This is a genomic window from Enterobacter sp. DSM 30060 (genome assembly GCF_013375955.1).
GTDB lineage: Bacteria > Pseudomonadota > Gammaproteobacteria > Enterobacterales > Enterobacteriaceae > Enterobacter > Enterobacter intestinihominis.
Map to the genome: position 1 here is coordinate 3,946,489 of NZ_CP056118.1, position 115,343 is coordinate 4,061,831.

At 57.0% G+C, this 115,343-nt stretch carries 95 protein-coding genes and 1 pseudogene (2 of these 96 only partly in view); 60 read left to right on the forward strand and 36 right to left on the reverse strand.

Annotated elements, in window-relative coordinates:
- The 9 genes from paaF to HWQ15_RS18995 all read left to right on the forward strand — a co-directional run.
- Positions 1-431, forward strand: partial view of a 2,3-dehydroadipyl-CoA hydratase PaaF gene (gene paaF, locus HWQ15_RS18955; protein ID WP_022648023.1) — the 3' portion only. It extends 337 nt beyond the left edge of the window; the window shows 431 of its 768 coding nt (coding positions 338-768); its start codon lies off the left edge, out of view; it ends in the stop codon at positions 429-431.
- Positions 431-1,219: a 2-(1,2-epoxy-1,2-dihydrophenyl)acetyl-CoA isomerase PaaG gene (paaG, locus tag HWQ15_RS18960; RefSeq protein WP_139153380.1), complete on the forward strand. Its 789-nt coding sequence runs from the start codon at positions 431-433 to the stop codon at positions 1,217-1,219. Before paaF ends, paaG begins: the two co-directional genes overlap by 1 nt.
- 1 nt (position 1,220) lies before the next feature.
- Positions 1,221-2,645: a 3-hydroxyacyl-CoA dehydrogenase PaaH gene (gene paaH, locus HWQ15_RS18965; protein WP_063148844.1), complete on the forward strand. Its 1,425-nt coding sequence runs from the start codon at positions 1,221-1,223 to the stop codon at positions 2,643-2,645.
- The gene (paaI, locus tag HWQ15_RS18970; RefSeq protein WP_023300032.1) at positions 2,635-3,057 is read left to right on the forward strand and encodes a hydroxyphenylacetyl-CoA thioesterase PaaI; all 423 of its coding nucleotides are present in this window, start codon (positions 2,635-2,637) and stop codon (positions 3,055-3,057) included. The genes paaH and paaI overlap by 11 nt, the downstream gene beginning before the upstream one ends.
- On the forward strand, positions 3,057-4,262 hold the full coding sequence (gene pcaF, locus HWQ15_RS18975; RefSeq protein WP_063215916.1) for a 3-oxoadipyl-CoA thiolase: 1,206 nt from the start codon (positions 3,057-3,059) through the stop codon (positions 4,260-4,262). The genes paaI and pcaF overlap by 1 nt, the downstream gene beginning before the upstream one ends.
- Before the next feature lie 26 nt (positions 4,263-4,288).
- Complete coding sequence (gene paaK / locus HWQ15_RS18980) at positions 4,289-5,605, forward strand: phenylacetate--CoA ligase PaaK (RefSeq protein WP_023300034.1); 1,317 nt, start codon at positions 4,289-4,291, stop codon at positions 5,603-5,605.
- 132 nt (positions 5,606-5,737) lie between these two features.
- Positions 5,738-6,673, forward strand: coding sequence for a phenylacetic acid degradation operon negative regulatory protein PaaX (gene paaX, locus HWQ15_RS18985; RefSeq protein WP_032622213.1), 936 nt, complete (start codon positions 5,738-5,740; stop codon positions 6,671-6,673).
- Positions 6,674-6,682: 9 nt separating this feature from the next.
- On the forward strand, positions 6,683-7,288 hold the full coding sequence (paaY, locus tag HWQ15_RS18990) for a phenylacetic acid degradation protein PaaY (protein ID WP_023300036.1): 606 nt from the start codon (positions 6,683-6,685) through the stop codon (positions 7,286-7,288).
- A 179-nt stretch (positions 7,289-7,467) separates the two neighbouring features.
- Positions 7,468-9,465, forward strand: a complete 1,998-nt coding sequence (locus HWQ15_RS18995; RefSeq protein WP_063148846.1) for a choline BCCT transporter BetT — start codon at positions 7,468-7,470, stop codon at positions 9,463-9,465.
- 38 nt (positions 9,466-9,503) lie between these two features.
- Here the strand turns inward: HWQ15_RS18995 and HWQ15_RS19000 are convergent, their stop codons facing one another.
- Complete coding sequence (locus HWQ15_RS19000; RefSeq protein WP_032624309.1) at positions 9,504-10,139, reverse strand: helix-turn-helix domain-containing protein; 636 nt, start codon at positions 10,137-10,139, stop codon at positions 9,504-9,506.
- 203 nt (positions 10,140-10,342) lie between these two features.
- Here HWQ15_RS19000 and HWQ15_RS19005 point away from each other — a divergent pair, with 203 nt between their 5' ends.
- Positions 10,343-12,319, forward strand: coding sequence for an alkyl/aryl-sulfatase (locus tag HWQ15_RS19005; RefSeq protein WP_022648033.1), 1,977 nt, complete (start codon positions 10,343-10,345; stop codon positions 12,317-12,319).
- 53 nt (positions 12,320-12,372) lie between these two features.
- Here HWQ15_RS19005 and HWQ15_RS19010 read toward each other — a convergent pair whose 3' ends face one another.
- Positions 12,373-13,125, reverse strand: coding sequence for a hypothetical protein (locus HWQ15_RS19010; protein WP_022648034.1), 753 nt, complete (start codon positions 13,123-13,125; stop codon positions 12,373-12,375).
- Between the two features lies 1 nt (position 13,126).
- Entirely contained in the window at positions 13,127-13,324 is a 198-nt protein-coding gene (locus tag HWQ15_RS19015; RefSeq protein WP_022648035.1) for a hypothetical protein, read from the reverse strand.
- 258 nt (positions 13,325-13,582) lie between these two features.
- On the opposite strand from HWQ15_RS19015, the gene HWQ15_RS19020 reads away from it, so the two are divergent.
- The 8 genes from HWQ15_RS19020 to HWQ15_RS19055 are packed head-to-tail and all read left to right on the forward strand — an operon-like array spanning position 13,583 to position 19,463.
- Positions 13,583-14,017, forward strand: a complete 435-nt coding sequence (locus HWQ15_RS19020; RefSeq protein ID WP_022648036.1) for a nuclear transport factor 2 family protein — start codon at positions 13,583-13,585, stop codon at positions 14,015-14,017.
- A complete protein-coding gene (locus tag HWQ15_RS19025; protein WP_063137709.1) occupies positions 14,014-14,733 on the forward strand; it encodes an SDR family NAD(P)-dependent oxidoreductase in 720 nt (239 codons plus the stop codon). The genes HWQ15_RS19020 and HWQ15_RS19025 overlap by 4 nt, the downstream gene beginning before the upstream one ends.
- A complete protein-coding gene (locus HWQ15_RS19030) occupies positions 14,730-15,989 on the forward strand; it encodes an NAD(P)/FAD-dependent oxidoreductase (RefSeq protein ID WP_063148847.1) in 1,260 nt (419 codons plus the stop codon). The genes HWQ15_RS19025 and HWQ15_RS19030 overlap by 4 nt, the downstream gene beginning before the upstream one ends.
- Position 15,990: 1 nt before the next feature.
- Complete coding sequence (locus HWQ15_RS19035) at positions 15,991-16,713, forward strand: DUF1365 domain-containing protein (protein ID WP_063148848.1); 723 nt, start codon at positions 15,991-15,993, stop codon at positions 16,711-16,713.
- The gene (locus HWQ15_RS19040; protein WP_063145948.1) at positions 16,710-17,930 is read left to right on the forward strand and encodes a cyclopropane-fatty-acyl-phospholipid synthase family protein; all 1,221 of its coding nucleotides are present in this window, start codon (positions 16,710-16,712) and stop codon (positions 17,928-17,930) included. Before HWQ15_RS19035 ends, HWQ15_RS19040 begins: the two co-directional genes overlap by 4 nt.
- Positions 17,927-18,412 carry a DUF2878 domain-containing protein gene (locus HWQ15_RS19045; protein ID WP_046621641.1) on the forward strand — a complete coding sequence of 162 codons (486 nt, stop codon included), beginning with the start codon at positions 17,927-17,929 and terminating at the stop codon, positions 18,410-18,412. The genes HWQ15_RS19040 and HWQ15_RS19045 overlap by 4 nt, the downstream gene beginning before the upstream one ends.
- Entirely contained in the window at positions 18,409-18,933 is a 525-nt protein-coding gene (locus HWQ15_RS19050) for a hypothetical protein (protein WP_063148849.1), read from the forward strand. The genes HWQ15_RS19045 and HWQ15_RS19050 overlap by 4 nt, the downstream gene beginning before the upstream one ends.
- The gene (locus HWQ15_RS19055) at positions 18,930-19,463 is read left to right on the forward strand and encodes a DUF3833 domain-containing protein (RefSeq protein WP_046621638.1); all 534 of its coding nucleotides are present in this window, start codon (positions 18,930-18,932) and stop codon (positions 19,461-19,463) included. The genes HWQ15_RS19050 and HWQ15_RS19055 overlap by 4 nt, the downstream gene beginning before the upstream one ends.
- Here the strand turns inward: HWQ15_RS19055 and HWQ15_RS19060 are convergent.
- Complete coding sequence (locus tag HWQ15_RS19060; RefSeq protein ID WP_063850090.1) at positions 19,460-19,918, reverse strand: DMT family transporter; 459 nt, start codon at positions 19,916-19,918, stop codon at positions 19,460-19,462. The genes HWQ15_RS19055 and HWQ15_RS19060 overlap by 4 nt on opposite strands.
- A gap of 4 nt (positions 19,919-19,922) precedes the next feature.
- Complete coding sequence (locus HWQ15_RS19065; RefSeq protein ID WP_176587408.1) at positions 19,923-20,357, reverse strand: DMT family transporter; 435 nt, start codon at positions 20,355-20,357, stop codon at positions 19,923-19,925.
- Positions 20,358-20,455: 98 nt separating this feature from the next.
- Here HWQ15_RS19065 and HWQ15_RS19070 point away from each other — a divergent pair, with 98 nt between their 5' ends.
- On the forward strand, positions 20,456-21,388 hold the full coding sequence (locus tag HWQ15_RS19070) for a LysR family transcriptional regulator (protein ID WP_063148851.1): 933 nt from the start codon (positions 20,456-20,458) through the stop codon (positions 21,386-21,388).
- A gap of 3 nt (positions 21,389-21,391) precedes the next feature.
- On the opposite strand, the gene HWQ15_RS19075 is transcribed toward HWQ15_RS19070, so the two are convergent.
- Together HWQ15_RS19075 and HWQ15_RS19080 are read right to left on the reverse strand one after the other, a co-directional pair.
- Entirely contained in the window at positions 21,392-22,420 is a 1,029-nt protein-coding gene (locus HWQ15_RS19075; protein WP_003857302.1) for a methionine synthase, read from the reverse strand.
- Positions 22,421-22,446: 26 nt separating this feature from the next.
- A complete protein-coding gene (locus HWQ15_RS19080) occupies positions 22,447-23,421 on the reverse strand; it encodes a DUF1852 domain-containing protein (RefSeq protein ID WP_063148951.1) in 975 nt (324 codons plus the stop codon).
- 168 nt (positions 23,422-23,589) lie between these two features.
- Between HWQ15_RS19080 and HWQ15_RS19085 the strand changes: the two genes are divergently transcribed.
- A complete protein-coding gene (locus HWQ15_RS19085) occupies positions 23,590-24,129 on the forward strand; it encodes a DUF2058 domain-containing protein (RefSeq protein ID WP_022648048.1) in 540 nt (179 codons plus the stop codon).
- Between the two features lie 7 nt (positions 24,130-24,136).
- Here HWQ15_RS19085 and HWQ15_RS19090 read toward each other — a convergent pair whose 3' ends face one another.
- Positions 24,137-24,823 carry an RluA family pseudouridine synthase gene (locus HWQ15_RS19090; RefSeq protein WP_038416018.1) on the reverse strand — a complete coding sequence of 229 codons (687 nt, stop codon included), beginning with the start codon at positions 24,821-24,823 and terminating at the stop codon, positions 24,137-24,139.
- Between the two features lie 89 nt (positions 24,824-24,912).
- Entirely contained in the window at positions 24,913-25,518 is a 606-nt protein-coding gene (gene azoR / locus HWQ15_RS19095; RefSeq protein WP_022648050.1) for an FMN-dependent NADH-azoreductase, read from the reverse strand.
- A 203-nt stretch (positions 25,519-25,721) separates the two neighbouring features.
- On the opposite strand from azoR, the gene hrpA reads away from it, so the two are divergent.
- On the forward strand, positions 25,722-29,624 hold the full coding sequence (gene hrpA / locus HWQ15_RS19100; RefSeq protein ID WP_063148852.1) for an ATP-dependent RNA helicase HrpA: 3,903 nt from the start codon (positions 25,722-25,724) through the stop codon (positions 29,622-29,624).
- Positions 29,625-29,707: 83 nt separating this feature from the next.
- On the opposite strand, the gene HWQ15_RS19105 is transcribed toward hrpA, so the two are convergent.
- The 5 genes from HWQ15_RS19105 to HWQ15_RS19125 all read right to left on the reverse strand — a co-directional run bounded on the left by HWQ15_RS19105 (position 29,708) and on the right by HWQ15_RS19125 (position 36,053).
- Positions 29,708-30,367 (reverse strand): O-methyltransferase, encoded by a 660-nt coding sequence (locus tag HWQ15_RS19105; RefSeq protein WP_063148853.1) that lies wholly within the window; start codon positions 30,365-30,367, stop codon positions 29,708-29,710.
- Between the two features lie 74 nt (positions 30,368-30,441).
- On the reverse strand, positions 30,442-31,821 hold the full coding sequence (locus HWQ15_RS19110) for an efflux transporter outer membrane subunit (RefSeq protein ID WP_063148854.1): 1,380 nt from the start codon (positions 31,819-31,821) through the stop codon (positions 30,442-30,444).
- Positions 31,818-32,900 carry an HlyD family secretion protein gene (locus tag HWQ15_RS19115; protein ID WP_032624299.1) on the reverse strand — a complete coding sequence of 361 codons (1,083 nt, stop codon included), beginning with the start codon at positions 32,898-32,900 and terminating at the stop codon, positions 31,818-31,820. Before HWQ15_RS19115 ends, HWQ15_RS19110 begins: the two co-directional genes overlap by 4 nt.
- A gap of 22 nt (positions 32,901-32,922) precedes the next feature.
- Complete coding sequence (locus HWQ15_RS19120) at positions 32,923-34,575, reverse strand: MFS transporter (RefSeq protein WP_023300055.1); 1,653 nt, start codon at positions 34,573-34,575, stop codon at positions 32,923-32,925.
- A 158-nt stretch (positions 34,576-34,733) separates the two neighbouring features.
- Positions 34,734-36,053 carry an MFS transporter gene (locus tag HWQ15_RS19125; RefSeq protein ID WP_063148855.1) on the reverse strand — a complete coding sequence of 440 codons (1,320 nt, stop codon included), beginning with the start codon at positions 36,051-36,053 and terminating at the stop codon, positions 34,734-34,736.
- Between the two features lie 391 nt (positions 36,054-36,444).
- On the opposite strand from HWQ15_RS19125, the gene HWQ15_RS19130 reads away from it, so the two are divergent.
- From HWQ15_RS19130 to cybB, 3 genes are all read left to right on the forward strand, one after another.
- Positions 36,445-37,239: a YdcF family protein gene (locus HWQ15_RS19130; protein ID WP_022648057.1), complete on the forward strand. Its 795-nt coding sequence runs from the start codon at positions 36,445-36,447 to the stop codon at positions 37,237-37,239.
- A gap of 199 nt (positions 37,240-37,438) precedes the next feature.
- Positions 37,439-38,878 carry an aldehyde dehydrogenase gene (gene aldA, locus HWQ15_RS19135; RefSeq protein WP_063148856.1) on the forward strand — a complete coding sequence of 480 codons (1,440 nt, stop codon included), beginning with the start codon at positions 37,439-37,441 and terminating at the stop codon, positions 38,876-38,878.
- Positions 38,879-39,407: 529 nt separating this feature from the next.
- Positions 39,408-39,938 (forward strand): cytochrome b561, encoded by a 531-nt coding sequence (cybB, locus tag HWQ15_RS19140; protein WP_023300059.1) that lies wholly within the window; start codon positions 39,408-39,410, stop codon positions 39,936-39,938.
- A 42-nt stretch (positions 39,939-39,980) separates the two neighbouring features.
- Here cybB and HWQ15_RS19145 read toward each other — a convergent pair whose 3' ends face one another.
- Together HWQ15_RS19145 and HWQ15_RS19150 are read right to left on the reverse strand one after the other, a co-directional pair.
- Entirely contained in the window at positions 39,981-41,048 is a 1,068-nt protein-coding gene (locus HWQ15_RS19145) for an oxidoreductase (RefSeq protein WP_063215919.1), read from the reverse strand.
- A 13-nt stretch (positions 41,049-41,061) separates the two neighbouring features.
- The gene (locus HWQ15_RS19150; protein WP_022648061.1) at positions 41,062-41,805 is read right to left on the reverse strand and encodes a DeoR/GlpR family DNA-binding transcription regulator; all 744 of its coding nucleotides are present in this window, start codon (positions 41,803-41,805) and stop codon (positions 41,062-41,064) included.
- A 756-nt stretch (positions 41,806-42,561) separates the two neighbouring features.
- On the opposite strand from HWQ15_RS19150, the gene HWQ15_RS19155 reads away from it, so the two are divergent.
- From HWQ15_RS19155 to HWQ15_RS19170, 4 genes and pseudogenes are all read left to right on the forward strand, one after another.
- Complete coding sequence (locus tag HWQ15_RS19155; protein ID WP_223862012.1) at positions 42,562-43,875, forward strand: TolC family outer membrane protein; 1,314 nt, start codon at positions 42,562-42,564, stop codon at positions 43,873-43,875.
- A gap of 120 nt (positions 43,876-43,995) precedes the next feature.
- Positions 43,996-62,001 (forward strand): annotated as a pseudogene (locus HWQ15_RS19160) (Ig-like domain-containing protein).
- Between the two features lie 176 nt (positions 62,002-62,177).
- The gene (locus tag HWQ15_RS19165; RefSeq protein ID WP_022648065.1) at positions 62,178-64,343 is read left to right on the forward strand and encodes a type I secretion system permease/ATPase; all 2,166 of its coding nucleotides are present in this window, start codon (positions 62,178-62,180) and stop codon (positions 64,341-64,343) included.
- A complete protein-coding gene (locus HWQ15_RS19170) occupies positions 64,340-65,515 on the forward strand; it encodes an HlyD family type I secretion periplasmic adaptor subunit (RefSeq protein ID WP_063148859.1) in 1,176 nt (391 codons plus the stop codon). The genes HWQ15_RS19165 and HWQ15_RS19170 overlap by 4 nt, the downstream gene beginning before the upstream one ends.
- 33 nt (positions 65,516-65,548) lie before the next feature.
- On the opposite strand, the gene HWQ15_RS19175 is transcribed toward HWQ15_RS19170, so the two are convergent.
- On the reverse strand, positions 65,549-66,433 hold the full coding sequence (locus tag HWQ15_RS19175) for a hypothetical protein (protein WP_046621606.1): 885 nt from the start codon (positions 66,431-66,433) through the stop codon (positions 65,549-65,551).
- Between the two features lie 286 nt (positions 66,434-66,719).
- Here HWQ15_RS19175 and HWQ15_RS19180 point away from each other — a divergent pair, with 286 nt between their 5' ends.
- On the forward strand, positions 66,720-68,177 hold the full coding sequence (locus tag HWQ15_RS19180) for an EAL domain-containing protein (protein ID WP_063148860.1): 1,458 nt from the start codon (positions 66,720-66,722) through the stop codon (positions 68,175-68,177).
- A gap of 85 nt (positions 68,178-68,262) precedes the next feature.
- On the opposite strand, the gene HWQ15_RS19185 is transcribed toward HWQ15_RS19180, so the two are convergent.
- The 5 genes from HWQ15_RS19185 to HWQ15_RS19205 form a co-directional block, all read right to left on the reverse strand.
- The gene (locus tag HWQ15_RS19185; protein WP_075208094.1) at positions 68,263-68,541 is read right to left on the reverse strand and encodes a biofilm development regulator YmgB/AriR family protein; all 279 of its coding nucleotides are present in this window, start codon (positions 68,539-68,541) and stop codon (positions 68,263-68,265) included.
- A 23-nt stretch (positions 68,542-68,564) separates the two neighbouring features.
- Positions 68,565-68,864, reverse strand: coding sequence for a hypothetical protein (locus tag HWQ15_RS19190; RefSeq protein ID WP_045622789.1), 300 nt, complete (start codon positions 68,862-68,864; stop codon positions 68,565-68,567).
- Between the two features lie 112 nt (positions 68,865-68,976).
- A complete protein-coding gene (gene ycgZ / locus HWQ15_RS19195; RefSeq protein WP_003857265.1) occupies positions 68,977-69,216 on the reverse strand; it encodes a regulatory protein YcgZ in 240 nt (79 codons plus the stop codon).
- Positions 69,217-69,406: 190 nt separating this feature from the next.
- Positions 69,407-69,679, reverse strand: coding sequence for a YqjD family protein (locus tag HWQ15_RS19200; protein WP_032624291.1), 273 nt, complete (start codon positions 69,677-69,679; stop codon positions 69,407-69,409).
- 186 nt (positions 69,680-69,865) lie between these two features.
- On the reverse strand, positions 69,866-70,471 hold the full coding sequence (locus HWQ15_RS19205) for a hypothetical protein (protein ID WP_023300068.1): 606 nt from the start codon (positions 70,469-70,471) through the stop codon (positions 69,866-69,868).
- 243 nt (positions 70,472-70,714) lie between these two features.
- Between HWQ15_RS19205 and HWQ15_RS19210 the strand changes: the two genes are divergently transcribed.
- From HWQ15_RS19210 to HWQ15_RS19220, 3 genes are all read left to right on the forward strand, one after another.
- Complete coding sequence (locus tag HWQ15_RS19210) at positions 70,715-70,990, forward strand: metal/formaldehyde-sensitive transcriptional repressor (protein ID WP_003857256.1); 276 nt, start codon at positions 70,715-70,717, stop codon at positions 70,988-70,990.
- Positions 70,991-71,022: 32 nt separating this feature from the next.
- The gene (locus HWQ15_RS19215) at positions 71,023-72,141 is read left to right on the forward strand and encodes an S-(hydroxymethyl)glutathione dehydrogenase/class III alcohol dehydrogenase (protein WP_017693450.1); all 1,119 of its coding nucleotides are present in this window, start codon (positions 71,023-71,025) and stop codon (positions 72,139-72,141) included.
- 159 nt (positions 72,142-72,300) lie between these two features.
- The gene (locus tag HWQ15_RS19220; protein ID WP_063148861.1) at positions 72,301-73,989 is read left to right on the forward strand and encodes a methyl-accepting chemotaxis protein; all 1,689 of its coding nucleotides are present in this window, start codon (positions 72,301-72,303) and stop codon (positions 73,987-73,989) included.
- A gap of 41 nt (positions 73,990-74,030) precedes the next feature.
- Here HWQ15_RS19220 and HWQ15_RS19225 read toward each other — a convergent pair whose 3' ends face one another.
- Positions 74,031-74,954 (reverse strand): LysR substrate-binding domain-containing protein, encoded by a 924-nt coding sequence (locus tag HWQ15_RS19225; protein WP_022648073.1) that lies wholly within the window; start codon positions 74,952-74,954, stop codon positions 74,031-74,033.
- 227 nt (positions 74,955-75,181) lie between these two features.
- On the opposite strand from HWQ15_RS19225, the gene HWQ15_RS19230 reads away from it, so the two are divergent.
- A complete protein-coding gene (locus HWQ15_RS19230; protein ID WP_022648074.1) occupies positions 75,182-76,525 on the forward strand; it encodes a VOC family protein in 1,344 nt (447 codons plus the stop codon).
- A 42-nt stretch (positions 76,526-76,567) separates the two neighbouring features.
- Positions 76,568-78,073, forward strand: coding sequence for a carboxylesterase/lipase family protein (locus HWQ15_RS19235; protein WP_063148863.1), 1,506 nt, complete (start codon positions 76,568-76,570; stop codon positions 78,071-78,073).
- Here HWQ15_RS19235 and HWQ15_RS19240 read toward each other — a convergent pair.
- Positions 78,060-78,902 carry a LysR family transcriptional regulator gene (locus HWQ15_RS19240; protein WP_063148864.1) on the reverse strand — a complete coding sequence of 281 codons (843 nt, stop codon included), beginning with the start codon at positions 78,900-78,902 and terminating at the stop codon, positions 78,060-78,062. The genes HWQ15_RS19235 and HWQ15_RS19240 overlap by 14 nt on opposite strands.
- Positions 78,903-79,015: 113 nt before the next feature.
- Between HWQ15_RS19240 and HWQ15_RS19245 the strand changes: the two genes are divergently transcribed.
- From HWQ15_RS19245 to rimL, 4 genes are all read left to right on the forward strand, one after another.
- Positions 79,016-80,185, forward strand: coding sequence for a pyridoxal phosphate-dependent aminotransferase (locus HWQ15_RS19245; RefSeq protein WP_155019806.1), 1,170 nt, complete (start codon positions 79,016-79,018; stop codon positions 80,183-80,185).
- Between the two features lie 10 nt (positions 80,186-80,195).
- Positions 80,196-80,969 (forward strand): ABC transporter substrate-binding protein, encoded by a 774-nt coding sequence (locus tag HWQ15_RS19250; protein ID WP_063148865.1) that lies wholly within the window; start codon positions 80,196-80,198, stop codon positions 80,967-80,969.
- A 230-nt stretch (positions 80,970-81,199) separates the two neighbouring features.
- Positions 81,200-82,855 carry a glucan biosynthesis protein D gene (locus HWQ15_RS19255; RefSeq protein WP_032622222.1) on the forward strand — a complete coding sequence of 552 codons (1,656 nt, stop codon included), beginning with the start codon at positions 81,200-81,202 and terminating at the stop codon, positions 82,853-82,855.
- A 105-nt stretch (positions 82,856-82,960) separates the two neighbouring features.
- Complete coding sequence (gene rimL / locus HWQ15_RS19260) at positions 82,961-83,500, forward strand: 50S ribosomal protein L7/L12-serine acetyltransferase (RefSeq protein ID WP_063215920.1); 540 nt, start codon at positions 82,961-82,963, stop codon at positions 83,498-83,500.
- On the opposite strand, the gene ydcK is transcribed toward rimL, so the two are convergent.
- Positions 83,495-84,475, reverse strand: coding sequence for a YdcK family protein (gene ydcK / locus HWQ15_RS19265; RefSeq protein WP_063148866.1), 981 nt, complete (start codon positions 84,473-84,475; stop codon positions 83,495-83,497). The genes rimL and ydcK overlap by 6 nt on opposite strands.
- 121 nt (positions 84,476-84,596) lie before the next feature.
- Between ydcK and tehA the strand changes: the two genes are divergently transcribed.
- Together tehA and tehB are read left to right on the forward strand one after the other, a co-directional pair.
- A complete protein-coding gene (gene tehA / locus HWQ15_RS19270; protein ID WP_063148867.1) occupies positions 84,597-85,592 on the forward strand; it encodes a dicarboxylate transporter/tellurite-resistance protein TehA in 996 nt (331 codons plus the stop codon).
- Entirely contained in the window at positions 85,592-86,185 is a 594-nt protein-coding gene (gene tehB / locus HWQ15_RS19275; protein ID WP_063148868.1) for a tellurite resistance methyltransferase TehB, read from the forward strand. The genes tehA and tehB overlap by 1 nt, the downstream gene beginning before the upstream one ends.
- On the opposite strand, the gene pepT is transcribed toward tehB, so the two are convergent.
- On the reverse strand, positions 86,182-87,411 hold the full coding sequence (gene pepT / locus HWQ15_RS19280) for a peptidase T (protein ID WP_063148869.1): 1,230 nt from the start codon (positions 87,409-87,411) through the stop codon (positions 86,182-86,184). The two genes, tehB and pepT, sit on opposite strands and share 4 nt — an antisense overlap.
- A 111-nt stretch (positions 87,412-87,522) precedes the next feature.
- Between pepT and HWQ15_RS19285 the strand changes: the two genes are divergently transcribed.
- Both HWQ15_RS19285 and HWQ15_RS19290 read left to right on the forward strand, forming a co-directional pair.
- Complete coding sequence (locus tag HWQ15_RS19285; protein WP_046621579.1) at positions 87,523-89,118, forward strand: ABC transporter substrate-binding protein; 1,596 nt, start codon at positions 87,523-87,525, stop codon at positions 89,116-89,118.
- A gap of 135 nt (positions 89,119-89,253) precedes the next feature.
- Positions 89,254-89,928: a DUF3313 domain-containing protein gene (locus tag HWQ15_RS19290; protein WP_022648086.1), complete on the forward strand. Its 675-nt coding sequence runs from the start codon at positions 89,254-89,256 to the stop codon at positions 89,926-89,928.
- A gap of 33 nt (positions 89,929-89,961) precedes the next feature.
- Here the strand turns inward: HWQ15_RS19290 and HWQ15_RS19295 are convergent, their stop codons facing one another.
- Positions 89,962-90,858 carry a DMT family transporter gene (locus HWQ15_RS19295; RefSeq protein WP_063148870.1) on the reverse strand — a complete coding sequence of 299 codons (897 nt, stop codon included), beginning with the start codon at positions 90,856-90,858 and terminating at the stop codon, positions 89,962-89,964.
- 174 nt (positions 90,859-91,032) lie between these two features.
- On the opposite strand from HWQ15_RS19295, the gene HWQ15_RS19300 reads away from it, so the two are divergent.
- A complete protein-coding gene (locus HWQ15_RS19300; protein WP_022648088.1) occupies positions 91,033-91,905 on the forward strand; it encodes a helix-turn-helix domain-containing protein in 873 nt (290 codons plus the stop codon).
- Here the strand turns inward: HWQ15_RS19300 and HWQ15_RS19305 are convergent.
- Positions 91,885-93,051, reverse strand: coding sequence for a benzoate/H(+) symporter BenE family transporter (locus tag HWQ15_RS19305; RefSeq protein WP_063148871.1), 1,167 nt, complete (start codon positions 93,049-93,051; stop codon positions 91,885-91,887). The genes HWQ15_RS19300 and HWQ15_RS19305 overlap by 21 nt on opposite strands.
- A 92-nt stretch (positions 93,052-93,143) precedes the next feature.
- Here HWQ15_RS19305 and HWQ15_RS19310 point away from each other — a divergent pair, with 92 nt between their 5' ends.
- Positions 93,144-93,671 carry a helix-turn-helix domain-containing protein gene (locus HWQ15_RS19310; RefSeq protein ID WP_023300084.1) on the forward strand — a complete coding sequence of 176 codons (528 nt, stop codon included), beginning with the start codon at positions 93,144-93,146 and terminating at the stop codon, positions 93,669-93,671.
- 80 nt (positions 93,672-93,751) lie between these two features.
- Positions 93,752-95,716: a U32 family peptidase gene (locus HWQ15_RS19315; protein ID WP_022648091.1), complete on the forward strand. Its 1,965-nt coding sequence runs from the start codon at positions 93,752-93,754 to the stop codon at positions 95,714-95,716.
- Here the strand turns inward: HWQ15_RS19315 and HWQ15_RS19320 are convergent.
- A complete protein-coding gene (locus HWQ15_RS19320) occupies positions 95,713-95,946 on the reverse strand; it encodes a DUF2554 family protein (RefSeq protein WP_022648092.1) in 234 nt (77 codons plus the stop codon). The two genes, HWQ15_RS19315 and HWQ15_RS19320, sit on opposite strands and share 4 nt — an antisense overlap.
- A gap of 242 nt (positions 95,947-96,188) precedes the next feature.
- On the opposite strand from HWQ15_RS19320, the gene HWQ15_RS19325 reads away from it, so the two are divergent.
- Entirely contained in the window at positions 96,189-96,551 is a 363-nt protein-coding gene (locus HWQ15_RS19325; RefSeq protein ID WP_015570547.1) for a hypothetical protein, read from the forward strand.
- A gap of 148 nt (positions 96,552-96,699) precedes the next feature.
- Here HWQ15_RS19325 and ftrA read toward each other — a convergent pair whose 3' ends face one another.
- Positions 96,700-97,698, reverse strand: coding sequence for a transcriptional regulator FtrA (gene ftrA, locus HWQ15_RS19330; protein WP_022648093.1), 999 nt, complete (start codon positions 97,696-97,698; stop codon positions 96,700-96,702).
- A gap of 73 nt (positions 97,699-97,771) precedes the next feature.
- On the opposite strand from ftrA, the gene HWQ15_RS19335 reads away from it, so the two are divergent.
- The 8 genes from HWQ15_RS19335 (at position 97,772) to zinT (ending at position 105,779) form a co-directional block, all read left to right on the forward strand.
- Positions 97,772-98,182: a rhodanese-like domain-containing protein gene (locus HWQ15_RS19335; protein WP_023300088.1), complete on the forward strand. Its 411-nt coding sequence runs from the start codon at positions 97,772-97,774 to the stop codon at positions 98,180-98,182.
- Positions 98,183-98,338: 156 nt separating this feature from the next.
- A complete protein-coding gene (locus HWQ15_RS19340; protein WP_045622756.1) occupies positions 98,339-99,442 on the forward strand; it encodes a cobalamin-independent methionine synthase II family protein in 1,104 nt (367 codons plus the stop codon).
- Between the two features lie 199 nt (positions 99,443-99,641).
- On the forward strand, positions 99,642-100,913 hold the full coding sequence (gene urtA, locus HWQ15_RS19345; RefSeq protein ID WP_063148872.1) for an urea ABC transporter substrate-binding protein: 1,272 nt from the start codon (positions 99,642-99,644) through the stop codon (positions 100,911-100,913).
- A 22-nt stretch (positions 100,914-100,935) separates the two neighbouring features.
- Positions 100,936-102,510 carry an urea ABC transporter permease subunit UrtB gene (gene urtB, locus HWQ15_RS19350; protein WP_063148873.1) on the forward strand — a complete coding sequence of 525 codons (1,575 nt, stop codon included), beginning with the start codon at positions 100,936-100,938 and terminating at the stop codon, positions 102,508-102,510.
- Complete coding sequence (urtC, locus tag HWQ15_RS19355) at positions 102,510-103,583, forward strand: urea ABC transporter permease subunit UrtC (protein WP_063148874.1); 1,074 nt, start codon at positions 102,510-102,512, stop codon at positions 103,581-103,583. The genes urtB and urtC overlap by 1 nt, the downstream gene beginning before the upstream one ends.
- Positions 103,583-104,380: an urea ABC transporter ATP-binding protein UrtD gene (urtD, locus tag HWQ15_RS19360; RefSeq protein WP_063148875.1), complete on the forward strand. Its 798-nt coding sequence runs from the start codon at positions 103,583-103,585 to the stop codon at positions 104,378-104,380. The genes urtC and urtD overlap by 1 nt, the downstream gene beginning before the upstream one ends.
- A gap of 9 nt (positions 104,381-104,389) precedes the next feature.
- Positions 104,390-105,088: an urea ABC transporter ATP-binding subunit UrtE gene (gene urtE / locus HWQ15_RS19365; RefSeq protein ID WP_023300094.1), complete on the forward strand. Its 699-nt coding sequence runs from the start codon at positions 104,390-104,392 to the stop codon at positions 105,086-105,088.
- A gap of 52 nt (positions 105,089-105,140) precedes the next feature.
- Positions 105,141-105,779, forward strand: a complete 639-nt coding sequence (zinT, locus tag HWQ15_RS19370; protein ID WP_063215936.1) for a metal-binding protein ZinT — start codon at positions 105,141-105,143, stop codon at positions 105,777-105,779.
- 46 nt (positions 105,780-105,825) lie between these two features.
- Here the strand turns inward: zinT and ydeE are convergent, their stop codons facing one another.
- Complete coding sequence (ydeE, locus tag HWQ15_RS19375; RefSeq protein ID WP_022648102.1) at positions 105,826-107,043, reverse strand: efflux MFS transporter YdeE; 1,218 nt, start codon at positions 107,041-107,043, stop codon at positions 105,826-105,828.
- 193 nt (positions 107,044-107,236) lie between these two features.
- Between ydeE and eamA the strand changes: the two genes are divergently transcribed.
- Complete coding sequence (gene eamA / locus HWQ15_RS19380; RefSeq protein ID WP_023330139.1) at positions 107,237-108,136, forward strand: O-acetylserine/cysteine exporter; 900 nt, start codon at positions 107,237-107,239, stop codon at positions 108,134-108,136.
- Positions 108,137-108,174: 38 nt separating this feature from the next.
- Here the strand turns inward: eamA and marB are convergent, their stop codons facing one another.
- Genes marB through marR form a run of 3 tightly spaced genes read right to left on the reverse strand, consistent with a single transcriptional unit; the run spans position 108,175 to position 109,258 of the window.
- Complete coding sequence (gene marB / locus HWQ15_RS19385; RefSeq protein ID WP_023300098.1) at positions 108,175-108,390, reverse strand: multiple antibiotic resistance protein MarB; 216 nt, start codon at positions 108,388-108,390, stop codon at positions 108,175-108,177.
- A gap of 32 nt (positions 108,391-108,422) precedes the next feature.
- Positions 108,423-108,803 carry an MDR efflux pump AcrAB transcriptional activator MarA gene (gene marA / locus HWQ15_RS19390; protein ID WP_074143534.1) on the reverse strand — a complete coding sequence of 127 codons (381 nt, stop codon included), beginning with the start codon at positions 108,801-108,803 and terminating at the stop codon, positions 108,423-108,425.
- A 20-nt stretch (positions 108,804-108,823) separates the two neighbouring features.
- Positions 108,824-109,258 (reverse strand): multiple antibiotic resistance transcriptional regulator MarR, encoded by a 435-nt coding sequence (gene marR, locus HWQ15_RS19395; protein WP_063148877.1) that lies wholly within the window; start codon positions 109,256-109,258, stop codon positions 108,824-108,826.
- A 256-nt stretch (positions 109,259-109,514) separates the two neighbouring features.
- Here marR and HWQ15_RS19400 point away from each other — a divergent pair, with 256 nt between their 5' ends.
- Entirely contained in the window at positions 109,515-110,180 is a 666-nt protein-coding gene (locus tag HWQ15_RS19400) for a MarC family NAAT transporter (protein ID WP_022648105.1), read from the forward strand.
- A 93-nt stretch (positions 110,181-110,273) separates the two neighbouring features.
- Here HWQ15_RS19400 and HWQ15_RS19405 read toward each other — a convergent pair whose 3' ends face one another.
- A complete protein-coding gene (locus tag HWQ15_RS19405; protein ID WP_022648106.1) occupies positions 110,274-111,470 on the reverse strand; it encodes a sugar transporter in 1,197 nt (398 codons plus the stop codon).
- A gap of 176 nt (positions 111,471-111,646) precedes the next feature.
- On the opposite strand from HWQ15_RS19405, the gene HWQ15_RS19410 reads away from it, so the two are divergent.
- The 3 genes from HWQ15_RS19410 (at position 111,647) to HWQ15_RS19420 (ending at position 113,815) form a co-directional block, all read left to right on the forward strand.
- Positions 111,647-112,435: a PhzF family phenazine biosynthesis protein gene (locus tag HWQ15_RS19410; RefSeq protein WP_022648107.1), complete on the forward strand. Its 789-nt coding sequence runs from the start codon at positions 111,647-111,649 to the stop codon at positions 112,433-112,435.
- A 22-nt stretch (positions 112,436-112,457) separates the two neighbouring features.
- A complete protein-coding gene (locus tag HWQ15_RS19415) occupies positions 112,458-113,270 on the forward strand; it encodes a PhzF family phenazine biosynthesis protein (protein WP_063148878.1) in 813 nt (270 codons plus the stop codon).
- Between the two features lie 62 nt (positions 113,271-113,332).
- Entirely contained in the window at positions 113,333-113,815 is a 483-nt protein-coding gene (locus tag HWQ15_RS19420) for a GNAT family N-acetyltransferase (protein WP_032622224.1), read from the forward strand.
- On the opposite strand, the gene HWQ15_RS19425 is transcribed toward HWQ15_RS19420, so the two are convergent.
- Positions 113,769-114,647 (reverse strand): LysR family transcriptional regulator, encoded by an 879-nt coding sequence (locus HWQ15_RS19425; RefSeq protein ID WP_045622741.1) that lies wholly within the window; start codon positions 114,645-114,647, stop codon positions 113,769-113,771. The two genes, HWQ15_RS19420 and HWQ15_RS19425, sit on opposite strands and share 47 nt — an antisense overlap.
- A gap of 99 nt (positions 114,648-114,746) precedes the next feature.
- Here HWQ15_RS19425 and sad point away from each other — a divergent pair, with 99 nt between their 5' ends.
- On the forward strand, positions 114,747-115,343 hold the start of the coding sequence (gene sad, locus HWQ15_RS19430; protein WP_063148879.1) for a succinate-semialdehyde dehydrogenase. The gene runs 786 nt beyond the window's last position; only the first 597 of its 1,383 coding nucleotides appear in the window; the start codon lies at positions 114,747-114,749; its stop codon lies off the right edge, out of view.

Consider the following 115,343-nt stretch of genomic DNA (forward strand, 5'->3'; position numbering starts at 1 on the left):
TCTGCGACGTGGTGATTGCCGGTGATAACGCCCGCTTTGGCCTGCCGGAAATCACCCTCGGGATCATGCCGGGCGCAGGCGGCACACAGCGGCTAATCCGTAGCGTGGGCAAATCGCTGGCCAGCAAAATGGTGCTGACGGGCGAAAGCATCACGGCGGTTCAGGCGCACAGCGCCGGGCTGGTCAGCGACGTCTACCCGGCCTCGCTGACGCTGGAGTACGCCCTGAAGCAGGCGGGGCTGATGGCGCGCCACTCGCCGCTGGCGTTACAGGCGGCGAAGCAGGCGCTTCGCCAGTCGCAGGAAGTGCCGCTTCAGGCCGGGCTGGCGCAGGAGCGTCAGCTGTTTGCGCTGCTCGCGGCCACAGACGATCGCCGGGAAGGTATCAACGCCTTTTTACAAAAACGCACCCCAGACTTTAAAGGACGCTAATTGTGGAATTTATTCTGAGCCATGTTGAGCAGGGCGTAATGACCATTACGCTGAACCGCCCGGAGCGCCTGAACAGCTTTAACGATGTCATGCACCAGCAGCTTTCCGAATGCCTGAAGCAGGCCGAGCGCGATGACGCTATCCGCTGCCTGCTGATCACCGGGGCAGGACGCGGTTTCTGCGCCGGGCAGGATCTCAACGACCGTAACGTGGACCCGAACGGCCCTGCGCCGGATCTGGGCATGTCCGTTGAGACTTTTTACAACCCGCTGGTGCGCCGCCTGGCAAAACTGCCGAAGCCGGTGATTTGCGCGGTTAACGGCGTGGCGGCGGGGGCAGGAGCCACGCTGGCCCTCGGCTGCGACATGGTGATTGCGGGCCGTTCAGCCAGCTTTGTGATGGCCTTCAGCAAGCTCGGGCTGGTACCGGACTGCGGCGGAACCTGGCTGCTGCCGCGCGTGACCGGACGCGCCCGCGCCATGGGGCTGGCATTGCTGGGCGACAAGCTCAGCGCCGAGCAGGCACAGGCCTGGGGAATGATCTGGCATGTGGTGGACGACGAGCAGCTCTCCGCCACCGCACAGCGGATGGCGCTGCATTTTGCCTCGCAGCCGACCTATGGCCTGGGCTTGATCAAGCAGGCAATCAATGCCGCCGAAACCAACACCCTCGACGCCCAGCTTGATCTGGAGCGCGACTATCAACGTCTGGCCGGACGCAGCGACGACTACCGGGAAGGCGTCAGCGCGTTCCTGGCAAAACGCGCGCCGAACTTTACGGGGAAATAAGATGGTGCATATCCATACGGTCGCCGTCATTGGCAGCGGCACCATGGGCGCCGGGATTGCCGAAGTGGCAGCCAGCCACGGTCATCCGGTTCTGGTGTACGACATTGACGCTGCGGCGATTTCCCGCGCCGTCGACGGCATTCGCCAGCGGCTGTCCTCTCGCGTTTCGCGCGGAAAACTCTCTGCCGACGCCGGGGAACAGATCCTCGCCCGCCTGACGCCGGTGACGAATATCATTGCTCTGGCGAAAGCCGATCTGGTGATCGAGGCGGCCTCCGAGCGGCTTGAAGTGAAAAAGGCGCTGTTTACCCAGCTGGCAGAGGTTTGCCCGCCGCAGACGCTACTCGCCAGCAATACCTCGTCTATTTCCGTTACCGCGATTGCGGCGGAGATAAACCACCCTGAACGCGTCGCCGGGCTGCACTTCTTCAATCCTGCCCCGGTGATGAAGCTGGTGGAGGTGGTCAGCGGGCTGGCGACCTCACCCGAAGTGGCCGATGCGCTGTGCGAGCTGGCGCTGAGCTGGGGAAAGCAGCCGGTACGCTGCCAGTCCACACCGGGGTTTATCGTCAACCGCGTAGCGCGTCCTTTCTACTCGGAAGCCTGGCGCGCGCTGGAAGAGCAGGTGGCAGCGCCCGAGGTGATCGACGCCGCCCTGCGAGACGGCGGGGGTTTCCCGATGGGGCCGCTTGAGCTGACGGACATGATTGGTCAGGACGTCAACTTTGCCGTGACCTGCTCCGTATTTAACGCCTTCTGGCAGGAGCGTCGTTTTTTGCCGTCGCTGGTGCAGCAGGAGCTGGTGCTGGCGGGGCGTCTGGGTAAGAAAAGCGGGCAGGGCGTTTACCGCTGGCAGGAGGACAAACCCGCCGTCAGCTGGCTCGCCCCGGTCAGCCACAGCTTCAGCCCGATGCGCGCACAGCGAAGAAGTGACGGTGTCACGGAAATTGACGATCTGTTGTTGATCGAAACGCAGGGTGAAACCGCGCAGTCGCTGGCGCTGCGCCACGGCTGTCCGGTGGTGGTGGTCGACCGCATCGAGCGGGATGTGGCCGTTATAGCCGCCGCGCCCGGCAACCCGCACGCCGCCACGCAGAAAGCCATTTACTGGTTGCAGCACCAGGAGAAACGGGTGGTCCAGATTGCGGATTACCCCGGCCTGCTGATCTGGCGCACGGTGGCGATGATTGCCAACGAAGCGCTGGATGCCCTGCAAAAAGGGGTCGCCAGTGAGCAAGACATCGATACCGCCATGCGCTTAGGGGTCAACTATCCCTGCGGCCCCATCGCCTGGGGCGAGCGCCTTGGCTGGCAGCGTCTGTTAACGCTGCTGGAGAACCTGCAACGTCACTACGGCGAGGAACGTTATCGCCCCTGTTCACTGCTGCGCCAGCGTGCGCTTCTGGAGAGTAGTTATGAGTCATAACGCCTGGCATAACGCCCGCGCGATGTACGAACGGGACGCCTGCGCGCAGGCGATGGGGATGGACATTATCGAGATGGGCGAGGGCTACGCGGTGGTGACCATGACCATCACCCCGCAGATGCTTAACGGGCATAAAACCTGCCACGGCGGACAGCTATTCTCGCTGGCCGATACCGCCTTTGCCTACGCCTGCAACAGTCAGGGGCTGGCGGCGGTGGCCTCAGGCTGCGCCATCGATTTTCTGCGTCCGGGCTTTGCTGGCGATAAGCTGACCGCTACCGCGCGGGTGAAGCATCAGGGCAAACTGACCGGCGTCTACGACATCGAAATTCAGAATCAACAACAGAAAACCGTCGCTCTTTTTCGCGGGAAATCCCACCGCACCGGCGGCAGTGTGACAGGAGAAGCCTGATGCGTAACGCATTTATTTGTGAGGGTGTGCGTACCCCGGTCGGTCGCTACGGTGGAGGATTATCCAGCCTGCGTGCCGATGACTTAGGGGCCGTTCCGCTGCGTGCGCTGCTGGCGCGTTACCCGCAGCTCGATCTGGAGCGCATAGATGACGTGATCTTCGGCTGCGCAAATCAGGCCGGAGAGGATAATCGCAACGTGGCGCGCATGTCTTCGCTGCTGGCCGGGCTGCCGCAGACCGTTTCCGGTACCACCATTAACCGCCTGTGCGGCTCCGGTCTGGATGCCCTTGGCTTTGCGGCGCGCGCCATTAAGGCCGGGGATGGCGATCTGCTGATCGCCGGTGGCGTCGAATCCATGTCCCGTGCGCCCTTCGTGATGGGCAAAGCCACCGCGGCGTTTCAGCGTCAGGCGGAGATCTTCGACACCACCATCGGCTGGCGATTTGTGAATCCGCTCATGCATCAGCAATACGGAACTGACAGCATGCCGGAAACGGCAGAGAATGTAGCGGAATTGTTAAATATAAGCCGTGCCGATCAGGACGCATTTGCCTTGCGCAGCCAGCAGCGCACCGCGCGGGCGCAGCAGAATGGCGTTCTGGCGCAGGAGATAATCCCGGTACAGGTAACGGGGAAAAAAGGCGCGGTAACGGAAGTGAGCGTAGACGAGCATCCGCGCGCCGAAACCACCCTTGAACAGCTTGCCGCGCTGAAAGCCCCGTTTCGCAAGAACGGTGTGGTGACGGCGGGGAACGCCTCTGGCGTCAACGACGGGGCGGCGGCGCTGATTATCGCCAGCGAGCCGATGGCGCTTGCCCAGGGGTTAACCCCGCGCACCCGCATTGTGGCCATGTCGACCGCGGGCGTCGAGCCGCGTCTGATGGGATTAGGCCCGGTTCCCGCCACCCGTAAGGTGCTGGAACGTGCCGGACTCAGTATCACCGATATGGACGTCATTGAGCTTAACGAAGCCTTCGCCGCACAGGCGCTGGGGGTGCTGCGTCAGCTGGGCTTGCCGGATGACGCGGAGCATGTCAACCCGAACGGCGGAGCGATCGCGCTAGGTCATCCGCTGGGAATGAGCGGTGCCAGACTGGCGCTGGCCGCGAGCAATGAATTGCACCGACGCGGCGGGCGCTACGCGCTGTGTACGATGTGCATCGGTGTGGGTCAGGGCATTGCCATGATCCTTGAGCGTGTTTGAGCGAACAATAATGTGAGTACCCTGCGATGATAAATACAACAAAGCTTGATCCGATCGAAACCGCGTCCATTGATGAATTGCAGGCGTTGCAGACCGCGCGCCTGAAGTGGACGCTGAACCACGCCTACAACAACGTTCCGATGTACAAACGCAAGTTTGATGCCGCGGGCGTTCACCCTGACGATTTCAACGAGCTGGCGGACCTGCAAAAATTCCCGTGCACCACCAAGCAGGATCTGCGCGACAACTACCCGTTCGATACCTTTGCGGTGCCGATGGAGCAGGTGGTGCGTATTCACGCCTCGTCGGGCACCACCGGAAAGCCGACCGTGGTGGGGTATACCCAGAATGATATCGACAACTGGGCCAATATCGTCGCCCGTTCCCTGCGCGCCGCCGGAGGCAGCGCGAAGGATAAAATTCACGTCGCCTACGGTTACGGGCTCTTCACCGGCGGGCTGGGGGCGCACTACGGTGCAGAGCGTCTGGGGGCGACGGTGATCCCGATGTCCGGCGGCCAGACGGAGAAGCAGGCGCAGCTGATCCGCGATTTCCAGCCGGATATGATCATGGTGACGCCCTCTTACTGCCTGAACCTGATCGAAGAACTGGAGCGTCAGATGGGCGGTGATGCCAGCGCCTGTTCCCTGCGCGTCGGCGTGTTTGGCGCCGAGCCGTGGACGCAGGCGATGCGCCGCGAAATCGAGAAACGGCTGGGCATTACCGCGCTGGATATCTATGGTCTCTCCGAGGTGATGGGGCCGGGCGTGGCGATGGAGTGTCTTGAAACCGCTGACGGCCCGACCATCTGGGAAGATCACTTCTACCCGGAGATCGTCAACCCGAATGACGGCTCGCCGCTGGCCGACGGCGAGCAGGGTGAACTGCTGTTCACCACGCTGACCAAAGAGGCGCTGCCGGTGATCCGCTACCGCACCCGCGACCTGACGCGCCTGCTGCCGGGCACCGCACGCACCATGCGCCGGATGGATCGCATCAGCGGGCGCAGCGACGACATGCTCATCATTCGCGGCGTTAACGTCTTCCCGTCACAGCTGGAAGAGGAGATCGTCAAGTTCGAACATCTTTCGCCGCACTATCAGCTGGAGGTGAACCGCCGCGGGCATCTTGATTCACTTTCGGTGAAGGTCGAGCTGAAACAGAGTAGCTTAACGCTGACGCATGAACAGCGTTGTCAGGTCTGCCATCAGCTGCGTCATCGGATTAAATCGATGGTGGGGATTTCAACCGATGTGATGATCGTTAACTGCGGAAGCATACCGCGATCCGAGGGTAAAGCCTGCCGGGTGTTTGATTTGCGTAAGGTTGCAGCCAACGGTTGAATTCCCTCACCCCAGCCCTCTCCCAAAGGGAGAGGGTGTATTAAGTTCCCTCTCCCTTTGGGAGAGGGTTAGGGTGAGGGTACACCCCAGATTCGTATGCTATGATTCATCCAGGAAAAAAATAACAACAGAATGAATCACATGAATAAACTTGATGCCTTTATCCAGCACGCAGTCAGCTCTGTTCCCGTCAGCGGAACGTCGCTTATCTCCTCGCTGTATGGCGACGCGCTTTCCCATCGCGGCGGAGAGATCTGGCTCGGCAGTCTGGCGGCCCTGCTGGAAGGGATGGGATTCGGGGAGCGCTTTGTGCGCACCGCGCTGTTTCGCCTCAACAAAGAGGGCTGGCTGGACGTGTCCCGCATTGGCCGCCGCAGCTTTTACCGTCTCAGCGACAAGGGGCTGCGTTTGACCCGACGCGCGGAAAATAAAATCTACCGTGCAGAACTGCCGGCATGGGATGGTAAATGGCTGCTACTGCTTTCCGAGGGGCTGGATAAAACCACGCTCGCGGACGTGAAAAAACAGCTCATCTGGCAAGGGTTCGGCACGCTGGCGCCGAGCCTGATGGCCTCGCCGTCGCAGAACCTCGCGGACGTGCAGTCGCTGTTGCATGACGCGGGCGTGGCGGAAAACGTCATTTTCTTTGAAGCTCATTCGCCGCTGGCTTTGTCACGCGCGGCGTTACGATCCCGCGTGGAAGAGTGCTGGCAGCTGACCGAACAAAACGCGATGTACGAAACGTTTATCAACTCGTTCCGTCCGCTGCTGCCGCTGCTGAAAGAGGCGTCGCCCGAGGATTTAACCCCGGAACGCTGCTTTCAGATCCAGCTGTTACTCATTCATTTTTATCGTCGCGTGGTGCTGAAAGATCCGCTGTTGCCGGAGGAGTTACTCCCGGCGCACTGGGCGGGACAGAGCGCGCGACAGCTGTGCATTAACATCTACCAGCGCGTGGCAGCGGGAGCCCTGGCGTTTGTCAGTGAGAAGGGGGAAACCTCCGTCGGCGAGCTGCCCGCGCCCGGCACGCTTTATCACCAGCGTTTTGGTGGTCTGAATATCACATAAGGAGAGGGTATGCCTGTTTATCAAATTGATGGTCTGACGCCGGTCGTGCCTGAAGAGAGCTATGTTCACCCGACCGCGGTGCTGATTGGCGACGTGATCCTCGGCAAAGGTGTTTACGTAGGCCCCAACGCCAGCCTGCGCGGTGATTTTGGCCGGATCGTGGTGAAAGACGGCGCGAACATTCAGGATAACTGCGTGATGCACGGTTTTCCGGAGCAGGACACGGTGGTGGAAGAGGACGGGCATATCGGCCACAGTGCGATCCTGCACGGCTGCATTATCCGTCGTAATGCGCTGGTGGGGATGAATGCGGTGGTGATGGACGGGGCGACGATCGGCGAAAACAGCATCGTCGGGGCGGCGGCGTTTGTGAAGGCCAAAGCGGAAATGCCTGCGAATCACTTAATCCTTGGCAGTCCGGCGAAAGCGATTCGTGAGCTAAGCGCGCAGGAAATAGAGTGGAAAAAGCAGGGCACGCGGGAGTATCAGGTGCTGGTGGATCGCTGTAAGCAGACGCTGCATCAGGTAGAGCCGCTGCGGGAAGAAGAGCCCGGACGAAAACGGCTGGTATTCGATGAGAACTTACGGCCCAAGTCGGCTGGCCGGGATAATTAACCATTTCTTGCCTGCGAAATAATGCAATGGCATAGGGATGCGTTAACGCGCAACAAATACCCTTTGGGGATAGTGTATAATTGAACGTTTCAGACCTGCATTCATAAAGGGATTTTGTTACCCTGACGCAGATCACGCCTCTCATTCAGAGCGGTCAATGCGTTTATGGAAGACACTATATGAGTGGAAACGACACTATCCCAAAGCAGTCCAAAAGCCAGATTAACAAAGCGGTATTTTACACATCTGCTTTGTTAATTTTCCTTCTTGTCGCCTTTGCCGCGATTTTCCCTGACGTTGCCGATAAAAACTTTAAGCTACTGCAACAGCAAATATTCACCAACGCCAGCTGGTTTTACATTCTTGCCGTCGCGCTGATTTTAATGAGCGTGACGTTCCTCGGCTTGTCCCGCTACGGCGATATTAAACTCGGGCCCGACCACTCCCAGCCTGACTTCAGCTATCACTCGTGGTTCGCGATGCTGTTCTCGGCGGGGATGGGGATCGGCCTGATGTTCTTCGGCGTGGCGGAGCCGGTCATGCACTACCTTTCCCCGCCGGTGGGGACACCTGAAACGGTCGCTGCGGCCAAAGAGGCCATGCGGCTGACATTCTTCCACTGGGGGCTGCACGCCTGGGCTATCTACGCCATCGTTGCGTTGATTCTGGCGTTCTTCAGCTACCGCCACGGCCTGCCTTTGACGCTTCGTTCGGCGCTTTATCCGATTATCGGGGACCGTATTTACGGCCCGATAGGTCATGCGGTGGATATCTTCGCGGTAATCGGCACCGTATTTGGCGTGGCGACCTCGTTAGGCTACGGCGTTTTACAGGTCAATGCCGGGCTGAACCACCTTTTTGGCGTACCCATCAACGATACCGTGCAGGTGATCCTTATCGTCCTGATTACCGGGCTGGCGACCATTTCTGTGGTGTCCGGTCTGGATAAAGGCATTCGCATTTTATCAGAGCTCAATCTGGGGCTGGCGGTACTGCTGCTGGTGCTGGTGTTGTGCCTGGGGCCAACCGTACTCCTGCTGAAATCCTTTGTGGAAAATACCGGCGGATACCTGTCCGAGCTGGTGAGCAAGACGTTTAACCTGTACGCTTATGAACCGAAATCCAGCAACTGGCTGGGAGGCTGGACGCTGCTGTACTGGGGCTGGTGGCTGTCCTGGTCGCCGTTTGTCGGGATGTTCATTGCCCGTGTGTCCCGCGGCAGAACCATCCGCGAGTTCGTGACCGGCGTGCTGTTTGTCCCGGCGGGCTTTACCCTGATGTGGATGACGGTGTTCGGCAATAGCGCCATTTACCTCATCATGAACAAGGGAGCGTCCGATCTGGCGAATACCGTCCAGCAGGACGTGGCGCTGGCGCTGTTTAATTTCCTTGAGCATTTCCCGTTCTCTTCCGTGCTGTCATTTATTGCCATGGCGATGGTCATCGTCTTCTTTGTGACCTCAGCCGACTCCGGGGCGATGGTGGTGGATACCCTCGCGTCCGGCGGCGAGGCCAATACCCCCGTCTGGCAGCGCATCTTCTGGGCCGCGCTGATGGGCGTAGTCGCTATCGCGCTGCTGCTCGCGGGCGGACTGAGTGCGCTGCAAACCGTGACTATCGCCAGCGCGCTACCGTTCTCGATGATCCTGCTGGTGTCGATCTATGGCCTGCTGAAGGCGCTCCGACGCGATTTGACCAAACGCGAGAGCCTGAGTATGGCCACGATCGCGCCGACAGCGGCCCGTAACCCCATTCCGTGGCAGCGCAGACTGCGTAACATCGCCTACTTACCTAAACGCTCCCTGGTGAAACGCTTTATGGAGGAGGTGATCAAACCGGCCATGGTGCTGGTGCAGGATGAACTGAATAAGCAGGGAACGCAGAGCCATATCAGCGACGCGTCGGACGATCGTATTCGCCTTGAGGTGGATTTAGGCAATGAGCTGAATTTCATTTATGAAGTCAGGCTGCGTGGCTATAACTCGCCGACCTTCGCGCTAGCGGCCATGGAGAATGATGAGATTCAGGCAGAACAGCACCGGTACTATCGGGCAGAAATCTACCTCAAGGAAGGTGGGCAAAATTACGATGTGATGGGCTGGAACCAGGAGCAGTTAATTAACGATATCCTGGACCAGTATGAAAAACATCTGCACTTCCTGCACCTGGTGCGTTAATCAGCCAGCCCCTGAAGCATTCGCTTCAGGGGCGTAATTTAATACGCCTCCGGCAGCGGACGGTCTATCGACACCAGCTTTCCGCGCTTCATGGTGATATAGCCCCCGGCTTTAAGATCCGCCAGCACGCGAAAGACATGCGTTCGCGACAGGTTAGTGCGCTTGATGATAAACAGCGCCAGACCCTCATTCTCTCCCGTGTGGGTTTCCTGCCGATAAAGATAGCGATAGAGCATGGGTTTAATGGTCTGGTAGCTGGTGACCTGCCTGCGTTCGTTATGCAGGTCGATGGTGAATATCGACATATAGGTCAGTATGGTGGCCAGCGCCTGCATGCGCTCAGGCCCACCCTGGAAAAATATCTGGTCGAAGTCGGCCCAGGATATTCTCACCAGTTTCACCCTGGCACTGCTGCGATATTCATACTTCGCCAGTGGACAATACCTTTCCATTAAACCGATCGGCATATACTCAATAGTATTGCCAATATTCAGCCCATCATCAGGCATTAATATCGTCAGCGACCCTTCAGTACAGAAATAAATATAGCCAGGTTCAACGGTGAGTTTTTTATTTGCGGCAACGGTTAAGACCTCGCCTTCACAAAGCATTTGCGGAAAAAATTGCCCAATATTGAGTTGCTGATAATAGGTATGGATATCCTGAAAATTCACGCTAAGCCTCTCCCCGCAACGTCTGCTATGGTAGCGAGTATAGCAGCAATAGCCCACGGATTACGAATCGATAAATAACCAGTCCCATATGGGACTATGAAGGGAAGGTATTCTGGTTAGAATGGTCCTCAATGAGTTCGCATTAAAATTATCCGCCACAATTAAATATCGCTGGCGGCGCAATTAATCTATGAGGCCATTTAATGAAATTAACGATAATCGCTAAACATCTGGCGCTGGCCGGTGTGTTGACGTCGCTGTCGCTTTCCGCGTTTGCGGAAGTACAGCCGCAGGATGCCACTCCTACAACCCAGCAGGCTAATAACGCCCTGTATAACAAATTACCGTTTGCCGATAAAACCGACTTTGAAAATGCCCATAAAGGCTTTATCGCCCCGCTGCCGCAAAACATGATCAAAGGCGAGCAGGGGAACGTTATCTGGAACCCGGCGAAATATGATTTCGTCAAAGAGGGTGAAAAAGCCCCGGATACGGTTAACCCGAGCCTGTGGCGTCAGTCACAGCTGATCAACATTGGCGGGCTGTTTAAGGTCACCGACGGCGTGTATCAGATCCGTAATCTCGATCTCTCCAACATGACCATCATTGAGGGCGAGAAGGGCATTACCGTTATCGACCCGCTGTTAAGCGCTGAACCGGCGAAAGAAGCGCTGGATCTCTACTATGCAAACCGCGGCAAGAAACCGGTCGTGGCTGTGGTGATCACCCACAGCCACGTTGACCACTATGGCGGTCTGCGCGGCGTGGTTGACGAAGCTGACGTCAAGTCTGGCAAAGTGAAAATCTACGCGCCGGATGGCTTTATGAAAGAGGCGGTTTCCGAAAACATTATGGCCGGAAACGCGATGAGCCGCCGTGCGAGCTATATGTACGGCAACCTGCTGAAGCCGGATGCAAAAGGCCAGGTGGGTGCAGGCCTTGGCACCACCACCTCTGCGGGTACTGTCACCCTCATCCCGCCGACCGACTACATTACCCATACCGGTCAGGAAGAAGTGATCGACGGCTTGACCTACGACTTTATGATGGCGCCGGGTTCAGAAGCTCCGTCGGAGATGCTGTGGTACGTCAAAGAGAAGAAAATGATCGAGGCCGCAGAGGACGTGACCCATACTCTGCACAATACCTACTCCCTGCGCGGCGCGAAAATCCGCGACCCGCTGGCCTGGTCTAAGTACATTAACGCCGCCATTGAGCGCTGGGGCGCGGACGCGGAAGTGATTATTGCGCAGCACCACTGGCCGACCTGGGGTAACGAGAATATCGTCAAGCTGATGAAAGGCCAGCGCGATATGTACCGCTACATCAACGACCAGACCCTGCGTATGGCCAACAAAGGCCTGACTCGCGATGAGATCGCCGCAGAATTTAAGCTGCCGGAATCGCTCGAGAAACAGTGGGCAAGCCGCGGTTACTACGGCTCCGTTAGCCACGACGTCAAAGCCACTTACGTGTTTTATCTCGGCTGGTTCGACGGCAACCCGGCAACCCTCGACGAGCTGCCGCCTGAACAGGCTGCGAAGAAGTTCGTGCAGTACATGGGCGGCGCTGATGCCATCATGCAGAAAGCCAAAGCGGATTATCAGCAGGGTAATTACCGTTGGGTTGCTCAGGTGGTCAGCAAAGTGGTCTTTGCCGATCCTAACAACCAGGCTGCCCGTAATCTGGAAGCCGACGCGCTTGAGCAGTTAGGTTACCAGGCGGAGGCGGGCACCTGGCGTAACTTCTACCTGACCGGCGCGCAAGAACTGCGTAATGGCGTGAAGAAGCTGCCGACGCCGAACACCGCCAGCCCGGATACCGTGCGGGCGATGACCCCGGAAATGTTCTTCGACTACCTGGGTGTGCACATCAACGGGGTGCGTGCCGGTAACGCGAAGGCGGTCTTCAATGTCGATCTCGGTAAGGATGGCGGCAAATACAAGCTGGAACTGGAAAACGGCGTGCTGAACCATACCGCCAACGCGCAGGCGAAGGATGCCGACGCAACTATCGCGCTTGATCGCACCACGCTGAACAACATCATCCTTAAGAAAGAGACGCTGAAGCAGGCGATGGATAAAGGTGACGTGAAGGTGAGTGGAAACGGGGCGAAGCTGGAAGAGATGCTGAGCTACATGGACAAATTTGACTTCTGGTTCAATATCGTAACGCCATAAGTTCAGGTTTCATCCACATAATCCTGGCGCCTTAGAAATAAGGCGCCATTTTTTTATTCACGCATCGCCAGCGCGCTGGCACTTGCCGGATCGAACAGCGAAATACTCTCGATCTGATCAAGCATGATCACCTTACGGAAATCCATAGCGCTTTTTGGCTCTGAGTCGAGCGTAACCTCATGCTCGGCGTACCATTTGCTGTAGTTGTGCTCAATACACAGCTGCATGTTCTCCCCGTCGCGGTAGCCGCTCAGCATCGGGATAAGCACGATATTGGCGGTTTTTTCATACTCCAGCGTGGCGGTATGGATCATGCCAATATAAATTCGCCGCGACTTCAGCGTGACGTGCGCAAGTTCACCTTCCTCCATGCACTGATAGAGCAGTTGTTCAATCCCGCTCGATTGTGCCAGCCGCTTGTAGAGCTTTTTCCGGCCTTCGCCGTCCAGCCGCGCGCTGCCGGCCCAGTTAGAACGATAGAGACAAAACAGGATCGCAAAGGCCAGCATCACCACGACCGGAGCCTGAATCCCTAAAAAGCTCCAGTTCATAAAATCAATTTGCCAGTCGGCGTATTTTGCGGACGTGAAATGGAACGTGTTGTCGGCGGCGGAGAGGGCGAACAACAGCAGCCAGAGCAGGCCGGTGGCGATCACGCCCTGTAAAACGAAAATGCAGCCATACAGCGCCACAAGGAAATAGACATCCCAGCCGAATGAACGCTTAATTTTGAACCGGGTTGAGAGATCGCGGCTGGTGTACCAGTAGCCGCATACCATCAATACCATGAATATTGCCGTTCCCATTTCAGGCCCTCTTCAGCGCGTTGACATGGCGCAGAAAGTCCTGCCGAACCTCGTTACTTTTGTAGTTAACCGAGGCGTTTCCATCCTGATCGATGATGATGCGGTCGCCATCCTCTACGGCTTCGATAATTTCCTGGTGACTCATAACCTGCAACAAGGATTCCGGGCTGGAAAAGAGCGCCATCAGTAAATTTTTCATCGCGTGACATCCTTATGAATTAAAAGGATAAGTCTGGAAGATAAATGGCACCTTTGCCTTAAGGTTATCCCTAAAAAATAACGGCACGGCGGTGAGAATCTGCTTTTGATTCAAATTGGCACCTCAGGGAAAGTTTTTAAAATACTGAATTAAAAGAGGTATAAAAAATACATCTGCACAAACTTGGACAAATAACGCTAATTGTGTAAGTTTTAATTATGCGATTTCGCTACGTTGTTTACAGCCAGGATGTGACCCATGAGCACGTTGCCGTCCGTCATCAGTCGATTCGTTGATTATTACGCCACGCTGGATACCCAGCCACCTTCGGCGCTGGCAAAGATTTATCGCGCCGATGCCACGCTTATCGATCCCTTTGGCGAACACAGCGGGTTGTTCGCGATTCAGCGCTATTTCACTCACCTGCTGGCTAACGTCCAGCGGTGCCGCTTTACCGTCGATGCACCCTTGCAGCAGGGCGATCGCTTTGTTGTTACCTGGATGATGCACTGGTCGCACCCGCGTATTGCCCGGGGGGCAATGCGCCAGCTGCCGGGCTGCTCTGTGGTAGACATGCGCGACGATCGCATAGTTCGCCAGCGGGATTACTACGATGCCGGAGAGATGATTTACGAACATCTTCCGGTGCTCGGCTGGGCCGTACGCGGCGTGAAGCGGAGAGTGAAATCATGAAAACGGTTCTGATCACCGGCGCAAGCTCGGGCATAGGGGCCGGGCTGGCGAAATCTTTTGCCGACGATGGTTACCGGGTGATTGCCTGCGGGCGCGATGCGAAACGTCTGGCAGCTGTGCATCAGCACAGCCCCAACATTACGGTGCGCCTGTTCGATATGACAGACAGGGACGCCTGTCGCCAGGCGCTGGCGGACTGTGCTGCCGACACGGTGATTCTTTGCGCCGGAACCTGCGAGTATCTCGATCGCGGCGAGGTGGATGCCGCGTTGGTGGCGCGGGTCATGACCACCAATTTCATGGGGCCGGTAAACTGCCTTGCGGCGTTGCAGCCGCAGCTGATATCCGGCAACCGCGTGGTGCTGATCAGTTCGATGGCGCACTGGCTTCACTTCCCGCGAGCAGAAGCCTATGGCGCCTCTAAAGCGGCGTTAACCTGGTTTGCCGACACGCTGCGCCTCGACTGGGAGCCGAAAGGGATCGCCGTCACGGTCGTTTCACCTGGTTTTGTCGACACGCCGCTGACCCGAAAAAATGATTTCCCGATGCCGGGCCGGGTCAGCGTGGAGGACGCCGTCCATGCCATTCGTCGCGGTCTGGCAAAAGGGAAGGATCATATCGCGTTTCCCGCCGGGTTTAGCCTGGCGCTGCGCCTGCTCTCCGGTCTGCCCGATATACTTCAGCGCGCACTGCTGCGCAGGATGGTGCGACCATGAAGATCGCGATTATCGGCAGCGGTATCGCCGGGTTAACCTGTGCCTGGCGGCTCGCCGGACATCATCAGGTCACGCTGTTTGAAGCGCAGGCCACGCCGGGCGGTCATACCGCAACGGTGGATGTCGACACGCCGCAGGGCAACTTTGCCATCGACACCGGTTTTATTGTCTACAACGACCGCACCTATCCGCGCTTCATGGGGCTGCTGAGCGAACTGGGCATCAGCGGGCAAAAAACGCAGATGAGTTTTTCGGTGCATAACCCGCAGAGCGGGCTGGAGTACAACGGCCACACGCTGACGTCGCTGTTCGCCCAGCGTCGTAATCTGTTAAACCCTGCCTTCTGGACGCTGCTGAAGGAGATCGTGCGCTTTAACCGGCTGGCGAAACAGACGCTCCGGGGTGACGTCAGCGAGTCCGCCACGCTGGAGACGTTCCTGCACCAGCACCGCTTCACGCCTTTTTTTGCCCGTCACTACATTCTGCCAATGGGGGCGGCTATCTGGTCATCCTCGCTACAGGAGATGAAACGCTTCCCGCTGCCGCTCTTTTTACGCTTTTTCGAGAACCACGGTCTGCTGGACATTACCCATCGTCCGCAGTGGTACGTGGTGCCGGGCGGCTCCCGGGAGTACATCCGCGCGATGCTGGACAAGCTTGGCGATCGCCTGACGCTGCACCTCAATGCGCCGGTGCAGCAGGTTATTCGCCACGATCGCGGGGTTGATATAACGCGTGAGGGCGTAACAGACAACTTTGATCAGGTGATCTTCGCCTGCCACTCCGCTCAGGCGCTGGCGATGCTCGCCAGCCCAACGCAGGCTGAACGTGAGGTGCTGGGTGATATCGGCTGGCAGCGTAACGAGGTGGTGCTTCACAGCGATCCGCGCTGGCTGCCGGTGTGCAAGCGCGCGTGGGCGAGCTGGAACTACCGCCTCAGCGAGCAGGATCGGGCCAGCGCCTGCGTCACCTATAACATGAATATTTTGCAGGGACTGCCGCCGGGTAGCCCGCTGTTTTGCGTCACCCTCAACCCGGAAACGCCGGTGGAAGAACGCTATGTGCTGCGCCGCTTTGTCTATGAGCATCCGCTTTTTAACCCGCAAAGCTGGCAAGCCCAGGCCCGACGCGGAGAAATAAATGGTCGCCAGCGGAGCTGGTTCTGCGGCGCGTATTGGTACAACGGCTTCCACGAAGATGGGGTACGCAGTGCGCTGGATGTGGTAAACGCTATCGCGGCCGGGGAGGGCAACTGAGATGAACAGCTGCCTTTACCACGGCACATTGCGCCATCGCCGTCTTTCGCCAAAAGCGCACCACTTTACCTACAGCGTCTTTATGGCCTGGCTCGATCTCGATGAGCTGGACGCGCTGCCCTCCGTCGGTGTGCGCCGTAACCGCGTTGCGCCCGCGGCATTTTATGATGCGGACTACCCGCTGGGCACGCCGCTCAAAGAGCGCGTCCTTGAGCGTCTGGAAAATCTGACCGGCGAACGCCCGGCGGGGCGGGTCATGCTTCTAACCCAACTGCGTTATTTCGGCTTTCATTTTAACCCAGTCAATTTTTACTACTGCTATGACGGGGAAGACACCCTGCGCTGGGTTCTCGCCGAAGTCCGCAACACGCCGTGGAATGAACGACACTACTACGCGGTAGCGGGGCGGGACGCCCCGCCGACGCAGAAAGCGTTTCACGTCTCGCCCTTTAATCCGATGGATATGATCTATCACTGGCGCTTCAACAGCCCGGACAGCACGCTGCGCATGCATATCGAAAACCATCAGGAAACGAAGGTGTTTGATGCCACCCTGACGCTGCGCCGGGCGCCGCTGACGCGCGCAGCGCTGCGGTCGCTGCTGGCGCGGATCCCGTTGATGACCCTCAAAACCGTTCTCGCTATTTACTGGCAGGCGCTCAGGCTGTGGCTGAAGCGCGTGCCGCTGCATAACCATCCCCTAAGCAGGAGTGAACGCTCATGACCGATCCCGTCTTTGCGCTTGAACCCGATATCCCGCGCAACGTCCGCGTCGCGCGATGGCTGCTTTTTCGCCTGCTGAACGGGCTGCGCGGCGGCTCGCTGACGCTGCGTGAAGGCGCGCAGACATTCCAGTTCGGCGACGCCTCCACCGCGCTTCACGCTGAGGTGCAGGTACTCGCGCCGGGCGTCTACTGGCGCATTCTAACCGGGGGCAGCCTCGCCGCGGCACAAGCGTGGATAGATGGCGACTGGGAGACGGCCCACCTGACGCCGCTGCTGGAGCTGATAGCGCGCAATAGCCAGATCCTCGGGCAACTGGAAAAAGGGTTTCGCCTGCTCGGGAAACCGGTAGAGCGGCTACGGCACTGGATGCGGCGCAACTCCCGCGCGCAGGCACGGGAAAATATTGCCGCCCATTACGATTTGGGCAACGCCTTTTACGCCCATTTCCTTGATGAACAACTCCTTTACTCCAGCGCGCTGTTTACCGGGGAAGAGCAGGATCTGGCGGCGGCTCAGCAGGCAAAAATGGCCAGGCTGTGCGACCAACTGGCGCTCACCGCAAACGATCATCTGCTGGAGATTGGTACCGGCTGGGGGGCGATGGCGGAATATGCCGCCCGTCATTATGGCTGCCGGGTAACAACTACCACGCTATCGCAGGAGCAGTACCAGTGGGCCACCGCGCGGATCGCGCGGGCAGGTTTACAGGATCGCGTTGAGGTGCTGCTCTGTGACTACCGCGATCTGACCGGAGTGTACGATAAGCTGGTGTCGGTTGAGATGATTGAAGCCGTCGGCCAACGCTACCTGCCAACGTTTTTCCGCACCTGCCAGGCGCGTCTGCGTCCGGGCGGGCGGATGGCGATTCAGGCTATCACCATTCAGGATCAGCGCTATCGCGACTACAGCAAAAGCGTCGATTTTATTCAGCGCTACATCTTCCCCGGCGGCTTTTTGCCCAGCATCACCGCCATGAATGAACTGATGACCCGCCATACCGATTTTGTCGTGCGTAACCTCTTCGATATGGGGCCGGACTACGCCCGCACGCTGGCGCACTGGCGTCAGCGCTTCGTTCACGCCTGGCAGGAGATTGAAAAGCTCGGATTTGATGACCGTTTCCGCCGGATGTGGCTGTACTACCTCGGCTACTGTGAAGCCGGGTTTAACGCCCGCACCATCAGCGTGGTGCAACTGACTGCGGAACGCGTATGAAGCGCTACGGGCAGGTCTTTCTGCTGGCCATCGGGTTTGATCTCTACTGGACGCTGGTGGTGCTGTTTCGCGAGCAGGGGCTGGTCATCTGGATCGCGCTGGCGCTGATTGCCTGGCTGTTGTTACCGCCATCACACCGGGTATACGCTCTTGTGCTGGCTGCGTCGGGCGCGATGCTGGACGCCCTTTGGGCGCTGACGGGGTTGATTTCATTCACTGGCACGTCTCTGATGCCGCTATGGATGGTGGCGCTGTGGCTGATGTTTGCCACCGTCTGGACGCAACTGACCCGCACGACCACCTTGCCGGGCTGGCTGCTGACGGCGCTGGCGACCCTGGGCGGGCCGCTGGCCTACCTGTTTGGCGAGCGTCTGGGGGCCATCACGTTCCTGGATCCGACTTTTATCGTCGTCAGCTGGATGATCCCGGGCTGGCTGGTGCTGATGCTGTTTTTCCACCTGCTGATGGGGAGACAACAATGAGACATCTGTTACTCGCGCTCGCGCTAACCGTTATGGCCTGTAACGCGCAGGCGACTGACTGGCTGAGCTGGCGCAAGGTAGGCGATGCCACCCTCACCTGGGGGCCGTTTACCGTTTATACCTCTCAACTGCTGACGCCCGACGGCAGCTATACAGGAACAGACAGCGATAACGCGCTGATTATCACCTATGCCCGCGACATCGATGGCGACGACCTGCTCGAGGCGACCCGTGACCAGTGGCAGGCGCAGGGCATTTTGCAGCAGGAGCCGCAGAGTGAAGCCTGGCTGCGGATGCTAAAAGCGCTCTGGCCCGACGTCACGCCCGGCACGCAGCTCGCGTTTGTGGTTAATAACGGTCAGGGGCAATTTTGGTATCGCCCCACGGCTTTGCAGAAAAAATTTACGCCCCTCGGGCCGCGCCAGTCGGCAGCGTTTAGCTCGCGCTTTCTGGCGATCTGGCTCGATCCCCGCACCGCGTATCCTGAACTGCGTCAGCAGTTAATCGGAGGACCACAATGAAACGATTCCTGTTAATGGCGCTTACACTGACAATGCTGGTGGCCGGGTGCAGCACAGAAGTGACCGAGTATCGTCAGCAACAGCCACGGCTTGATATTTTCCACTACTTCCAGGGCAAAACCGAGGCGTGGGGGATGGTGCAGGACCGCAGCGGTAAGCAGATCCGCCGTTTTCACGTCGAGATCGCCGGAGATGTTATCGGCGATACGCTGACGCTGAACGAGCATTTTGTCTATGACGATGGCGAAAAGCAGCAGCGCGTTTGGCATATCCGCCGCATTGGCCACGATCGTTACGAAGGCACGGCGGGTGACATAGAAGGTGTCGCGACAGGTCAGGTTTCGGGCAACGCCCTTAACTGGCGCTACAGCATGAACGTGAAGGCGGACGGCAAAACCTGGCTGCTGCACTTTGATGACTGGATGTATTTGCAGGACAGCACCCGCCTATTCAATAAAACCGAGATGAAGAAATTTGGCGTCACCGTCGCCACGGTGACGCTGTTCTTTACCCGCAAAGAGGGCGGTTAATCCTCTTCGGGCTGAGGTTTACTGCTTGAGTAGATGAAAAAGAGCGCGATACTCAGGCAGACGACGGCCCCGAAACGGCTCGCTGAAAACGGAATGGCTTCATTGTTCAGCCAGCCAAAGTTATCAATCAGCATGCTCATGGCCAGCTGACCCAGGATCACCGCTACCGTGGCAACGGCGGTGCCGATACGCTGCACCGCGAGCACCATAATCACTATATAGGGCACGCCGCACAGGGCGCCCAGAAGCTGCCACTTGGGCACATCCATCAGGCTGACCGCCTGTTTCGGCTCAAAAAAGAAAATGAGCAGGGCGGTTACCAGCGCGCCGACGGAAAAGGTCAGAAACGCGCTTTTGAATACCCCCACGCTGCTGCCTAATTGCCCGTTAATGGTAGCCTGAATGCTCAGCGTCGCGCCGCCAATCACCGCCAGAATAATCATAATCACTGTCATAACGTTACCCCTGCGCCACGAGAATGAGCGCGGTGATGATAAATCCCAGCGCAATAATGCGTTTTGTATCGATCCTGCGGTGCGGCGTACCCAGCAGGCCATAGTGGTCAATAATCAGGCTTTTAAAGACCTGGCCTGCCAGAATGCCGATCATCATCATAGCAATACCGATCGCTGGCGTGGCAATGGTGAGAATGATGACGTAGACCGGGCCGAGCACGCCGCCCAGCAGGTGCCATGACGGCTGCGCAAAAAATGAGGGACTGTTGCGGGGGCTGAAAAACAGCATCAGCAGAAACGTCAGCCCGGTTCCCACGCTAAATATGCTGAACGCCGCCCACAGGTCGCCCACCTCCGCGCCCAGCGGCCCCAGCAGCCCGGCTTCCACGGACAGCCCCATGCCGCCGGCAATCACCAGTAAAATTAAAATAATGTGCATAACGCTTTTTCTCCTTTTTCCAGGCGGAGAAGATTACGTCTGAACATCATTGAGAAAAATGCCATAATGCAGGAAACACCTGTGCAGGAAATGCATTAATGATGGATGCCGGACATATCAGCGTTCGCGCGCTGCTGATCTTCATCGACGTTTATGAAACGCAGAATTTTTCCGTGGTGGCGAGGCGGGAAGGGATTTCTGCGTCGCAGGTTTCCCGCAGGATCCACCAGCTTGAGGACGCCCTCGGGCAACAGCTTTTCTACCGCAACACGCGGGCGATTATGCCCACAGAGAGCGGGCATCTTTTTGTGCGCTATGCCCGGGCGATGGCCGGAAATCTGGAGGATGCGCGACGCGAGCTGGATGAACGCGCCCGCGAGCCGTCGGGCACGCTGCGTATCAATGGCCCGGTCTTTTTCGGACAACGGCACATCGCGCCGGGCCTGCCGGGGCTTCTGGCGCGTTATCCTCGTCTCTCCATTGAACTGACCCTCACCGACGATTTTATCGATCCGCACCGCGACGCCGCGGACGTTATCTTCCGCATCGGCGCGCTGACGGACTCCTCGTTTCACGCCCGGGTGTTCGGTCAGCAGTTCTACCATCTGGCGGCCTCGCCGGACTATCTGCAAAAACATGGCGCACCCGAGGGGCCGGACGATCTCAGCCGTCACCACTGTCTGATTTACCGCGGTTCGTCCGGGCCTAACCGCTGGCTGATCCGGCAGTCGGGCGAGGCGTGGGTTCACTATCCCATCGTACCGCTGATGACTTCCAATAACGCGGAAACGCTCCTGATTGCGGCGCTGGGCGGCATGGGCGTTGTGCTATTCCCGGACTGGATGGTGAGCGAACGGCTCAAAAGCGGTGAGCTGGTGGCACTGCTGCCGGAAATGGAGTGTTCTATTAATACGGAGCCACTGACGATTGCGGCGATTTACCCGAACGCGCGTCATCCGCCCCTGAACGTCAGGGCGGTGATTGACTACTATATTGAGCGGTTCGGTACGCCGCTGTACTGGCAAACCTGAAGGTTAGCGGGCAAGCTCGCGACGGATAATGTCAGCCCCGGCGCTTAATGCCTTCAGCTTACCGTTGGCGACCTGGCGGGAAAGGGGAGCCATGCCGCAGTTGGTGGACGGATAGAGCTTGTCTGCATCAACAAACTGCAACGCCTTGCGTAGCGTATCGGCAACCTCTTCCGGCGTTTCGATGGTCTGGGTGGCAACATCAATTGCCCCGACCATCACTTTTTTACCGCGGATCAGCTCCAGCAGATCCATCGGCACGCGCGAGTTGTGGCACTCCAGCGAGATGATATCGATCTTTGAGGTCTGCAACTTAGGAAACGCCTCTTCATACTGGCGCCACTCGGAGCCGAGCGTTTTTTTCCAGTCCGTATTGGCTTTGATGCCGTACCCGTAGCAGATATGTACTGCGGTTTCGCATTTCAGCCCTTCAATGGCGCGCTCCAGCGCGGCGATGCCCCAGTCATTCACTTCGTCGAAAAAGACGTTAAAAGCAGGTTCGTCGAACTGAATAATGTCAACGCCGGCCGCTTCCAGCTCGCGGGCTTCCTGATTGAGAATTTTAGCGAACTCCCAGGCCAGCTTTTCGCGGCTTTTATAGTGAGCATCGTATAGCGTGTCGATCATGGTCATCGGGCCAGGCAGCGCCCACTTGATCGGCTTATCCGTCAGCTGGCGAAGGTATTTCGCGTCGTCTACAAACACCGGTTTCTGGCGCGCCACCGCGTCTACCACGGTCGGCACGCTCGCATCGTAACGGTTACGGATCCGCACCGTCTGACGATTTTCAAAATCCACGCCGCTGAGATGTTCAATAAAGGTGGTGACGAAATGCTGGCGGGTTTGTTCCCCGTCGCTGACGATATCAATCCCGGCGCGAATCTGTTCATCCAGAGACAAACGCAGCGCATCCTGTTTCCCTGCCAGTAATTCCTCGTCCTGGAGTTTCCACGGCGACCAGAGCGTTTCCGGCTGCGCAAGCCAGGTGGGTTTCGGCAGGCTACCAGCCGTCGATGTCGGGAGCAATGTTTTCATAAGAAGAACCTTTTATTCGTATTAAATTAAAGCGTGAAGTGATGAGACCAATGCTCAAGAAGGGTTTTATAGGGTTTGATGAACCGCTCTTCGGTATATTTACCCTGTTCAATGGCCAGCCGGCTGCGCTCTTCACGGTCATAGACGATTTTTGTTAATGAGTGATCCTGCTGATTCAGGTCGGGCTGATAGCACTGTCCCGCAGCGGAATTGGCATTGTAAATTTCTGGTCGATAGATCTTCTGGAACGTCTCCATGGTGCTGATGGTGCCGATCAGTTCCAGATTGGTGTAATCACGCAGTAAATCGCCGGTGAAGAAGAAGGCAAATGGCGCGACGCTGTTTTCCGGCATGAAATAGCGAACCTTGAGGCCCATCTTCGCGAAGTACTGTTCCGTTAGCGACTCGCCGTCCGGCTGATACTCATACCCCAGCACCGGGTGGTGGTTACCGGTACGACGATAGGTGTCTTTGCTCGAGACGCTCAGGCAGATCACCGGCGCTTTTTTAAAGTTCGCCTGATATTCCGCAGAATGAATGAAGCTTTTAAAGATATTGCCGTGCAGCTCGCCAAAATTCTCGGGGAGGGTAAAACGGGGCTGATCTTTATTATGCTCCAGCAGCAGGACGCTGAAATCATAGTCACGAACATAGGATGAGAAGTTATTCCCGACGATGCCTTCGATGCGCTCGTGGGTCTTTTTATCCACGATCGTCGTTTGCAGAATTTCGATGGCCGGGAAAGTAAAATCGCCGCCGATATTCATATCGACTGAAATAATCTCCAGCTCGACGGCATAGCGGTCGGATTTTGGGTTATCCCAGCTCGCCAGCGCGTTAAAGCGGTTGTTGATCATCATCAGCGTATTGCGCAGGTTCTCCTGACGCTTCTCGCCACGCGCCAGGTTGGCGAAGTTGGTGGTGGTACGCGTGTTTTCTGACGGGTTATAATTTTCATCAAAGCAACTGCGCTTAAGGGTAAATGTGAAAGCCTGACTCATTTGGTTATGCATCCTAAGTTCATGTTGCCTAAACGTTATCAATGCATAATTTATGCCTGAGCCACTGGCGCAGGGGAAGTGACTTAATTTCACTGCGTCATGAGGGTTCTTCATGAACTGCGCGATTCAGGTATAATCCCCCGACATTTCCAACCGGTTTAAACGATCATGACAAAACTCACCCTACAAGAGCAGATGCTGAAAGCGGGCTTAGTCAGCAGTAAAAAGATGGCGAAGGTTCAGCGCACGGCGAAAAAATCCCGCGTCCAGGCTCGCGAGGCGAGAGAGGCTGTTGAAGAGAACAAGAAAGCCCAGCTGGAGCGTGATAAGCAGCTGAGCGAACAGCAAAAACAGGCGGTGCTGGCAAAAGAGTTCAGGGCGCAGGTGAAGCAGCTGATTGAGATGAACCGCATCACCGTGGCGAAGGGCAACATTACCTTTAACTTTACCGATGGCAGCCTGATCAAAAAAATCGACGTCGATAAGCAGACGCAAACCCAGCTGATCAACGGTCGTCTGGCGATTGCCCGACTGGTGATTAACGCGAATGGCGACTGTGATTACGCGATTATCCCGGCGGTGGTGGCGGATAAAATTGCCCAGCGCGATGCGGACAGCATTGTGCTAAACAGCGCGCTGAGTCAGGAAGAGCAGGACGAAGACGATCCGTACGCAGACTTCAAAATCCCTGACGATTTAATGTGGTAAACCTCGTTCAGAATGGCGCGGCGTGACGGGCATTCATGGTCTCGCCGCTCAGCGGATGCATAAAACTCAGAACGCTTGCATGCAGCATCAGCCGGGGCGTTTCTTCCGCCCCCGGCCATTCCAGACCCCCATACAGATCGCACCCCAAAATAGGGTGGCCTAACTGCTGGCAGTGAATGCGCAGCTGGTGGGTGCGCCCGGTCTCCGGGGTAAGCTCAACCCGCGTCAACGGCATTGTCGTATCCTGGTAAATACGTTCCATCACCCGATAGCGGGAGCGAGCGGGCTTACCGGTGCGGGCACAGATCGTCATCAGCGGAAACAGCGCCGGATCTTTGGCAATCGGGGCATCCACGGTCCCTTCGTCCTGTTCCACATGTCCGCACAACAGGGCGGTGTAAACCTTGGTCACGGCGCGCTGGCTGAACTGGTGGCAAAGCGCGGCGTTAATCGCTTTGTTACGTGCAATCACCATCAGGCCCGAAGTGCCAAAATCAAGACGATGCACCAGCGTGCAGCCGGGAAAGGTTTGCACCAGACGGTGGTGGACGGAATCGCGGTTTTGCGGATTTTTCCCGGACAGGCTGAGCAGACCTGAGGGTTTGTTGATCAGCAGCAGATGCTCGTCCTGCCAGAGGATCTCAATGTCGTCGTGACAGGGTGGTGCAATAAACGTATCGATTATGACAGACATCAGGCCGCCGGGCTGGAGAGTGGGTGCGGATGATAACGAAATACGGGGGAAAGAAAAACCCTCCCACCGGGCGGTGAGAGGGGGAAAATTTAGGCTGCGACCAGGCTGTCGATAGCGGCTTTCGCGTCGGTCTGCGCTTTGGTGGCTACTTCCGGGCCGTAAGCGATACCTTCAGCGAACACGAAGTTCACGTCGGTAATGCCGATGAAGCCCAGGAACAGCGTCATGTACGGTGCGACCAGATCGGTAGGGGTATCTTTGTGAATACCGCCGCGGCTGGTCAGGACGATAGCGCGTTTACCTTTCACCAGACCTTCCGGGCCGTTCTCGGTGTAACGGAAGGTTACGCCAGCGCGCGCCACCAGGTCGAAGTAGTTCTTCAGCTGCGTAGGAATGTTGAAGTTATACATTGGGGCGTTGATCACGATAACGTCGTGGGCCTGCAACTCAGCAATCAGCTCGTCGGAGAGCGCCAGGGCTTCCTGCTGACGTGGGGTGAGAGGCGCATCGCTCGGACGCAGCGCGCCAACCAGCTCGCCGTCCAGCACAGGAATCGGGTTTGCTGCCAGGTCACGCACGGTGATTTCATCCGCGCTGTGCTGTTCACGCCACTGTTCAACGAAATAGTCTGCCAGCTGACCAGACTGTGAATACCCTGCAAGAATACTGGATTTCAACACTAATACTTTGCTCATGGGAATTTCCTGTTTTGTATTTGATTGAGGGGGGTGCCCCGTTGCTTGTTGACACTTTATTCACAATCCCGCCACAGGGATAGCGCAATATATCGAAGCCTATGTTCGAATTTTTTGAATAAGGCGCGAAAAGCACTGATGTGGTACTCTATAGCAATCATTAAAAAGAGATTTTATCCGGCAGTGCACTGCCCGTTAACGCTATGACAGAACAACAGAAATTATCCTTCCCGGTGCTGATGCAACAGCTTGATTCGCTGATGCTGCGCGATAAACAGCGGTTTGCGCGCCGTCTGCACGGTGTTAAGAAGGTTAAAAATCCTGATGCACAACAGGCCATTTACCAGGAGATGGCCAAAGAGATTGAACAGGCGGCAGGGAAAGTTGTGCTGCGTGAAGCCGCACGCCCGGAGATTACCTATCCGGAAAACCTGCCCGTCAGCCAGAAAAAACAGGACATTCTTGAGGCCGTGCGCGACCACCAGGTGGTGATCGTCGCGGGGGAAACCGGTTCAGGTAAAACCACTCAGCTGCCGAAGATCTGCATGGAATTAGGCCGCGGGGTGAAAGGGTTGATCGGTCACACCCAGCCGCGTCGTCTGGCGGCGCGCACCGTGGCGAACCGTATTGCCGACGAGCTGCAAACGGAGCCGGGCGGCTGCATCGGCTACAAGGTGCGATTCAGCGACCACGTCAGCGATAACACCATGGTTAAGCTGATGACCGACGGTATCCTGCTGGCGGAAATCCAGCAGGATCGTCTGCTGATGCAGTACGACACTATCATCATCGATGAAGCGCACGAGCGCAGCCTGAACATCGACTTCCTGCTCGGCTACCTGAAAGAGCTGCTGCCCCGGCGTCCGGATCTGAAAATCATCATCACCTCCGCGACCATCGACCCGGAGCGCTTCTCAAAACATTTCAACAATGCGCCGATCATTGAAGTCTCAGGCCGAACCTACCCGGTTGAAGTGCGCTATCGCCCGATTGTAGAAGAGGCGGACGATACCGAGCGCGACCAGCTTCAGGCCATCTTCGATGCCGTCGACGAGCTGGGCACCGAGAGTTCTGGCGACATTCTGATCTTCATGAGCGGCGAGCGTGAGATCCGCGATACCGCCGATGCGCTCAGCAAGCGCGATCTGCGCCATACCGAGATCCTGCCGCTGTACGCGCGCCTGTCCAACAGCGAGCAGAACCGCGTGTTCCAGCCGCACAGCGGGCGCCGCATCGTGCTGGCGACCAACGTGGCCGAAACCTCGCTGACCGTACCGGGCATTAAATACGTGATCGACCCGGGTACGGCGCGCATCAGCCGCTACAGCTACAGAACCAAAGTTCAGCGTCTGCCGATCGAGCCGGTTTCGCAGGCGTCAGCTAATCAGCGTAAGGGCCGCTGCGGCCGCGTGTCGGAAGGGATCTGTATTCGTCTCTATTCGGAAGACGATTTCCTGTCGCGCCCGGAGTTTACCGATCCGGAGATCCTGCGAACCAACCTGGCATCCGTTATCCTGCAAATGACCGCGCTGGGGCTGGGCGATATCGCCGCCTTCCCGTTTGTGGAAGCGCCGGATAAGCGCAATATTCAGGACGGGGTGCGGCTGCTGGAAGAGCTGGGTGCCATTACCACCGACGAGCAGGCGACGGCCTACAAGCTAACGCCGTTGGGCCGCCAGCTTAGTCAACTGCCGGTCGACCCGCGTCTGGCGCGCATGGTGCTGGAGGCGCAAAAACACGGCTGCGTGCGCGAGGCGATGATCATCACCTCGGCGCTCTCCATTCAGGATCCGCGCGAGCGTCCGATGGACAAACAGCAGGCGTCGGATGAAAAACACCGTCGCTTCCACGATAAAGAGTCCGATTTCCTCGCATTCGTAAACCTGTGGAACTACCTCGGCGAGCAGCAAAAAGCGCTCTCTTCGAATCAGTTCCGCCGTCAGTGCCGGGTGGATTTCCTCAACTACCTGCGCGTGCGCGAGTGGCAGGATATCTACACCCAACTGCGCCAGGTGGTGAAAGAGCTGGGCATCCCGGTGAACAGTGAACCGGCGGAGTACCGCGAAATTCATATTGCCCTGTTGACCGGCCTGCTGTCCCATATCGGGATGAAGGATGCGGATAAACAGGAATTTACCGGCGCACGCAACGCGCGTTTCTCCATCTTCCCGGGCTCCGGTTTGTTCAAGAAGCCGCCGAAGTGGACCATGGTCGCCGAGCTGGTGGAAACCAGCCGTCTGTGGGGGCGTATCGCCGCGCGTATCGATCCAGAGTGGGTTGAGCCGGTGGCGCAGCACCTGCTGAAACGCTCGTACAGTGAGCCGCACTGGGAGCGCGGGCAGGGCGCGGTGATGGCGACGGAAAAAGTCACCGTTTACGGCCTGCCGGTGGTTGCAGCGCGTAAGGTTAACTACAGCCAGATTGACCCGGCGCTGAGTCGCGAGCTGTTTATCCGCCATGCGCTGGTGGAAGGCGACTGGCAGACGCGCCATGCGTTCTTCCGCGAAAACCTCAAGCTGCGTGCCGAGGTGGAAGAGCTTGAACACAAGTCCCGCCGCCGCGACATTCTGGTGGACGACGAGACGCTGTTTGAGTTTTACGACCAGCGCATCAGCCACGATGTGATCTCGGCGCGCCATTTCGACAGCTGGTGGAAGAAAGCCAGCAAAGAGACCCCGGACCTGCTCAACTTTGAAAAGAGCATGCTGATCAAAGAGGGCGCGGAGTCGGTCAGCAAGCTCGACTACCCGAACTTCTGGCATCAGGGCAACCTCAAGCTGCGTCTGACCTATCAGTTTGAGCCGGGCGCGGATGCCGATGGCGTGACGGTGCACATTCCGCTGCCGCTGTTAAACCAGGTGGATGAGAGCGGGTTTGAGTGGCAAATTCCCGGCCTGCGCCGCGAGCTTGTCATTGCATTAATCAAATCCCTGCCTAAACCAGTGCGGCGCAACTTTGTACCGGCGCCGAACTACGCCGAAGCGTTTTTAGGCCGCGTCACGCCGCTGGAACTGCCGCTGCTGGACGCACTGGAGCGTGAGTTCCGACGCATGACCGGGACCACCATTGACCGCGACGACTGGAACTGGGATCAGGTGCCCGATCACCTGAAAATCACATTCCGCGTAGTGGACGATAAAAACAAAAAGCTGCTCGAAGGCCGTTCTCTGACGGAGCTGAAAGAAGCGCTGAAAGGTAAAGTCCAGGAGACGCTCTCTGCGGTGGCCGATGACGGTATTGAGCAGAGCGGGCTGCACATCTGGAGCTTTGGTCAGCTTCCGGAAAGCTATGAGCAGAAGCGCGGGAACTACAAGGTGAAAGCCTGGCCCGCGCTGGTGGATGAGCGCGACAGCGTGGCGATTAAGCTCTTTGACAATCCGCAGGAGCAACAGCAGATGATGTGGCGCGGGCTGCGTCGCCTGCTGCTGCTTAACATCCCGTCGCCGATTAAGTATCTGCACGAGAAGCTGCCGAACAAAGCCAAGCTGGGGCTCTACTTTAACCCGTACGGTAAGGTGCTGGATCTGATCGACGACTGCATCTCCTGCGGTGTGGACAAACTGATCCACGAGGCGGGCGGTCCGGTCTGGACGGAAGAGGGCTTTGCTCAGCTTCATGAAAAGGTGCGCGCGGAGCTGAACGATACCGTGGTAGAGATTGCGAAACAGGTCGAGCAGATCCTCACCGCCGTGTTCAATATCAACAAGCGCCTGAAGGGGCGGGTGGATATGACCATGGCCCTGGGTCTGTCGGACGTGAAGGCGCAGATGGCGGGGCTGGTGTATCGCGGCTTTGTCACCGGCAACGGCTTTAAGCGTCTGGGTGATACGCTGCGTTATTTGCAGGCGATTGAGAAGCGTCTGGAGAAAATGGCGGTCGATCCGCATCGCGATCGAGCGCAGATGCTGAAAGTCGAAAACGTGCAGCAGGCGTGGCAGCAGTGGCTCAACAAACTGCCGCCAGCGCGTCGCGATGATGACGATGTGCGGGAGATCCGCTGGATGATCGAGGAGCTGCGCGTCAGCTTCTTCGCCCAGCAGCTCGGTACGCCGTATCCCATTTCGGATAAGCGTATCTTGCAGGCGATGGAGCAGATCTCCGGCTAAAACCATTGCCCGGTGGCGCTACGCTTACCGGGCCTACGGGAGAACATGTAGGCCGGGTAAGGCGTAGCCGCCACCCGGCTTTTTTATCGTTCCACCATCGCTAGCGTAAACCCATCCCACCCCTTAACGCCCACTGTTTGCAGCGCGGTGGCGGTTAAGCGTGGGTTATCTCCAGTCATCTCGATAAACTTCCGTACCCCCTGCACGCGTGCATCGTCGCTTTGCCCGTTAACCACCTCGCCGTCGCGCACCACGTTATCGCCGATTATGACCGTGCCGGGACGGGAGTAGTGCAGCGCCCACTCCAGGTAGCCGGGATTGTTTGGCTTATCGGCATCAATAAAGATCAGGTCAAAGGGCGGGACGTCACCGAAATTCTCGAGCGACTTTAGCGCCGGGCCTGTAATCAGTTCGATACGATCGCCGAGTCCCGCAAGGTGAATGTTCTGGCGTGCAACAGCGGCATGTTTCGGGTCCGCTTCTAGCGTAATCAGCTTTCCGTCCGGCGGTAGGGCGCGCGCCATCCAGATTGAGCTATATGCACCAAGCGTACCGATCTCCAGAATGCGGCGGGCCTGCGTCATGCGGACAAACAGCGCCAGCAGTTGCCCCTGATTTGCGGCAACGTCGTGCTCGGGTAATCCGGCGCGTTTGTTGTTTTCAAGGACGTTCTGGAGAACTTCATCTTCAGGAATAAGCGACGAAATCATGTAATTATCTACTGAACACCACTGCTGTTGCATAGATTGACTCCTTGGGGGTATCGCCAGAGGCGAAATGTAGACCGGGTAAGGCGTAGCCGCCACCCGGCATGTTTTCACGCACTGACCCAACCGCCGCCCAGCGCTTTATACAAATCAATTTGCGCCAGCAGCAGGTTGTTTTTCACCTGTACCACGCTGGTCTGCACCGAGAACAGCGTGCGCTGTGCATCGAGCACATCCAGATAAGAAGAGTACCCGTTGCGGTAGCGGTTTTGCGCTATCCGCAGCGTCTCCTGCGCGACCGCCTGCTGAGCCAGCAGCTCGTTAAGCTGTTCCTGATAACGGGTGATGGCATCAAGGCTGTCATTCACCTCGGCAAACGCATTACGTACGGTTTTTTCGTAGCTGTACAACGCCTGATTACGCTGAGACTGGGAGATATCCACCTGTGCATTCAGCGTCTGTCGGTTCAGCAGCGGCGCAAGAATACTGCCGCCCACGCTCCAGAGCTGGAGGGGGTTATCCAGCAATCCCGACAGCGTGCGATCCTGCACCGATCCTGTGGCCGTGAGGTTGATCGACGGCAGCAGGCTGGCGCGCGATGCCGCCAGCGTCGCGTCCGCCGCAATCAGCTGACGTTCAGCCTGGACGATATCCGGACGTCGGTTCAGTAACGTCGACGGCAACTGGGAGGGCAGTTTCAGCGGCGTCAGGGCATCAAAGCTTTCACCGCGCGCAACGTCACCCGGGTTGCTGCCCAGCAGCAGGCTAAGCGCATTCTCCTGCTGCGCAATCTGGTGCTGAAGCAGTGGAACCTGAGCGCGGGTGGCGCGCAGCTCAGAATCCGATTGCATCAGCTCAAGGCGAGAGCTGTATCCCGTCTCAAACTGTCGTTTAGCAAGATTGAACGCCTCTTCACGCGATTTCAGCGTGGACTGGGTAACGCGAAGCTGTTCATCCAGCGACAGGAGAGTGACGTACCCGGAGGCCACCGACGATGCGACCGTGAGATCTGCCGCCGCGGCCGCCGCCTTTTGTGCCTCCAGCGACGCTTCGGCGGCACGGGAGGTGCTGCGGTTTACCCCCCAGATATCCACGTCGTAGCTGGCGGTCAGGCTGCCTTTGTACAACGTACCGTATACCGGAAGGCCTGTGGCGGCGGACTGCGAGCGCGCGCGCGTCCCGGTCACGCCCGCGTCAAGCGACGGGAACAGGCTGCCGTCGGCAGCGTACACCCGGGCCTGATACTCGTTAATCCGCTCGCGGGCAATCAGCACGTCGCTGTTGTTCTTCAGCGCCTGATCCACATAGCGGTTCAGATTGCTGTCGTGGAAATTGCGCCACCAGAGCTGTTCTGTCGGGCTGGTTGGCCCCGACGTCGCGCGCCACTGGGCCGGGATGTGCAGGGACGATTTGGCGGGCTCAACGTCAACCGACTGGCAACCCGCAAGGATAGCCATCATCAGCAGGCCGGCTATCGGGCGAAGCGTCATTGTTTCGCCTCCCGCGTGTCGATGGTGACCTGCACCGACATGCCAGGGCGCAGCAGCCGGTACGCCTCCGGCTCACCGAGTACCTCAATGCGTACCGGGATGCGCTGGGCGATTTTAACAAAGTTGCCCGTGGCGTTATCCGGGGTGATAGCGCTGAACTCGACGCCTGTGGCCGGGGATATGCTCTCCACGCGGCCCTGATAGGCTTTATCGTTTAACGCATCGACGGTGAATTTCACTGGCTGTCCGACGCGTAAATTCGCCAGCTGCGTCTCTTTGATATTGGCGATCACCCAGTGCTGCGGCGGGACCAGCGTGGTAAGGTGCGTCCCGGCGGTGACGTACGCTCCCAGACGCACCGCAATCTGCCCGAGCTGACCGTCACGCGGCGCGACAATGCGGGTGTTTTGCAGATCGATCTGCGCAAGCTCCAGCGCGGCTTTCGCATTTTCAACGTCCGCTTCCAGCGAAGCGCGATTGACGATAACCGTTTGTAGATCCTGGCGCGACATCTCAAGCGTTGCTTTCGCCTGGTCGATATCGGCGCTCCCCTGGGCGGCACTGGCCAGCGCCGCATCGCGCTCGCGAATGGACAGGGAGCCGTCTGCGGTCAGATCCTTCACGCGTTTCAGATCCGCCTGGGTTTTCAGACTTTGGGCACGGGCGTTTTTCAGTGCCGCTTCGTTTTTGGCAATCACCGCTTCCGCGCTTTTACGCTGTTGCAGGTTGTTGTTCAGCGCAGCAATTTTCATTGCCAGCTGCGCCTCGGCCTGATGGACGCGCTGGCGATAGATCCGGTCATCAATCTGCAACAGCAGGTCGCCTTTTTTAACCTGCACAAAATCCTGAACATGGACCTCAGTAATGTAGCCGTTGACTTGCGGACTGATGAACGTGGTCTGGCCGCGCACGTAGGCGTTATCAGTAAACTGGGTATGACGCGTGAACGGGGGCAACTGCCAGGCATAAAGGATCACCAGCACCCCGACAATGCCGATAGCCGCGGCGGTGAAAATGGAAACGACGCGTACATTTTTGCGGGTGTTGGCCTGCTCTTTGGCGGCATCCTGCTGACTCATAACTTCTCCTGAAAAATAGTCATTACTTATTGCCAGTGGCGTTCTTAAGGGCCATACGGGCGGTGATGCGCAGGCGCAGCAAGCGCCATAAAATCCAGACCAGCGTGGCTGTGGCAATGCTCGCCGTCAGGAGATAAGTATCGTTGTAAGCCAGAATGTTTGCCTCAAGCGTCGTCACCGTCTGAAGCTGAATAATGGCCTGGGTTCCCAACAGGGAACTGTCGCCAACCAGGCTTTTATACATCTGGGTGTAAAGCTGAATGCGTTCGTTCACCAGCGGGTTGAGGGTGGTGAGCTGGTCAGCCAGCAGGCTGGAATGGTACTTCTCGCGCCAGGTCTGGAAGGTACCAAGGATTGCAGAACCCAGCAGGCCACCAAGGTTCTGACTCATGCCAAACATTACGGAAAAGCTGACCAGATTGCGTGGTTCGGCGATCACCCCGCCAATGGCGGCCAGCATCGCAGGGGCGAGGAAGAAAGCGCTGCCGAAACCAAGCAGGAACTGGCTGAACATCAGCTGATCCGGCCGGGTCAGGTTGTTGGACTGGCTGTCCAGCAGCGAAGCAACAATCATCAGCGCCAGCGAGGTGATAATCGGCCAGGCCAGCTTAGTGGGTTTGATCGTCAGACAGCTGGTGACGATACCGCAGACGATTCCGGCGAAAATAGACCACGCCAGATGGGTCATCTGTTCATTCTGTAGGCCCGCATATTGCAGCCAGCCGATGACGCCGGTGTTCTGTTCCGCCAGTACGATGCGGATCAGCAGCATAATCAACCCCAGGCGTACGATGCTGCCGCTGGACAGCCAGCGGGTATTGAGCAGCGGGTTGCTGCGGTTATGTTCAAAGACGATTGCACAGACAATTAGCACCAGCGAGAGAGCCAACGCCCAGCCGATCCACGGTGTTTCAAACCACCATTCCAGACGCCCTAGCGACAGAACCGCGCACAACAGCGCCATACCGGGCGCAAGCAAAAAGAAGGTGATGAAATCTTTCTTCTCGAAAACTTTGCGTCGATCGCCCGGGGGCAGTTTCAGCACCATCACGCAGGCCAGTGAGATCAGGGCCAAACCCAGCTCGAAGAAGTACAGCCCACGCCACTCATCAAGCTGCAACAGCTCGGTGGAGAACAGCCGCGCCAGCGGTATCGCCAGCGACGAACCGGTAATGCCGATGGTCAGCGCCTTCAGTCGGTGCTTCGCGGGCCAGGCCTGTATCTGGTAATAAATGCCGAGCGAGCTGAGCGCGGCGGCGACCATCCCGTGTGCCGCACGTACCATCAGCGCCGAGCTGAGATCGTTCACAAACAGGTGGAAAAAGGTGACCAGCACATACAGCACCAGGAAGCCTTCCGTAAACGCGCGCAAACCGTACTGCTGGCGAAACTTTACCAGCAGCAGGTTGATAGAGACGTTAGTCATGACATAGACGGCAGGCAGCCAGGCGATTTCAGTCGACCAGGCGCCGAAGGTGCCTTGCAGATTTTGCAGATTGGCGGTGACGACCGCGTTACCCAGCGCCCCGGTCAGACACACCAGCAGGCCGACCACGCCATAGGCGATCCGTTTCGACGTTGGATGTTCCGGGGTGGAAGGGGAACCCAGCAGAGCGGGTTTCTCGTGTGGCTGCCACTCGCGAGGAGCATAAGGATCGCGTTGGGGCAGGCGCATAACGGGGTTTACCTTTAAAAATGTTGAATTGTGAGCGGGCTAATGATTCTACGGCTGACGCAAATCATAATTCAAGTGAATACGAATATTGTATGTTAATCAAATGTAGAGGGAATGATGAAGAAAAAGTGCGGCTCGCGAACGGAGCCGCAATAATATTATCGCTGTTCCGGCTGCGCCTGAAGGTGGCGTTCACGGTTGATGCGGCTGGCACAAAAAATTGCAATGAGGGAGATAGCGACCGTCACGCCCAGATACCAGGCCACGGGTACCCAGTTGCCGTCGTATTTCGCCAGCAGTCCGGTAGCTATTAGCGGTGCCGTTCCGCCCGCCAGCGCGGCCCCAAGTTGATAACCCAGCGTGATACCGGTGTAGCGAACGTTGGCACTGAAAATTTCAGAGCAGAGCGTGCCGAGAACCGCCGTCACCGGTGCCCACAGTACGCCAAAAGCGATAACGGTCGCGAGCACAATTCCCCAGGTGGTACCGGTATTCAGCAGCATAAACCAGGGCACGATAAACAGGCCGAGCACGAAGACACTGACGGCGTATATACGCTGGCGGCCAACCCTGTCGGAGAGCAGACCCATCAGCGGGATCATGATAGTGGCGACCAGTGCGCCAAGAGTTACTGCCTCCAGCGCCTGGGATTTCTGATAGGTCAGGGTGGTAGTGGCGTAGCTCACCACAAACGTGGAGAAAATATAGAACGGTGCTGTCTCCACAACCTTAAGCCCGGCGGCAATTAGCACTTCACGCCAGTGGTGTTTTATGGTGTCGCGCAGCGGAGCTTTCGCAACCTGGCCGGATTTTTTCACTTTCTGGAAATCAGGCGTTTCGTCAATATCTTTCCGGATCCAAAGCCCCAATATTACCAGCACGGAACTGAGCAGGAACGGAATGCGCCAGCCCCAGGAGAGAAAATCCTCTTCGCTGAACAGCGTCATTAGCGAGACGATAAATGTCGCCATCAACATGCCGATGGTAACGCCCGCCTGCGGAATACTGCCGAAGAAGCCTTTGCGTTTTTCTGGAGCATACTCATAAGCCAGCAGCAGCGCGCCACCCCATTCACCGCCGATACCCATCCCCTGAATAATACGCATCAGGATCAGCAACGCGGGCGCCCACATCCCGATCATGTCGTAGGTGGGCAGCAGGCCAATCATCACGGTTGCACCTCCCATCAATGAAAGGGTGAGGACAAGCGTTTTTTTGCGACCGATACGATCCCCGATATGTGCAAAGAGAACGCCGCCAATGGGGCGAATAAAAAAGGTCAACGAGAAGGAGAGATAGGAGAGGATCAGCCCGATTACCGGGTCGACCATCGGAAAGAAAATCTTGTTAAACACCAGCGCGGCAGCGGTGCCATAGAGAAAATAATCAAACCATTCAATAGAACTTCCCGTAAGACTGGCAATTAATACCTTTTTGTTTTTCCGTAATACCGTTGCCGTGCTCTCATGTTGTGTCATGACTCAAAACTCCGCCACGTGGATGATAATAGAGGTGTTACCTGGCGCGCTTCAGGTGCAACCTGTCGGTGTGTAATGGTTGTGAAATTGTTAAGCAACTTAGGGTTGGATGTTACGTTTGGCAAGTCAGCCAGAACTAAAACGGGTCAGATCACGATGGATTAAGCAGCAACTGGTGCTTTTTCAGCACGCTGTTGTGGCAGGATGTGTTGAAGGGCAGATAATCAAAAGCACAAACCCAGGGTGCAACCCAATTGTTTTTGGATGTTTCTGGTTATTTCATCAAAATGACAAATATGCAGCGTAATGAGCACCTCGGCTTTCAGAGTGATCTCCTTTTCACCCCCGTTGTGTGAAGTACTCTAAAGATTAATGCTGTAAGGAGGTAACGATGACAATGGCACTTTTCCCCTGTCTGCCTGGCACAACACTCGACGCCGTGAATACCGTTGGGGCGTGGCTTGCTCAGGACGACTATCAGGACAACCAGCCCGTTGATCTGGTGATTCTGGCGGGTAACGCGGTGATCCCCGCGATTGATGCTGCCTGTAAAATCGCGGCTGAACAGGGGGTTCCTCTGATCATTAGCGGCGGGATCGGTCACTCGACGACCTTCCTCTACGCCGCGATTGCTAAGCACCCCCGCTATAACAGGATACCCACCACCGGGCGGGCTGAGGCGGCTATTCTGGCCGACATCGCCCGTGAATTCTGGAACATTCCGGCTGAGCATCTTCACGTTGAGGATCAGTCGACCAACTGTGGCGAAAACGCCCGCTTCAGCCGGGCGTTGATGAAACAGTCCGGACTGAACGCCGCCCGGGTGCTGGTAGTGCAGGACCCGACGATGCAGCGTCGCACAATGGCTACGTTTGCCCGCGTTTGCCGCGACGAGGCTGCATCGCCCGCATGGATGAGTCATCCCGGCCTGACGCCCGTGCTGCAAAACAGTGACGACGGTCTGGCGTTCAGCGGCCCGGTCGAGGGGTTATGGCCGGTAGAACGTTACCTGTCGCTGGTGCTGGGTGAATTTCCGCGACTCAGGGACGACATCAACGGCTACGGTCCGGCGGGACGTGATTTCATTGCCCATGTCGATATCCCTGCCGACGTGGACGCCGCGTGGCAGATCCTGCGAAACGACGTCATTCTCACCGACGCGCTGGTGAGCCGTTCTCTGCTGTAATGCTCTTGCCCGTTTGCGCCATCTTTTACGCAAACGGGCAGCCTTTGTTGCCGATTTGTGATTTTTGAAACGGGCTGACCCGTTTCTTTTATGAGATATCTCACAAAAACAGACTCATAGAGTAGGCAATTGCCCCGGTAATTATAGTTTTTAACATTAAGTTTACTTGTTAAAAACAGTGTGATTACAGGAGCAGGTTATGACAGTACCCGTACAACATCCTATGTATATTGATGGACAGTTTGTTGCCTGGCAGGGTGATGCCTGGATTGACGTGATCAATCCGTCCACGGAAGAGGTCATTTCCCGTATTCCCGACGGCACCGCCGAGGACGCCCGCAAGGCCATTGACGCGGCAGAGCGCGCGCAGGCTGGCTGGGAGGCGCTGCCTGCCATTGAACGCGCCAGCTGGCTACGCAAAATTTCCGCCGGGATCCGCGAGCGCGTCAGCGAAATCAGCGCGCTGATTGTGGCCGAAGGGGGCAAGATCCAGCAGCTGGCGGAAGTGGAAGTTAACTTTACAGCTGACTATATCGACTATATGGCCGAGTGGGCGCGCCGTTATGAAGGGGAAATCATTCAGAGCGACCGTCCGGGCGAGAATATTCTGGTGTTTAAGCGCGCCCTTGGCGTCACCACCGGCATTCTGCCGTGGAACTTTCCCTTCTTCCTGATTGCCCGTAAGCTCGCTCCTGCGCTAATCACCGGCAACACCATCGTTATCAAACCGAGCGAATTTACCCCAAACAACGCCATTGCGTTTGCCAAAATCGTCGACGAGATTGGCCTGCCGAAAGGCGTCTTCAACCTGGTGCTGGGCCGCGGTGAAACCGTCGGACAGGAGCTGGCCGGGAACCCGAAAGTGGCGATGGTCAGCATGACCGGCAGCGTCGGGGCGGGTGAAAAGATCATGGCTGCGGCTGCGAAAAACATCACCAAAGTGGGGCTGGAGCTGGGTGGTAAAGCCCCGGCCATCGTGATGGACGATGCCGACCTCGAGCTGGCCGTGAAGGCCATTGTGGATTCACGCGTCATCAATACCGGACAGGTGTGTAACTGCGCGGAACGTGTCTATGTTCAGAAGGGGATCTACGACCGCTTTGTGAATCGTCTGGGCGAGGCAATGAAAGCCGTCCAGTTTGGCAATCCGGCTGAACGAACGGATATCGGCATGGGGCCACTGATCAACGCCGCCGCGCTGGAGCGTGTGGAGCAGAAGGTGGCGCGCGCGGTGCAGGAAGGGGCTAAAGTGGTCCTTGGCGGTAAAGCGGCAGAGGGCAAAGGGTATTTTTATCCCCCAACGCTGCTGCTGGACGTACATCAGGACATGGCCATCATGCACGAAGAGACCTTTGGCCCGGTGTTGCCGGTGGTGGCTTTCGACACCCTGGAAGAGGCCCTGAAAATGGCCAACGACAGCGACTACGGTTTAACCTCGTCTGTATATACGCAGGATCTGAATGTCGCCATGAAAGCCATTAAAGGGCTTAAGTTCGGCGAGACCTACATTAACCGTGAAAACTTTGAAGCGATGCAGGGCTTCCATGCGGGCTGGCGGAAATCCGGGATCGGCGGGGCGGATGGCAAACACGGGCTGAATGAGTATTTGCAGACGCAGGTAGTCTATTTACAGTCGTAATCTGGAGCCCCCTCCATGCGAGATAATGTGTGCACGGAGCAGTTCCCTCGCCCCTTTGGGGAGAGGGTTAGGGTGAGGGGAACATACGCCTCTGGTGGTCATTCCGTTCACTTTAGGTTCCTTGCTACTCTGTAACAAAATGACCGGTGAACGTGCCAGGGTGGCTCAGTCGCCACCACCCTGGCGACCCGGGCTCCCGGCGGTAAATCGCCGCTTCGCGGTCCCTTCGGCTTATTCCTTCCGGCTTATCGGGGACGGGCGGAGGTAACATCCCTGTAAAGCCCGCCCTCTCGGCGCATCCCTGCGCCCTCTCGGCGCATCCCTGCGCCTCGCCCCGGCCGGAAGGCAAACGCCTCAGCGATTTACAGCCGGACCTGGGCATCGCTGTAATCCCTCCGTTATTCTGAAGGCACGTTAATGCTTCTGATTTCAAATAACTGGGAATACTCGGCCCTCCGTAAAAGGGGGTTCACATTTTCAGGAAAGGTGGTTATGTTGGCGCGATAACTGTTATTTATCGGGAAACAACATGCGCACAAAATATACGGGTCTGCAAATCAGCATTCACTGGCTGGTTTTTCTGTTAGTGATTATGGCCTATTGCGCCATGGAATTCAGAGGTTGGTTCCCGCGAACCGATCGTCCGCTTATTAATATGATCCACGTTTCCTGCGGGATTAGCATCCTGGTGCTGATGGTGGCGCGCCTGCTTATCCGCCTGAAATTCCCGGCTCCGCCCATTCAACCGAAACCAAAAGCGATGATCACCGGGCTGTCCCATCTGGGGCATCTGGTTATCTACCTGCTGTTTATTGCGCTGCCGCTGATCGGCATGGTGATGATGTATAACCGGGGAAATGACTGGTTTGCGTTTGGCCTGACGATGCCGCATGCGGCGGAGGGGAATTTTGACCTGGTGGATACGCTAAAAGCGTGGCACGTAACGCTGGCGAATCTGGGGTATTTTGTGATTGGTTTGCACGCCTTTGCCGCGCTGATGCATCACTATTTCTGGAAAGACAATACGCTGCTGCGCATGATGCCGAAAAAGCGTCAGTGACCGATAATGCCCTGCCAACCAGCAGGGCATTTTTTTTGCGGCTTATTGCAGTTGCGCGCGCTCCTGCGCCGTTAAGTCCAGTTCCTGAGTTGTACCCGTTTCTGAAGATTTTACCGCCGCTTCCAGCACCGCCATCACCGCCAGGGCTTCCACCGGATGGACCGGATTGTCAATCTTGCCGTTCAGGGCATCGCGCACGTTTATATAGTACTGCCGCTGGTCGCCTTTTGGCGCAGGGATAGCGCTGGCTTCACCCTGGGCATTAAACAGCACCATAGCGTCGCTGTCCTCCCCCCAGCTTTCGCTACCCGGAATGACGCCTGCCAGAAGCTGGGCTTCCTGCTGATCGATGCGCACTTTCACCACGCTGGCCTTATCGCCGTGGACGGTAAAGCGGGCAACGCCGCCTGCCACCAGCATGCTGCAATGGAGGACCACTTTGTGTTCAGGATAGTTCAGCACCACGTGCGCCCAGTCGTTAATTTCCGCACCGTCACGCAGGGTGGCGATGTTGCCCTGTACCGACAGCGGCAGACCAAAAAGCTGTAGCGTCTGGTCAATCATGTGCGGGCCTAAGTCGAACCACAGGCCACTGCCGGGAACATTTTGCTCTCTCCAGCGCACGCGAACCTCCGGGCGGAAACGATCGATATGCGATTCAAAGTGTTTTACCTTGCCGATACTGCCTTGCTCAATCACCTGCTTAATGCCGAGAAAATCGCTGTCCCAGCGGCGGTTATGGAAGACAGAGAGCAGGCGTTGTTTTTCTTGCGTAAGCGCAATCAAATCCCGCGCTTCCTGCATATTGAGCGTAAACGGCTTATCCACCACTACGTGCTTGCCGGCGTTGAGCGCCAGGGTGGCCAGCGGCGCATGGGTCGCGTTAGGGGAGGCGATAACCACCAGGTCGATATCCGGGTGCTGAATAGCCTCTTCAGGGGTGGCAACAACGAGGACATTCGGCAGATCGCGTTTGACCTTTTCTTCATCCCGGGATGAGACCACCGCCAGCTTCAGGCCGTCGACGGACTGGATCAGCGGGGCATGAAACGTCTTACCCACAAAACCATACCCGATCAGCGCAATATTCATTGTCTTCACTTTATTCATGACCTTCTCCACGTTAATGCGCGCAAACGGTAACCTGCACGGCGCTATGGTCCCCGAGCTCTGCCCAGGGACGATCTAAAAACAGTTGATGAATCTGGGATAACCCTGAAACCAGATAAGGTTCGCACTGGTTGAGTTTCAGATGATCGGCGACTACCCAGTGCGCCTGGCTTGCGGCCAGCATGGCACGCTTCACCTCGGCATCAGCCTCCTGACTGGCGCTCAATCCGAGCTCGGCATGAATGGCGCATGCGCCAAGGATGGCGATATCCGCCCGGTAGCGAGAGAGCAGCGAAAGGGTGGCGCTTCCGGCAAACAGGCGCTGTTTCTGATCCCACTTTCCACCAAGCAGGATCAGATCGATATCTTCCCGATCGCTAACCTGCTGGGCGATATCAAGAGAAGGGGTGATGATGGTCAGCGGTCCCTGCAGGAAAGAGGCAACGGCCAGAAGTGTGCTTCCGGCGTCCAGAAAAAGCGTCGAGCCCGCAGGTACGCACTGCGCAACCTGTTTACCCAGCCGCTGCTTGATTTCAGGCAGTAAGGTATTCCTGCTAACTCGGTTCATCGTCGAGAGATTCAGCGCGATGGCGCCGCCATGGTTTTTTTGCGCCAGTCCCTGTTTTTCCAGATCGGTCAGATCGCGACGGATGGTATCCGCCGAAACCTGCAACTTTTCTGCCAGCTCAGTGATGCTGGCCTGGCCTTGTTCAGTAATAATTTCAAGTACATATTTCTGTCTGGCGGTTTTATGCATGGGTGCAGTATCCTGCAAAATGTCGCAATACTATGCAGTTTACAGCATTTTACAGGAAAGGGAATCGTAACAGGAGGGGGATGTTGTCCAAAAACAGTTTAATAAGGTGAATATTGAATTAGCATTAATCAGTCATCAAAAACATGTATGTATCGTTTAGACCTGATGTTAACGCTATGTTTTACATAGAAATTTGGTTAAAGCTACCGAATAAGGAGTTCGAATAAGAATATAAAACCAGATTATAAATATAAATTGGTGCTTATATCTATTAGATATTCTTTTTAAAGTAAAATAATTTAATATTAATCAGCGAATGACTTAAATTGACAGTTCTTTGAAAATCTTTGTGTCTGATTCGAGATGAAATAAACGCAAAAATGTACATCAAGGTGTTTCAGAATTTTCCTTAAATTACAGAGGGTTTATATGTTTCAGCGTAAACGCATCTAATAGCCATTTGTCCAGAAACCCCATCTTTTTTCTTATTTGTAACACCGCATTAACATTACAGATGTGGTCGCTCATATCACATTTTGTTATGCTGCGAATCAATAAATATTTAAGTAAATTCTTAAAAGAAAAAAAGAGATTGAACGGCTCTCATCTCAATTGAAATGGGTGTGGTCGACTATTGGCGGAATTTATCAAACAGGAGTGGGGCAAATAGGGTGAATTATTTGTACCTCTTCCTGGTAATTATTAAGCCATCACCTGAAGTCCGGGGGTATTATAAAGATGAAATGCAATAACAGGATGCTCAGATTATCTGCTTCCCTGACCTTAATTTCACTGGTGGTGACTGCGGCTCATGCAACTAACGGTCTGGTAGGGATATCTCCCGTTGCGGCAATGACGATGAAAGAAAGTATTCTTTTCGCTCTTGACCGCGACCCGTCGGTGAGTCAGCAGGCTGCACAGCTGGGGATTGGCCAGGCACAAATAGACGAAGCGCGTAGTGGCTGGATGCCACAAATAGCCCTGAACGGGAGTACGGGTCACAGCCAGACCACCGATTCGAGCGGCTCGTTGCGAAATTCCGCAGCCTGGGGGCTGAGCCTGACGCAGCTTGTGTACGATTTTGGCAAGACCAATAACAGCATCAGCCAGTCTTCAGCTCAGCGTGACAGCTATCGCTACCAACTGATGAGCACGATGTCTGCCGTCGCGGAAAAAACGGCCCTCAGCTATGTGGAAGTGAAACGCTACAGCGATCTGCTACAGGCGGCAACAGAGAACGTGCAGGCGCTTAAAAACGTTGAGCAGCTGGCAAAACTCCGCGCCGATGCAGGCGTAAGCTCCACCTCTGATGAGCTTCAGACCCGCACCCGTATTGCCGGAATGCAGGCGACGGTAGAGCAGTACAATGCGTCCCTGAACAGCGCCCGCGCGCGGCTGGCGGTATTGACTGGCATACAGACTGAACGCTATTCACCGGTTCCGGGAGGTCTGGCCGTGGAGCCGGATTCTCTCAATCGGATTGATTATTCACTGATCCCAACGGTGATGGCCGCGCAGAACATGGAGCGATCAGCCCAGTACGGCGTAGAAACCGCGAAGTCTCAGCACTGGCCAACCTTAAGCCTGAAAGGGGGCCGCACCCGGTACGAGTCTGATAATCGCGCGTACTGGGATGATCAGATCCAGCTCAATATTGATGCACCGCTTTATCAGGGCGGCGCGGTCTCGGCGCGCGTCCGTCAGGCCGAGGGCGCAAGGGCAATGGCATCGTCTCAGGTCGATCAGGCCCGTTTTGATGTCCTGCAAAAAGCCTCCGTCGCACAGGCCGACTGGACCGGGGCGCAAGGACGTATGGAGGCCGGAAAACGTCAGCTGGAAAATGCGTTGCGCGCCCGCGACGTCTACAAAAATGAATATACCCTGAGCAAGCGCAGCATTAACGATCTGCTCAGCGTGGAGCAGGATGTCTGGTCTGCCACCTCAGCGAAAATAATGGCTGAATACGATGGCTGGAGCGCGGCGATTAATTACGCCTCCGCGGTGGATAATCTCATGCCGCTTATCGGAATAGAGAAAAACGCTGCCGCGAAATTACCTGATTTGAGTTAAAAAAGGCGCGCCTTTCTGCGCGAAATAAGTCAGACAATAATGGGTGGTTTTTCCCAGGGATAGTTACATCCCTCTGGTGGACATAACCACAGGAATACGCGCACCTGCAAGGAGAAGAATATGAGTAACGCAAAAGTTGTTGATGTTATCATTCGAAAAACGGCAGAAAAAACGAAATTAACCGGTGAAGGGAATCTCTCGGTCTCTATTTCATCGCCGAGCGTGATTGAAATTCAGGGTTCTGCTCAGGACGTGGTGCGTTATGTCCGCCAGGGGAATGACCTCCTCATTTATATGAAAGATGGCAGCGTGATCCGCTGCAATAATTATTTTGTCGAAGACACGGAAACCCATAATCATTCCGAACTGGTATTTAACGATAACCAGGAGTTGACGCATATTTCATTTGCCGATGCCGGGGAAGCATCAGGCGTTGCCGCCACCGAATTAACCGCCCAGGCTGCACCCATTAGCAGCATTGAACCTTTTCTGGAGCAGGGAAGCGTCTTAAGCGATGCGCCGTGGGGCTGGATTGCCGGAGCGGCGTTGGGAGGCGGTGCGATTGGCGCACTGCTGGCTCACGGCGGTGACGGCGAAACCAAAACAAAAGTTATTGATAATACGAAAGAAGTCGAAAGCGCCACGCCAACATTTTTGCTGACGGATAACGCGGGTGACAAGCAGGGGGTGCTGAGTGCAAAAGAGGTCACGGATGATAACACCCCAACCTTCAGCGGTACCGGGCAGCCGGGCGCGACCATTCAGGTTAAAGACAGCAGCGGCAGCACCATCGCCAGCACCATGGTCGCAAAGGACGGCACCTGGACGGTAACACTTCCGACCCAGGCGGACGGGGAACATACCTGGTCCGTCGTCCAGATCGACGGCAGTAAAACGACCTCTGCGGGCAGTATTACCGTAACCGTTTCTACAGCGGATACCAGCGTGACGCTCGCCACCACGGCGGGCGATAACGTGATCAACGCCAGCGAGCAGGCCGCTGGCTTTACGCTGTCCGGCACCAGCAAAAACCTGGCGCAGGGAACGGCGCTTACCGTCACGCTGAACGGTAAAACCTATTCCGCAGAAGTGGGGGCAAACGGCGCATGGAGCGTGAAGGTGCCTGCTGCTGACGCGCAGGCGCTGGGCGATGGTACCTGGACGGTCAACGTCAGCGGCAAAGACGCGGCGGGCAACACCGTGACCGGCAGCCAGACGATTGGCGTCGATACCGCTGCGCCAGCGATTTCTGTCGACACGATCGCCCAGGACAACATCATCAACGCGGCTGAACATAATCAGCCGCTGACGCTGACCGGAAAAACCGATGCGGAAGCGGGCCAGATTGTGACGGTCACGCTGAACGGCAAAAATCACACGGCGACCGTGGGCAGCGACCGCACCTGGTCCGTTACGCTTTCGGCCAGTGAAGTACAGGCGATGGCTAACGGCGAGCACACCCTGACGGCAAACGTCAGCGACAAAGCGGGTAACGGGGCCTCCACCACCGCCGATTTCACGGTCGATACCGCAGCGCCAGTGGTCACTATCAACACTGTCGCGGGCGACGACATTCTGAACACCAGCGAGCAGGGGCAGGCTCAGATTATTTCCGGCCAGGCGAACGGCGCGGCGGCGGGCGACGTTGTCACCGTGACCGTTGGCGGCAAGACCTTTACCGGTGTCGTCCAGGCGGACGGCAGCTGGAGCGTCGGCGTGCCAGCCTCTGTCATTGGCGCGCTGGGTGAAGGTAGCCACAGCATTTCGGTCTCCGTGACCGATGCGGCGGGCAACACCGGCAGCGCGACGCACGGCATTACGCTCAGCGGCAACCCGCCGGAATTTACCCTTGACCCCATCAGCCAGGATAACGTCCTGAATGCGCTGGAGGCCATGCAGCCTCTGAGCCTGAGCGGGACCAGTAATCTGCCGAACGGCAGCGCTGTCACCGTGACATTGAACAACGTTAACTATCAGGCCACCGTTGAGAACGGTAGCTGGTCCGTTCAGGTGCCGGTTTCCGACGTGCTGGATCTGGCGAATACCCTTTACACCGTGAGCGTCAGCGGCACCGACAGCGTGGGTAACAGCGGCTCCGCCGAGGCGAATCTGCTGGTCGATACCGCGCTGCCGCAGGTGATCCTCAACACCTTTTCCGGGGATAACCTGGTCAATAACGCCGAAGCGGCGGTTGACCAAACCCTCAGCGGACGCGTCACCGGCGCGGCGGCGGGCGATACCGTCTCTGTCACCGTGGGCGGCAAGAGCTACACCGCGACGGTTGGCAGCGACCTGAAATGGAGCGTGACCATCCCATCGGCCGACCTTCAGGCGTTTGGCGACGGCGAGTTAACCTTCAGCGCCTCTGTCACCAATGCGCACGGCAACACCGGCACCGGCGAACGTGATATCAACATCAACGCCGAACTGCCGGGCCTGCGCGTGAACACGATCTCTGGCGATGACGTGATTAACGCCATTGAACAGCAGCAGGATCTGGCCGTGACCGGCTCCAGCACTCATCTGGCCGAAGGCACACAGATCACCGTCACCATCAATAATGTTGAATACGTCACCACGGTTAACGCCAGCGGCAGCTGGCAGATTGGCGTGCCGTCGGCGGACCTGCAGGCATGGACGGCGGGAGGAATGACCGTCAGCGTCAGTGCGGAAGATGCCTGGGGCAACACCGTGGCGGCTGAACACCCGATCGAGCTTGACCTGAACGCGGTGGCCGTCACCATCGATACCGTAACCACTGACGATATGCTCAACGCGGCGGAAAAAGGCGCGGATGTCACGCTTTCCGGTCAGACGCAGGGCGTAGAGGCCGGGCAAACCGTGGTGGTGAAATTCGCGGATCAAACCTTTACCGCACAGGTGCAGCAGGACGGCTCCTGGCGCCTGACCGTTCCGGCGAGCGCGATGGAAACGCTGATCGACGGGCGGGCGCAGGTGAGCGTCAGCGTGACTAACGTCAACGGCAACAGCGCGGACGCCTCACGCGTGGTGATTGTCGATACACAGCCGCCAGCCATTACGCTTGATAACTTGACCGACGACAACATCATTAATGCGGCAGAAGCGCAGCAGGATCTGGTGCTCAGCGGCAGCACAACCGCTGAAGCGGGCCAGACGGTCACCGTGACGCTGAACGGTAAATCTTACCAGACCACGGTCCAGGCGGACGGTCGCTGGCAGTTGAACGTGCCTGCCGCCGACGTTGGCGCGCTGACCGATGGCAATGTCACCGTCACGGCCACCGTCAGTGACGTGGCGGGCAACAGCAGCAGCGCGGACCGCGTTGGGCTGGTGGATGCCACCGTGCCGCAGGTGACCATCAACGATTTCGTCACCGACACCAACACCGTTAACCAGCTGGCCCATTCACAGGCGCAGATCCTGAGCGGCTCCGTCACCGGCGCGGCGGCGGGTGATTTGGTCATCATCACCATCAATAACGTGGACTACACCACCGTGGTGGATGCGGCGGGCAACTGGAGCCTCGGCCTGCCTGCGTCCGTCGTTCAGGGGCTGACGGACGGCACCTGGACCATTAACGTCTCCGTGACCGATCGGTCCGGCAACACCGGCAGCAGTTCAGTGGATGTGGTGGTCAATACAGTCACGCCTGTAATCGGTATTAATACGCTGGCAGCGGATGACGTGATCAATGCGGCAGAGAAGGGCGAAGATCTGCTGCTTTCCGGTACCAGCAACCAGCCGGAAGGAACCACCATCACCGTTAATCTGAACGGTATCAACTATGCAGCCACCACCGACGCCAGTGGCAACTGGAGCGTTACCGTACCCGCCTCTGCGGTGAGCGCGCTGGGTGAAGCCAATTACACCGTGACGGCGAGCGTCACCGATAATGTGGGCAACAGCGCCTCTGCCACGCACGATGTGCTGGTGGACAGCTCGCTGCCGGTTGTTACCCTCAACAACGTCGCGGGCGACAATATCGTTAACGCGGCGGAAGTGGCCGCAGGGCAAACCCTGACCGGGAAAGTATCGAACGCGGCATCGGGCGATACCGTCACCATTATCATCGGCGGGCAGACATACACGGCTACCGTACAGGACGATCTCACCTGGAGCCTGCCGTTAACCCAGAGTCAGTTAACCGCGCTCGGCAACGGCGACCTGACCGTATCGGCCAGCGTGACGAACGCGCACGGTAATACCGGATCGTCTTCCCTGGATGTCACCATTGACGCCCAGTTGCCCGGCCTGCGCATTGATACCGTCGCCGGTGACGACGTCATTAACGTTATTGAACACGCGCAGAACCTGGTTATCTCCGGCACCAGCACCGACCTGGCGGCGGGTAGCACCGTCACCGTGAGCATCAACGGCAAGAGTTATTCCGCCTCGGTACTGGCGGACGGCACCTGGCAGGCTGCGGTTCCGGCCGCGGACGTCTCCCGGTGGGCGGATGGAGCGCTCACCATCAGCGCCAGCGCGCAGGATACCTCCGGCAACCCGGTGAACATCGGTACCGTGGTGGATGTCGATCTCGCCCCGGTGGCGATAAGCATCAACAGCGTGACGGACGACAACGTGCTGAACGCGGCAGAAAAAGGCCAGGATCTTGTGCTGTCCGGCTCCTCCTCGAACGTTGAAGCGGGCCAGACCGTTACCATTATCTTTGCGGGTAAAACCTGGACCACGATGGTCGATGCCAACGGCGACTGGACCTGCACCGTACCGGCTGCCGATCTGAGCGGCCTGAAGGACGGCGACGCCAGCGTACAGGTCAGCGTAACCAACGTGAACGGCAACGCGGCCTCTTCCTCGCAGGCATTCAGCGTCGATACCGCCGCGCCAGCGGTCACCATCAACACCATCAGCGGCGACAACATGCTAAATGCGGCAGAGGCGGCGCAGGACCTGACCCTGAGCGGGACGTCTACTGCTGAAGCAGGCCAGACGGTCACCGTGACCTTCAACGGCAATCAGTACACCGCCCTGGTGCAGGCAAACGGCAGCTGGACGCTGGATGTACCGGCGGCGGATCTGGCGGGGATCGCAGACGGTAGCGCGGCGGTCACGGCTACCGTGTCCGATAAAGCGGGCAACCCGGCCAGCGCGGGGGCGTCCGTGCTGGTCGACACTACCGTGCCGCAGATTACCTTCAACATTGTGGCGGGCGACGACATTGTTAATATTGCCGAGCACGGCCAGGCGCTGATTGTCACCGGCAAGGTGACGGGCGCGCAGGCGGGCGATGTGATTACCCTGACCCTGAACGGCAAAGACTACACCGCCATGCTGGACGGTGCCGGTAACTGGAGCGTGGGCGTTCCGGCGGCGGACGTGGGCGCGCTGGCTAACGGCGATCAAACGATCTCCGCCACGCTCACCGATAAAGCGGGCAACAGCACCAGCACGACGCACGCGTTTGACGTCTCCCTGACCGCGCCGGTGATTGCCATCACTACCCTGGCGGTTGACGACGTGATCAACGCGACCGAGAGAGGTCAGGATCTGCTGGTCTCCGGCACCAGCAACCAGCCGGACGGGACCCGCATCACCGTAACCCTGAACGGTATCAGTTACGCCGCCACCACCGATGCCAGCGGTAACTGGAGCGTCACCGTTCCGGCGGCAAACGTCTCGGCACTGGGCGAAGCGAGCTACAGCGTGACGGCCAGCGTGACCGATACCGCGGGTAATAGCGCGAACACCAGCCATAGCGTGCTGGTCGACAGCGCGCTGCCGCAGGTCACCATTAATGCAGTTGCCACCGACGACGTGATTAACGCAGCGGAAGTGGCTTCCGGACAAACCCTGAGCGGGAAAGTGAGCGGCGCGGCGAGCGGTGACACTGTCACGATCGGTATCGGGGGCAACACCTATACCGCGACGGTTCAGGACGATCTGAGCTGGTCGGTTAACGTGGCATCTGACGTCTTAACCGCTATCGGTAACGGCGATCTCACCGTAACAGCGAGCGTGACCAACGGCCACGGCAACACCGGCACCGGCGAGCGCGACATCACGATTGATGCCAGCCTGCCGGGCCTGCGCGTGGATACCGTGGCAGGCGACGATGTGATCAACAGCATCGAGCATACTCAAAACCTGATTATCACCGGCTCCAGCGACGGGCTGGCGAGCGGATCGGCGCTGACGGTCACCGTCAACGGCAAAACCTACGCGGCAACCGTGCTGGCGGACGGGACATGGAGTGCAGCCATTCCGGCGGCTGACGTCGGCGCGCTGAGCGCAGGTACAGTCACCGTGACCGTTGACGGCCAGAGCGCGGCGGGTAATCCGGTTTCCATCAGCCATGACGTGAAGGTGGATCTGGCGCCGGTCGCCATCAGCATCGGCGCCATCGCTACCGACGACGTGATTAACGCAGCCGAGAAGGGTGCGGATCTGGTGCTGTCCGGCTCGACCACCAACGTGGAAGAAAACCAGACCGTTACTATCATTTTCGGCGGTAAGACCTATAGCGCGACGGTGGATGCCAGCGGCCACTGGACGGCGACCGTACCGTCTGCCGATTTGGGCGGACTGAAAGACGGCGACGCCAGCGTGCAGGTCAGCGTCACCAACGTGAACGGCAACAGCGCCTCGGCGGGCCGCGAGTACAGCGTGGACGCCACCGCGCCGACGGTGTCCATCGAGATCGTCAGCGACAACAACATCATCAACGCGGCCGAAGCGCAGCAGGATCTGGTCGTTAACGGTGTCTCCAACGCCGAAGCGGGCCAGACCGTCACCGTGACGCTGAACGGCGTGGACTACACCACCACCGTACAGGCGAACGGCAGCTGGAGCGTCACCGTACCGTCTGCGGATGTCGGCGCGATTACCGACGGCAGTTACACCATCACGGCAGCCGTCGCGGATAAGGCGGGTAACCCGGCCTTGGCGGACCGCGATGTGCTGGTGGATACCACGGTGCCACAGCTGACCATTAACACCGTTTCCGACGACGACGTGATCAACAGCGCCGAGCATGCGCAGGCGCTGATTGTCACCGGTTCCGTGACCGGTGCGGCGGCGGGTGACGTGGTGACCGTCACCATCAATAACAAAGATTACACGGCGACCCTGGACGCTTCCGGCAAGTGGAACGTGGGCGTGCCTGCGGCGGACGTGAGTGCTCTGACCGCAGGGGATCACACCATCACCGCGGCGCTGACCGATAAAGCCGGAAACAGCAACAGCACAACGCACGAGGTTGAAGTCAACCTCACCGCGCCGGTGCTGACCATTGACACCGTGTCCGGTGACGATGTGATCAACAACACCGAGAAAACCCAGGATCTGACGATCTCCGGTACGGCTTCCGGCCTGGCGACAGGCGCGGTGGTGACCGTGATGCTCAACGGCAAAGCGTACAGCGCCACGGTAGCTACCAATGGCCAATGGACTACAACCGTTCCGGCGAGCGAGGTGGGGCAACTGGGTGAAGCGCTTTACACCGTGTCGGCCTCCGCGACGGACAGCGTCGGCAACAGCACCAGCACCTCGCACACCGTGAACGTGGAATCCGTTCTGCCGGGCGTGATTATCAACACCGTGGCAGGTGACGACGTCATTAACGCGGCGGAGCTGGCAACCGGCCAGACCATCAGCGGTAAGGTGGTGAATGCCGAAGCAGGCAACACCGTGACCGTGACCATTGGCGGCAACAGCTACACCGCAACGGTGCAGAGCGATCTCACCTGGTCCGTGAGCGTGCCGGAGTCGGTGCTGACCGCACTGGGCAACGGCGATTTAACCGTGTCAGCCAGCGTCACCAACGGCGTGGGCAATAGCGGAACGGGCGAGCGCGAAATCGTGATAGACGCGAATCTGCCGGGCCTGCGCGTGGACACCGTGGCGGGCGATGACGTGATTAACAGCATCGAACACGGGCAGAATCTGATTATCACGGGTTCAAGCGACGGCCTGACGGCGGGTACGGCGCTGACCGTCACCGTAAACGGTAAAACCTATGCGGCTACCGTGCTGGCAGACGGCACCTGGAGTGCGGCGATCCCTTCTGCGGACGTGAGTGCCCTTGCCGCAGGCACGGTCACCTTGACCGTTGAAGGCCAGAGCAGCGCGGGCAATCCGGTGACTATCAACCATGATGTGATGGTGGATCTGGCAAACGTCGCCATCAGCATTGACGCCATCGCTTCCGATGACGTGATCAACGCCGCCGAGAAGGGCGCGGATCTGGTGCTCTCCGGCACCACTGCGAACGTGGAGGAAAATCAAACCGTCACCATCGCCTTCGGCGGCAAGAACTACACCGCCACGGTGGACGCTGAGGGTAAATGGACCGCCACTGTGCCATCTTCGGATCTGACCGGTCTGAAAGAGGGTGATGCCAGCGTGCAGGTAAGCGTCACCAACGTGAACGGCAACAGCGCCTCGGCGGGTCGCGAGTACAGCGTGGATGCTACCGCGCCGTCCGTGACCATCAACACGATTGCCACAGATGATATCCTCAACGCCTCAGAAGCGCAGTCAGACCTGGCAATTTCCGGCACCAGCACCGCCGAAGCAGGCCAGACGCTGACCGTATCGCTGAACGGCAAAGATTACACCACAACCGTCAGCGCGAACGGCAGCTGGACGCTGAACGTTCCGGCGGCGGATCTGGCAGGATTAACCGACGGCAGCGTGACGGTAACTGCCTCAGTCAGCGACAAGGCGGGTAACCCGGCATCGGTTGATCACACTCTGACGGTGGATGTGACCGTTCCGACTGTGACCATCCACACCGTGGCAGGCGACGACGTGATTAACGTGGCTGAACACAAGCAGGCACAGATTATCAGCGGCTCCGCCACCGGCGCGGCGGCGGGCGATAAGGTCACCGTCACGATCGGCGGCCAGACTTACACCACCGTGCTGGACGCGGCGGGTAACTGGAGCGTGGGCGTTCCGGCAAATGTGATTTCAGGCCTCAGCGACGGTACGGTGACCGTCACTGCGTCTGTCACCGACGCGGCGGGCAACACCGGCAGCGGCACGCATAATGTGACCGTCGATACCGGTCTGCCGTCGGTCAGCTTCAACGCCATCAGTGATGACAACGTCCTGAACGCCGTTGAAAAAGGGCAGGACCTGAGCGTCAGCGGCACCAGCGCCAACCTGACGGAAGGCACCGTGGTGACCGTAATTCTGAACGGTAAAAACTACACGGCGACAACTGCGGCAGACGGCACCTGGAGCCTGACGGTTCCGGCGGCGGATCTGGCCGGTCTCGGTCAGGCCAGTTACACCCTGAACGCGACCGCCACCAACGGCGTGGGCAACAGCGTGAGCAACACCGCGAATCTGCTGGTGGACACCGCGCTGCCAACCGTCACCATCAACACCGTGGCGGGCGACAACGTCATCAACGCGGCGGAAGTGGCGGCAGGTCAGACCCTGAGCGGCACCGTGGCGAATGCCGAAGCGGGCAACACCGTGACCGTGACTATCGGCGGCCACAGCTACACCGCAACGGTGCAGAACAATCTGTCCTGGTCCGTGAATGTGCCGTCTGACGTGCTGACCGCACTCGGCAACGGCAGCCTGAGCGTGACGGCAACCGTCACCAACGGCCACGGCAACACCGGGACCGGCGAGCGCGAGATCGCTATCGACGCTAACCTGCCGGGCCTGCGCGTGAATACCGTGGCAGGTGATGACGTGATCAACACCATTGAGCACGCGCAGAACCTGATTGTTTCAGGCTCCAGCGACGGGCTGGCGCCGGGCACGGCGCTGACGGTTACCGTCAACGGTAAAGACTATGCGGCGACGGTACTGGCGGACGGCACCTGGCGTGCGGCGATCCCGTCCACCGACGTGAGCGCGTGGCCGGAAGGCACCGTGAAAATCAGCGTTACCGGCGACAGCGCGGCGGGTAACCCAATCACCATCAGCCACGATGTGACCGTGGATCTGGCTACCGTTGCCATCAGCATCAATGCGCTTGCCACCGACGACGTGATTAACGCGGCGGAGAAGGGCGCGGATCTGGTGCTGTCCGGTGCGACCACCAACGTGGAAGCCGGGCAGACCGTGACCATCAGTCTGAATGGCAGGATCTACACCACCACCGTGGACGACAGCGGCAACTGGACTTACACCGTGCCGTCAGCGGATCTGGCTGGCCTGAAGGATGGCGACGCCAGCGTGCAGGTGAGCGTCACCAACGTGAACGGCAACAGCGCGTCTGCGGGCCACGAGTACAGCGTGGATGCTACCGCGCCGTCCGTGACCATCAACACGATTGCCACAGACGATATCCTCAACGCCACGGAAGCGCAGTCAGACCTGGCAATCTCCGGCACCAGCACCGCCGAAGCGGGCCAGACGCTGACCGTGTCGCTGAACGGCAAAGATTACACCACAACCGTGAGCGCGGACGGCAGCTGGACGCTGAACGTTCCGGCGGCGGATCTGGCAGGATTAACCGACGGCAGCGTGACGGTCACTGCCTCAGTCAGCGACAAGGCGGGTAACCCGGCATCGGTTGATCACACTCTGACGGTGGATGTGACCGTTCCTGGGGTGACCATCCACACCGTTGCAGGTGACGATGTGATTAACGCGGCTGAACACAATCAGGCACAGATTATCAGCGGCTCCGCCACCGGCGCGGCGGCGGGCGATAAGGTCACCGTCACGATCGGCGGCCAGACTTATACCACCGTGCTGGACGCGGCGGGTAACTGGAGCGTGGGCGTTCCGGCCAGCGTCATTTCAGTCCTCAGCGACGGCACCGTGACCGTCACTGCGTCTGTCACCGACGCGGCGGGCAACACCGGCAGCGGCACGCATAATGTGACCGTCGATACCGGTCTGCCGTCGGTCAGCTTTAACGCCATCAGCGATGACAACGTCCTGAACGCGGTAGAAAAAGGGCAGGACCTGAGCGTCAGCGGCACCAGCGCCAACCTGGCGGAAGGCACCGTGGTGACCGTAATTCTTAATGGTAAAAACTACACGGCGACAACTGCGGCAGACGGCACCTGGAGCCTGACCGTTCCGGCGGCGGATCTGGCGAGCCTGGGCGAAGCCAACTACACCCTGAGCGCGACCGCCACCAACGGCGTGGGCAACAGCGTATGCAATACCGCGAACCTGCTTGTCGACACCGCGCTGCCAACCGTCACCATCAACACAGTGGCGGGCGACAACGTGATTAACGCGGCGGAAGTGGCTGCGGGGCAGACCCTCAGCGGCAGGGTAACGAACGCTGAGGCGGGCAACACCGTGACGGTGACCATCGGCGGCAACAGCTACACCGCGACGGTGCAGAGCGATCTGACCTGGTCCGTGAACGTGCCTGAGTCGGTTCTGACGGCGCTGGGCAACGGCGATTTAACGGTGTCAGCGACCGTCACTAATGACCATGGCAATTCGGGAACGGGCGAGCGCGATATCACTATCGACGCCAGCCTGCCGGGGCTGCGCGTGGATACCGTGGCGGGCGATGACGTGATCAACAGCATTGAGCATGGTCAGAATCTTATCGTCACTGGCTCAAGCGATGGGCTGGCGGCGGGCACTACGCTCACCGTGACCCTGAATGGCAAGACCTATGCCGCGTCGGTACTGGCAGACGGCTCCTGGACCGCGGCGATCCCGGCGGCAGACGTGGGCGCTCTGGCCGCAGGCACGATGACCGTCACCGTAGCGGGCCAGAGCGCGGCGGGCAATCCGGTCTCCATCAGCCACGACGTCACCGTCGATCTGGCAGCCGTGGCAATCAGCATCGATGCCATCGCCACCGACGACGTGATTAATGCGGCGGAGAAAGGCGCGGATCTGGTGCTTTCCGGCAGCACATCCAATGTGGAAGAGAACCAGACCGTGACCATCACCTTTGGCGGCAAGTCTTACACCGCCAAAGTCGATGCCGACGGCAACTGGATGGCGAGCGTGCCTTCCTCGGATCTGGCGGGTCTGAAAGACGGCGACGCCAGCGTGCAGGTGAGCATCACCAACGCGCACGGCAACAGCGCTTCGGCGGGCCGCGAATACAGTGTAGATGCCACCGCGCCAACCGTAATGATTGACACGGTCGCAGGCGACAACGTGATCAACGGCAGCGAAGCGGCTGCGGGCGTGGCCATTTCCGGCACCACCACGGCGGAAGTCGGTCAGACGGTAACCGTAACCTTCGGCGGGAACAGCTACACCGCGCAGGTTCAGCAGGGCGGCGTCTGGAGCATTAACGTGCCGGGCACAGACCTGTCCGCCCTGGCGGATAACGGCTACACCGTGCAGGTGAGCGTGAGTGACGCCGCGGGTAACCCGGGCAGCGCGGGTAAAGCGATTACGCTTGATACCACGCCGCCGACCGTCAGCTTTAACGTCGTGGCGGGTGATGACGTCATCAACAGCGTGGAGCACGGGCAGGCGCAGATCGTCAGCGGCACCGCAACCGGCGCCAGCGTCGGCGATAAGCTGATTATCACCATCGGTTCGAATCAGTACACCACCACCGTTGACGCCAGCGGTTACTGGAGCGTGGGCGTTCCGGCCAGCGTGATTTCCGCACTGACCGACGGCACCGTAACCCTCAGCGCGACTATCACCGACAGCGCAGGCAACAGCAGCACCCAGACCCATGACGTGGTGGTAAATACCGCATCGGTCGCGCTGACCGTCAACACCCTCAGTGGTGATGACGTGATCAATGCGGCAGAAGCGGGCGCGTCGCTGGTTATCAACGGTTCCAGTGCGCAGTTCGCCAGCGGTACGCAGGTCACTATCACCCTGAATGGTAAGAGCTATACGGCCACCATTCAGAGCGACGGCGCCTGGCAGACCACCGTTCCAGCCGCCGACGTGGGCGCTCTGGCCGACGGCGCGAGCTACCAGGTTTCTGCTTCGGCGCAGGACAGCGCCGGGAACAGCGCCTCGGCGACGCATACCATCAGCGTGGACACCACCGCGCCGGTGATTAGCGTGAACACGTTGTCGGGCGACGACGTGCTGAATGCGGCGGAAGCTCAGCAGCCGCTCACCGTACACGGCTCTTCCAGCGCGGAAGCAGGCCAGACGGTGACCGTCACGCTGGGCGGAAAAACCTACACTGCGCTTGTCGGCAGCGATGGCACCTGGACGCTGGACGTTCCGGCGGCAGACCTGGTCGCACTGAGCCAGGGTGCGCTGACGGTGACCGCCGTGGTCAACGATAAAGCCGGTAACAGCGGCCAGACGACCCATACCTTAACGGTCGATACCGTCGCACCAGCCGTCACCATCAGCACCGTGGCCGATGACGATATCGTCAACAACGCGGAGCAGCTGGCGGGGCAGACTATTAGCGGGACCACCACCGCGGAGCAGGGCCAGACGGTGACCGTCTCCTTCAACGGGCACAGCTATCAGGCGACCGTTGGAGCAGACGGTTCGTGGTCGGTCTTCGTGCCGGGCCGCGACTTCCTCGGCCTGAGCGATGGGGATTACACCATTACGGCTACGGTGAGCGATAAGGCGGGTAACCCGGGCAGCGCAACACACGACGTGACGCTGAACGGCGACGTGCCGACCATCGTCATTAACACCTTTGCCCAGGACGATATTGTCAACGCCGCCGAGCACGGCACGCCGCTAATTGTCAGCGGCACCACCGACGCGCCTGCGGGCCAGACGGTGACCATTACGCTTAACGGTAAAACCTACACGGCTACCGTTCAAAATGACGGCACCTGGAGCTATACGGTCGGCAGCGCAGACGTGACCGCGCTGGCGGACGGCGGTTCGTACGTGATCAATGCGCAGGTGAGCAACGCCATCGGCAACAGCGCCAGCGATAACCACAGCGTCACCGTGGATCTCACCGCACCGTCAATGGGGATCAGCATTGATTCCCTGCAAAACGATACCGGCCTGAGCGCGAGTGACTTCATCACCAACGATAAGCAGGTGGTGGTGAACGGTTCCCTGACCGCGCAGCTCGGTAATAACGAGAAGGCGCAGATCAGCCTCGACGGCGGCGTCACCTGGATTGACCTGACCGTGACCGGCACCACCTGGCGTTACACCGATGGCCGCACCCTGACGGACGGTACGTACCCGTACCAGGTGCGCGTCATTGATAACGCGGGCAACGTCGGGGCAACGGACAGCCAGGACGTGGTAATCGATCTGACTAAGCCTGCGGCGACGAGCATTACCGTGGATTCCGTCTCGCAGGATACCGGCCTGTCCGACAGCGACTTCATTACCAGCGACAACCAGATTAGCCTGAAAGGGACGCTCGGCGCGGCCCTGGGCAGCGGCGACCACGCGCAGATCAGCCTGGACGGTGGCGCGACCTGGACTGACGTGAGCGTCAGCGGTCTGAGCTGGACCTACGTTGATGGCCGCACGCTGGCCGACGGAGACTACAACTACCAGCTGCGGGTGATTGACGACGCGGGGAATATCAGCGCCACCACCAGCCAGGTGGTGACCATTGATACCGTCGCGCCGGACGCCAGCAAAACGATCGCTATCGACAGCATCAGCGACGATACCGGCCTGAGCAGCAGCGACTTTATCACCAATGATACCTCCCTGACGCTGCACGGCTCGCTCGGCGCAACGCTGGCCGACGGCGAATATGCCCAGATTAGCATCGACGGCGGAGTCAGCTGGCAGAACGTGATCGTCACCGGCAACAGTTGGTACTACGTGGACGGCCGCACGCTGGGTAACCAGACCTATGACTACTACGTTCGCGTAGTGGATGCGGCGGGCAACGTGGGTGCCAGCGCTCATCAGCAGGTGACGGTCGATACGGTCGCGCCGGATGCGGCGATTACGGTGACCGTGGATAACATCACCGTCGATACAGGCTTCGACAATAACGACTTCCTGACCAGTTCGACCTCGTACACGCTCAACGGGACGCTCGGGGCCGAACTCGGGGCGGGTGAGTATGTGCAGGTGAGCATGGATGGCGGCACTACCTGGGTTTACGCCACGGTAAGCGGCACCCGGTGGAGTTATAACGACGCGCGCACCCTGGCCGACGGCGACTACCGCTATCAGGTGCGGGTTGTCGATCAGGCGGGCAACGTCGGGGCCACCACCTCGCAGGACGTGACGGTGGATACCCAGGCGCCGCAGTACGGCATCACCATTGACAGCATCAGCGAAGATACCGGGTAGTCCGGGAGTGATTTCATCACCATGGACACCTCGCTGACGATCAACGGCTCGTTGGGCAGCGCGCTGGCCAGCGACGAGCGCGTACAGATCAGCCTCGACGGCGGCAATACCTGGATTGACACTGCCGTCACTAACCAGCGCTGGAGCTATACGGATACCCGCGATCTGGCGGACGGGGATTACACCTGGCAGGTGCGGATCATCGACCAGGCGGGCAACGTCGGCTCAACCTCTTCGCAGGTGGTAACGGTTGATACCACGCCGCCTGAAACGGTGGGAACGGTGGTCAGCTATACCGACGGGGAAGGTGAACGTACGGGCACGTACGGCGCATCAGTCGCGACAGACGATACCTCGCCGCTGATCAACGGTACGCTTAACCGCGCTCCGGAAGATGGCGAAATCGTGCAGCTTTACCGGGACGGGATCTTGCTGGGTCAGGTCACGATGAACGGCAGCGCAAGCTGGTCCTATCAGGACAACGGCCTGCTCGACGGGAATCACACTTACATTCTGCGCGTCACCGACAAAGCCGGTAACTACACGGAATCGGATGGCTTTGTGCTGAACGTCGATACCAGCATCCCGACCACCACGGCGGCGATTACTGCCCAGACCACCTCGGATACCACGCCGATTGTCAGCGGTACGGTCTCCGCAGACCTGGTAAACGGTGAATATCTGGTGGTGACGGTGAACGGGAAAACCTACACCTCCCAGACCAGCGGCGCGGTGGTAGTCGACCCGGATCACAATACCTGGTATCTGCAGATCCCGGACAGCGATGCCCTGAGCGTGGCGAACTACGACGTAACCGCGCAGGTGAAGAGTAGCGCGGGCAACGGTAACACCACTGGTACGGCAACCGGCAGCCTGGTGATCGATACCACCTCGGTGAATACCGACTGGGCGACCACGACGGGTAACTCGAACAACTCGACCATGACGGTGGGCACCAATAGCAGCGGGCTGTGGAATATCATTGCTAACGGCCAGTCTTACTCCAGCAGCGATAGCTCGACCTATGCCGGCAATACGCTGAGCAACACCCGTGGCTATTACGTGGTGAGTCAGACCGCCGCCGACTTTGACCGTAACGGCACCCAGGATATTTTCGCAACTGAGAACACCTACGCGGGTTCTACGCAGGTGATGTGGACCTACGATGGCAGCAGTTACACCGCCAGCCAGCTGGCAATGGGGACCACTATCTGGTACGGCGGCGTAATTGCCTACGATAAAACCGGGGATGGCTATCTGGATCTGGCCTACGGAGATGCCGGTATGGACTCCCTGACCTACCTGGTTAATACCAACGGCGTTCTGTCGCCGGACGGCACCGGCGGGGAAGGTGGATTCTACGGCCAGTTCGATTCCGGACGTGAAATCTCCGGCGTCGACCTGAACAACGACGGCACCGTGGACATCGTGCAGCACACCAACCGCAGCGGGGCGTACTCGCTCACCGTGATAAACAACAACGGGAACGGTACGCTCTCCATTGGCCAGAACCTGACCAACGTGTTTGTGGCCAACGCCTCGAATACCACCACGGCGGCGTCCATGACGTGGGCGGACTTTAACGGCGATGGCTACATGGACCTGTACCTGGGCAGCAGCTACAACAACAACGGCGGGGTGATTTACTACAACGACGGTACCGGGCAGCTATCCACCACCAGGAGCGCGGTGGAAGCCTCTAACGCCACGGCGGGCTATTTGTCGGTGGCGGTGGACTGGAACGGCGATGGGCAGATGGACATCATCAAGCTCAGCACCTACGGCGGCTCGCAGACGGCAACCTTGTTCACCAACAACGGCTACGGCTCAACCTGGACTTCAAGCCAGCTTGCGTCAGGGCTTGCTAACGTCACCGGCGTCGCCGCGGTGGACTACAACTGGGATGGTGCGCAGGATCTGCTGGTGTCTCAGCAGAATGGCAAGGTGGTGCTGGTGCAAAACAGCAAAACCATTGCTGACGGTACCGCGATGCATCTGCACATTGTCGATAGCGAGGGCATCAACGCCTACTATGGCAACACGGTCAATCTGTATAACGCTGCGGGCGTGCTGGTGGCCTCGCAGATCATCAACGCCCAGTCCGGCATTGGCTCGAATGATACCTCTGCGCTGGTAAGTTTCTACGGGCTGGATCCGAACGAAACCTACTCGGCGGAGATCGTGAAGATCACCAACGGCGTGTCGGATAACGTCACCTGGACCGGCCTGGACGCGAGCAACGGCAAAGAGGGTTATGTTCTCACCGCCGAAGCGGCCACCGGCGGCCACAGCGGAACCATTACCGGAACCGGGTATAACGACACCTTTATCGCAGAGGATGGGATCTATACCTATAACGGCTCCGGCGGCTGGAATACCCATTCCGACTACGACACCTGGAGCAATACCGGCGGCATGGACGTGGTGGATTACCGCAATGCCACCTCTGGGATAACTGTTGATTTGCGCCTCTCTACGGCGCAGGACACCGGGTTCGGTACCACACGGTTGTTGAATATTGAAGGGATTAACGGCTCCGACCATGACGACGTGATCACCGGCAACAGCGGTGATAACCAGTTCGAAGGCCGCGGCGGTAACGACACCTTCAACATCGGCAGCGGCGGTCAGGACACGCTGCTCTATAAGCTGATCAACGCGTCTGACGCGACGGGCGGCAACGGTAGCGATGTGGTGAACGGCTTTACCGTCGGTACCTGGGAAGGGACGGCAGACACGGACCGCATCGATCTGCGCGACCTGCTTTCCGACAGCGGCTATACCGGCACCGGCTCGGCGAGCTACGTGAACGGCGTGGCGACGCTGGACAGTAGCGCGGGCAACATTGCTGACTACATCCGCGTGGTGCAGAACGGCAGCAACACCGAGATCCAGGTTGACCTCGACGGGACGGGCGGCCAGTTCTCGCCAACCACCCTGGTGACGCTGAACGGCGTGCAGACGGATCTGGCGACGCTGCTGGCAAATCATCAACTGTTAATTGCGTAAAACAACGCCGCGGGGAGCGATCCTCGCGGCTTTTTGCGTTTCTTTACATTAATAGCCATAACCCTCTATTTCACAAGATTATTTTGCGGGCTCGTTTAGGTAACGTTCGATTTCTAATCATCTCGCAAAGGTATCATTTCAGTGCGAAATCATCGCCCTGAACAGGACGTAGCATTATGAAGACACATCCACAGTACGAACCCTGGTTGCAGGGCATGCTCATCATCGCTAAGCACTATCGGCTGGATTTTTCGGCGGAGCATGTTCGGGTCACGATTAACCATGAAAGCCAGTCTTCGCGCCAGCTGGTGCTGGAGGAGATGGCGCGCCAGCTTGGGCTGGGGATGCGTTGGGTAGCGGCGGAAGCCGTATCGCTCGACCCGTGGCGCTTACCGCTGCTGGCGGAGTTCACCGGCGGGCAAATCGCGGTCATCAACCGTATGGACAATGAAGGGAACATCAGCGTGCAGTTCAGCGGCGACGGCGGCCTGGAGACGACGCTGACGCGTGACGAACTCGGTTCGCGGTTAAAAGGGCTGATGGTGCTGCGTCCCCTGGAGTCCACGCCGGATGCGCGCGTGGATGATTACATCAAACCCTATGAGAAAAACTGGTTCTGGCAGTTGGCGCTGAAAGACTGGCGTCGCTACAGCGACATTATGCTGGTGGCGCTGGTCGCCAACGTGCTGGCGCTCTCCGGCATGGTCTTTTCCATGCAGGTGTATGACAGGGTGGTGCCGTCCCAGTCGGAGGCCACGCTGTGGGTGCTGTTTGGGGGCGTGATGATCGCTATCGTGTTTGAATTCATCATGCGCATGCTGCGGGTGCATATTTCGGATGTGGTAGGGAAACGCGCCGACCTGCGTATTTCCGAGCGCGTGTTTGCCCACGCCCTGCGGATTAAAAACGGCGCACGGTCGAAATCGACCGGGTCGTTTATCGCCCAGATCCGCGAGCTGGAGTCGGTGCGGGAGCTGATCACCTCCACCACCATTGCAGCCATCTCCGATCTGCCGTTCTTCCTGCTGTTCGTCTTCATTCTGTGGATGATTGGCGGCCCGCTGGTGCTGGTGGTGCTGTTGGCCGTGCCGCTGCTGCTCATTCCCGGCCTGCTGGTGCAGCGCCCGCTGGGAAAACTCTCCAGCGAAGGGATGCGTGAATCGGCGATTCGTAACGCCACGCTGGTGGAAGCGGTGCAGGGGCTTGAGGACATCAAGCTGATGCGCGCCGAGCAGCGGTTCCAGAACCAGTGGAATAACACCAATGACGTTGCCGCCAGCGTCGGCATGAAACAGCGCTGGCTGACGGGGCTGCTGCTGACCTGGACCCAGGAGGTGCAATCTATCGTCTACGCCGTGGTGCTGCTGGTGGGCTGTTACCTGGTCATCAGCGGCGACATGACCACCGGTGCGCTGGTGGGCACCTCGATTCTGGCGTCCCGCACCATTGCGCCGCTGTCGCAGATTTCCGGCGTGCTCTCCCGCTGGCAGTCAGCAAAGGTGGCCCGCAAGGGACTGGATGACCTGATGCAGCGTCCGATTGACGATCCCCAGCACGGCAAAAAAGTGCATAAAGCCCACCTGCGCGGTGATTATCAGCTGGACGACGTCGGGTTTTATTACGACGAAGAAGAGAAGCTCACCGTGCTGAACGTCAGCAAACTGCGCATTCGCGCCGGGGAGCGCGTGGCGGTGCTCGGGCGGAATGGTTCGGGGAAAAGCACCTTACTGCACCTGCTGGCGGGAATGCAGGAGCCACAGCAGGGCAGCATTTTGCTGGACGATATTGCTCTTAATCATCTTGACCCGGCTGACGTACGCCGCGATATGCAGCTGCTCAGCCAGCAGGCGAGGCTGTTCTTCGGCTCCGTACGCGACAACATCCTGATGGGTAATCCGCTGGCGACAGACGAGGAAATTCATCAGGCGCTGGTCAACAGCGGCGCGCTGGAGTTTGTGCGCAAGCAGAAAATGGGGCTGAACACCATCATCAACGAGGGCGGAATGGGGCTTTCCGGCGGGCAACGTCAGGCGCTGCTGCTGGCCCGCGCGCTGATCACCTCGCCGAATATTCTGCTGCTGGATGAACCCACTGCCTGGCTGGATGAGGTCAGCGAGAAGCAGTTTATCCAGCATCTGCACCAGTGGCTCGGTAAGCGCCGGACGCTGGTGGTGGCGACGCATCGTCTGCCGATTCTGGACCTGGTTGACCGCATCATCGTGCTGGAAAACGGCAAAGTGGTGATGGATGGCCCTCGTGATGCCATTTTACGCCAGCACGGAATGGCCCCGCAGCAGGCGCCGCAGCGCACGGTTAAACTGAAAACGGAGGGCGTGGCATGAATGATTTCTCCCGCTTTAATAGCCGACTGAAGGAGCCCCGCCTGCCGCGATCGTCGCTGGTGGCATGGTCGCTGTTTGCCCTGCTGGTGGTGTTTATTACCTGGGCCAGCCTGTTCCAGCTGGATGAGGTCACTACGGGCAGTGGCAAGGTGATCCCGTCCTCCCACGAGCAGGTGATCCAGTCCCTGGAAGGGGGGATTATCCACAGTCTGATGGTGCGCGAAGGCGATATCGTCGAGCGTGGTCAACAGCTTGCCCAACTGGACCGGACGAAAACCGAGTCAAGCGTGCTTGAGAGCGAGTCTCGATTAAATGCTGCGATGGCGACAGCCGCGCGTCTGAATGCTGAAGTGAACGACACCGGGCTGACATTCCCGGCAGAGCTGGATGACAACGTTGAGCTGGTTAAACAGGAAACGGCGCTTTACCAGTCTCGTCGCGAAAGCCTTGAAAAAGGGCTGGCGGGTTTACGCCAGGGAGCGGATCTCGTGCAGCGTGAACTGGCATTAACGCGCCCGCTGGTAACGCAGGGGGCGGCCAGTAAGGTCGAAGTTTTACGCCTTGAACGCCAAAAAAATGAACTGGAGAGCAAAATCACCGAGATGAAAAACCAGTACTACGTTCGCGCCCGCGAAGAACTGGCGAAAGCGAACGCGGAAATCGAAGCGCAGCGTTCGGTGATGAAAGGGCGCGAAGACTCACTCACCCGCTTAACGTTTAATGCGCCGGTGCGTGGCATCGTGAAAGACATTGACGTGACGACGGTTGGCGGGGTGATCCCGCCGAACGGCAAACTGATGAGCCTGGTACCGCTTGATGACCAGATGGTGATAGAAGCGAAAATCTCGCCGCGCGATGTCGCGTTTATCCATCCCGGGCAAAAAGCGCTGGTGAAAATCACCGCTTATGACTACTCCATTTACGGCGGGCTGGAGGGGGAGGTGACGATGATTTCACCGGATACCCTTCAGGACGAGGTGAAACGGGATGTTTATTATTATCGCGTTTATATCCGTACAGACAGTAACCATCTGACTAACCGGCAGGGCAAGGAATTCCCGGTGTTTCCGGGCATGATAGCTACGGTTGATATCAAAACCGGCAGTAAATCCGTCATTGATTATCTGCTGAAACCGTTAAATAAGGCAAAAGAGGCGCTGCGCGAGCGATAAAAAAGGCGCTCAGCAAGCCGAACGCCCGTCAGATCAGAGTGTAGACGTCATGTTGACAGCATGGCGTCGTTCTTTTGGTACCACATTGATGTAATGTGTGACATAGGCAAAATATAAACCGGCATAATTTTCGACAAGTTCGATAAATGCCGGGTAAATGGACATCCGGCCATCGCCGCGATCTTTAAGATAACCTGCCTCCTGTGCCGATTTGATAATGCGGTTGACGTGAATACGCGAGACGAAAAATTCTTTTGCAAGTGTGCTGGCTGAATACGCTATAATGGCACCGTATGCTGTTTTGTTTTTAATGGCCTGCAAATAGAGATAGAGCATAATCATCCGACCACCATCCTTATCAATAAATAAACCCACCTCCGGAAGTACTTTACTGAATGTTAATCCGCGGAAAAGGTATTCTGCGGCGCGCCGGAAAAAGTTGTGCCTGAGTGTGTCATTGTCCAGAAGATTAACATTAATGTTGAATGTCGGATAAAGAATGCTAACAGGCGTGAACGCCCCGGACATATAGCGTTTAAGCTCATCCAGTCCTTTTTCCGTAGGCGCGATTTTTGTTTTTCGCCGATCTTCGGTACAGCGCCAGGTCTTAATTCGCCCGGTGGTTTTAAGTATGGTGATGATCGCAATAACGCTGTTAGGGCTGGCGATATTATAGCGTGAGCACAGTGCCTTAATCTCCGAGACCGACTCAGCCTGATTGCCAAAAACAAAACAACATATTGAGAGTATTATATTGAACCGTGATTCCTGAAGCATCGTTTTGTAGAACAGGGGTTGTTTTTTATAAATGGCGTCATTGATTCTGTAGTGTTCTTTTATAGCTTCACTAAATCGCGGGTTGTTTTTAATGACATCCCGTCGATGTAGCAAAGCTCTGGATGAGATGTGATTATCCATAGCATTTTCTCTTTTTTGTCTGAGCCGATGAGAAGAAGTGTCCGGACTTCTTTTTCGGAATTTTCATTATACCTTGAGAAAGTCCTGGTTACTGTTGTTATATGAAAAGAAAATGATATTTATGCTGCATATGGATGAGTCGGTTGATTAACGCAAAGATGTTCATGTGCATAACATTGATAACGGTTTATTAACCAAATGGGGTGCGGTAAAATTATTCAATGCGACAAGGAGTATTGGCTTTAATTACATATGGGAATGATGTTTGTATTCTCAGGAGCAGGTTATGTCTCAAAATTTACCTTCTGTGCAAGGTACTTGCTACAAGCAACGGTTTGTTATTTCAGCCTGCGGTTTCACCTTTGAAGGGTATAGCCTGCTTCTGAAATCTCGAGGCGTACACGCCACGCGACTCCATTTTGAAGAGGATGAAATATGTTCCGTTGACGTTGAAAAAATGATGGAAAATCAATCGCCCGAGGTTTCGGTTTTCCTTGGTCGTGACGTTGCTACTTTTCTTGAAAGCCTGAAGCGCTTGGTATCCGTTCTGAATGCACTGCCGGTGATTTGCAGGGTCACCCTGTATGGTGCACTACCTGAGCGATGGCTTAATGCAACGTTGAGAAGTCTCGTTAATAATACAAAAAAGCTTTCCAGGATCAGGGTAGAGAATATTACAGAAATAATGGGCTTTGTAAAAAATGAGACAGATGAGCGTGCTGGCCCTTCACGCTTGTTGCGTAACGTACCGGACAAGGAGGGTAAAGAAAATTTGCATGGGTTAACACATCGCGAGTTAACCGTGCTACTGAATTTCTATCGGGGTATTTCCATAAAAGAGCAGAGTAAGAGGTTAGGGCTGTCAGATAAAACTATTTATACCCATCGCAAGGTGGGTTTGGGTAAATTATATATTATCAGAGTATGGTTTAGCGACTCTCGCGTTTTCAGAGATGAGGTTTGTGCAGTAAAAAATAAAACAAAAGTGTTTTCGGAAACGGAAATAGATATATTACAAGCGTTACATAAACGGGAAATCTTTGCGGCTTATCAAATTATCACTGATAGTGATAAAAAAGGAGTTGGATTTGAAATCCTGCTGCGCTGGCATAAAAAAGGTGAGATCCTGAAGCCAGCCTATTTTCTGGGAGGGATAAAAAATAGTGAAATATGGCTCAAGCTAACGGCGTTAGTCATCCATGCGGCCGTATCAGGTATCAATAAATACAATGGAAAATATTATTTTTCAGTTAACATTCCTCCTCAACTTGCTTCGGGAAACGCGCTGCCGGGGATGGCCAAAAAGGCCGTCGAAATGTTACTCAAACCGCAGTGGGCCGGGAAACTGGTCTTTGAACTAGCTGAAACGATTGACGTAACAAAGGATAAAAATATTCCCGAAACACTCCAGCGTTTACGCGCCGAGGGATGTCGGCTTTTTCTGGATGACTGTTTTTCAAAATATCATGCTATGCTGCCCATCAGACTGATTAATGTTGATGGACTAAAGCTTGATCGCGATATTGTTGAGCACTTTGTGGCTAACGACAAAGACTATAGCATTATTAAAGCGATACAGGTTTACAGCGACATGACGGGGACCGAATGCGTTGCGGAAGGCGTCGATAGCGAAGAAAAATTTGAAAAACTTGTCGCGTTAGGGGTTAAGCGATTCCAGGGTTATTATCTTTCCCACGCGGTTAAAGAAGAAGAGTTGGATCGAATGGTACGGCTATTTAGTTAACGGCTTCACTATGCTGGTGGTACGACAGACTACAGTATTCGACCACCAGTAAAAAACACTCAATCACCGTCGCAATAGTGTATTCTCAGATATCATCACGCGTAAAGCCGACAACAATTTCAAGTGTGTTGCGAATGACATCGCAGGCTTCAGGCTCCTCGGTAATTTCAAGGGCGTGAATCAGTTGCAGGATGATCTCTTTATTCGAAAGGTTGTCACCGGTCAGCATAATACAGCGTATTGCCGAGCCTAACACTTCAACTTCACCACTGAGATGCTTTCCAGCATTAAGAAAGTGTTCCGCCAGTCCTTTATCGTGCAGGGCTTCAAAATTATACGTCTGGTGCATAGTCGCTTTACTCATGGTGGTCACCGTCTCGGTTAAAATTAGTGTTTCTTATTTGGGCTCAGAAGCGTGTTGTGAGTAAAGAGAGAGCGCATGCGGCCAATATCATAATCGCCCATCACTCTTCCCCGGTCGTGCGATACGCCGGTTACACGCTGGCGCACTTCATCTTCAGCGGCAATCAATGCATTTTTACGCTCATCATTTGATTCAACGTTAGCCATCGCCTGCAGGCGATTAGCAAGAGACGCAAAGGTAATAGGTCCGTTCTCTTTCAGTATGGATAATACGGCCTCACCGATAAGGTCATCCTTAAGTCGTTCAAATTTAGTTCTATGCATAGCTTAATCTCACTCTGCTACACGCGGCTGTAGCATGGGGTTAGTCATCGCATCCAGATGCTCTATTCTCACTCAGCATGACTAACTTAGTAAGTTAAAAACAGTGTTCAGGTTAACGCTCGAAGAAGAGGGCTATCAAACCGTTATAGTGCGCTTTCTCAACGTCAGACGTTGATTCTTCAATTCTGCGCAACAGCTTTGTACAAATTGTCATTCTGCTCAGTTGTACATTTTCTTTGATGATCTCACTGACGATGGCACCAAGGGTTTCCTGCTGTGTTGGGACATTATCCTTGTTAAAATACAAGGTTATAGCGCTTTCTGCTGTAGAGGGAGCATGGTTGCGACGCATAATTTTCCACCGTTGACAAACAATTTTGTAACATCACTGGCATCGAATTTATACTATCCGGTCAAATCTGTACATCTAAATTGTACAAGTTTTTCGTGCAGTTCGGGGATTTGTCAGAAGAACTATCAAAATTAGGGGGAAGAGAGGGAGGAAAACGTGGGGAAAAGAAAAGGCCCCGGAGGGCCTGAAATTATTTCCGTCCCAGCAGAAGTCCCAGAACGATGCCTACCGCACCCGCAGCGATTAAGCCCGTTAACGGGTTATTTCTGACGGCTTCAGTAACATCCGAGACGGCATCACTGGCCTGGGCAGCATATTTTTTCGCTGCACCTTTCACCTGATGTTTAGGGGAATCAACGAATTCACCAAACTGCTGCTGCGCAGCGCCGGATAATTCATCAAGTTTGTTTTTGGCTTTATCGCCAGCGTATTGTGCATTTTTATCAGTGTCGAAATCAGACATTCCAGCCTCCTTTTGTTGATAGTCTAAGGATAGACGCTGATGGCAAGAGTGAGAGAGAATTCGCTAAAATCGACGCCTGATTACCTCTTTTTAGGATATGTCTTTCTTACATGTCCACCATAACGCCCTAAGGATGGAGTGGAAAAATATTTCCCTCGCCGTCTCTGTCTACGTAGCGGGAAGAGACTATTTCTCTCGTGCGTTAGCGCGAAAGGTAATGTAATAGCCAAGGGATGCGGCCAGGCACAGCATATAGCCGAACGATTCCGAACCTTCCTCCACGGCGTTTTTCACGACACGCATATAGCCATGCTCCAGAATGGCGTGCCACAGCACCTGCATTCCAAAGAGACGGGAGAAGACCAGTACAGCCAGCAGGCCGCTCAACAGAATACCGTACCAGGGGGATTGCGTGTATTTTGCCAGCTGTTCCAGGGTAGTGCGAAAATGCATAACGGGGCGAATTATAGCCAGCAGAGCGGTAATCAGCGCGAACCACACCCAACTCCCATGAGAAATGAGGTCAAAAAGCGCGTCCAGTTCACGAATTAACATCGTCAGGAAAAAACCGCCAACCAGAATATTACAGTAACGCATGGATTCATCCATTTTCGCCAGACGAAAATGGAGGAACACGATAGTCGCTAATACCGTTTCCTGCATAATTTCAGTCAGTGATAATTCCGGAATATCATGGCCGACAAACCGCATATCAACCCAAAGACAAAGAATAATAAGCGCGCATGCGACCGCCGCGCCAACAAAGAATAAAAAGCTCTTTAGTACAATCATTAACACCACCATTTTGTTTGTAGCAGTATGTTAGGTGACGAGAATGTTATTTCTGTTCACATCGTGCCATATAAGTGCTGAATTTTAACATTACGAGCTAAATAGGATTCGTAGCGGCCAGAATAAACCCTAAATATCTTTTGTTGCTTGCCGGCGATGTGCTCATTGCAGCGTCTCTATCTTGTGGTTTACAGGGCAATAACATACAAGGTACCATACCCCCCTATAGTATCAGGAGGGCGTATGCCGCATTCACCCGAAGATAAAAAACGTATTCTGACCCGCGTCCGCCGCATTCGAGGCCAGGTTGATGCCCTTGAACGCGCCCTGGAGTCGGGCGATCCCTGTCTCGCCATTCTGCAGCAAATAGCCGCCGTGCGCGGTGCTGCCAATGGCCTGATGGGTGAAATGGTTGAAATTCACCTCAAAGATGAGCTGGTGACGGGGGAGACCACCCCGGATCAGCGGGCAGTGCGGATGGCGGAAGTCGGCCATTTGCTGCGCTCTTATCTAAAATAAACCCACACACCTCACAACAAGGGAAAGACATCATGAAATCTCGCGCAGCTGTCGCGTTCGGCCCAGGCCAGCCGCTGAAAATCGTTGAAATTGATGTTGCTCCGCCGAAGAAAGGCGAAGTGCTGATCAAAATTACTCACACCGGCGTCTGCCATACCGATGCGTTTACCCTCTCCGGTGACGATCCGGAAGGGGTATTCCCGGCGGTGCTCGGCCACGAAGGGGGCGGTGTGGTGGTGGAAGTGGGTGAAGGCGTTACCAGCCTGAAGCCCGGCGACCATGTGATCCCGCTCTACACCGCAGAGTGCGGCGAGTGTAAGTTCTGCAAATCCGGCAAAACTAACCTCTGTCAGGCCGTGCGCGCCACGCAGGGCAAGGGTCTTATGCCGGACGGCACAACCCGCTTCTCCTATAACGGCGAGCCAATCTATCACTACATGGGGACCAGCACCTTCAGCGAATACACGGTGTGCGCCGAGATCTCACTGGCGAAAGTGAATCCGCAGGCCCCGCTGGATAAAGTCTGTCTGCTCGGCTGCGGTGTCACCACCGGTATCGGCGCGGTGCATAACACGGCGAAAGTGAAAGAGGGTGACACCGTGGCGGTGTTCGGCCTGGGCGGGATCGGTCTGGCGGTCATACAGGGCGCGGTACAGGCGAAAGCTGGGCGTATCATTGCTGTGGATACCAACCCGGAGAAATTTAAGCTCGCAGGTGAGATGGGTGCGACCGACTTCATCAACCCGAAAGACTACGACAAACCGGTTCAGGACGTGATCGTTGAGCTGACCGACGGCGGCGTGGATTTCAGCTTCGAATGTATCGGCAACGTCAACGTAATGCGCTCAGCGCTGGAGTGCTGCCACAAAGGCTGGGGCGAGAGCATCATTATCGGTGTGGCCGGCGCGGGTCAGGAGATTAAAACCCGTCCCTTCCAGCTGGTGACAGGGCGCGTATGGCGCGGGTCGGCATTTGGCGGCGTGAAAGGCCGTACACAGCTGCCGGGCATGGTTGAAGATGCGATGGTCGGCAAAATTCAGCTCGACCCGTTCATTACGCACCGCCTGCCGCTGGAGCAGATCAACGAAGCTTTCGATCTGATGCACGAAGGAAAATCCATTCGTACCGTCATCCATTTCGGCGACAACTGATTATTCTGCCAGCGGTTTTTCCCGCTGGCATTTCTTCCCTGATCTTCTCTAAAGTGTGACCTGTCTGGCGCTTTTAGGCGTAATCTAATTCCCCGCTGTGCCGATGACTCTTTTACAGGCGTGTTTTTACGCATCTTACCTATAAGAGAGTCGACGGTCATGGACAACACAACATCGATGCAGGCGCAGCACAAGCTGAGTTTCTTGCATCACATCCGGCTGGTTCCGCTGTTTTCCTCCATTCTCGGTGGCATTATTCTCCTGTTTGCCTTGAGCTCGGGTCTGGCAGGCTATTTCCTGCTCCAGGCCGATAACGATCAGCAGGATGTCACAGCAGAAATCCAGGTGCGCACCGGTCTGTCAAACAGTTCCAACCATTTACGCACCGCCCGTATCAACATGATCCACGCGGGGGCGGCGAGCCGCATCGCGGAGATGGAGGCGATGAAGCAAAACATCGCTGAGGCTGAGACCCGCATCAGGCAGTCGCAGGATGGATTTGCCGCCTATATGAAGCGCACCGTTCGCACTCAGGCTGATGAAGCGCTGGATGGCGATCTGAAAGCCCGCTATGACGCCTACATCGCCGGTATGCAGCCGATGCTGAAATATGCCAAAAACGGCATGTTTGAAGCCATTATCAACCATGAAAATGAGACCGCGCGTCCGCTGGACGATGCCTATAACGCGGTGTTGCTGAAGGCGATAAAAATCCGCACCGAACGCGCGAACGCACTGACGGCGCAGGCTCACACCCGCACCCGGCTGGGGCTGATGTTTATGTTCGGCGCGTTTGGCCTGGCGCTGGCGCTGGCGGTGATCACCTTTGTGGTGCTGCGCCGTACGGTGATAAACCCGCTTCAGCGAGCCGCTACGCGTATCGAAAATATCGCAAAAGGCGATTTGACCATGCCGGACGAACCGACCGGGCGCAGCGAAATTGGCCGCCTGACGCGCGATCTGCAAACAATGCAGCACGCGCTGGTGACAACCGTGGGCACAGTGCGGCAGGGGGCGGAGGAGATCTACCGGGGAACCAGTGAGATCTCCGCGGGTAATACCGATCTCTCATCCCGAACCGAACAGCAGGCGGCGGCCATCGAACAGACGGCGGCCAGCATGGAGCAGCTCACCGCGACGGTGAAGCAAAACGCCGATAACGCGCATCATGCGAGTAAACTTGCAGAAGATGCCTCCGGTAAGGCCAGCCGCGGGGGGCAGATGGTCTCCGGCGTGGTGAAAACCATGGGTAATATTTCCACCAGCTCGAAGAAGATCTCTGAAATTACCGCCGTGATTAACAGCATCGCGTTCCAGACCAATATTCTCGCGCTCAATGCGGCGGTAGAGGCGGCGCGTGCGGGTGAACAAGGACGCGGCTTTGCGGTCGTGGCGAGTGAAGTCCGCACCCTGGCAAGCCGCAGCGCGAACGCGGCGAAAGAGATTGAAAGCCTGATTAATGAATCGGTGTCGCTTATCGATCAGGGTTCCGGGGAGGTGGTTGCGGCGGGCAATACCATGAATGAGATCGTCGAGGCGGTTAAACGCGTCACCGATATTATGCTGGAGATTGCGGCCGCGTCCGATGAGCAGAGCCGCGGCATCGTTCAGGTGAGCCAGGCGATTTCCGAGATGGATAAGGTGACGCAGCAGAATGCCTCGCTGGTGGAAGAAGCCTCTGCGGCGGCGGCCTCGCTGGAAGAGCAGGGCGCGCGTCTGACGGAAGCCGTTGGCGCGTTTCGTCTCAATGGGGCACGAGCAGGAAGGACTGCTGCCGCAACCGCAGCAAAACCCGCGCCTTTAACCCCGGCGGCGACTGTCTCAGGTGATAACTGGGAAACGTTCTGAGTAAGACAGACCCGCCCTCGCGGCGGGTTCTGCGTTTAGGGTCAGAGAGGCATTGACTTACGAATGGCGCTTAACAGCGTTTGGGCGCCTTCAGAGAGCGGGGCATCTACCCGCGTCAGGATCCCAATGGGTTCTCCTGCGCCGGGTGAGGTTACCGGCAGCGCGGTGAGCACGCCGCGTCGCAGATCGTCCTTCACCGCGCCGGACGGCACAAACCACACGTAGTCATAATCCACCGTCAGCTGGCGCGAAAGAGACGCCGAGAGCGTTTCAATACACCCTGAAGGCAGCGTGCAGCCCTGCATTTGCAGCAACGCTTCCGCATTCTGACGCGGAACCGTTCCTTTCGGGGAAACTACCACCGGCCACTCCATTACGCGGCTTAAGGTGACGGTATCCTGCAGCAGGGGATGATTCGGACGCACGACCAGCTTCAGTGATTCCAGGAACAGCAGCTCGTAATTCAGGCCGCTCATCAGTTCCGGATCGGACATCCGGCCAATGCCCAGATCCAGCTCGCCTGACTTCAGGCCCGCCAGCAGCATGGTGTTATTCATAGTCGCGACCTGAAGCGTGGCGTGCTTTTGCTGGCGGTGGAACTGGCCGATCGCCGCAGGCAATATGCCCAGCGCAGCCGTTGGCAGTGCGCCCACGCGCACGATGTCGCTGGCCTGCTCTTCTTTACGGTTTAAGGCCTGACCGGCGGTATTGAGGGCATCAAGAACTTTAACGGCATGCGTCAGGAACTGTTCGCCCACGAGAGTAAGCTGAGCGCCCAGACGGCCGCGATCGAACAGGCGGGTTCCGGTAAGCTGTTCCAGTTCGTTCAGCGTTTTGGATAGTGCAGGCTGACTAAGGTTAAGGGTTTCAGCCGCTCGCCCCAGCGTTCCCTGTTGAGCGACGGCCACAAATGTATGCAAATGGCGCAAGCGTATGCGCTGACTGAACAGACCATTTTTTTCCATAGGCGATGTTAAAAACAGAGCGACGCGGGTGACAAGTTAAGTTGTTTGAATTTGATAACCTGATAGCAAAATATTTTTAACATTTGATCTGTTTGAGTTACAACTGTTTTTCGAAAACGCCCATGCTTTGACCACTCGTCTGCCTGGATCACAATTTGTAAATTCTTCCCAACGAAAAGAACGGGCTTCTCTACACTCCAGGTAGTATTCACTGGAGGCATGACATCATGGCGAACACCATCACGGCTGATGATATTCGGGAACACTTTTCGCAGGCTATGTCGGCGATGTACCAGCAGGAAGTTCCGCAGTACGGCACCTTGCTGGAACTGGTGGCGGACGTTAACCTGGCGGTTCTGGAAAATAACCCACTTTTACATGAACAACTGGCAAATGCAGACGAACTGGCGCGCCTGAATGTTGAACGTCACGGTGCGATCCGCGTTGGCACCGCGCAGGAGCTTTCCACCCTGCGCCGGATCTTCGCCATTATGGGCATGTACCCGGTCAGCTACTACGATCTCTCCCAGGCGGGCGTGCCCGTCCATTCGACGGCGTTTCGTCCGACTGACGATGCGGCGCTCTGCCGTAATCCGTTTCGCATTTTTACCTCGCTGCTGCGCCTGGAGCTGATTGAAAACGTTGCGCTGCGCGAAAGGGCGGCAGAGATCCTCTCCCGGCGCAACATCTTTACGCCGCGCTGCCTGGACCTGATCGACCTGCATGATGTACAGGGACACTTTACCGAGGCACAGGCGCGCGAATTTGTGCAGGAAGCCTTAGAAACCTTCCGCTGGCATCGCCATGCGACGGTCGATCAGGAAACCTATCTGGCGCTTAGTAACGAACATCGCCTGATAGCCGACGTGGTCTGTTTCCCGGGGTGCCATATCAACCATCTCACGCCGCGCACGCTGGATATCGACCGGGTACAGGAGCTGATGCCGAAGTACGGCATTGAGCCGAAAATCCTGATTGAAGGACCGCCGCGCCGCGAGGTGCCGATCCTCCTGCGCCAGACCAGCTTTAAGGCGCTGGAAGAGCCGGTGCTTTTCGCGGGAGAACACAAGGGTACGCATACCGCGCGTTTCGGTGAGATTGAGCAGCGGGGCGTGGCCCTTACGCCGAAAGGGCGCGAGCTGTACGACCGTCTGTTAAATCAGGCCGGGACCGGCAAAGACAACCTGACCCATCAGCTTCACCTGCGCGAGATCTTCAGCACCTTCCCGGACAGCGAAATGTTCCTGCGCCGTCAGGGGCTGGCTTATTTCCGCTACCGTCTGACTCCGACAGGTGAGGCGCATCGCCACGCGTTTCGTCCCGGCGACGATCCGCAGCCGCTGATCGAACGCGGCTGGGTTGTGGCGCAGCCGATCACCTATGAGGATTTTCTGCCCGTCAGCGCGGCGGGGATTTTCCAGTCGAATCTTGGCAATGAAACGCAGGCGCGCAGCCACGGCAATGCCAGCCGCAATGCCTTCGAAGCCGCGCTCGGCTGTGCGGTGTACGACGAGTTTACGCTTTACGAGGAGGCGGAAGCGCGCAGCAAACAGCGTTGCGGTTTGCTCTGAAACCGTTACTCTGCAGGGGTGTGATGGAAAAAGAAGGTTGGTATGGAAAATCCCTCCGCCCCTGTGGTTGAAACGCGCCAGGGCGCACTAATTGGTTCTACTGAAGGCGATACCCATGTGTGGTGTGGCATTCCTTATGCGGCACCGCCGGTTGGCCCGTGGCGCTGGCGCTCCCCACGCCCCCCTGCACGCTGGGATGGCGTGCGTCCGGCGACGGCGTTCTCCGCCTCCAGCTGGCAGAGCAGCGAAAGCTGTCAGGAGCTGGGCGGCGGCGATCCCGGCCAGTTCTCTGAAGACTGCCTGTACCTTAACGTCTGGTCGCCAGCCGTACGCGCCGATCCGCTTCCGGTGATGGTCTGGCTGCACGGCGGAGGATTTACCCTCGGCGCTGGCGGTCTGCCTCCGTATAACGGCAGGGCGCTGGCGAAGCGCGGCACGGTGGTGGTGACAATTAATTACCGTCTCGGACACCTCGGCTTTTTTGCCCATCCGGCGCTGGAGGGGGAAGAAGAACGCGTGGTGCATAACTTTGCGCTGCTCGATCAGATCCAGGCCCTGGAATGGGTGCGCGATAACATTGCCGCGTTCGGCGGCGATCCTGAGAACATCACCGTATTTGGCGAGTCGGCCGGTGCGCGCAGCGTGCTGTCGCTGATGGCTTCTCCGCTTGCGGGAGGACTGTTCCATAAAGCCATTGTGCAAAGCGGGTACACGCTGCCCGACACCCCGCGCGAGCAGGCCATGCATAAAGGCGAAGTGATTGCTGCCCATTTTGGCCTGCAAAATGCCACCGCGGAACAGCTTCGCGCGATCCCGCCTGAGGCGTTCTGGCCGCTGACCTCGCCACTGAATATCGCCCCTGCGCCCATCGTGGGTGACTGCGTTTTGCCTGAGGCCATGCTCGATGTCTTTTTCGCTGCCCGTCAGCATTCAGTACCGGTGATGATTGGGTCAAACAGCGACGAAGCCAGCGTGATGTCGGTGTTCGGGGTCGATCTTGCCGGGCAGATCCAGAAGCTCCGTCGCGAGCGGCGCTTTGGCCTGGGGCTGATCAAGCTGCTTTATCCGGGCGTGAAGGGCGATGAGGAACTCGGCAGGCAGGTTTGCCGCGACATGGCCTTTACCACCATGGGATACGTGGTGATGCAGGCGCAGCAGCGGGCAGGCGGCCTGTGCTGGCGATACTGGTTTGATTATGTGGCCGAAGCGGAGCACGCGACGTATACCAACGGCGCCTGGCACGGTAACGAAGTGCCCTACGTGTTCGATACCCTTGGGCAGGTGGAACCCTCGCGGCAGTATGTAAATGAACGCGATCTGGCCTTCGCCGCTCAGGTGGCGGACTACTGGGTGAGCTTCGCCCGGGATGCGGGAGCACGCGATAGCCTGGTGGGGCCCACGCGCTGGCCCGCCTGCCGGAAAGGCCGGGACGTGTTGTTACGCATCGGTGTGAATAAACATGCAGGTTTTCGGCTTGAAAACCGTTTTATGCGTGCCCGTATGAGCCTCTTCAAACGGGTAATGAAACACCACGTCAGCCTCGACTGAGCAGACAGGCACGAAACGCATCCAGCCCGTTCTCCGGGTCGGGTGCGTCGCGTAACACCAGCCGGTAGCTCGCCCCCGTCTTTATGCTCGTATCATAAGGCCGTATCAGCCGTCCGGCGCGCACGTCCTCCTCCACCAGCGTTTCATCCGCAATGGCGATGCCCAGCCCCTGAATGGCGGCGGTAATGGCCAGATCCATGGTTTCAAAGTGTTGATTTTTGAGCATAGCTGGCGCCGGACGCGGCTGTTTCGCCAGCCACAGCGTCCAGTCCGTTTTGTCCCGCGTGGGGTGAAGGAAGGTGAGTGTTTCCAGCGCAGAACCGGCCCGCAGCGGGCTCATCACCGGGGTTAAGGCCTCTTCGAACAGCAGATCGCCGGCGCTCATGTGCGTTCCAAACACAATCGCCGCGTCATAGGATTCGGTTTTGAAATTGACGTTATGATCGGTGGTAGTGGTCAGCGCAATCTGGAGTTCCGGCTGTTCGCGCTCGACCTGTAACAGACGCGGTACCAGCCAGCGCATCGCGCAGGTAGGCGCTTTCAGTCGAATTACGGTCTGGTGCGTCCGCGCCTGTTCAGCAACGTTAAGCAGGTGCTCAAACGCAGGTTGCAGTTCCGGCAGCAGGGCGCTTCCCTGTGAAGAAAGACGCAGGCCGCGAGCATGGCGTTCGAACAGCGGGAAGCCGAACCAGCTTTCCAGCGAGGCAATTTTGCGGCTTACCGCCCCCTGCGTCAGACAAAGCTCCTTCGCGGCATGGGTAAGATTCAGGTGACGCGCGGTCACGATAAACGTCTCTACGGCATTAAGCGGAAATGAACGACGCGACATATCTCACCTTAGCTATGCGTTTTTGTCATGGCTATTATGACAACAATTCGATTGTCCCGGCAATCAAGTTATTGTTTGAATAGTTATGCATTCACCACGAGAAGGGACAGAGGATGACTTTGAAAACGCCGGTGCAGACCCGCTCCAAATTGCCCGATGTAGGAACCACCATTTTTACCGTTATCGGCCAGCTTTCAGCCCGGCATAACGCCATCAACCTTTCTCAGGGTGCGCCGAATTTTTCCTGCGACCCAAAACTTATCTCCGGCGTCACTCGCGCCATGGAGTCAGGGCATAACCAGTATGCCTCCATGACCGGGCTGCAACCGCTCAGAGAGCGCATCGCGGACAAAATTGCCACGCTCTATGGCACCCGCTATGACCCGGCGAGTGAGGTACTGGTGACCGCCAGCGCCAGCGAAGGGCTTTACTCAGCCATCAGCGGGCTGGTTCATCCTGGCGATGAGGTGATCTATTTCGAGCCCTCCTTTGACAGCTATGCGCCGATTGTCCGCCTGCAGTGGGCGACGCCGATCGCTATTAAGCTGACGGTACCGGATTTTGCCGTGAACTGGGATGAAGTACGCGCGGCTATTACCCCGCGCACGCGGATGATCATCGTCAATACGCCGCACAACCCGAGCGGACAGGTGTTTTCAGCCGCCGATCTGCACCAGCTGGCAGCGCTGACGCGCCACACCGACATCATCATTTTGTCTGATGAAGTGTACGAGCACGTCGTTTTTGATGGCGAACCGCACCATGGGATGGCAACGCACCCGCAACTGGCGGAGCGCAGCGTGATTATTTCTTCTTTCGGAAAAACCTATCACGTCACCGGCTGGCGCGTGGGTTATTGTGTGGCGCCCGCGGAGCTGATGGATGAAATATGTAAGGTCCATCAATTTTTAATGTTCTCGGCCGATACGCCGATGCAGTACGCGTTTGCCGAACACATGACCGATCCGCAAACCTGGCTGTCGCTGGCGGCGTTTTATCAGCGCAAGCGCGATCTGCTGCAAAGTTTGCTCGCCGACTCACCGTTCAGGCTGCTTCCGAGTGCCGGTTCGTTCTTCCTGCTTGCGGATTACAGCGGCTTTAGCGACGAGCGCGACAGCGAGATGGTGAAAAGGCTGATTGTTGAGTACGGGGTTGCCACCATTCCGCTGTCAGCGTTTTATGCCGATGGCACGGACAATAAACTGATCCGTCTCTCTTTTGCGAAAGATGAGGCGACGTTACGGGCAGGTGCCCAGGCCCTTTGTCGGGTTACACCACGTTAAGGAATTTGAGATGAAATTAGGCGCGTTAGTTGTCGGCATAGGACTGCTGTGTTCATTCTCGTCGTTTGCTGCTACCGAGTTGCGATACGGGCTGGAAGCGGAATATCCGCCGTTTGAAAGCCGCAATGCCTCAGGGGAGCTGGAAGGATTTGACGTAGAACTGGGAAATGCCATCTGTAAAGCCGCCGCGCTGAAGTGCAGCTGGGTAGAAACCTCGTTTGATGCGTTGATTCCCGGTCTGCTGGCGAAAAAGTTCGACGCCATAAACTCGGCGATGAACATCACCGAACAGCGTCGTAAGAGCATTGATTTTACCCAGCCCATCTACCGTATTCCCTCCCAGCTTGTGGGTAAAGCTGGTTCTGCGGTAGAGGCCACGCCGGAAGGGCTGAAGGGCAAAACCATCGGCGTTCTCCAGGGTTCAATTCAGGAAACCTACGCCAAAGAGCACTGGGAAAAGCACGGTGTCACCGTGGTGTCTTATAAAGATCAGAATATGGCCTGGGGAGATCTGCTGAATGGCCGCATCGATGCCTCGCTGGTCATGTCAGCGGCCGGGCAGGCAGGTTTCCTCAGCAAGCCGCAGGGTAAAGGGTTTGGCTTTATCGGCAAACCGGTGTCGGACGACACCATCCTCGGCAGTGGGATCGGCTTTGGGCTGCGTAAGGGGGATGAGGCCACCAAAAAGCAGCTTGATGCCGCAATTGATAAAGTACGTGCCGACGGCACGATCGCTAAACTGGCTGATAAGTACTTCCCGGGTATCGATGTCAGCGTAAAATAACCGCCTCGTTGGTCCCGGCTGTTGATGTCCAGCCGGGACATTTTTATACATAACTTTACCCCTTTTTCAGGCCGTTCTGGTCGACAGAAAATATTTCTCGGTTTGTTCAGATAATCACCCGCCAACAATTGGATTCTTAACCGTTTTTGTTTAGGCTGTGCGTTCTTTCTTGCCGTCATTTCGCTGCGCGCGAAACTCATTCACACGACCATAAGGACGTTTTCTCAGGCATGAATCGCAGACGTTTTCTCAAAGGTTCCCTGGCAATGGCTGCCCTGAGCGGCACTTCTGGCCTTGCTTCTCTGTTTTCCCAGGCGGCGTATGCTGCTGACTCCGACATTGCCGACGGTCAGAGCCGTCGCTTTGACTTCTCTGTTCTGCAATCCATGGCGCACGATCTGGCGAAAACCCCGTGGGGCGGTGCGCCGCGTCCGCTGCCGGAAACGCTGGCCACCATGACGCCGCAGGCGTACAACGCCATCCGTTACGATGAGAAACAGTCGCTGTGGAATAACATTGAAGGCCGTCAGCTGGATGCCCAGTTCTTCCATATGGGGATGGGGTTCCGCCGCCGCGTGCGCATGTTCTCGCTGGATCAAAGCACCTCTCAGGCGCGTGAGATCCACTTCCGTCCAGAGTTGTTCAGCTACGGCGATACGGGCGTGGATACCAAACAGCTTGAAGGTCAGAGCGACCTCGGCTTCGCCGGATTCCGCGTCTTTAAAGCGCCCGAACTGGCGCGACGCGATATCGTTTCGTTCCTGGGCGCGAGTTACTTCCGCGCAGTGGATGATACCTACCAGTACGGCCTTTCCGCGCGCGGGCTGGCGGTGGATACCTTTACTGACACCCCGGAAGAGTTCCCGGATTTCACCTCCTTCTGGTTTGAAACCGTTAAGCCGGGCGATACCACCTTTACCGTCTATGCGCTGCTGGACAGCCCGAGCATTACCGGTGCCTATAAGTTTGTGATCCACTGTGAGAAGAGCCAGGTGATCATGGACGTCGAGAACCATCTCTATGCGCGCAAAGACATCAAGCAGCTCGGCATCGCGCCGATGACCAGCATGTTCAGCTGCGGCAACAACGAACGCCGCATGTGCGACACCATTCATCCGCAGATCCACGATTCAGACCGCCTGGCAATGTGGCGCGGTAACGGAGAGTGGATCTGCCGACCGCTGAACAACCCGCAAAAGCTGCAATTTAACGCTTATCTGGATAAAAACCCGAAAGGCTTTGGTTTGTTGCAGCTTGACCGTGATTTCTCCCATTACCAGGACGTCATGGGCTGGTATAACAAGCGACCAAGCCTGTGGGTCGAGCCGCGCAACAACTGGGGTAAAGGATCCATCGCCCTGATGGAGATCCCGACAACCGGCGAGACGCTCGATAACGTGGTCTGCTTCTGGCAGCCGGAAAAACCGGTGCAGGCGGGTGATGAGCTGGACTTCAAATACCGTCTCTACTGGAGCGCGCAGCCGCCGGTGCGTTCACCGCTGGCAAACGTCTACGCTACCCGTACCGGTATGGGCGGCTTCCCGGAGGGCTGGGCGCCGGGTGAAAATTACCCGAAAGTGTGGGCCCGTCGCTTTGCCATCGACTTCGTCGGGGGCGATTTGAAGGCCGCCGCACCGAAGGGCATTGAGCCGGTGATCACCCTGTCCAGCGGTGAAGCGAAGCAGGTGGAGATCCTCTACGTCGAGCCGTTCGACGGGTATCGCATTCTGTTTGACTGGTACCCAACCTCTGACTCCACCGAGCCGGTCGATATGCGTCTGTTCCTGCGCTGTCAGGGCGACGCCATCAGCGAGACCTGGCTGTACCAGTATTTCCCGCCCGCGCCGGACAAACGTAACTACGTTGACGACCGGATCATGCGTTAGTCCTTATGGGTTTGTGCCGGGTGGCGGCTTCGCCTTACCCGGCCTGATCCGGACGCATTTGTTGGCCGGGTAAGCGTTAGCGCCACCCGGTAATTAAGAGGCACTATGTCTTCAGAAATTATCCCCGTAACCCAGGAAATCGAGCTTCGCGCCGTCGAAGAGCGCTATACCACCGATCTGCATAACCTCGTTATTAAAAACAAAACCTGGCTGCAAACCGCCTTCGACTGGGCGCAGCATGCCGGCACTGAAGAGGACACGCGCCGTAACGTGCAGAGCAACCAGATGCTGCACCAGCGCGGCTACGCCAAAATGTTCCTGATTTTCATGAAGGACGAGCTGGTGGGCGTGCTTTCTTTTAACGCGATAGAGCCTGCCAATAAGGCCGGGTACATCGGCTACTGGCTTGACAAAGCGCATCAGGGACAGGGCATTCTCTCTCAGGCGCTACAGGCGTTTATGCGCTATTACGTTGAGCGCGGCGAGATCCGCCGCTTTGTGATCAAATGTCGCGTGGCTAACCATAACAGTAACCGCGTGGCGCAGCGCAACGGTTTTGCGCTGGAAGGTTGTTTGCGGGAAGCGGAAATGCTCAACGGCCGCTTCGATGACGTAAACCTGTACGCCAGGTTATTCCCGCTATAGCGCCCCCAGCAGCGGCGTCCGGGTGATCCGCGTGTCACCGTTGATCACTTTGGCTCCCCGGACGTGAATGCTTTCACCCTCCGGCGCCTCGATCGCCGCATCGTCTGTCATCTCCACCTGATGCTCAATCAGGACATCACCGCTGATACGCGCGCGCCCCTGAATAACGACCTTGTCATCAATCAGGATCGGCCCGCCGCGTAACCACGCCTCGCCACCAATCAATACGTGGTGTTTAATCACGCAGTTACCTTCGACGAGGGCGTTTTCCGCGACCTGTGAACTGTACCGCACGGTCGGGATCGCATCATCCTCTAAACGGGCCAGCAGGCGGGCGTTGCCGTACACTTTGGCGCAGTCGCACACCCAGACGTTATTAAGCGCGTTGCCCTCAAGAATGGCGCGGTCAAACACCTCCGCGCGGTGCTCAACAAAGGCCCAGGTCACCATGGCATCGCCGTAGATTTGCGCCTGATGCACAATACGCGACTGGCTGACCGTGGCTCTGTCGTAAATCTGCAGGATCTGCTCACGGTCGGGTGTCAGCCCTTTGGCTGCAATCACCATGCTGTTATGCAGCACCCGTGCGTCACCCGCGATACGGCATTCCCCGCGTACGGTGGAGTGCTGGATAGTGACGTTGTCACTTATTGCCGCGCCGTGACTCACTTCTGCCGCGTCAAGCCAGCTGTTGCCGCCTACGTGTGCGCGGTGGCTTACGATGCAGGGTTGGGTGAGGCGGGCGTTGCCGGATATCCTGGCCCCGGCAAACACCACGCTGTTTTCATCATAAACCCAGCAATCCCCGTCCTGGGCGAGCGCGTGTTCATCCTCAACCCAACCACCTTTTGTCCCGCTGGTCACATCGTTAAAATCCTTTGCGGCAATAATCTGTCTGAGTAGGGTTGTGCACGGCGTTGATCCGTCCTGCCAGCGCCAGAGACGCGTTTCATTGCCAAGCCTGTATTTTGTCATCGTGTTTTCCCTGAAAAGCCATTCACTAAACGTAGCAAACTTTTGGCGTTTCGAAGTGCTGGCGTCTGCACGTTAAACCCCTTAAAATGGCATTTAAAATACATTTTAAAGTTTAAAAAAAATGCATAACCAAGACCAACGCGTTCTTAACTTGCCCGCCGGTTATTTCGGTATGGTTCTGGGTACCATAGGTATGGGGTTCGCCTGGCGTTATGCCGGTACTATCTGGCCGGTGACGCGCTGGCCGGGCGAGATCCTGGTGGCGCTGGCGGTGGCGATCTGGTTCCTGCTGAGCGTGGCGTTTCTTACCCGTGCGGTACGGTTTCCACATAGCGTGCTGGCCGAGATGCGGCATCCGGTAATGAGCAGTTTTGTCAGCCTGTTTCCTGCCACAACGCTACTGGTGGCCATTGGCTTTGTGCCGTGGTGCCGACCAGTGTCGCTGGTGCTGTTTAGCGTAGGCGTGGTGATCCAGCTTGCGTATGCCGCCTGGCAAAGCGCCGGGCTGTGGCGCGGTAAGCATCCGGAAGAGGCCACGACGCCGGGACTGTATCTGCCGACGGTAGCGAACAATTTTATCAGCGCCATGGCCTGCGGTGCGCTGGGTTTCCACGATGCGGGGCTGGTGTTCCTTGGTGCCGGGGTCTTTTCCTGGCTGAGCCTCGAGCCGGTCATTCTGCAACGCCTGCGCAGCGCGGGCGAACTGCCCGCGGCGCTTCGTACTTCGCTCGGGATCCAGCTTGCGCCTGCCCTGGTGGCCTGTAGCGCCTGGTTTAGCGTCAACGGCGGCGAAGCGGACACCTTCGCCAAAATGCTTTTCGGCTATGGTCTGTTGCAACTCCTGTTTATGCTGCGTCTGATGCCGTGGTATCTGTCGCAGCCGTTCAACGTGTCGTTCTGGAGCTTCTCGTTCGGGGTGTCGGCGCTGGCGACCACCGGTTTACATCTGGGGCAGAGCAGTCCGTCAGGGTTCTTTCATGCCCTCGCGGTTCCCCTGTTTATTTTCACCAACGTCATCATCGCGATGCTGCTGGTCCGTACTTTTATCTTGCTGATGCAGGGCAAACTTCTGGTGCGCGCTGATAAGGCACTGCTAATGCAATCTGAGGAAAAATAATGACTGTCGATGAAAACTACTTTACTGAGAAATATGGGCTGACCCGCACGCACTCAGAGGTCCTGCTCAGCGCGGACATTGTTAAGCCGGGAAAAACGCTCGATCTCGGTTGCGGAAATGGCCGTAACAGCCTCTACCTCGCTGCCAACGGCTATGACGTGACGGCGTGGGATAAAAACCCGATGAGCATCGATAACATCGAGCGCATTAAGGCGGCGGAAGGGATCGCGAATCTGCAAACGGCGATAAAGGACCTGAACAACCTGACTTTTGACGGCGAATATGACTTTATTCTTTCCACCGTCGTGTTGATGTTTCTCGAAGCGAAAACCATCCCTGGTCTTATCGCCAATATGCAGCGTTGCACTAAACCAGGCGGCTATAACCTGATCGTTGCCGCCATGGATACGGAGGATTATCCGTGCACCGTCGGCTTCCCGTTTGCCTTCAAAACCGGTGAACTGAGCCACTACTACGAAGGCTGGGAGCTGATCAAGTACAACGAAGAGGTGGGGGAACTCCACCGTACCGATGCCAACGGGAACCGTATCAAGCTGCGCTTCGCCACCATGTTCGCACGCAAGCCCGCTTAACGCGCGGCCAGCAGACAGAGTTGCAGGGCCGTGCGACAGGAGGCCTCGAACGACGACAGCGGTAAAAACTCAAACTTTGAGTGGAAGTTATGGGCGCCGGTGAAGAAGTTCGGGGTGAGCAAGCCTTTGGCTGACAGGGCCGCCCCGTCCGTGCCACCGCGCATGGGGATCGGTTTTGGGGTGATACCGAGCGATTCCATCGCCTCGAACATCAGGTCGATCGCGCGGCGGTCTTCGCCAATCGCATTGCTGATATTGCTGTAGGTATCTTCAATGCGATACTCCACGTTTGCCGTGGGATGCTGCGCAGCAATCCGCGCTGCCACATCGGCAACTTGCTGCTTGCGGGCGGCAAAACCCTCTTTGTCAAAATCACGAATGTTGGCTTTCAGCACCGCTTCGTTTTGCCCGGCCTGGATGCCGTTAAACCAGATATAACCTTCGCGCCCCTCGGTGCATTCCGGGGTTTGCTGGCGATCGAAATGGCTGATGAAATCCGTTGCCATCAGCAGCGGGTTGACCAGCACCCCTTTGGCGGACATCGGGTGCGCCGTGACGCCGGTAAAGCGAATTTCAGCCGCCGCCGCGTTAAAGTTCTCGTAAACAATTTCCCCCAGCTCGCAACAGTCGATGGTCCAGGCAAAATCGACGTCGAAGCGCTTCAAATCCAGCGCTTTCGCGCCACAGAGACCAATCTCTTCATCGGGCACAAACGCCACCACAATATCGCCATGCTTATGTTCAGCGGTGAGGTTTTCCAGCACCGTCATGACCACGGTGACGGCCGCTTTATTATCTGCGCCTAATACGCTGGTTCCGTCGCTGAAAATAATCTCCTCATCAGGATAAGCCAGAATTTCCGGGTGCTCATTTACGCGCAACCAAATATCTTTTTCTTTATTCAGGCAGAGATCATCTCCCGTAAAGGTTAATATTTGTGGATGAATATCCGGGGATAAACCGACGTCAACGGTATCAATATGGGTAATAAAACCAATCCGCGGCGCGCCGGGAATATTGCCTTTTTTCACGGCGGTAACGGTGGCGAACTCATCAATCACAATATCGTCTAACCCCAGCGTTTCCAGCTCCTTCGCCAGCTCCCGCGCCATGTCGTGCTGGCCCGGGGTGGAGGGCAGGGTTTTGACTTTCGGGTCGCTCTGGCTGGTGATGGCGAGATAGCGGAAAAAGCGTTGGGTTAATTGTCTGGAGAGTTCTGAGCCCATAGTGTTTCCTTCTGTATTTATTTTTCATGTGTTTGCGTCATCACTTTAATGTTATTTATGAAATGGCAAAAGAAGTAATTAGCCGTCGAATTAAAAAGACAGGAATAAATGATGAAAAGCACATTCACAATGATAACGCTGGCGCTTGCTGCGCTGACGGTCAGTTCCACCGTCGCGGCAAAAACGCTGGTGTATTGCTCCGAAGGATCGCCGGAAAATTTCAATCCTCAGCTCTATACGTCGGGGACCAGCGTGGACGCCAGCGCCGTACCGGTTTATAACCGTCTGGTCGATTTCAAACCGGGCACTACCGAACTGGTGCCGAGCCTGGCGGAAAGCTGGGAGGTGAGCGAGGATGGTAAGGTCTACACCTTCCACCTGCGCAAAGGGGTGAAATTCCACAGTAATAAACTGTTCACGCCGACGCGCGACTTCAACGCGGATGACGTGATTTTCTCGTTTATGCGCCAGAAGGATGTGAATCATCCCTACCATAACGTCTCCAACGGCAGTTATTCCAACTTCGAAAGTCTGGAGTTCGGCAACCTGATTACCGCCATTGATAAGGTTGACGATCGCACCGTGCGCTTCACCCTGGCGCACCCGGAAGCGCCGTTTGTTGCCGATCTGGCGTGGTATTTTGCCTCCATCCTGTCGGCGGAGTATGCCGATGCCATGCTGAAAGCGGGCACGCCTGAAAAGGTTGATATGCAGCCGATTGGCACCGGGCCGTTTAAACTGGCGCAATATCAGAAGGATTCCCGCATCCTCTTTACCGCCTTCCCGGACTACTGGCAGGGAAAATCGAAGCTGGATCGTCTGGTGTTCACCATCACGCCGGACGCCTCGGTGCGTTTTGCCAAAGTCGAGAAGAATGAGTGCCAGGTGATGCCGTTCCCAAACCCGGCGGATCTGCCGCGTATGAAGGCTAACAAAGACATCAACCTGATGAGCAAGGCCGGTCTGAATACCGGTTTCCTGGCATTTAACACGCAAAAGCCGCCGCTGGATAACGTAAAAGTGCGCCAGGCGCTGGCGATGGCGATTAACAAACCGGCCATCATTGAGGCGGTCTTCCACGGCACCGGCACGGCGGCGAAAAACCTGCTGCCGCCTGGCGTCTGGAGTGCCGACAGCGAGCTGAAAGACTACGATTACGATCCAGAAAAAGCGAAAACGCTGTTAAAGGAGGCGGGATTTGCCAACGGCGTAAGCATCGATCTGTGGGCTATGCCCGTGCAGCGGCCGTATAACCCGAACGCGAAGCGTATGGCTGAAATGATCCAGGCGGACTGGGCGAAAGTAGGCGTGCAGACCAAAATCGTGACCTACGAATGGGGCGAATATCTGAAGCGCGTGAAGGGCGGGGAGCATCAGGCTGCGCTGATGGGCTGGACAACGGCGACGGGCGATCCAGATAACTTCTTCGGACCACTGTTTACCTGTACGTCCGCCAACGGCGGGTCGAACTCGGCCAAATGGTGCTATAAGCCGTTTGATAACCTGATTGCCGAAGCAAAATCGATAACCGATCGCGAAAAACGCGTGGCGCTGTACAAGCAGGCGCAGCAGATGATGCACGATCAAATGCCGGCGGTTATGATTGCCCACTCGACCATTTTTGAGCCAGTCAGAAAAGAGGTCACGGGCTATGAAATCGATCCCTTCGGCAAACATCTGTTCTGGCAGGTAGATATAAAACAGTAATATTTTTCTGCCCGGATCCCGTCCGGGCACTATTTTTACAATTTGTGCCTTCCCCGTCATTTTTTGCCACAACATTTCCCTCTGTTTTTTGTTATAACTTCAAGTGCATACTTGCAGATAACTCGGAACTCCATCATGCGTACTTCCACTTTTTTTAAAGTTGCAGTGCTTTCTGGCCTGTTGGCCCTTTCTGGCTGTGCGTCAAAAGTCGCAGCCCCCGATCAATATTCAGGCTTTTTAAAAGATTACTCTGACTTGCAGGAGATGACATCAGCAACCGGGAAACCAACCTTGCGTTGGGTCGATCCTTCCTATGATCCGGCGAACTACGACAGTATTATCTGGACCCCGATAACCTATTATCCGACACCAAAGCCAACCACACAGCTTGGGCAAAAAACGCTTGATGAATTGTTGAGTTACACCAATAACACATTAAAAAACGCGATTGGCCAGCGTAAGCCAATTGTGACGACGCCGGGCAAACACAGCCTGATCTTCCGCGGCGCCATCACGGGTGTGAGCTCAGAGAAAGAAGGTTTGCAGTTCTATGAAGTGGTGCCCGTCGCGCTGCTGGTTGCGGGTACGCAGATGGCAACTGGCCATCGCACCATGGATACGCATCTTTTCTTTGAAGGTGAGCTGATTGATGCCGCCACGAACAAACCGGTAGTTAAAGTTGTTCGTAAAGGTGAAGGTAAAGAGCTTGCCAACGAGAACACGCCGTTGGGATTCGCCACACTGAAACAGGTTGTGGATGATATGGCGACCGATGCCACCATGTTTGATGTCCATCAGACAGCAAAATAATAAAAACGGCCTGCATCTACGCAGGCCGTTATTTTATGCCGTCAGCAGGCGGCGGAACCAGGTTTCCGGTTTCGTAAACATCACCATATTTCCCCCTAAAATCAACAGCAGGCCGACGATCCCGTTGATATGCCACACGTAACCCTCGTACACCGTTGAAATCGACAGCGCCACCAGCGGGAACAGCAGGGTGCTGTACGCGGCCTTACCGGGACCAATGCGGCCTACCAGCGTAAAGTAGGCGCCGAAGGCAATCACCGAGCCAAACAGCGCAAGATAGAGCAGCGCCCCCATATAGCTCACCGTCCATTCCGGCATAAAGCTATCGCCCCTGAAGAGAGCGATAAGGCCCATCACGACGGTGCCATACAGCATCGCCCAGGCGTTGGTGGTCATGGTTTCCAGCCCTTTTCGCTGATGACGCATGCTGATCATATTCCCCAGCGAGAAGCCGTAGGTGCCGAGGGCGGAAAGCCCGATGCCCGTCAGCAATGACGCGCTCCAGCCGCTGGCGAGCAGATCGTTCCAGAACAGGGTAATGATCCCGATAAGCCCCAGCGCTGCCGCCGTCCAGAAGCGTGCGGGTGGACGCTGGCCGAAGAAGATAAAGCTGTTGATGGCGTTATACAGCACGGCCATCGAGAAAATCACCGACTCAAGGCCGGTATTGATATGGGCGGCGGCGGTGTAAAAGCACCAGAAGTTGAAACAGAAAACGCAGCAACCCTGAAGCATGCAATAGAGATGATCCCGCAGCGCCAGCCTGCGCAGGCGACGAAGGGCGACCAGGACGATCATCATCGTGGCGCTGGCCACGGCGAAGCGCCAGAAAATGGAGACCGGCGCTGCAACCGGCCCCTGTTGTAAAAAAATGGCGATCCAGGTCGTGCCCCAGATAACAACAACCAGCCCATAGAGTAATGCGTTCATGGTGTCTCTCTTCTCATACCGCGGAAAACAACAGTGTGGCGAAAGAAGGGGGCCCCGGCTTTCATCGCCTTGCGCCGGACTTGCAAATTCTTGCGCTTTTTTCTCGCACAATGGCTGGTAACAGGCTGCAACACTTCTTAGACTGACAGTCTGATTAATCACCTGTTTACGGCCATGTCTCTCGTTTACGACACCTTTGAAACGTTACGCCAAAAAAATGCAGTGCTGCGGGAAACCGTCGCGCTCAATACTGGCATTCAACTGGCGGCGTGGTACAACAAGCACGACACGATCACCGTGAAAAGCAACCATCACACCCTTAGCCTGTACGTGGCGGATGGCTATGAAAGCTATCAAAAAACGCCGGGTGGCTGGAAAAATGGCGGTGGGCCGGACCGTTTTTGTCTGATGCCGGAAGAGAGCGAATCCACATGGGATATTCGTGATGACCTGTCGTTCGTGCACCTCTACTGCACCGATGAACACCTGCGGGACGTGGGGGAGAAAATCTGGGATAAACGACCGCTATCGCTGACGCTGGAGGAAAAAATCTTCGGCAGCGATCCGAAAATCACCGCCCTTTATCGCCAGTTTTTGCTCGGCTGCGACTGGCAGCAAAACGCCAATCAGCTCACCCTGAGCACTGCGTCGACCTTATTACTGACGCATTTGGTCCAGCACTATTCCAGCGTCCAGTGGAAGTTACCGGTGGTCACCGGCGGGCTATCGCCGTTTGTGCTGCGCAACGTGCTGGCCTTTATCGAGGAAAATCTGGCGCAACCTTTAACGCTTGCGGAACTGGCGGGCCAGGCCGCACTCAGTGAGTATCACTTTGCGCGGATGTTCCGCCAGTCGATGGGGCTGGCGCCGCATCAGTACGTCATGCAGCGCCGCATGGAGAAGGCCAAAGCGCTGATTCAGCACACGACCACGCCGCTCACCGACATCGCGCTGGCCTGCGGATTTAACTCCGCCAGCCATTTCAGTAACCGTTTTCGCAGCATGACCGGCATCACGCCGTCACAGCTACGCGCGGCGAAGGCGTGAGAAGACAGCGTAACAGATCCCACCCAGCACCAGCCCCCAGAAAGCGGAGCCAATTCCCAGGAGCGTGACGCCGCTGGCGGTCATCAGGAAGGTGACGATCGCCGCGTCGCGCTCTGCTTCATGATTCAGTGCCTGATACAAACTCCCGCTGATAGTGCCGAGCAGGGCCAGCCCGGCCAGCGTCTGGATGCCGCTCAGCGGCAGGGCGGCCATCAGCCCCGAAATCGACCCGCCGAACACCCCCGCCAGCAGATAAAACCCGCCTGCGGCCGCCGCTGCCAGCCAGCGTTTACTGGCATCCGGGTGGGCGTCCGGGCTCTGGCAGATGGCGGCGGTGATGGCGGCGATGCAGATGGAATAGACGCCGAAGGGGGACAACAGCAGCGCCAGCCCGCCGGTGGCAACGATCAGCGGTGAGACCGCCAGCGGATAGCCCGATGCCTGCATGGTGGCGAAGCCGGGCGCATTCTGCGACGCCATGGTCACCAGGAAGAAGGGTAAGCCGATGCTGATCAGGCTGGTGAAGGTGAACGCAGGGGCAATGAACTCCGGCATGATCAGCGATAACGTCATTTTATTCGTGACAAGGTCACCTCCAGCCCAGGCCACGAACACCCCCACCAGCAGCGTGGCGACAATGGCGTACCGGGGCGCTACGGCTTTAGCCACCAGCCAGGCGGCCAGCATACTGCCGCAAAGAAGCACGTGTCCCTCAAGATTGCTGAATGCCTTCAGGCCAAACTGTAAGAGCACGCCTGCCAGCATAGCGGCGGCAAGCGAGTGCGGGATCAGTTTCATCAACCGGGCAAACAGGCCAGTGACGCCGCACAGCAGAATCAGCGCATTCGCAAATATAAATACCCCTATGGTTTCCGCCAGCGTCACGCCTTGCAGGCTGGTGGCGAGCAGCGCCGCGCCAGGAGTCGACCAGGCGGTCAGCACCGGGGCTTTATACCACCACGACAATGCAAGCGTGCTGATCCCCATCCCGAGCCCCAGCGCGGTCATCCATCCGGCGATTTGCTGTGTACTGGCGCCCGCCGCCGCAGCCGCCTGCCAGATAATGGCGGCAGAGCTGGCGTAGCCCACCAGAACGGCAACAAAACCAGCCAGCACGGCAGGAAAGAGAGAGGCAGTCGATCGCATGTGAACTCCGTTGTGCGTTATAACGTCCGGGATAAGGTATCACTGTGCGCTATAGCGTACAAGTGGTATGCTTTGCTGCAACGGGAGGAACTATGGATATCACTCAACACCTGGCAACCACACTGAAAGCGCTGCGTCAGGCGCGGGGCTGGAGCCTGTCGAAACTGGCGGAAGAGACGGGCGTGTCGAAAGCGATGCTTGGGCAAATCGAACGCAATGAGTCCAGCCCGACGGTCTCAACCTTGTGGAAAATTGCCACCGGGCTGAACGTACCTTTTTCGGCGTTTATCACTCCAGAGAGCGAACCGCAGGCGGTGTTCGATCCGCAGCAGCAGGCGATGGTGGTGAAACCGCTTTTCCCCTGGGATGAACAGCTTAAGTTCGACCATTTCTCCATCACCCTGTCGCCCGGCGCGCTGAGTGAGTCCACGCCGCACGAAGCCGGGGTGATTGAACACGTGGTGGTGATAAGCGGTGAGCTGGACATGCAGATTGACGGTGTCTGGCGCACTCTATACGCTGATTCCGGCGTGCGTTTTGCCGGCGATAAACCGCACGCGTACCGTAACAGCAGCACCCGGACGGTGCATTTTCACTCTCTGATCCATTATCCCCGCTAAAGCGTTGCAAAACGGTTTCACTGGCACAGACTTCTGACTACAATAGCCGCCATTTTGACCATAACGGATAACGACGAAGTATGCGCCTGCACCCCCATCATCTTGAACTGCTAAGCCCGGCCCGCGACGCCGCCATTGCCCGTGAAGCCATTCTTCACGGTGCGGATGCCGTCTACATTGGCGGCCCAGGCTTCGGTGCCCGTCATAACGCCAGCAATAGCCTGCGCGACATTGCCGAACTGGTACCGTTCGCCCACCGTTTCGGGGCGAAGGTGTTCGTGACCCTGAACACCATTCTTCATGATGATGAGCTGGAGCCCGCGCAGCGTCTTATTACCGATCTCTACCAGACCGGCGTTGACGCTCTGATCGTTCAGGATATGGGTGTTCTGGAACTGGATATCCCGCCAATTGAGCTGCACGCCAGCACCCAGTGCGATATCCGCACCGTTGAGAAGGCGAAGTTTCTTTCAGACGTCGGGTTTACGCAGATTGTTCTGGCGCGTGAGCTGAACCTGAACCAGATCCGCGATATCCACCAGACCACCGACGCGACCATTGAATTCTTTATCCACGGTGCGCTTTGCGTGGCCTATTCCGGGCAGTGTAATATCTCTCACGCCCAGACGGGGCGCAGCGCTAACCGCGGCGACTGCTCTCAGGCCTGCCGTCTGCCGTATACCCTGAAAGACGATCAGGGCCGCGTGGTGGCATTCGAGAAACACCTGCTGTCGATGAAAGATAACGATCAGACGGCAAACCTCGGCGCGCTGATCGATGCCGGCGTACGCTCCTTCAAAATTGAAGGCCGCTACAAGGATATGAGCTACGTGAAAAATATCACCGCCCATTATCGTCAGATGCTGGATGCCATCATCGAGGATCGCGGTGACCTGGCGCGCGCGTCCGCCGGTCGTACAGAGCATTTCTTTATTCCGTCGACGGACAAAACGTTCCACCGCGGCAGTACGGATTATTTCGTTAATGCGCGCAAAGGGGATATTGGCGCGTTCGATTCACCGAAGTTTATTGGTCTGCCGGTGGGTGAAGTGCTGAAAGTGGCGAAGGATCATCTTGACGTTCAGGTTACAGAGCCGCTGGCGAACGGCGATGGTCTCAACGTGATGATCAAACGTGAAGTGGTTGGTTTTCGCGCCAATACGGTGGAGAAAACCGGCGAAAATCGTTATCGCGTCTGGCCGAACGAAATGCCTGCCGACCTTTACAAAGCCCGCCCGAATGCGGCGCTGAACCGTAACCTGGATCACAACTGGCAGCAGGCCTTGCTCAAGACCTCCAGCGAGCGTCGCATTGCGGTGGATATCGCGCTGGGTGGCTGGGAAGAGCAGCTGATCCTGACCATGACCTGCGAAGACGGCATCAGCGTAACGCATACGCTCGATGGCCTGTTCGAGGTGGCGAACAATGCGGAGAAAGCGCTTAGCAACCTCAAGGATGGCGTAGCGAAGCTCGGGCAGACCATTTATTATGCGCGCAATATTGAGGTGAATCTGCCGGACGCGCTGTTCGTGCCGAACAGCCTGCTGAACCAGTTCCGCCGTGAAACGGCTGAGATGCTGGATGAAGCACGCCTGGCAAACTATCCGCGCGGCAGTCGTAAGGCCGAAGCGGTGCCTGCGCCGGTCTACCCGGACACGCATCTCTCTTTCCTTGCGAACGTTTACAACCACAAAGCGCGTGCGTTTTACCATCGTCACGGCGTGCAACTGATTGACGCCGCGTATGAAGCGCATGAAGAGAAGGGCGATGTGCCGGTGATGATCACCAAACACTGCCTGCGGTTTGCCTTTAACCTTTGTCCGAAACAGGCGAAAGGGAATATTAAAAGCTGGAAAGCGACGCCGATGCAGCTGGTGAATGGCGATGAAGTACTGACGCTGAAGTTTGACTGCCGTCCGTGTGAAATGCACGTTATCGGCAAGATGAAGAATCACATCTTCAAAATGCCGTCTCCGGGCAGCATTGTGGCCTCCGTCAGCCCTGACGATTTGATGAAGACCCTGCCGAAGCGTAAAGGCAGCTAACCCGCAGAGTGGGTATCCGGTTTGCGCGATTTCTGCCAGGCATGGTGCTCGCGCAACCCCTCCGCAGACTCCTCTGCCGCGCTACGTAACTCGTCGCTGTCAGCTTCATGACGAAGCTGATGGTCGGCGTTTTTCACGTAAAGAAATTCATGTCCTTTGTGCTCCGCCATAATCTGCCCCGAGAACAGTGCACTAATCAGCAGCAGTAGCGAAAAGCCTTTTCTGAACATCTTTTACCCCCGAAAATACGCTACGGTCATCGTAGGGATAATTTCATAGAGTAATTATTCGACTCTTTAAATTTGAGAAAATAGACTGTCAAAAATTGTGGTCGCCATAAAACTTACTTAAGACTATTCTTAAAAGCAATATCGCCGTTGTAAACTCCCATTTCTGGTATGCAAAGAGAAGCTAGATTTATTGGGAAATCATTTACAATAAGATTTTTCTGGCTAAGGATTGGATCGAATAAATGAAAAAAATAATCGTGCTATCACTTCTGGGCGTAGTGGTTGCGGTGGGTGCTGCGGCCAGCATCTATTCAAATGAAGAACCAGAATATATTCAGTCAGCAAAAAGCCGTGTCGGATCGTATTTAACCAGCGATTACGGACGTGTCGAATGTAATAGCACCCAGGTAAGTGAAGATCGCTGGGAGCTGGGCTGTACCAATAAGGCGAGGGGCAAAACCTTCCAGTTCGCTGTTTACCCATCCGAGCAGGCGCCGTATGGGGTCTCTCGTGCGTTTTATCTCGAAGCGATTAATGATGATGCCCGCCAGAGTGCAGAGCAGGGGCTGATGCGTTATCTGCAAATTAATACCAAAGCGGGTTAATCGATTCGTTTATGCTTCGTTGAGGCTCACAGTGGTAGATTGCAGGTGATCCACATCCCGGTATGGAATACCGGAGCGTAGATACCAAAATACAAATCTATCCATGCAAGCATTTACCGCCAGATTATGGCGGTTTTTTTTTGCCCGTTTATCGTACCGGCTGTAAAAATTGTTTGCGATATTGCGCGGGTGAAAGCGCAAATTGCTGCCGGAAATGGTGGCGCAGCGTGGCGCTTTGTCCAAATCCGGTTTGTTCCGCAATATTGTCGATGCTGAGCCGACTGTTTTCTAGATAATCTTTTGCCCGGTGCAATCGCGCAGTCAATAACCAGCGCGCGGGCGTTGTTCCGGTCGCGTCCTGGAAACGGCGCAGAAAGGTGCGCTGACTCATACCCACCCGCAGGGCCAGCGATTCGACGGTATGGGAAACGGCCAGATGCTGGTGAAGATAATCAAACAGCTGGCCGAGGCGCTGGCTCTCCCGCAACTGAGCCACCGGTCGGCTAAGCTGCTGGGTTTGCGAGCCGTCCCGATGGGGCGGGATCACCAGCCGACGCGCCACGCGGTTTGCCACTTCCATACCGTAATTCCGGCGCACCACGTGCAGGCACAGATCAATCCCCGCGGCGCTTCCGGCGGAAGTGAGAATATCGCCTTCGTCCTGGTAGAGCACATCTTCGACCACGGTAATGGCGGGATAGCGTGTTTTCAGCGCTTGCGTATAGCGCCAGTGGGTGGTCGCCTTCCGCCCGTCAAGCAGGCCTGAGGCTGCCAGAACGAAAACGCCAGAACAGATCGAGAGTAGCTGGCAGCCGCGGGCATGCGCCGCGCGGAGCGCCTGGCAGAGCGCTTCCGGTACGGGTTCGTCCAGCCCTCGCCAGCCGGGAACGACAACCAGATCCGCCGTCTCCAGCAGACCCAGATCGCCATCGGCCAGAATACGGATCCCGCCCGTTGCCCGGAGTTCGCCATCATCCACGCTCGCCACGGCAAACTGATACCAGTCATCGCCCATCTCCGGGCGCGGCAAGCCAAAGATTTCTACCGCCACGCCAAACTCAAAGGTACATAAACCGTCATATGCCAGCACGATCGCGCGCGGCGAGGGATGTCTTAAGTTTGTCATCTTTTTGCTGTTTTCTGGCATAGGCGGACGCATTCATGGGCTGAATTAAGGGATAGAGTAGTGTTAACACAAACACCACAAATGAGGAAGATTCATGAGCTATGTTACTGAATTTCCGGCTGCTGAGCCGCAGGAAGCTGTGGGACATTTTCTGCGTCGTCTGAGTGTCGAGACGGACTGCGCCGATGTCCATCATGCGGTATCCAGCGGTGAGCAGGACTTTGTTCTGCTGCACGTTGTCGGAAAGCCTGAACATTTTGCCCGGCGGCATCTGCCCGGCGCGCTGCATTTACCCTGGAGCCAGATCACCGCAGAGCGGATGAAAGCGTGGCCGGAGGGCACGCTGTTTGTCGTCTATTGTGCAGGCCCGCACTGCAACGGGGCGGACAGGGCGGCCCTAAAGCTGGCGCGTCTGGGTCTGCCGGTTAAGATTATGCTCGGGGGCATGACCGGCTGGGAAGATGAGCGGTTCGCGTTTGCAGGATCTTCATCACCCGCTCTGTGAACATGAATTTATTTCAACACAGATGAAATTTTCTCGTTTGTCGGCGGCGAGCCGGTATGACATCTTTTCAGGACTTTTAGACATCCAGAAGTCTAAAGATTCAAGAGATGAATTATCACTGTGGGCAATTAACGCCGACAGACAGAGGAGATTTCCATGCAGCGACACCATGCCCCGTACCGCGCCGATGTAGTCGGCAGTTTTTTACGCCCGGATGCCATTAAACAGGCCCGTCTGCAATTTGCCAGCGGGGAAATCGATGCCGGGCAGCTTCGCGCGGTTGAGGACGAGGCCATTCGTCATGTTGTCGAGCAGCAGTGCGCCTGCGGTCTGCATGTGGTAACGGACGGTGAATTCCGCCGCGCCTGGTGGCACTTTGACTTCTTTGACGGGCTACAGGGCGTGGAGCGTTATGATTCCCAGCAGGGCATTCAGTTCAACGGGGTGCAGACTAAAGCCCATGGCGTGCGCGTAACGGGCAAACTGGGCTTCGGCGATCATCCTATGCTGGAAGATTTCCGCTACCTCAAAAGCATTAGCGGTAATGCACAGCCGAAGATGACCATTCCGAGCCCGAGCGTGCTGCACTTCCGCGGTGGCCGCAAGGATATTGATGCTACGGTCTACCCGGATCTGAAGGATTACTTTGACGATCTGGCGACCACCTGGCGCGATGCCATTCGGGCCTTTTACGATGCAGGCTGCCGCTATCTGCAGCTGGATGACACCGTCTGGGCCTATCTTTGTTCGGAGGACCAGCGCCGCCAGATCCGCGAGCGCGGTGACGATGCAGACGAACTTGCCCGGACCTATGCGCGGGTGCTGAATAAGGCGCTGGAGGGCAAACCGGACGATCTGACCGTCGGGCTGCACGTCTGCCGCGGCAACTTCCGCTCAACCTGGATTTCCGAGGGCGGCTATGAGCCGGTGGCGGAGGTGCTGTTCGGCACGGTGAACGTCGACGCGTTCTTCCTGGAGTACGACAACGACCGTAGCGGGGACTTCGCGCCACTGCGTTTTGTGCGCCCGGGTAAACAGCAGGTGGTTCTGGGGCTGATCACCACCAAACACGGTGAACTGGAGAACCCGCAAGGGGTGAAAGCGCGTCTGGAAGAGGCTGCGCGCTACGTGGCGAAAGAGCAGATTTGCCTCAGCCCGCAGTGCGGATTTGCTTCTACGGAAGAGGGTAACAGCCTGAGCGAAGCCCAGCAGTGGGATAAAGTTCGCCTGGTGACGCAAATCGCCAGCGACGTCTGGTAACGCCGTTTACAGCGCTGCATTATTACAGTGCAGCGCTGTACCATTCTGAGTCGTTTCCCGTCACTCCTCTCTTCGATCCCTTTAAAATCCTGTCTCTGCAACCTGGCACTGTTTTTGCTCTCCTGAAACTGGCGTTACTTTTTTCTGCGTCCGGCGATAACGGACGTCTTCGCACAGCTTTCTTTTCAGGAGTGAAAATATGCACCGTCGTACCTTTATTAAAGCGTTCACCTTGTCCGCCTCCGTCATCGCCATGGGAATGAGCTTTGGCATCCAGGCCGCAGAGACCATTAAAGTCGGGATTATGCACTCTCTCTCCGGCACGATGGCCATTTCAGAAACGCCCCTGAAAGATGTTGCCCTGATGACCATCGATGAAATCAATGCTAAAGGCGGCGTGCTCGGGAAAAAGCTGGAGCCGGTGGTGGTTGACCCGGCATCCAACTGGCCGCTGTTTGCCGAAAAGGCCCGCCAGCTTCTGAGCCAGGATAAGGTCGCCGTGGTGTTTGGCTGCTGGACCTCCGTATCGCGTAAATCGGTTCTGCCGGTTTTTGAGGAGCTGAACGGTTTGCTGTTCTATCCGGTGCAGTATGAAGGTGAAGAGATGTCACCTAACGTCTTCTATACCGGCGCGGCGCCTAACCAGCAGGCGATCCCGGCGGTGGAGTACCTGATGAGCGAGGACGGCGGCAGCGCGAAGCGATTCTTCCTGCTGGGTACGGACTACGTTTACCCGCGCACTACTAACAAGATCCTGCGCGCCTTCCTGCACTCGAAAGGCGTTGAAGATAAAGATATTGAAGAGGTCTACACCCCATTTGGTCATAGCGATTACCAGACCATTGTCGCCAGTATCAAAAAGTTCTCCACGGGCGGCAAAGCGGCGGTGGTCTCCACTATCAACGGTGATTCCAACGTGCCTTTCTATAAAGAACTGGCGAACCAGGGGCTGAAAGCCACGGACGTGCCGGTGGTGGCGTTCTCGGTGGGCGAGGAAGAACTGCGCGGCATTGATACCAAACCGCTGGTGGGTAACCTGGCGGCGTGGAATTACTTTGAATCCGTCGACAACCCGACCAACCAGACCTTTGTCGCGGCTTACAAAGCCTACGCGAAAGCCCATAAGCTGCCGAATGCCGATACCGTGGTCACCAACGATCCGATGGAAGCGACTTACGTTGGCCTGCATATGTGGGCGCAGGCGGTTGAAAAAGCGGGAACAACCGACGTGGACAAAGTGCGCGCGGCAATGGCGGGCCAGTCGTTCAACGCGCCGTCCGGCTTTACGCTGACCATGGACGCCACCAACCACCACCTGCATAAGCCCGTCATGATTGGTGAAATTGAAGGCAACGGCCAGTTCAACGTCGTCTGGCAAACCGAACAGCCGGTACGCGCTCAGCCGTGGAGCCCGTTTATCGCCGGGAATGACAAAAAGCCTGACCAGCCGATGAAAACCGCCAGCAACTAAGCCACCACCAGGGAGAGACGTCATGAACGCCATACGCATGATGATTGCGATTGTGTGGCTTACCGGACTGCTGCCAGGGATGGCGCAGGCATCGGATGCCGATGATTTCGTTGCCGCTAGCCGCAGCCAGCAAACCGCCATGCTGACCCGCTGGGCAGCCACGCCGGAACCTGCACGTTTGCCGCTGCTTAAGGCGCTGCAACAGGAGAACCTTTATACCGACAGCCAGAAGAAGGCATTTACCCGCATCGACGGCGAAATGGTTGCCCTGGGCGCGGCAAAAAGCGCTGAAGGCACGACCAAAGCCGTGCGGCTGACCAACCGACTGCGCGTGTTAACCGTCACGGCGCTGGCGACGCATCAGCTTGTCAGTGACAGTGTCACCGAAAGGCGTCATGCCGCGCGGCAACTTCAGCGTGACGCCCAGCCGGATATGCTCGGCTTTCTGCAACAGCGGGCCAGTAGCGAAACGGACGACGTCACCCGACAGTCGCTGATGCTGGCGCTGGCAAACCTCCAGCTGACGAGCCCACAGGCTGAAGTACGGCTCAAGGCTGTTGAGCTGTTGGTACAGTCTGACGATCCGGACGTGCAGGCCACGCTGACGCCGTTCACCCGGACACAAACCGAGCCGGACGCACGGGTACGTGCCGCCGCCGCTGAGAGCCTGGAGCGTATTCAGCACCGGCTGATGTGGGGCGAACTGCTGGGGCAGGCCTTCATGGGCCTGTCGTTGGGGTCGGTACTCTTGCTGGCCGCGCTCGGGCTGGCTATCACCTATGGTCTGCTGGGGGTGATTAACATGGCTCACGGTGAAATGCTGATGCTCGGGGCGTATGCCACCTGGATGGTGCAGCAGGTAATGGCGCAGTGGATGCCTCAGTGGCTGGCGCTTTATCCGGTGGTGGCGCTGCCGGTGGCGTTTTGCCTGACCGCAGGCATCGGGATGGTGCTGGAGCGCACGGTGATCCGCCATCTTTATGGCCGCCCGCTGGAAACCCTGCTCGCCACCTGGGGGATCAGCCTGATGCTTATCCAACTGGTGCGAATGACCTTTGGCGCCCAGAATCTTGAGGTCGCTAACCCGGCCTGGCTGTCCGGCGGGGTGCAGGTTTTCGCCAACCTGACGCTGCCCTGGAACCGTATTGTGGTGCTCGGCTTTGTACTGCTGGTGCTGTTCTTCACCTGGCTCATTCTGAACAAAACGCGTCTGGGTCTCAACGTGCGGGCGGTGACGCAAAACCGCAGCATGGCGGCCTGCTGCGGCGTTCCCACCGGACGGGTAGATATGCTGGCGTTTGGCCTTGGGTCCGGCATTGCCGGGTTGGGCGGCGTGGCGTTGTCCCAGCTGGGGAACGTGGGGCCGGAGCTGGGCCAGGGATACATCATCGATTCATTCCTGGTGGTGGTGCTCGGCGGCGTCGGCCAGCTGGCCGGTAGCGTCGCGGCGGCCTTTGGTCTGGGGATCTTCAATAAAATTCTTGAACCGCAGATGGGCGCCGTGCTGGGCAAGATCCTGATTCTGGTGGCGATCATTCTGTTTATCCAGAAACGTCCGCAGGGGTTATTCGCACTTAAAGGGAGGGTGACAGACTGATGAGCCAGCCATTGACCTTAACACTGGCGCGCAGGGCACCGCGCACCGCGCAAATCTTCGGCAGTCTGCTGGTTGCGGCGCTGCTGGTGCTGCCTTTTCTCGCGCTGTTACCCGCAACGCATCCGCTGGCCGTTTCGACGTGGATGTTGACGCTTATCGGCAAGATCCTCTGCTACGCGGTTGTCGCCGTGGCCCTCGATCTGGTCTGGGGCTATGCCGGTATGCTCTCGCTGGGGCACGGCATATTCTTCGCCCTTGGCGGCTATGCGATGGGCATGTACCTGATGCGCCAGGCGGCCGGGGACGGGCTGCCCGCGTTTATGTCGTTTCTCTCGTGGAGCGAACTACCCTGGTTCTGGTGGGGAACGCAGCATTTCGCCTGGGCTCTGGTGTTAATCGTGACGATCCCCGGCCTGCTGGCGCTGGTCTTCGGCTGGTTTGCTTTCCGCTCGAAGATCAAAGGGGTCTATTTTTCCATCATGACCCAGGCGCTGACCTATGCGGGCATGCTGCTGTTCTTTCGCAACGAAACCGGCTTTGGCGGCAATAACGGCTTTACCGGCTTTACCACGCTGCTCGGGTTTTCCGTCACGGCGACCACCACGCGGATCGCGCTGTTTCTCGCAACGGTCATGCTGCTGCTTCTGGCCCTGGGCACAGGCTACGCGCTGGCGAAGAGTAAATTTGGCCGCATTTTAACGGCGGTGCGCGATGCTGAAAACCGTCTGACGTTCTGCGGCTACGATCCGCGCGGCTTCAAGCTGCTGGTCTGGACGCTTTCCGCCGTACTGTGTGGTCTGGCGGGGGCGCTGTACGTTCCGCAGGTGGGTATTATCAACCCGGGTGAAATGTCGCCGACCAACTCGATTGAAGCGGCCATCTGGGTGGCGCTGGGTGGGCGCGGCACCCTGGTAGGCCCGGTGATTGGTGCGGCGCTGGTCAATGGTGCGAAGAGCTTTTTCACCGTGGCGATGCCGGAGTACTGGCAACTGTTTCTTGGGCTGATTTTCATCGCCGTGACGCTCTTTTTACCGCGCGGCGTGTTCGGTCTGTTTCGTAAGGGAGATAATTAATGCAGCCCTCTGAAGGACTCTTTACCCGCCAGCTACCGGGCGATCGTTACCGTGAGCAGACCGATCCGGTGTTACAGCTTGAGGCCATTAACGTCAGTTTCGATGGTTTTCAGGCGTTGACCGATCTCTCACTTAATATCGGCATTGGAGAATTGCGCTGCATCATTGGCCCTAACGGCGCCGGTAAAACTACGCTGATGGACGTGATCACCGGCAAAACCCGGCCAAAAAGCGGGAAGGCTATTTACGATCAGTCCATCGATCTGACAGCCCTTGAACCGGCGGCCATTGCCCGTCAGGGCATTGGCCGTAAGTTCCAGAAGCCGACCGTGTTTGAAGCGCTGACCGTAGGGGAAAACCTCGAAATCGCCATGAAAGCCGACAGGTCCGTCTGGTCGAGCCTGCGGGCAACACTCAGCGGCGAGCAGCGCGACCGCATTGACGAGATGTTGGTTTTGCTACGGCTTGGCAGCGAGCGCGATCGCCGCGCCGGGCTGCTTTCCCACGGGCAGAAGCAGTTTCTGGAGATCGGCATGCTGCTGGTGCAGGATCCGCATCTGTTGCTGCTGGACGAACCCGCCGCCGGTATGACCGACGCAGAGACGGAATACACAGCCGAGCTTTTCCGAACTCTGGCAGGCAAGCATTCGCTGATGGTGGTTGAGCACGATATGGGCTTCGTCGAGACCATCGCCGACCACGTCACGGTGCTGCATCAGGGGCGCGTACTGGCAGAAGGCTCGCTTCGCGAGGTACAGGCCAATGAGCAGGTGATTGACGTCTATCTGGGACGCTAAGGAGAGGGGATGTTACAGGTTAACGAGCTGAATCAGTACTACGGCGGAAGTCATATTCTGCGCGGGGTGAGCTTTGAGGCGGTGGTCGGGGAAGTTACCTGCCTGCTGGGGCGCAACGGGGTGGGGAAAACCACACTGCTGAGGTGCCTGATGGGGCTGATCCCGGTGAAAGCCGGGGAGGTGGTCTGGCAGGGAAAGACCATCACTCACAGTAAACCGCACCAGCGGGTGCAGTCCGGCGTGGCGTATGTTCCGCAGGGGCGGGAGATTTTTCCGCGTCTGACCGTAGAAGAAAACCTGCTGATGGGACTGTCGCGCTTCTCCGCGGGAAACGCAAGGAGCGTGCCGGAGGAGATTTGGCAGCTTTTCCCGGTGCTGAAGGAGATGAAACACCGTCGCGGAGGCGATCTTTCCGGTGGTCAGCAGCAGCAGCTGGCGATTGGTCGCGCGCTGGCGAGCCGTCCACGGTTACTGATCCTGGATGAACCCACGGAAGGTATACAGCCGTCGGTGATTAAAGAGATTGGGCAGGTGATCCGCAGCCTGGCGAACCGGGGGGATATGGCGATCCTGCTGGTGGAGCAGTTTTATGATTTTGCGGCGGAGCTGGCCGACAGCTATCTGGTGATGTCGCGCGGCAGCATCGTCCAGCAGGGGCGCGGTGAGAACATGGAGCAGGAGGGGGTTCGCGGACTGGTTGCGATCTGAAATGTTATACTATAACATCCTCATTCTTATAACACGGAATGAGGGTTTTGCTGTGGCTGCACAACTTGGAAAAATTGCGCTGACTCTTGGAACGCTGCTGGTAAGCGGCTCGCTTTTTGCCCATTCGCACGGTCATCAGATGACGGAGGCGGAACAGAAGGCGGCAAACGGCGTCTTTGAGGATAAAGACGTCAGGGACAGGACGCTGTCTGACTGGGACGGGACCTGGCAGTCCGTTTACCCGTTCCTGCTTGATGGTTCGCTGGATCCGGTTTTCGAAAAGAAAGCGCAGAAGGGGGAAAAATCCACTGCCGAGGTGAAAGCCTACTACCGTAAGGGCTACGCGACGGACGTGGACGCCATCGGCATTGAAAACAACGTGATGGAATTCCACAGAGGCAAAACGGTGAGCAGCTGCCGCTACGACTACAGCGGCTATAAAATTCTGACCTATGCGTCGGGGAAAAAAGGCGTGCGCTACCTGTTTGAATGTAAGGATAAGGCAAGCCAGGCGCCTAAGTTTGTGCAGTTCAGCAATCATACCATCGGGCCGAAAGCCTCTTCACACTTCCATATCTTTATGGGCAACACCTCCCACGAGGCGCTGCTGAAAGAGATGGATAACTGGCCGACCTACTACCCGAACGAGATGTACAAAGAGCAGGTGGTGCAGGAGATGTTGCACCACTAGGCAGTTGGATTTGCCGGGTGGGGGCTTAGCCTTACCCGGCGTGGGATTAGGGTTTTCCAGGTCGGGTAAGCGCAGCGCCACCCGACACGCTATCTTCACTTTTCACGCGCATCCCGCGCAAAACCATCAGCCACGCCGCAATGATGGCGGCCATCATAATAATAAATAACGACCAGTGCGGCAGATGGGTCAGGATGAGCCCGGTGATCATCGGGTTCGCCGCCGCGCCCAGCCAGCCCAGCGCCTGGGCGGAGAAGTAGCTCGCCTTCATGCCCGGCGGGGCGATATTGTCGATCAGCATGTATTCACCCGGGGCATAAATAATTTCACCCAGGGTGAAAATCGCCGCCGCAATCCCCCAGTAAAGCAGGTTCTCGCCGGAAAGCATAAACCCGCCCAGCCCGAGGATGAAAAAGAGCGTCGCGGCAGTCATTAGCGGGCGGATGTTGCTGGCGGAGATCTTGCGGCCAAGCGCGTATTGCAGGGTGACCACCACCACTGCGTTGACGGGCAACACAACGGCCACCACCTTTTCTGCGAAATCGCTGTCCGCATACGCGGCGAGGACGTACTGGGAAATGCAGCTGGCGAACGATCCGCCCACGTAGGACGCCAGCAGGCCGGAGAGCGTGTACCAGAACAGCGCCCGGTCCTTCAGCAGCACCGAGGGCTGCCACGGCGCTTTTTCCTCCACGCTGTCAGACGCTACGCTTTTCTGCACAAAGAAATGGATAAACCCGAGCGGCAGTGCGGCGCAGAAGGCCGCCAGCCAGAACGGCAGTTGCAGGCTGTACATCACCAGTAGAGTGCCAACCGGCGGCCCAATCGTCCAGCCGATGTTCAGGAAACTGTAGTTGAGTGAGAAAACGCGCGCCTTTTCGCTGGAGGTCAGCACGTCGGCAAACCACGCTTTCAGCACCGTTGAGAAGACGGAATAGGCGCAGTTAATCAGGGCAAAGAACAACACCACCAGCGTCACGTTATTCACCAGCGGAATGGCCACAAACCCGGCGATAAAGGCCACGATGGCGACCAGCATATAGCGTTTTTTGTCGAACTTGTCCGCCAGGATGCCAAACCCCAGGCTAAACACCACGCCAATGGTCAACGCCACGGTAAGGGCATAGCCAATATTCTCCACGCTCATATCGTACACGCGTGTGAGATATATGGTCATAAAGGGCAGCGTTGCCCCGCGGCCAATTGTTAATAACAATGACGATGCCAGCAGCGCTGCGGTTGAGCGCCTGATTGATGGTTTCATTTTCCTGCCCGACAAATGCTTATGCTTTTTTTGTTGTGTTATTACAGGATTATCATGGGATCGGCAGCTTGTATAGCACCCAATTTATCCGCAAGTGCTTCTCCTCAGTACCAGAATTAATGATCTTCTCGCGGGGGTATTTTTTCTGTTACCTTGAAGTGTTTACAAAAATTTAATAATTCAGGGGCGGAAAATGACGCGGAAAGACGGGCTGTTAGCGTTACTGGTTGTCGTGGTGTGGGGACTCAATTTTGTGGTCATCAAAATGGGGTTGCACAACATGCCTCCACTCATGCTGGCGGGTCTGCGCTTCCTGCTGGTGGCCTTCCCGGCGCTGCTTTTCGTTGCCCGCCCAAAGATTCCCCTGAAGCTTCTGCTGGGCTACGGCCTCACCATCAGCTTTGGTCAGTTTGCGTTTCTTTTTTGCGCTATCAAATTCGGTATGCCTGCGGGTCTGGCTTCGCTGGTGCTTCAGGTGCAGGCTTTCTTTACCATTATTCTCGGCGCGTTTGTCTTTGGCGAACGTTTGCAGGGCAAACAGCTGGCGGGCATTAGCCTTGCGGTCTTTGGCGTGCTGGTGCTGATAGAAGGCAGCCTCAACGGTCAGCATGTCGCGCTGCTGGGCTTTATGCTCACCCTGGCGGCGGGGCTGAGCTGGGCGTGCGGCAACATCTTTAACAAGCTGATAATGCAGCATGAGTCGCGTCCTGGGATCATGTCGCTGGTGGTCTGGAGCGCGTTGATCCCCATTGTGCCGTTTATGGCCGCGTCGTTTATTCTGGATGGACCGCAGGTGATGCTGAAAAGCCTGGTGGAGATCGACCTGACGACCATTTTGTCGCTGATCTACCTGGCATTAGTCGCCTCAATCATTGGCTACGGCATCTGGGGATCGCTGCTCGGACGCTATGAAACCTGGCGCGTGGCGCCGTTATCGCTGCTGGTACCGGTGGTCGGGCTTGCCAGCGCCGCCCTGTTGCTGGATGAAACGCTCAGCGCGCTGCAACTGTGTGGCGCAGGGCTGATTATGGCCGGGCTGTATATCAACGTCTTTGGCTTGCGGGTGCGTCGGGCGACGCGGGTGCGGAGTTAAGGCAGAAAAAAGCCCCGCATTAGCGGGGCAAAAACGAATTACAGGTCGTGATTATAATACGGCACGCCTAATTCGTCGGATTTGTCGCTGCCAGCGCCCATGTGATTGAAGTCCCAGGGCGACTGGTTTTGCGTGGACGGCATAATCATGGTGTCACGATTATTTTGCTGCCCCGCACTGGGGGTTTGCTCCGCGAAGCTCTGGCCGGAAACCAGCACCAGCAAGGTGAGGGCGGCGGAGACGATAAATTTCATGATTTCCTCGGTTACGTCTTAACAGGCGATGATTAATTGCAATGTTTTAGCGGATACAGATAACGGGATTCACCCGGCATACTGGTAATACGGTACTTATGAGGCGGCACGTCAAAGTAGTTCTTGAACGTACGCGTCAGGGTTTGTTGCGATTCAAATCCGTAACGTTCCGCCAGATAGAGGATCGGCTCATTGCTTTCTTTCAGTTTTTGGGCAATCTCCGTCAGCTTGCGGCTGCGAATATATTGTCCTAATGAATGGCCGGTCTCTTTTTTAAACATCCGTTGCAGGTGCCATTTTGAGTAACCTGAACGCTCAGACACCTTCTCAAGGGAAAGTGGAGATTCCAGGTTATCTTCGATCCAGTCCAAAATGCTATGAATGGTGATAGCGTCAGTATTGCGTCTGGACATCGTCATACCTCTTTTTCTGTTTACGGCAGGATTTTCTTGAGTAAAAGCTCAAGCGTTGCCACTTCATCTGCCGTTAAGTTTTTTGTCAGTTCCTGGTTCAGTGTTTGTCCTACTAATTGATGACATTGCTCACACATGGCCGCGCCATCGCTGGTCAGTTTCACCAGTACGCCACGTTTGTCATTCGGGTTAGGGCTTCGTTCTATCCATCCTTTGCAGACGAGACGATCCAGCATGCGGGTCAACGCACCCAGATCGACAGAGAGCACCTTTTTCAGCTCAACCGGCGTGATACACACTTCGCAGCGAATGGAACACAGCACTTTGAACTGTGTTGCGGTGATATCCAGCGGTGACAGGTAGTCATTGAGCAGGCGATCTTTTTTCTGGTTAACCATATGAATAAGACGACCCAGTGGGATTATGTCGTTAAAGAGGTCACTGGTGCTTTTCACAATGGTTGCCCTGGCAAGTAGTTTAGTCACGGCAGATATTATTGCTCAGGCAAGTATAAGTCAACTGAATGGATCAGCCGATGCCACGAAATGCTAAAACGCTTCAGGAACTTTTTCTGTACGCTTTTAAATCATATAGATAATTTGGGATTATTAGTTACGCGAGACAATTATGGTTACGTTGCGCGGATAGCTCAGGACGAGACTTTCCCCCTATAATTGCGGTAATGAATAAGGATAAGGACTGCGGTGCATTATGTTGGATTTGATTAAAGCAGTGGGGCTTGGGCTGGTGGTGTTGCTTCCGCTGGCGAACCCGTTAACGACCGTGGCGCTCTTTCTGGGGCTGGCGGGTAACATGAACAGCGCGGAGCGCAACCAGCAGTCGAGGATGGCCTCCGTCTACGTCTTCGCGATTATGATGGTGGCTTATTATGCCGGACAACTGGTGATGAATACTTTTGGTATTTCGATTCCCGGTCTGCGTATCGCCGGTGGGCTGATTGTGGCGTTTATTGGTTTCCGGATGCTGTTCCCGGCGCATAAAGCGCATGAATCTCCGGAAGCCAAAAGCAAATCGGAGGAGCTTGAAAGCGAACCGAGCGCCAATATCGCGTTTGTGCCGTTAGCCATGCCGAGCACGGCGGGGCCGGGAACGATTGCGATGATCATCAGTTCCGCCTCAACGGTGCGTGATGGTGTTACTTTTCCGCACTGGGTTATTACCGTTGCGCCGCCGATCATTTTTGCGCTTATCGCCATTATCGTCTGGGGGTCATTGCGCAGCTCCGGGGCGATTATGCGCTGGGTGGGCAAGGGGGGGATTGAAGCTATCTCCCGTCTGATGGGCTTCCTGCTGGTCTGTATGGGCGTGCAGTTTATTATTAACGGCGTGCTGGAGATCATTAAGACGTATCACTGAGGACATTGCCGGGTGGCGCTGCGCTTACCCGGCCTACAAGTCCGTAATAACCTGGGCCGGGTAGGCCGAAGCCGCCACCCGGCACAACTAACGTCAACCGTGGCTGGTCTGTTCTTCCATCGCGACCGGCCATTTACGGAAGATAAGCACCGACCAGATCAGCGCAATCAGCGCGGGAATCGCCCCGAGATAGCCAATGGCCGACATCGATACATGCAGGCTGATCTGATTTCCCACCAGCGCACCGGCCCCAATTCCCAGATTGAAAATTCCCGAGAACAGCGACATTGCCACGTCCGTGGCGTCCGGGGCCAGGGCCAGCACTTTGACCTGCATTCCCAGACCAATAATCATGATCGCCACGCCCCAGAACAGACTGAGGATCGCCAGATGACTCTCGCTGCCTGCCGCAGGCATCAATAACAGCAGGCACGCCAGCAGCAGGCCAATCGCACTGCTTACAAGCGCAGACGCGTGCTTATTGCCCAGCTTCCCGAACAGGATGCTGCCGATAATCCCCGCGCCGCCCAGGATCAGCAGCAGAACGGTGGCGAAGTTAGCGCTAAAGCCCGCCACAACCTGAACAAACGGCTCAATATAGCTGTAGGCCGTGTAATGGGCGGTCACCACAATCACGGTCAGCAGATAGATGCTCATCAGCGCCGGTCGACGCATCAGCAGCGGCAGACTTTTCAGCGAGCCGGAGTGTTCGCTAGGCAGTTTTGGCAGCAGTTTGATCAGACACACCAGGGTGATCAGCGCCCCCATGCCGATGGCAAAGAAGGTGGTGCGCCAGCCGAAGTATTGACCCACAATGCGCCCGATCGGCAGGCCTAACACCATCGCCAGCGCCGTTCCGGTGGCAATCAGGCTCAACGCCTGGGCGCGTTTCCCCGCCGGGGCGAGACGAATGGCGAGCGATGCGGTGATCGACCAGAAAACGGCATGGGCAAACGCGATGCCGACGCGGCTGATCACCAGCACCGTAAAGTTCCATGCCATAAATGACAGCACATGGCTGGCTATGAACACCACAAACAGCCCAATCAGCAGCTTACGACGTTCCATCTGGCTGGTCAGCAGCATAAACGGCAGCGACATCAGCGCTACCACCCATGCATAGATGGTCAGCATAATGCCAACCTGTGCCGTTTCCATATGGAAGCTGGCTGCAATGTCGGACAGCAGCCCAACCGGAACAAATTCCGTGGTGTTGAAAATAAACGCTGCGATGGCGAGCGTGACCACGCGTAGCCACGCGACCCTGCGGGAAACCGTGTGTGTTGTCATAGGGATATCTGGGATTCGTTGCCTGAAAGATGAGGAGACGATCTTAAAGCCTTAAACGGCGAAAACTCAACCGTTATGTGATGTGAATCACAAAATTTACCTTCATGCAGCGGTAGCGAACGCGGTTGTTTTCATTGAAGATAAAGAACAACACAACAAAAACAGGCGGTAACACGATGCAGGAGATTGATTTTTATCTGGTAGATGCGTTCAGCGAGTCCTCCTTTGGCGGCAACCCGGCGGCGGTGTGCCCGCTCGACGCGTGGCTGCCGGATGAGACGTTACTGCGGATGGCACAACAGCATAACCAGTCGGAAACCGCGTTTTTTGTGTGCACCAAAGGGGGGATTGAGCTGCGCTGGTTCACCACGCTCACCGAGGTTAATCTGTGTGGTCACGCGACGCTTGCCGCGGCGTATGTTCTGTTTAACGAACTGGATTATCCGGACTCACGCCTTCATTTTGACACCGCTTCTGGTCGCCTGACCGTCAGCCGTGAAGGTGACTGGATGACGCTGGACTTCCCGGCCTGCCCGACGCAGGCACAGACGCCGCCACCGGAGATGCTCACCGCACTCGGTATCAGCCACTACGTCGAGGCGCGAAAAGGCCGCGCCTGGGTGCTGGTACTGGAGAGCCGCGAGCAAGTGGAAGCCATTAATCCGGATTTCTCCGCCATGACGCCGGGGGAACATAAAGTGGCCGTCACCGCCCGGGACGAGGGGGAATACGACTTTGTCAGTCGTTTCTTCTCGCCGGGCGTGGCCGTGCCGGAAGATCCTGTCACCGGCTCCGCGCACACCATGCTGATCCCTTATTGGAGTGAACAGCTTGGCAAAACACAGATGTTTGCCCGTCAGGTTTCTGCCCGTGGTGGCGACGTACGCTGCGAACTGAAAGGCGACCGCGTGCGGATGGGCGGGCAGGCGGCGCTGTATCTGAAGGGCACAGTATTTCTGCGCTGAATAAATCTAAGAGGAACCAACGATGCAGGAAATTGATTTTTATCTGGTGGATGCCTTCAGCGACAGGGCGTTCGGCGGCAATGCGGCGGCGGTGTGTCCGCTGGAGGCGTGGCTGCCGGATGAGACGCTGCTGAAGATGGCGAAGCAGCATAATCAGTCAGAGACGGCGTTCTTTGTCCGAACGGATAACGGGTTTGAACTGCGCTGGTTTACCACGCAGGATGAAATTAACCTCTGCGGCCACGCAACCCTCGCGGCTTCTCACGTTATTTTCGAATACCTGGATTATCCACATACGGAAATCACCTTCACCACGCGCTTTGTCGGCGAACTGACGGTACAACGCAGCGGCGACTGGCTGACGCTTAATTTCCCGGCGTGGTCAACCGAGGTTGTCGATACTCCACCCCCAGTGCTGTTCAGCGCGCTGGGCATTAACGCGGCAAAAGAGGTGCGTGCAGGGCGCGATTACATGGTGGTGCTCGACAGCCAGCGGCAGGTGGAGGCGCTGACGCCGGATATCACAGCCATGCTCCCGCTGGGGAAAATGGTCTGCGTTACGGCGCCGGGGGATGAGTATGATTTCGTCAGCCGCTTCTTCTGCCCGGGGGAAGGGGTACCGGAGGATCCGGTGACGGGATCAGCGCACAGCATGCTGATCCCGTACTGGAGCGAAAAGCTTGGAAAAACGCAGATGTCGGCCCGCCAGGTCTCCTTGCGCGGCGGGGATCTGCGCTGCGAGCTGAAAGGCGACCGCGTGCTGATTGGCGGCCAGGCCACGCTGTATATGAAGGGGAAAATTTTCCTTCGTCTCCAGGATTACGGTCATCATTAAAAACTATGACGCCGGTATACAGGGCGGGCGGTATGTTGAACGAAAACGACAAGGAGCCTGCCATGTATTCTATTACCGCTGAATCCGCCCATCATCCAGATATTCTCGCCCTGATTACGGCGCTGGACCGTTATCAAAGCGTTCTCTATCCCGCGGAAAGTAATCATCTGCTGGATTTAACCGAACTGCCGGACGACTCGCTGATCCTGATGATTATTCGTGACACTCAGCTTAACGCTGTCGGGTGTGGCGCTGTTGTTTTGAACGGGGACGGGACCGGGGAAATGAAACGGGTCTATATTGATCCAACCCATCGCGGGCAACGGCTGGGTGATAAATTACTGGCGGCGCTGGAAGATGAAGCCCTCAGCCGCTGCTGCCACACCGTCCGGCTGGAGACGGGGATCAAACAACACGCCGCTATTCGTCTGTATCAACAGTGTGGATACGAACGGCGCCCCGCGTTTGCCCCCTACAACGAGGATCCGCTGAGCCTGTTTATGGAGAAGACACTGGTGGCTGACGTTCGTTTAGCAGCCCTATAAACGCCTCAAGCTGGCGGGTCATCGCCCCGCGTCGCCACACCAGCCAGGTGGTGAGCCAGCGCCAGTTTTCCGCCAGCGGCCACGCCGCCACCTGATGATGCCCCGGCATACTCTCCAGCATGGAGCGGGGCATCAGCGCAATGCCTGCCCCGGCAATCACGCAGGCGAGCATCCCGTGGTAGGACTCCATCTCGTGGATCCTTCCCGGCGTTACGCGGTCAGCATGAAACCAGCTCTCCAGATGACGCCGGTAGGAACAGTTGGCGCGAAAGGCATACACGTCGCTACCGCTCACCTGCGTGGCTTTTGACACTTCCGCATGGCCCGCAGGGGTGACCAGCATCATCTCTTCCCGGTAAACCGGCATTCCTTCCAGTTCGGGGTGTGAGAGCGGCCCGTCGACAAAGGCGGCGCTGAGCGTCCCCTCAAGCACACCGTCAATCATCGTACCGGAAGGCCCGGTGGACAACGCAAACTGAATGCGCGGATAGCGCTGATTAAACCGCGCCAGACTTTCCGGAATGCGTACGGCGGCGGTACTTTCCAGCGCGCCGAGCGAGAATAATCCCTGCGGTTCATCCCCGGCGACGACCATTCGCGCTTCGTCGACCAGCGCCAGGATCTGTTTGCTGTAGCGCAAAAAATTGTGCCCGGCGGGGGAAAGCCGCAGGCGCTGATTCTCGCGAATAAACAGCTCCACACCGAGATCCGCTTCAAGCTGTCGGATGCGGGTGGTGAGGTTTGACGGCACCCGGTGTACCTTCTGCGCCGCCTGGGTAATGCTGCCGGTCAGTGCGACGGCGTTAAACATCTCAAGCTGTGTTAAGTCCATACCATTCTCGATTCGTGAACAAGGTGGTGAGTATTATTCATTTTTAAGAAATAGCAGAGTGGGCCACAATCAATCAACTGTTATTACATGGAGAACTTCATGACGTATTCATCTGCAACCCATGCCCACTCTGTCAACCCGGCTACCGGCGAAACGCTGGCTGCTTACCCGTGGGCAACGTCCGGTGACGTTGAGCGTGCCATTGCGCAGGCGGATACCGGTTTTCGTCAGTGGCGACGCGAAAGCGTGGCGCACCGGGCGCAAAAACTTCGCGATCTGGGTGCGGCGCTGCGTAGCCGTGCGGAAGAGATGGCGCAGACTATCTCCCGGGAGATGGGCAAGCCCATTGTGCAGGCGCGTGCGGAGGTGGCTAAGTCCGCCAGCCTTTGCGACTGGTACGCTGAATACGGCCCGGCAATGCTGCGCCCGGAATCTACCCAGGTCGACAATGCGGTGATTGAGTACCGTCCGCTGGGGCCTATTCTGGCGGTGATGCCGTGGAACTTCCCGCTCTGGCAGGTGCTGCGCGGTGCGGTGCCGATCCTGCTGGCAGGGAACAGCTATCTGCTTAAACATGCGCCAAATGTGCTCGGCTCGGCGGAGCTTATCGGGAAGGTGTTCGCGGATGCCGGTTTCCCGGAGGGGATCTTTGGCTGGGTGAACGCGACAAATGACGGCGTCAGCCAGGCGATTAAC

Bases quoted from the DNA above. Each gene is read 5' to 3' on its own strand.
- HWQ15_RS19320 (WP_022648092.1), bottom strand. From the start codon at position 95,946: ATGTTCAGAAAAGGCTTTTCGCTACTGCTGCTGATTAGTGCACTGTTC.
- HWQ15_RS19215 (WP_017693450.1), top strand. From the start codon at position 71,023: ATGAAATCTCGCGCAGCTGTCGCGTTCGGCCCAGGCCAGCCGCTGAAA.
- aldA (WP_063148856.1), top strand. From the start codon at position 37,439: ATGACAGTACCCGTACAACATCCTATGTATATTGATGGACAGTTTGTT.
- HWQ15_RS19180 (WP_063148860.1), top strand. From the start codon at position 66,720: ATGTCTCAAAATTTACCTTCTGTGCAAGGTACTTGCTACAAGCAACGG.
- HWQ15_RS19005 (WP_022648033.1), top strand. From the start codon at position 10,343: ATGAAATTAACGATAATCGCTAAACATCTGGCGCTGGCCGGTGTGTTG.
- paaH (WP_063148844.1), top strand. From the start codon at position 1,221: ATGGTGCATATCCATACGGTCGCCGTCATTGGCAGCGGCACCATGGGC.
- HWQ15_RS19080 (WP_063148951.1), bottom strand. From the start codon at position 23,421: ATGAGTCAGGCTTTCACATTTACCCTTAAGCGCAGTTGCTTTGATGAA.
- HWQ15_RS19070 (WP_063148851.1), top strand. From the start codon at position 20,456: ATGATGGATGCCGGACATATCAGCGTTCGCGCGCTGCTGATCTTCATC.
- HWQ15_RS19075 (WP_003857302.1), bottom strand. From the start codon at position 22,420: ATGAAAACATTGCTCCCGACATCGACGGCTGGTAGCCTGCCGAAACCC.
- urtD (WP_063148875.1), top strand. From the start codon at position 103,583: ATGCAGCCCTCTGAAGGACTCTTTACCCGCCAGCTACCGGGCGATCGT.
- HWQ15_RS19230 (WP_022648074.1), top strand. From the start codon at position 75,182: ATGGCGAACACCATCACGGCTGATGATATTCGGGAACACTTTTCGCAG.
- HWQ15_RS19290 (WP_022648086.1), top strand. From the start codon at position 89,254: ATGCGTACTTCCACTTTTTTTAAAGTTGCAGTGCTTTCTGGCCTGTTG.
- eamA (WP_023330139.1), top strand. From the start codon at position 107,237: ATGACGCGGAAAGACGGGCTGTTAGCGTTACTGGTTGTCGTGGTGTGG.
- HWQ15_RS19225 (WP_022648073.1), bottom strand. From the start codon at position 74,954: ATGGAAAAAAATGGTCTGTTCAGTCAGCGCATACGCTTGCGCCATTTG.
- HWQ15_RS19110 (WP_063148854.1), bottom strand. From the start codon at position 31,821: ATGACGCTTCGCCCGATAGCCGGCCTGCTGATGATGGCTATCCTTGCG.
- HWQ15_RS19425 (WP_045622741.1), bottom strand. From the start codon at position 114,647: ATGGACTTAACACAGCTTGAGATGTTTAACGCCGTCGCACTGACCGGC.
- cybB (WP_023300059.1), top strand. From the start codon at position 39,408: ATGCGCACAAAATATACGGGTCTGCAAATCAGCATTCACTGGCTGGTT.
- urtC (WP_063148874.1), top strand. From the start codon at position 102,510: ATGAGCCAGCCATTGACCTTAACACTGGCGCGCAGGGCACCGCGCACC.
- HWQ15_RS19415 (WP_063148878.1), top strand. From the start codon at position 112,458: ATGCAGGAAATTGATTTTTATCTGGTGGATGCCTTCAGCGACAGGGCG.
- HWQ15_RS19085 (WP_022648048.1), top strand. From the start codon at position 23,590: ATGACAAAACTCACCCTACAAGAGCAGATGCTGAAAGCGGGCTTAGTC.
- marB (WP_023300098.1), bottom strand. From the start codon at position 108,390: ATGAAATTTATCGTCTCCGCCGCCCTCACCTTGCTGGTGCTGGTTTCC.
- HWQ15_RS19050 (WP_063148849.1), top strand. From the start codon at position 18,409: ATGAGACATCTGTTACTCGCGCTCGCGCTAACCGTTATGGCCTGTAAC.
- HWQ15_RS19130 (WP_022648057.1), top strand. From the start codon at position 36,445: ATGACAATGGCACTTTTCCCCTGTCTGCCTGGCACAACACTCGACGCC.
- HWQ15_RS19105 (WP_063148853.1), bottom strand. From the start codon at position 30,367: ATGCAACAGCAGTGGTGTTCAGTAGATAATTACATGATTTCGTCGCTT.
- HWQ15_RS19155 (WP_223862012.1), top strand. From the start codon at position 42,562: ATGCTCAGATTATCTGCTTCCCTGACCTTAATTTCACTGGTGGTGACT.
- HWQ15_RS19035 (WP_063148848.1), top strand. From the start codon at position 15,991: ATGAACAGCTGCCTTTACCACGGCACATTGCGCCATCGCCGTCTTTCG.
- HWQ15_RS19045 (WP_046621641.1), top strand. From the start codon at position 17,927: ATGAAGCGCTACGGGCAGGTCTTTCTGCTGGCCATCGGGTTTGATCTC.
- HWQ15_RS19295 (WP_063148870.1), bottom strand. From the start codon at position 90,858: ATGAACGCATTACTCTATGGGCTGGTTGTTGTTATCTGGGGCACGACC.
- pepT (WP_063148869.1), bottom strand. From the start codon at position 87,411: ATGGGCTCAGAACTCTCCAGACAATTAACCCAACGCTTTTTCCGCTAT.
- pcaF (WP_063215916.1), top strand. From the start codon at position 3,057: ATGCGTAACGCATTTATTTGTGAGGGTGTGCGTACCCCGGTCGGTCGC.
- paaX (WP_032622213.1), top strand. From the start codon at position 5,738: ATGAATCACATGAATAAACTTGATGCCTTTATCCAGCACGCAGTCAGC.
- HWQ15_RS19410 (WP_022648107.1), top strand. From the start codon at position 111,647: ATGCAGGAGATTGATTTTTATCTGGTAGATGCGTTCAGCGAGTCCTCC.
- HWQ15_RS19255 (WP_032622222.1), top strand. From the start codon at position 81,200: ATGAATCGCAGACGTTTTCTCAAAGGTTCCCTGGCAATGGCTGCCCTG.
- paaK (WP_023300034.1), top strand. From the start codon at position 4,289: ATGATAAATACAACAAAGCTTGATCCGATCGAAACCGCGTCCATTGAT.
- HWQ15_RS19305 (WP_063148871.1), bottom strand. From the start codon at position 93,051: ATGCGATCGACTGCCTCTCTCTTTCCTGCCGTGCTGGCTGGTTTTGTT.
- HWQ15_RS19340 (WP_045622756.1), top strand. From the start codon at position 98,339: ATGCAGCGACACCATGCCCCGTACCGCGCCGATGTAGTCGGCAGTTTT.
- urtE (WP_023300094.1), top strand. From the start codon at position 104,390: ATGTTACAGGTTAACGAGCTGAATCAGTACTACGGCGGAAGTCATATT.
- HWQ15_RS19250 (WP_063148865.1), top strand. From the start codon at position 80,196: ATGAAATTAGGCGCGTTAGTTGTCGGCATAGGACTGCTGTGTTCATTC.
- HWQ15_RS18995 (WP_063148846.1), top strand. From the start codon at position 7,468: ATGAGTGGAAACGACACTATCCCAAAGCAGTCCAAAAGCCAGATTAAC.
- rimL (WP_063215920.1), top strand. From the start codon at position 82,961: ATGTCTTCAGAAATTATCCCCGTAACCCAGGAAATCGAGCTTCGCGCC.
- HWQ15_RS19030 (WP_063148847.1), top strand. From the start codon at position 14,730: ATGAAGATCGCGATTATCGGCAGCGGTATCGCCGGGTTAACCTGTGCC.
- HWQ15_RS19310 (WP_023300084.1), top strand. From the start codon at position 93,144: ATGGATATCACTCAACACCTGGCAACCACACTGAAAGCGCTGCGTCAG.
- ydcK (WP_063148866.1), bottom strand. From the start codon at position 84,475: ATGACAAAATACAGGCTTGGCAATGAAACGCGTCTCTGGCGCTGGCAG.
- HWQ15_RS19420 (WP_032622224.1), top strand. From the start codon at position 113,333: ATGTATTCTATTACCGCTGAATCCGCCCATCATCCAGATATTCTCGCC.
- HWQ15_RS19020 (WP_022648036.1), top strand. From the start codon at position 13,583: ATGAGCACGTTGCCGTCCGTCATCAGTCGATTCGTTGATTATTACGCC.
- HWQ15_RS19150 (WP_022648061.1), bottom strand. From the start codon at position 41,805: ATGCATAAAACCGCCAGACAGAAATATGTACTTGAAATTATTACTGAA.
- HWQ15_RS19220 (WP_063148861.1), top strand. From the start codon at position 72,301: ATGGACAACACAACATCGATGCAGGCGCAGCACAAGCTGAGTTTCTTG.
- tehB (WP_063148868.1), top strand. From the start codon at position 85,592: ATGACTGTCGATGAAAACTACTTTACTGAGAAATATGGGCTGACCCGC.
- HWQ15_RS19335 (WP_023300088.1), top strand. From the start codon at position 97,772: ATGAGCTATGTTACTGAATTTCCGGCTGCTGAGCCGCAGGAAGCTGTG.
- HWQ15_RS19190 (WP_045622789.1), bottom strand. From the start codon at position 68,864: ATGCATAGAACTAAATTTGAACGACTTAAGGATGACCTTATCGGTGAG.
- azoR (WP_022648050.1), bottom strand. From the start codon at position 25,518: ATGAGCAAAGTATTAGTGTTGAAATCCAGTATTCTTGCAGGGTATTCA.
- HWQ15_RS19015 (WP_022648035.1), bottom strand. From the start codon at position 13,324: ATGAAAAATTTACTGATGGCGCTCTTTTCCAGCCCGGAATCCTTGTTG.
- HWQ15_RS19315 (WP_022648091.1), top strand. From the start codon at position 93,752: ATGCGCCTGCACCCCCATCATCTTGAACTGCTAAGCCCGGCCCGCGAC.
- HWQ15_RS19235 (WP_063148863.1), top strand. From the start codon at position 76,568: ATGGAAAATCCCTCCGCCCCTGTGGTTGAAACGCGCCAGGGCGCACTA.
- HWQ15_RS19325 (WP_015570547.1), top strand. From the start codon at position 96,189: ATGAAAAAAATAATCGTGCTATCACTTCTGGGCGTAGTGGTTGCGGTG.
- HWQ15_RS19165 (WP_022648065.1), top strand. From the start codon at position 62,178: ATGAAGACACATCCACAGTACGAACCCTGGTTGCAGGGCATGCTCATC.
- marA (WP_074143534.1), bottom strand. From the start codon at position 108,803: ATGTCCAGACGCAATACTGACGCTATCACCATTCATAGCATTTTGGAC.
- HWQ15_RS19400 (WP_022648105.1), top strand. From the start codon at position 109,515: ATGTTGGATTTGATTAAAGCAGTGGGGCTTGGGCTGGTGGTGTTGCTT.
- paaY (WP_023300036.1), top strand. From the start codon at position 6,683: ATGCCTGTTTATCAAATTGATGGTCTGACGCCGGTCGTGCCTGAAGAG.
- ycgZ (WP_003857265.1), bottom strand. From the start codon at position 69,216: ATGCGTCGCAACCATGCTCCCTCTACAGCAGAAAGCGCTATAACCTTG.
- HWQ15_RS19245 (WP_155019806.1), top strand. From the start codon at position 79,016: ATGACTTTGAAAACGCCGGTGCAGACCCGCTCCAAATTGCCCGATGTA.
- HWQ15_RS19120 (WP_023300055.1), bottom strand. From the start codon at position 34,575: ATGCGCCTGCCCCAACGCGATCCTTATGCTCCTCGCGAGTGGCAGCCA.
- HWQ15_RS19115 (WP_032624299.1), bottom strand. From the start codon at position 32,900: ATGAGTCAGCAGGATGCCGCCAAAGAGCAGGCCAACACCCGCAAAAAT.
- HWQ15_RS19065 (WP_176587408.1), bottom strand. From the start codon at position 20,357: ATGCACATTATTTTAATTTTACTGGTGATTGCCGGCGGCATGGGGCTG.
- paaI (WP_023300032.1), top strand. From the start codon at position 2,635: ATGAGTCATAACGCCTGGCATAACGCCCGCGCGATGTACGAACGGGAC.
- ftrA (WP_022648093.1), bottom strand. From the start codon at position 97,698: ATGCCAGAAAACAGCAAAAAGATGACAAACTTAAGACATCCCTCGCCG.
- HWQ15_RS19300 (WP_022648088.1), top strand. From the start codon at position 91,033: ATGTCTCTCGTTTACGACACCTTTGAAACGTTACGCCAAAAAAATGCA.
- HWQ15_RS19090 (WP_038416018.1), bottom strand. From the start codon at position 24,823: ATGTCTGTCATAATCGATACGTTTATTGCACCACCCTGTCACGACGAC.
- HWQ15_RS19405 (WP_022648106.1), bottom strand. From the start codon at position 111,470: ATGACAACACACACGGTTTCCCGCAGGGTCGCGTGGCTACGCGTGGTC.
- urtA (WP_063148872.1), top strand. From the start codon at position 99,642: ATGCACCGTCGTACCTTTATTAAAGCGTTCACCTTGTCCGCCTCCGTC.
- HWQ15_RS19285 (WP_046621579.1), top strand. From the start codon at position 87,523: ATGAAAAGCACATTCACAATGATAACGCTGGCGCTTGCTGCGCTGACG.
- HWQ15_RS19210 (WP_003857256.1), top strand. From the start codon at position 70,715: ATGCCGCATTCACCCGAAGATAAAAAACGTATTCTGACCCGCGTCCGC.
- HWQ15_RS19010 (WP_022648034.1), bottom strand. From the start codon at position 13,125: ATGGGAACGGCAATATTCATGGTATTGATGGTATGCGGCTACTGGTAC.
- HWQ15_RS19060 (WP_063850090.1), bottom strand. From the start codon at position 19,918: ATGACAGTGATTATGATTATTCTGGCGGTGATTGGCGGCGCGACGCTG.
- HWQ15_RS19025 (WP_063137709.1), top strand. From the start codon at position 14,014: ATGAAAACGGTTCTGATCACCGGCGCAAGCTCGGGCATAGGGGCCGGG.
- HWQ15_RS19125 (WP_063148855.1), bottom strand. From the start codon at position 36,053: ATGACACAACATGAGAGCACGGCAACGGTATTACGGAAAAACAAAAAG.
- HWQ15_RS19200 (WP_032624291.1), bottom strand. From the start codon at position 69,679: ATGTCTGATTTCGACACTGATAAAAATGCACAATACGCTGGCGATAAA.
- HWQ15_RS19185 (WP_075208094.1), bottom strand. From the start codon at position 68,541: ATGAGTAAAGCGACTATGCACCAGACGTATAATTTTGAAGCCCTGCAC.
- HWQ15_RS19205 (WP_023300068.1), bottom strand. From the start codon at position 70,471: ATGATTGTACTAAAGAGCTTTTTATTCTTTGTTGGCGCGGCGGTCGCA.
- HWQ15_RS19145 (WP_063215919.1), bottom strand. From the start codon at position 41,048: ATGAATAAAGTGAAGACAATGAATATTGCGCTGATCGGGTATGGTTTT.
- tehA (WP_063148867.1), top strand. From the start codon at position 84,597: ATGCATAACCAAGACCAACGCGTTCTTAACTTGCCCGCCGGTTATTTC.
- HWQ15_RS19055 (WP_046621638.1), top strand. From the start codon at position 18,930: ATGAAACGATTCCTGTTAATGGCGCTTACACTGACAATGCTGGTGGCC.
- urtB (WP_063148873.1), top strand. From the start codon at position 100,936: ATGAACGCCATACGCATGATGATTGCGATTGTGTGGCTTACCGGACTG.
- HWQ15_RS19170 (WP_063148859.1), top strand. From the start codon at position 64,340: ATGAATGATTTCTCCCGCTTTAATAGCCGACTGAAGGAGCCCCGCCTG.
- HWQ15_RS19240 (WP_063148864.1), bottom strand. From the start codon at position 78,902: ATGTCGCGTCGTTCATTTCCGCTTAATGCCGTAGAGACGTTTATCGTG.
- HWQ15_RS19175 (WP_046621606.1), bottom strand. From the start codon at position 66,433: ATGGATAATCACATCTCATCCAGAGCTTTGCTACATCGACGGGATGTC.
- hrpA (WP_063148852.1), top strand. From the start codon at position 25,722: ATGACAGAACAACAGAAATTATCCTTCCCGGTGCTGATGCAACAGCTT.
- ydeE (WP_022648102.1), bottom strand. From the start codon at position 107,043: ATGAAACCATCAATCAGGCGCTCAACCGCAGCGCTGCTGGCATCGTCA.
- HWQ15_RS19040 (WP_063145948.1), top strand. From the start codon at position 16,710: ATGACCGATCCCGTCTTTGCGCTTGAACCCGATATCCCGCGCAACGTC.